Source organism: Pseudomonas sp. FP2254 (assembly GCF_030687695.1).
GTDB lineage: Bacteria > Pseudomonadota > Gammaproteobacteria > Pseudomonadales > Pseudomonadaceae > Aquipseudomonas > Aquipseudomonas quebecensis.
The window spans coordinates 2,556,952-2,668,912 of the sequence record NZ_CP117444.1; the positions used below are offsets into that span (position 1 = coordinate 2,556,952).

General features: G+C 59.3%; 109 protein-coding genes, 1 tRNA gene and 8 pseudogenes (2 of these 118 running past the window's edge). 60 read left to right on the forward strand and 58 right to left on the reverse strand.

Translation table 11 applies throughout. The features are described from left to right. On the reverse strand, positions 1-1,008 hold the 5' portion of the coding sequence (locus tag PSH94_RS11695; protein ID WP_253507158.1) for an efflux RND transporter periplasmic adaptor subunit. The gene continues 96 nt to the left of window position 1, outside the view; the window shows 1,008 of its 1,104 coding nt (coding positions 1-1,008); it begins with the start codon at positions 1,006-1,008; its stop codon lies beyond the left edge, outside the window. 99 nt (positions 1,009-1,107) lie between these two features. Here PSH94_RS11695 and PSH94_RS11700 point away from each other — a divergent pair, with 99 nt between their 5' ends. The 6 genes and pseudogenes from PSH94_RS11700 to PSH94_RS11725 all read left to right on the forward strand — a co-directional run bounded on the left by PSH94_RS11700 (position 1,108) and on the right by PSH94_RS11725 (position 6,830). Then, on the forward strand, positions 1,108-2,313 hold the full coding sequence (locus tag PSH94_RS11700; RefSeq protein ID WP_305437566.1) for a multidrug effflux MFS transporter: 1,206 nt from the start codon (positions 1,108-1,110) through the stop codon (positions 2,311-2,313). A 76-nt stretch (positions 2,314-2,389) separates the two neighbouring features. Next, positions 2,390-3,251 (forward strand): annotated as a pseudogene (locus PSH94_RS11705) (pirin family protein). Positions 3,252-3,416: 165 nt separating this feature from the next. Further along, positions 3,417-4,862: a mechanosensitive ion channel family protein gene (locus PSH94_RS11710; RefSeq protein WP_181079677.1), complete on the forward strand. Its 1,446-nt coding sequence runs from the start codon at positions 3,417-3,419 to the stop codon at positions 4,860-4,862. A 171-nt stretch (positions 4,863-5,033) separates the two neighbouring features. Further along, a complete protein-coding gene (locus PSH94_RS11715; protein ID WP_181079678.1) occupies positions 5,034-5,552 on the forward strand; it encodes a sigma-70 family RNA polymerase sigma factor in 519 nt (172 codons plus the stop codon). Next, positions 5,549-6,475: a FecR domain-containing protein gene (locus tag PSH94_RS11720; protein ID WP_253507167.1), complete on the forward strand. Its 927-nt coding sequence runs from the start codon at positions 5,549-5,551 to the stop codon at positions 6,473-6,475. Before PSH94_RS11715 ends, PSH94_RS11720 begins: the two co-directional genes overlap by 4 nt. 139 nt (positions 6,476-6,614) lie before the next feature. Then, positions 6,615-6,830, forward strand: coding sequence for a molybdopterin-binding protein (locus PSH94_RS11725; protein ID WP_003173733.1), 216 nt, complete (start codon positions 6,615-6,617; stop codon positions 6,828-6,830). Positions 6,831-6,871: 41 nt separating this feature from the next. On the opposite strand, the gene PSH94_RS11730 is transcribed toward PSH94_RS11725, so the two are convergent. Beyond that, positions 6,872-8,017 (reverse strand): MalY/PatB family protein, encoded by a 1,146-nt coding sequence (locus PSH94_RS11730; protein WP_181079680.1) that lies wholly within the window; start codon positions 8,015-8,017, stop codon positions 6,872-6,874. A gap of 205 nt (positions 8,018-8,222) precedes the next feature. Between PSH94_RS11730 and ggt the strand changes: the two genes are divergently transcribed. Next, positions 8,223-9,947 carry a gamma-glutamyltransferase gene (gene ggt, locus PSH94_RS11735; RefSeq protein WP_305437567.1) on the forward strand — a complete coding sequence of 575 codons (1,725 nt, stop codon included), beginning with the start codon at positions 8,223-8,225 and terminating at the stop codon, positions 9,945-9,947. A 32-nt stretch (positions 9,948-9,979) separates the two neighbouring features. Here the strand turns inward: ggt and PSH94_RS11740 are convergent, their stop codons facing one another. The 4 genes and pseudogenes from PSH94_RS11740 to PSH94_RS26085 all read right to left on the reverse strand — a co-directional run. Then, the gene (locus PSH94_RS11740) at positions 9,980-10,510 is read right to left on the reverse strand and encodes an AAA family ATPase (protein ID WP_305437568.1); all 531 of its coding nucleotides are present in this window, start codon (positions 10,508-10,510) and stop codon (positions 9,980-9,982) included. Continuing rightward, positions 10,507-11,070, reverse strand: a complete 564-nt coding sequence (gene pnuC, locus PSH94_RS11745) for a nicotinamide riboside transporter PnuC (RefSeq protein WP_253507179.1) — start codon at positions 11,068-11,070, stop codon at positions 10,507-10,509. The genes PSH94_RS11740 and pnuC overlap by 4 nt, the downstream gene beginning before the upstream one ends. 112 nt (positions 11,071-11,182) lie before the next feature. Then, positions 11,183-11,917 carry a methyl-accepting chemotaxis protein gene (locus tag PSH94_RS26080; protein WP_370694773.1) on the reverse strand — a complete coding sequence of 245 codons (735 nt, stop codon included), beginning with the start codon at positions 11,915-11,917 and terminating at the stop codon, positions 11,183-11,185. A 168-nt stretch (positions 11,918-12,085) separates the two neighbouring features. Next, positions 12,086-12,817, reverse strand: a pseudogene (locus tag PSH94_RS26085) (cache domain-containing protein); the annotation flags it as partial. Between the two features lie 229 nt (positions 12,818-13,046). Between PSH94_RS26085 and PSH94_RS11755 the strand changes: the two are divergent. Next, the gene (locus tag PSH94_RS11755) at positions 13,047-13,877 is read left to right on the forward strand and encodes an undecaprenyl-diphosphate phosphatase (protein ID WP_181079685.1); all 831 of its coding nucleotides are present in this window, start codon (positions 13,047-13,049) and stop codon (positions 13,875-13,877) included. After that, positions 13,874-14,257, forward strand: a complete 384-nt coding sequence (locus PSH94_RS11760) for a DUF1294 domain-containing protein (RefSeq protein ID WP_305437569.1) — start codon at positions 13,874-13,876, stop codon at positions 14,255-14,257. Before PSH94_RS11755 ends, PSH94_RS11760 begins: the two co-directional genes overlap by 4 nt. On the opposite strand, the gene PSH94_RS11765 is transcribed toward PSH94_RS11760, so the two are convergent. Both PSH94_RS11765 and PSH94_RS11770 read right to left on the reverse strand, forming a co-directional pair. After that, positions 14,246-14,602, reverse strand: a complete 357-nt coding sequence (locus PSH94_RS11765) for an MmcQ/YjbR family DNA-binding protein (RefSeq protein ID WP_181079687.1) — start codon at positions 14,600-14,602, stop codon at positions 14,246-14,248. The genes PSH94_RS11760 and PSH94_RS11765 overlap by 12 nt on opposite strands. Next, positions 14,599-15,507, reverse strand: a complete 909-nt coding sequence (locus tag PSH94_RS11770) for a LysR substrate-binding domain-containing protein (RefSeq protein ID WP_181079688.1) — start codon at positions 15,505-15,507, stop codon at positions 14,599-14,601. The genes PSH94_RS11765 and PSH94_RS11770 overlap by 4 nt, the downstream gene beginning before the upstream one ends. A gap of 124 nt (positions 15,508-15,631) precedes the next feature. Between PSH94_RS11770 and PSH94_RS11775 the strand changes: the two genes are divergently transcribed. Both PSH94_RS11775 and PSH94_RS11780 read left to right on the forward strand, forming a co-directional pair. After that, complete coding sequence (locus tag PSH94_RS11775; RefSeq protein WP_266249110.1) at positions 15,632-16,243, forward strand: FMN-dependent NADH-azoreductase; 612 nt, start codon at positions 15,632-15,634, stop codon at positions 16,241-16,243. 208 nt (positions 16,244-16,451) lie between these two features. After that, a complete protein-coding gene (locus PSH94_RS11780; protein WP_181079690.1) occupies positions 16,452-17,489 on the forward strand; it encodes a dienelactone hydrolase in 1,038 nt (345 codons plus the stop codon). Here PSH94_RS11780 and PSH94_RS11785 read toward each other — a convergent pair. The 4 genes from PSH94_RS11785 to PSH94_RS11800 form a co-directional block, all read right to left on the reverse strand. Further along, a complete protein-coding gene (locus tag PSH94_RS11785) occupies positions 17,483-18,658 on the reverse strand; it encodes an MFS transporter (protein WP_253507193.1) in 1,176 nt (391 codons plus the stop codon). The genes PSH94_RS11780 and PSH94_RS11785 overlap by 7 nt on opposite strands. A 163-nt stretch (positions 18,659-18,821) precedes the next feature. Next, positions 18,822-20,408 carry an ABC-F family ATPase gene (locus PSH94_RS11790; RefSeq protein WP_181079692.1) on the reverse strand — a complete coding sequence of 529 codons (1,587 nt, stop codon included), beginning with the start codon at positions 20,406-20,408 and terminating at the stop codon, positions 18,822-18,824. Between the two features lie 142 nt (positions 20,409-20,550). Further along, entirely contained in the window at positions 20,551-21,789 is a 1,239-nt protein-coding gene (locus tag PSH94_RS11795; RefSeq protein WP_181079693.1) for an MFS transporter, read from the reverse strand. A gap of 90 nt (positions 21,790-21,879) precedes the next feature. Continuing rightward, positions 21,880-22,266, reverse strand: coding sequence for a TIGR03067 domain-containing protein (locus PSH94_RS11800; protein WP_305437570.1), 387 nt, complete (start codon positions 22,264-22,266; stop codon positions 21,880-21,882). 381 nt (positions 22,267-22,647) lie between these two features. Between PSH94_RS11800 and PSH94_RS11805 the strand changes: the two genes are divergently transcribed. Next, on the forward strand, positions 22,648-23,991 hold the full coding sequence (locus PSH94_RS11805) for a Wzz/FepE/Etk N-terminal domain-containing protein (RefSeq protein WP_181079695.1): 1,344 nt from the start codon (positions 22,648-22,650) through the stop codon (positions 23,989-23,991). A gap of 253 nt (positions 23,992-24,244) precedes the next feature. Next, positions 24,245-25,144, forward strand: a complete 900-nt coding sequence (gene lpxO / locus PSH94_RS11810) for a lipid A hydroxylase LpxO (RefSeq protein ID WP_181079696.1) — start codon at positions 24,245-24,247, stop codon at positions 25,142-25,144. Between the two features lie 18 nt (positions 25,145-25,162). Here the strand turns inward: lpxO and ligD are convergent, their stop codons facing one another. Beyond that, on the reverse strand, positions 25,163-27,667 hold the full coding sequence (ligD, locus tag PSH94_RS11815) for a DNA ligase D (RefSeq protein ID WP_305437571.1): 2,505 nt from the start codon (positions 27,665-27,667) through the stop codon (positions 25,163-25,165). 24 nt (positions 27,668-27,691) lie between these two features. Continuing rightward, complete coding sequence (locus PSH94_RS11820; protein WP_305437572.1) at positions 27,692-28,531, reverse strand: Ku protein; 840 nt, start codon at positions 28,529-28,531, stop codon at positions 27,692-27,694. 184 nt (positions 28,532-28,715) lie between these two features. Here PSH94_RS11820 and PSH94_RS11825 point away from each other — a divergent pair, with 184 nt between their 5' ends. Next, positions 28,716-29,030, forward strand: a complete 315-nt coding sequence (locus PSH94_RS11825) for a hypothetical protein (protein ID WP_305437573.1) — start codon at positions 28,716-28,718, stop codon at positions 29,028-29,030. Between the two features lie 11 nt (positions 29,031-29,041). Next, positions 29,042-30,199: a PQQ-dependent sugar dehydrogenase gene (locus PSH94_RS11830; protein ID WP_181079700.1), complete on the forward strand. Its 1,158-nt coding sequence runs from the start codon at positions 29,042-29,044 to the stop codon at positions 30,197-30,199. A 66-nt stretch (positions 30,200-30,265) separates the two neighbouring features. On the opposite strand, the gene PSH94_RS11835 is transcribed toward PSH94_RS11830, so the two are convergent. Further along, positions 30,266-30,745 carry a nuclear transport factor 2 family protein gene (locus PSH94_RS11835; RefSeq protein WP_181079701.1) on the reverse strand — a complete coding sequence of 160 codons (480 nt, stop codon included), beginning with the start codon at positions 30,743-30,745 and terminating at the stop codon, positions 30,266-30,268. A gap of 51 nt (positions 30,746-30,796) precedes the next feature. After that, positions 30,797-31,360, reverse strand: coding sequence for a TetR/AcrR family transcriptional regulator (locus PSH94_RS11840; RefSeq protein ID WP_305437729.1), 564 nt, complete (start codon positions 31,358-31,360; stop codon positions 30,797-30,799). A 123-nt stretch (positions 31,361-31,483) separates the two neighbouring features. On the opposite strand from PSH94_RS11840, the gene pssA reads away from it, so the two are divergent. Together pssA and PSH94_RS11850 are read left to right on the forward strand one after the other, a co-directional pair. Further along, positions 31,484-32,827 (forward strand): CDP-diacylglycerol--serine O-phosphatidyltransferase, encoded by a 1,344-nt coding sequence (pssA, locus tag PSH94_RS11845; RefSeq protein WP_305437574.1) that lies wholly within the window; start codon positions 31,484-31,486, stop codon positions 32,825-32,827. Between the two features lie 147 nt (positions 32,828-32,974). After that, entirely contained in the window at positions 32,975-36,139 is a 3,165-nt protein-coding gene (locus PSH94_RS11850; protein WP_305437575.1) for a hypothetical protein, read from the forward strand. A gap of 5 nt (positions 36,140-36,144) precedes the next feature. Here the strand turns inward: PSH94_RS11850 and efeO (PSH94_RS11855) are convergent, their stop codons facing one another. Genes efeO (PSH94_RS11855) through efeU form a run of 4 tightly spaced genes read right to left on the reverse strand, consistent with a single transcriptional unit; the run spans position 36,145 to position 40,365 of the window. After that, positions 36,145-36,963, reverse strand: coding sequence for an iron uptake system protein EfeO (gene efeO, locus PSH94_RS11855; RefSeq protein WP_181079704.1), 819 nt, complete (start codon positions 36,961-36,963; stop codon positions 36,145-36,147). 24 nt (positions 36,964-36,987) lie between these two features. Next, positions 36,988-38,292, reverse strand: coding sequence for an iron uptake transporter deferrochelatase/peroxidase subunit (gene efeB / locus PSH94_RS11860; protein ID WP_181079705.1), 1,305 nt, complete (start codon positions 38,290-38,292; stop codon positions 36,988-36,990). Between the two features lie 14 nt (positions 38,293-38,306). Further along, positions 38,307-39,509, reverse strand: a complete 1,203-nt coding sequence (gene efeO / locus PSH94_RS11865; RefSeq protein ID WP_305437576.1) for an iron uptake system protein EfeO — start codon at positions 39,507-39,509, stop codon at positions 38,307-38,309. 10 nt (positions 39,510-39,519) lie between these two features. Continuing rightward, on the reverse strand, positions 39,520-40,365 hold the full coding sequence (gene efeU, locus PSH94_RS11870) for an iron uptake transporter permease EfeU (protein ID WP_253507217.1): 846 nt from the start codon (positions 40,363-40,365) through the stop codon (positions 39,520-39,522). Positions 40,366-40,532: 167 nt separating this feature from the next. Between efeU and PSH94_RS11875 the strand changes: the two genes are divergently transcribed. Both PSH94_RS11875 and PSH94_RS11880 read left to right on the forward strand, forming a co-directional pair. Next, positions 40,533-41,549 (forward strand): AraC family transcriptional regulator, encoded by a 1,017-nt coding sequence (locus PSH94_RS11875; protein ID WP_181079708.1) that lies wholly within the window; start codon positions 40,533-40,535, stop codon positions 41,547-41,549. Between the two features lie 26 nt (positions 41,550-41,575). Then, the gene (locus tag PSH94_RS11880) at positions 41,576-42,100 is read left to right on the forward strand and encodes a hypothetical protein (protein ID WP_034138185.1); all 525 of its coding nucleotides are present in this window, start codon (positions 41,576-41,578) and stop codon (positions 42,098-42,100) included. Between the two features lie 100 nt (positions 42,101-42,200). Here PSH94_RS11880 and PSH94_RS11885 read toward each other — a convergent pair whose 3' ends face one another. The 6 genes from PSH94_RS11885 to PSH94_RS11910 form a co-directional block, all read right to left on the reverse strand. Further along, positions 42,201-43,424 carry an MFS transporter gene (locus tag PSH94_RS11885; RefSeq protein WP_305437577.1) on the reverse strand — a complete coding sequence of 408 codons (1,224 nt, stop codon included), beginning with the start codon at positions 43,422-43,424 and terminating at the stop codon, positions 42,201-42,203. A gap of 940 nt (positions 43,425-44,364) precedes the next feature. Beyond that, entirely contained in the window at positions 44,365-44,889 is a 525-nt protein-coding gene (locus PSH94_RS11890; RefSeq protein ID WP_181079709.1) for a hypothetical protein, read from the reverse strand. A 212-nt stretch (positions 44,890-45,101) separates the two neighbouring features. After that, on the reverse strand, positions 45,102-46,517 hold the full coding sequence (locus tag PSH94_RS11895; protein WP_181079710.1) for an efflux transporter outer membrane subunit: 1,416 nt from the start codon (positions 46,515-46,517) through the stop codon (positions 45,102-45,104). Then, positions 46,514-49,693 (reverse strand): efflux RND transporter permease subunit, encoded by a 3,180-nt coding sequence (locus PSH94_RS11900; protein WP_253507232.1) that lies wholly within the window; start codon positions 49,691-49,693, stop codon positions 46,514-46,516. The genes PSH94_RS11895 and PSH94_RS11900 overlap by 4 nt, the downstream gene beginning before the upstream one ends. A 15-nt stretch (positions 49,694-49,708) precedes the next feature. Continuing rightward, positions 49,709-50,950 (reverse strand): multidrug efflux RND transporter periplasmic adaptor subunit MexE, encoded by a 1,242-nt coding sequence (gene mexE, locus PSH94_RS11905; RefSeq protein WP_266249132.1) that lies wholly within the window; start codon positions 50,948-50,950, stop codon positions 49,709-49,711. A 200-nt stretch (positions 50,951-51,150) separates the two neighbouring features. Next, a complete protein-coding gene (locus PSH94_RS11910) occupies positions 51,151-52,047 on the reverse strand; it encodes a LysR family transcriptional regulator (protein ID WP_305437578.1) in 897 nt (298 codons plus the stop codon). A 101-nt stretch (positions 52,048-52,148) separates the two neighbouring features. Here PSH94_RS11910 and PSH94_RS11915 point away from each other — a divergent pair, with 101 nt between their 5' ends. Both PSH94_RS11915 and PSH94_RS11920 read left to right on the forward strand, forming a co-directional pair. Further along, the gene (locus tag PSH94_RS11915) at positions 52,149-53,159 is read left to right on the forward strand and encodes a polysaccharide deacetylase family protein (protein WP_266249134.1); all 1,011 of its coding nucleotides are present in this window, start codon (positions 52,149-52,151) and stop codon (positions 53,157-53,159) included. A gap of 33 nt (positions 53,160-53,192) precedes the next feature. Further along, positions 53,193-53,729: an ester cyclase gene (locus PSH94_RS11920; protein WP_266249135.1), complete on the forward strand. Its 537-nt coding sequence runs from the start codon at positions 53,193-53,195 to the stop codon at positions 53,727-53,729. Here the strand turns inward: PSH94_RS11920 and PSH94_RS11925 are convergent. Continuing rightward, positions 53,726-54,247, reverse strand: coding sequence for a sterol desaturase family protein (locus PSH94_RS11925; RefSeq protein ID WP_181079716.1), 522 nt, complete (start codon positions 54,245-54,247; stop codon positions 53,726-53,728). The two genes, PSH94_RS11920 and PSH94_RS11925, sit on opposite strands and share 4 nt — an antisense overlap. Positions 54,248-54,603: 356 nt before the next feature. On the opposite strand from PSH94_RS11925, the gene PSH94_RS11930 reads away from it, so the two are divergent. Continuing rightward, positions 54,604-54,690 (forward strand) — tRNA-Leu (locus PSH94_RS11930). An 82-nt stretch (positions 54,691-54,772) separates the two neighbouring features. Here the strand turns inward: PSH94_RS11930 and xerC are convergent. The 3 genes from xerC to PSH94_RS11945 are packed head-to-tail and all read right to left on the reverse strand — an operon-like array spanning position 54,773 to position 56,239. Next, positions 54,773-55,804 carry a tyrosine recombinase XerC gene (gene xerC, locus PSH94_RS11935; RefSeq protein WP_181079717.1) on the reverse strand — a complete coding sequence of 344 codons (1,032 nt, stop codon included), beginning with the start codon at positions 55,802-55,804 and terminating at the stop codon, positions 54,773-54,775. Between the two features lies 1 nt (position 55,805). Next, positions 55,806-56,015, reverse strand: coding sequence for a DUF4224 domain-containing protein (locus tag PSH94_RS11940; protein WP_181079718.1), 210 nt, complete (start codon positions 56,013-56,015; stop codon positions 55,806-55,808). Further along, positions 56,012-56,239 carry a hypothetical protein gene (locus tag PSH94_RS11945; RefSeq protein WP_181079719.1) on the reverse strand — a complete coding sequence of 76 codons (228 nt, stop codon included), beginning with the start codon at positions 56,237-56,239 and terminating at the stop codon, positions 56,012-56,014. The genes PSH94_RS11940 and PSH94_RS11945 overlap by 4 nt, the downstream gene beginning before the upstream one ends. Positions 56,240-56,414: 175 nt before the next feature. On the opposite strand from PSH94_RS11945, the gene PSH94_RS11950 reads away from it, so the two are divergent. Together PSH94_RS11950 and PSH94_RS11955 are read left to right on the forward strand one after the other, a co-directional pair. After that, positions 56,415-56,606 (forward strand): hypothetical protein, encoded by a 192-nt coding sequence (locus PSH94_RS11950; protein WP_305437579.1) that lies wholly within the window; start codon positions 56,415-56,417, stop codon positions 56,604-56,606. A gap of 74 nt (positions 56,607-56,680) precedes the next feature. Next, complete coding sequence (locus tag PSH94_RS11955; RefSeq protein WP_305437580.1) at positions 56,681-56,869, forward strand: hypothetical protein; 189 nt, start codon at positions 56,681-56,683, stop codon at positions 56,867-56,869. A gap of 72 nt (positions 56,870-56,941) precedes the next feature. On the opposite strand, the gene PSH94_RS11960 is transcribed toward PSH94_RS11955, so the two are convergent. From PSH94_RS11960 to PSH94_RS11980, 5 genes are all read right to left on the reverse strand, one after another. Next, a complete protein-coding gene (locus PSH94_RS11960; RefSeq protein WP_305437581.1) occupies positions 56,942-57,526 on the reverse strand; it encodes a hypothetical protein in 585 nt (194 codons plus the stop codon). 80 nt (positions 57,527-57,606) lie between these two features. Next, positions 57,607-58,209, reverse strand: coding sequence for a hypothetical protein (locus PSH94_RS11965; protein ID WP_305437582.1), 603 nt, complete (start codon positions 58,207-58,209; stop codon positions 57,607-57,609). Then, positions 58,206-58,385 (reverse strand): hypothetical protein, encoded by a 180-nt coding sequence (locus PSH94_RS11970; protein ID WP_305437583.1) that lies wholly within the window; start codon positions 58,383-58,385, stop codon positions 58,206-58,208. The genes PSH94_RS11965 and PSH94_RS11970 overlap by 4 nt, the downstream gene beginning before the upstream one ends. Positions 58,386-58,450: 65 nt before the next feature. Continuing rightward, the gene (locus PSH94_RS11975; protein ID WP_305437584.1) at positions 58,451-58,822 is read right to left on the reverse strand and encodes a hypothetical protein; all 372 of its coding nucleotides are present in this window, start codon (positions 58,820-58,822) and stop codon (positions 58,451-58,453) included. Positions 58,823-58,867: 45 nt separating this feature from the next. Next, complete coding sequence (locus PSH94_RS11980) at positions 58,868-59,641, reverse strand: hypothetical protein (RefSeq protein WP_305437585.1); 774 nt, start codon at positions 59,639-59,641, stop codon at positions 58,868-58,870. Between the two features lie 116 nt (positions 59,642-59,757). Between PSH94_RS11980 and PSH94_RS11985 the strand changes: the two genes are divergently transcribed. Together PSH94_RS11985 and PSH94_RS11990 are read left to right on the forward strand one after the other, a co-directional pair. Continuing rightward, positions 59,758-60,042, forward strand: a complete 285-nt coding sequence (locus PSH94_RS11985) for a hypothetical protein (RefSeq protein ID WP_305437586.1) — start codon at positions 59,758-59,760, stop codon at positions 60,040-60,042. Further along, on the forward strand, positions 60,039-60,494 hold the full coding sequence (locus PSH94_RS11990; RefSeq protein ID WP_305437587.1) for a PIN domain-containing protein: 456 nt from the start codon (positions 60,039-60,041) through the stop codon (positions 60,492-60,494). The genes PSH94_RS11985 and PSH94_RS11990 overlap by 4 nt, the downstream gene beginning before the upstream one ends. A gap of 45 nt (positions 60,495-60,539) precedes the next feature. Here PSH94_RS11990 and PSH94_RS11995 read toward each other — a convergent pair. Then, positions 60,540-60,710, reverse strand: a pseudogene (locus tag PSH94_RS11995) (DUF2303 family protein); the annotation flags it as partial. 78 nt (positions 60,711-60,788) lie between these two features. On the opposite strand from PSH94_RS11995, the gene PSH94_RS12000 reads away from it, so the two are divergent. Then, a complete protein-coding gene (locus PSH94_RS12000; protein ID WP_305437588.1) occupies positions 60,789-61,154 on the forward strand; it encodes a response regulator in 366 nt (121 codons plus the stop codon). Positions 61,155-61,285: 131 nt separating this feature from the next. Further along, complete coding sequence (locus PSH94_RS12005) at positions 61,286-61,921, forward strand: hypothetical protein (protein WP_305437589.1); 636 nt, start codon at positions 61,286-61,288, stop codon at positions 61,919-61,921. A gap of 59 nt (positions 61,922-61,980) precedes the next feature. Here PSH94_RS12005 and PSH94_RS12010 read toward each other — a convergent pair whose 3' ends face one another. From PSH94_RS12010 to PSH94_RS12025, 4 genes and pseudogenes are all read right to left on the reverse strand, one after another. Further along, positions 61,981-62,466 (reverse strand): hypothetical protein, encoded by a 486-nt coding sequence (locus PSH94_RS12010; RefSeq protein WP_305437590.1) that lies wholly within the window; start codon positions 62,464-62,466, stop codon positions 61,981-61,983. 69 nt (positions 62,467-62,535) lie between these two features. Further along, the gene (locus tag PSH94_RS12015) at positions 62,536-63,006 is read right to left on the reverse strand and encodes a hypothetical protein (RefSeq protein WP_305437591.1); all 471 of its coding nucleotides are present in this window, start codon (positions 63,004-63,006) and stop codon (positions 62,536-62,538) included. Continuing rightward, positions 63,003-63,245: a hypothetical protein gene (locus PSH94_RS12020; RefSeq protein WP_305437592.1), complete on the reverse strand. Its 243-nt coding sequence runs from the start codon at positions 63,243-63,245 to the stop codon at positions 63,003-63,005. Before PSH94_RS12020 ends, PSH94_RS12015 begins: the two co-directional genes overlap by 4 nt. Next, a pseudogene (locus PSH94_RS12025) lies at positions 63,242-63,763 on the reverse strand (Heme peroxidase); the annotation flags it as partial. The gene PSH94_RS12020 and the pseudogene PSH94_RS12025, both read right to left, overlap by 4 nt. A gap of 4 nt (positions 63,764-63,767) precedes the next feature. Here PSH94_RS12025 and PSH94_RS12030 point away from each other — a divergent pair. From PSH94_RS12030 to PSH94_RS12065, 7 genes and pseudogenes are all read left to right on the forward strand, one after another. After that, positions 63,768-63,920, forward strand: a pseudogene (locus PSH94_RS12030) (recombination protein NinG); the annotation flags it as partial. Then, a complete protein-coding gene (locus PSH94_RS12035; RefSeq protein ID WP_266249194.1) occupies positions 63,917-64,462 on the forward strand; it encodes a hypothetical protein in 546 nt (181 codons plus the stop codon). The pseudogene PSH94_RS12030 and the gene PSH94_RS12035, both read left to right, overlap by 4 nt. A 166-nt stretch (positions 64,463-64,628) precedes the next feature. Continuing rightward, positions 64,629-65,117 (forward strand): gas vesicle accessory protein GvpU, encoded by a 489-nt coding sequence (gene gvpU / locus PSH94_RS12040; RefSeq protein ID WP_286800668.1) that lies wholly within the window; start codon positions 64,629-64,631, stop codon positions 65,115-65,117. A 398-nt stretch (positions 65,118-65,515) separates the two neighbouring features. Beyond that, the gene (locus tag PSH94_RS12045; RefSeq protein ID WP_266249198.1) at positions 65,516-66,028 is read left to right on the forward strand and encodes an acyloxyacyl hydrolase; all 513 of its coding nucleotides are present in this window, start codon (positions 65,516-65,518) and stop codon (positions 66,026-66,028) included. A 216-nt stretch (positions 66,029-66,244) separates the two neighbouring features. Further along, entirely contained in the window at positions 66,245-66,583 is a 339-nt protein-coding gene (locus PSH94_RS12050) for a hypothetical protein (protein WP_010211438.1), read from the forward strand. Next, complete coding sequence (locus PSH94_RS12055) at positions 66,580-66,927, forward strand: hypothetical protein (RefSeq protein WP_305437594.1); 348 nt, start codon at positions 66,580-66,582, stop codon at positions 66,925-66,927. The genes PSH94_RS12050 and PSH94_RS12055 overlap by 4 nt, the downstream gene beginning before the upstream one ends. A 253-nt stretch (positions 66,928-67,180) precedes the next feature. Then, positions 67,181-68,563: an LLM class flavin-dependent oxidoreductase gene (locus tag PSH94_RS12065; RefSeq protein ID WP_305437595.1), complete on the forward strand. Its 1,383-nt coding sequence runs from the start codon at positions 67,181-67,183 to the stop codon at positions 68,561-68,563. Positions 68,564-68,643: 80 nt separating this feature from the next. Here the strand turns inward: PSH94_RS12065 and PSH94_RS12070 are convergent, their stop codons facing one another. Then, positions 68,644-69,387, reverse strand: coding sequence for a GntR family transcriptional regulator (locus PSH94_RS12070; protein ID WP_123364910.1), 744 nt, complete (start codon positions 69,385-69,387; stop codon positions 68,644-68,646). Positions 69,388-69,523: 136 nt separating this feature from the next. Between PSH94_RS12070 and PSH94_RS12075 the strand changes: the two genes are divergently transcribed. The 5 genes from PSH94_RS12075 (at position 69,524) to PSH94_RS12095 (ending at position 75,943) form a co-directional block, all read left to right on the forward strand. Beyond that, complete coding sequence (locus tag PSH94_RS12075; RefSeq protein WP_123364911.1) at positions 69,524-70,363, forward strand: ABC transporter ATP-binding protein; 840 nt, start codon at positions 69,524-69,526, stop codon at positions 70,361-70,363. Next, positions 70,360-71,361 carry an ABC transporter substrate-binding protein gene (locus PSH94_RS12080; RefSeq protein ID WP_123364912.1) on the forward strand — a complete coding sequence of 334 codons (1,002 nt, stop codon included), beginning with the start codon at positions 70,360-70,362 and terminating at the stop codon, positions 71,359-71,361. Before PSH94_RS12075 ends, PSH94_RS12080 begins: the two co-directional genes overlap by 4 nt. Before the next feature lie 7 nt (positions 71,362-71,368). Further along, the gene (locus PSH94_RS12085) at positions 71,369-72,118 is read left to right on the forward strand and encodes an ABC transporter permease (protein WP_123364913.1); all 750 of its coding nucleotides are present in this window, start codon (positions 71,369-71,371) and stop codon (positions 72,116-72,118) included. Positions 72,119-72,179: 61 nt separating this feature from the next. Further along, positions 72,180-74,552 carry a hypothetical protein gene (locus PSH94_RS12090; RefSeq protein ID WP_305437596.1) on the forward strand — a complete coding sequence of 791 codons (2,373 nt, stop codon included), beginning with the start codon at positions 72,180-72,182 and terminating at the stop codon, positions 74,550-74,552. Between the two features lie 1,118 nt (positions 74,553-75,670). Beyond that, entirely contained in the window at positions 75,671-75,943 is a 273-nt protein-coding gene (locus tag PSH94_RS12095) for a hypothetical protein (protein WP_266249272.1), read from the forward strand. 49 nt (positions 75,944-75,992) lie between these two features. Here PSH94_RS12095 and PSH94_RS12100 read toward each other — a convergent pair whose 3' ends face one another. From PSH94_RS12100 to PSH94_RS12110, 3 genes are all read right to left on the reverse strand, one after another. After that, on the reverse strand, positions 75,993-78,488 hold the full coding sequence (locus PSH94_RS12100) for an ATP-binding protein (RefSeq protein WP_313629366.1): 2,496 nt from the start codon (positions 78,486-78,488) through the stop codon (positions 75,993-75,995). A 697-nt stretch (positions 78,489-79,185) separates the two neighbouring features. After that, positions 79,186-79,878: a DUF421 domain-containing protein gene (locus tag PSH94_RS12105; protein ID WP_253507459.1), complete on the reverse strand. Its 693-nt coding sequence runs from the start codon at positions 79,876-79,878 to the stop codon at positions 79,186-79,188. Between the two features lie 112 nt (positions 79,879-79,990). Continuing rightward, entirely contained in the window at positions 79,991-80,242 is a 252-nt protein-coding gene (locus PSH94_RS12110; RefSeq protein ID WP_181079532.1) for a hypothetical protein, read from the reverse strand. Positions 80,243-80,538: 296 nt separating this feature from the next. Here PSH94_RS12110 and gabP point away from each other — a divergent pair, with 296 nt between their 5' ends. From gabP to PSH94_RS12125, 3 genes are all read left to right on the forward strand, one after another. Then, complete coding sequence (gene gabP / locus PSH94_RS12115; protein WP_253507463.1) at positions 80,539-81,948, forward strand: GABA permease; 1,410 nt, start codon at positions 80,539-80,541, stop codon at positions 81,946-81,948. Then, positions 81,945-83,018 (forward strand): GlxA family transcriptional regulator, encoded by a 1,074-nt coding sequence (locus PSH94_RS12120; protein WP_181079530.1) that lies wholly within the window; start codon positions 81,945-81,947, stop codon positions 83,016-83,018. The genes gabP and PSH94_RS12120 overlap by 4 nt, the downstream gene beginning before the upstream one ends. 140 nt (positions 83,019-83,158) lie before the next feature. Further along, on the forward strand, positions 83,159-83,356 hold the full coding sequence (locus PSH94_RS12125; RefSeq protein ID WP_181079529.1) for a hypothetical protein: 198 nt from the start codon (positions 83,159-83,161) through the stop codon (positions 83,354-83,356). 53 nt (positions 83,357-83,409) lie between these two features. Here PSH94_RS12125 and PSH94_RS12130 read toward each other — a convergent pair whose 3' ends face one another. The 10 genes from PSH94_RS12130 to PSH94_RS12175 form a co-directional block, all read right to left on the reverse strand. Beyond that, a complete protein-coding gene (locus PSH94_RS12130) occupies positions 83,410-83,928 on the reverse strand; it encodes an isochorismatase family protein (RefSeq protein ID WP_305437598.1) in 519 nt (172 codons plus the stop codon). A gap of 428 nt (positions 83,929-84,356) precedes the next feature. After that, the gene (locus tag PSH94_RS12135; RefSeq protein WP_181079527.1) at positions 84,357-85,439 is read right to left on the reverse strand and encodes a chemotaxis response regulator protein-glutamate methylesterase; all 1,083 of its coding nucleotides are present in this window, start codon (positions 85,437-85,439) and stop codon (positions 84,357-84,359) included. Further along, positions 85,402-85,935, reverse strand: coding sequence for a chemoreceptor glutamine deamidase CheD (gene cheD / locus PSH94_RS12140; RefSeq protein ID WP_181079526.1), 534 nt, complete (start codon positions 85,933-85,935; stop codon positions 85,402-85,404). Before cheD ends, PSH94_RS12135 begins: the two co-directional genes overlap by 38 nt. Beyond that, entirely contained in the window at positions 85,932-86,741 is an 810-nt protein-coding gene (locus tag PSH94_RS12145; RefSeq protein WP_181079525.1) for a protein-glutamate O-methyltransferase CheR, read from the reverse strand. The genes cheD and PSH94_RS12145 overlap by 4 nt, the downstream gene beginning before the upstream one ends. 9 nt (positions 86,742-86,750) lie before the next feature. Beyond that, entirely contained in the window at positions 86,751-87,290 is a 540-nt protein-coding gene (locus tag PSH94_RS12150; protein WP_181079524.1) for a chemotaxis protein CheW, read from the reverse strand. Between the two features lie 38 nt (positions 87,291-87,328). Continuing rightward, positions 87,329-88,984, reverse strand: coding sequence for a methyl-accepting chemotaxis protein (locus tag PSH94_RS12155; protein WP_181079523.1), 1,656 nt, complete (start codon positions 88,982-88,984; stop codon positions 87,329-87,331). Between the two features lie 29 nt (positions 88,985-89,013). Beyond that, positions 89,014-91,053 carry a chemotaxis protein CheA gene (locus tag PSH94_RS12160; RefSeq protein ID WP_305437599.1) on the reverse strand — a complete coding sequence of 680 codons (2,040 nt, stop codon included), beginning with the start codon at positions 91,051-91,053 and terminating at the stop codon, positions 89,014-89,016. Between the two features lie 39 nt (positions 91,054-91,092). After that, positions 91,093-91,380, reverse strand: a complete 288-nt coding sequence (locus tag PSH94_RS12165) for a lipid asymmetry maintenance protein MlaB (protein WP_305437600.1) — start codon at positions 91,378-91,380, stop codon at positions 91,093-91,095. Between the two features lie 15 nt (positions 91,381-91,395). Further along, entirely contained in the window at positions 91,396-91,764 is a 369-nt protein-coding gene (locus tag PSH94_RS12170) for a response regulator (RefSeq protein ID WP_034097651.1), read from the reverse strand. 9 nt (positions 91,765-91,773) lie between these two features. Beyond that, positions 91,774-92,988, reverse strand: a complete 1,215-nt coding sequence (locus PSH94_RS12175; protein WP_305437601.1) for a methyl-accepting chemotaxis protein — start codon at positions 92,986-92,988, stop codon at positions 91,774-91,776. Positions 92,989-93,254: 266 nt separating this feature from the next. Here PSH94_RS12175 and gcvA point away from each other — a divergent pair, with 266 nt between their 5' ends. The 4 genes from gcvA to PSH94_RS12195 all read left to right on the forward strand — a co-directional run bounded on the left by gcvA (position 93,255) and on the right by PSH94_RS12195 (position 96,593). Next, the gene (gene gcvA / locus PSH94_RS12180) at positions 93,255-94,205 is read left to right on the forward strand and encodes a transcriptional regulator GcvA (RefSeq protein WP_305437602.1); all 951 of its coding nucleotides are present in this window, start codon (positions 93,255-93,257) and stop codon (positions 94,203-94,205) included. Positions 94,206-94,234: 29 nt separating this feature from the next. Then, positions 94,235-95,062 (forward strand): DMT family transporter, encoded by an 828-nt coding sequence (locus tag PSH94_RS12185; protein WP_181079518.1) that lies wholly within the window; start codon positions 94,235-94,237, stop codon positions 95,060-95,062. A gap of 29 nt (positions 95,063-95,091) precedes the next feature. Continuing rightward, a complete protein-coding gene (locus PSH94_RS12190) occupies positions 95,092-95,853 on the forward strand; it encodes an SDR family oxidoreductase (protein ID WP_305437603.1) in 762 nt (253 codons plus the stop codon). Positions 95,854-96,008: 155 nt separating this feature from the next. Beyond that, the gene (locus tag PSH94_RS12195) at positions 96,009-96,593 is read left to right on the forward strand and encodes a DedA family protein (protein ID WP_181079516.1); all 585 of its coding nucleotides are present in this window, start codon (positions 96,009-96,011) and stop codon (positions 96,591-96,593) included. Between the two features lie 161 nt (positions 96,594-96,754). Here PSH94_RS12195 and PSH94_RS12200 read toward each other — a convergent pair whose 3' ends face one another. Next, positions 96,755-96,973 carry a hypothetical protein gene (locus PSH94_RS12200; protein ID WP_305437604.1) on the reverse strand — a complete coding sequence of 73 codons (219 nt, stop codon included), beginning with the start codon at positions 96,971-96,973 and terminating at the stop codon, positions 96,755-96,757. A 108-nt stretch (positions 96,974-97,081) separates the two neighbouring features. Between PSH94_RS12200 and PSH94_RS12205 the strand changes: the two genes are divergently transcribed. The 9 genes and pseudogenes from PSH94_RS12205 to PSH94_RS26095 form a co-directional block, all read left to right on the forward strand. Further along, positions 97,082-98,026, forward strand: coding sequence for a fatty acid desaturase (locus PSH94_RS12205; protein ID WP_181079514.1), 945 nt, complete (start codon positions 97,082-97,084; stop codon positions 98,024-98,026). Positions 98,027-98,056: 30 nt separating this feature from the next. Continuing rightward, positions 98,057-99,091 (forward strand): ABC transporter ATP-binding protein, encoded by a 1,035-nt coding sequence (locus PSH94_RS12210; protein ID WP_181079513.1) that lies wholly within the window; start codon positions 98,057-98,059, stop codon positions 99,089-99,091. Next, complete coding sequence (locus PSH94_RS12215; RefSeq protein WP_181079512.1) at positions 99,084-99,713, forward strand: ABC transporter permease; 630 nt, start codon at positions 99,084-99,086, stop codon at positions 99,711-99,713. The genes PSH94_RS12210 and PSH94_RS12215 overlap by 8 nt, the downstream gene beginning before the upstream one ends. Continuing rightward, complete coding sequence (locus PSH94_RS12220) at positions 99,713-100,396, forward strand: ABC transporter permease (RefSeq protein WP_266249299.1); 684 nt, start codon at positions 99,713-99,715, stop codon at positions 100,394-100,396. Before PSH94_RS12215 ends, PSH94_RS12220 begins: the two co-directional genes overlap by 1 nt. Then, positions 100,374-101,351: an ABC transporter substrate-binding protein gene (locus PSH94_RS12225; protein WP_305437605.1), complete on the forward strand. Its 978-nt coding sequence runs from the start codon at positions 100,374-100,376 to the stop codon at positions 101,349-101,351. The genes PSH94_RS12220 and PSH94_RS12225 overlap by 23 nt, the downstream gene beginning before the upstream one ends. Positions 101,352-101,387: 36 nt before the next feature. After that, positions 101,388-102,716 carry an LLM class flavin-dependent oxidoreductase gene (locus PSH94_RS12230; protein ID WP_305437606.1) on the forward strand — a complete coding sequence of 443 codons (1,329 nt, stop codon included), beginning with the start codon at positions 101,388-101,390 and terminating at the stop codon, positions 102,714-102,716. A gap of 34 nt (positions 102,717-102,750) precedes the next feature. Continuing rightward, positions 102,751-103,533, forward strand: a complete 783-nt coding sequence (locus tag PSH94_RS12235; protein WP_305437607.1) for a phosphate/phosphite/phosphonate ABC transporter substrate-binding protein — start codon at positions 102,751-102,753, stop codon at positions 103,531-103,533. 270 nt (positions 103,534-103,803) lie between these two features. Beyond that, positions 103,804-104,316, forward strand: a pseudogene (locus PSH94_RS26090) (MCP four helix bundle domain-containing protein); the annotation flags it as partial. A 606-nt stretch (positions 104,317-104,922) separates the two neighbouring features. After that, a pseudogene (locus tag PSH94_RS26095) lies at positions 104,923-105,444 on the forward strand (methyl-accepting chemotaxis protein); the annotation flags it as partial. 236 nt (positions 105,445-105,680) lie between these two features. Here PSH94_RS26095 and PSH94_RS12245 read toward each other — a convergent pair. Then, entirely contained in the window at positions 105,681-106,310 is a 630-nt protein-coding gene (locus PSH94_RS12245) for a DUF1349 domain-containing protein (protein WP_266249308.1), read from the reverse strand. Between the two features lie 366 nt (positions 106,311-106,676). Then, positions 106,677-106,895 (reverse strand): annotated as a pseudogene (locus tag PSH94_RS12250) (DUF2188 domain-containing protein); the annotation flags it as partial. Positions 106,896-107,014: 119 nt separating this feature from the next. Here PSH94_RS12250 and PSH94_RS12255 point away from each other — a divergent pair. The 3 genes from PSH94_RS12255 (at position 107,015) to PSH94_RS12260 (ending at position 110,242) form a co-directional block, all read left to right on the forward strand. Next, positions 107,015-107,569 (forward strand): hypothetical protein, encoded by a 555-nt coding sequence (locus PSH94_RS12255; RefSeq protein WP_305437609.1) that lies wholly within the window; start codon positions 107,015-107,017, stop codon positions 107,567-107,569. Positions 107,570-108,755: 1,186 nt separating this feature from the next. Further along, positions 108,756-109,076 (forward strand): hypothetical protein, encoded by a 321-nt coding sequence (locus PSH94_RS26100; protein ID WP_370694774.1) that lies wholly within the window; start codon positions 108,756-108,758, stop codon positions 109,074-109,076. Further along, positions 109,076-110,242 (forward strand): hypothetical protein, encoded by a 1,167-nt coding sequence (locus tag PSH94_RS12260; protein ID WP_305437610.1) that lies wholly within the window; start codon positions 109,076-109,078, stop codon positions 110,240-110,242. The genes PSH94_RS26100 and PSH94_RS12260 overlap by 1 nt, the downstream gene beginning before the upstream one ends. 46 nt (positions 110,243-110,288) lie before the next feature. On the opposite strand, the gene PSH94_RS26105 is transcribed toward PSH94_RS12260, so the two are convergent. Then, complete coding sequence (locus tag PSH94_RS26105; RefSeq protein ID WP_116053777.1) at positions 110,289-110,462, reverse strand: JAB domain-containing protein; 174 nt, start codon at positions 110,460-110,462, stop codon at positions 110,289-110,291. 1,156 nt (positions 110,463-111,618) lie between these two features. On the opposite strand from PSH94_RS26105, the gene PSH94_RS12265 reads away from it, so the two are divergent. Then, a protein-coding gene (locus PSH94_RS12265) for a hypothetical protein (RefSeq protein WP_305437611.1) crosses the window boundary here: on the forward strand, positions 111,619-111,961 show its start. It continues 452 nt past the right edge of the window; only the first 343 of its 795 coding nucleotides appear in the window; it begins with the start codon at positions 111,619-111,621; its stop codon lies beyond the right edge, outside the window.

The following is a 111,961-nucleotide window of genomic DNA, read 5'->3' on the forward strand; positions in this document are numbered from 1 at the left end:
CACCTGGCCCGGACTGACGCCGCCGGCGAGCAAAGCGTCTTCCTGGCCGAGGCTGGCCACGGTGACCGGGGCGAAGCTGAGGCGGTTGTCGGCACCGATCACCCACACGCCGGTGCCATGCCCGGCGTCGTACAGCGCGCCGATGGGGACGCGGGTCTGCTGGGTCTGACCGTTACCTTGCAGGCGCACGGTGATGGTCGAGCCGAGGGCGAAGCGCTCGACGGCGCCCTGCAGCACATAGCGGGCGCGGTAGGTGCGGGTGGTGGGATCGGCACTGGCGGACAACTCACGCAGGGTAGCGGTCACGGTCTGGTCCGGTGCGCCGAACGGGAAGGCCAGGGCTTTCTGCGCGGCCAGCTCGCGGTTGTTTTCCGGCAGGTTGACAACGGCTTCACGCGCGCCGTCATGGGCCAGCCGCACCACGATCTGGCCTTCGGCGACGACCTGGCCGCGGTCTGCACGCACGTCGGTGATGATGCCGTCGCCGTCGGCCTTGAGCACCGAGTAGGCGCGACGGTTTTCGATCTGGCTGGCGTCGGATTGCGCCGCTGCCAGTTCGGCTTCGGCAACGCGCAGGTTGGTCGCCGACTGATCGAAGATCTGCCGCGACACGGCCCCGGTGCTGGCCAGGCGCTGGTAGCGGTTGGCATCGTCACGGCGCTGGCGCAATTGGGCCTGGGCGGCGTTGACACGGTTTTTTGCCGAACGCAGGGCCAGTTCGAAGTCGCCCACATCCAGTACCAGCAAGGTATCGCCACGGGACACGTGCTGGCCTGGATCGACCTTGCGCTCGATCACCTTGCCGCCAACGCGAAAGCCCAGGTCGCTCTCGGTGCGAGCGGCGACCACGCCGGTGTAGGCGCTTTGCTGGGTGCCGGCGGCTTCGACCTTGGCGGCGAGCACCGGGCGCACAGGCGCGGCGGTGGGGGTGTCGGCCTGGCTGTTGCAGCCGCTGAGAACGGTCAGCAGCGCCAGGGGTGTCAGCAGACGCATGGGGAGAAGGGGCATGGCGGGCTCCGGAGTAACCAATGGGCAAAAAATTATGGACATAATTTTTTGCCCATATTATGGTCGAAATATAAATTAATCCAGCCCCGGATACCCCCTATGACAAACGCCCCGGTCCCATCGCGCAGCCTGCTGTTTTTACTGGTGGCCCTCACGGCGTTGGGGGAAGTTTCGACCCAATTGATCATTCCCGGACTGGGCGCGATCGAGCATGCGCTGGTGGCGCCGCCGGGCTCGGCGTTGATGGCTCTGTCGGCGTTTGTCGCGGCGTTTGGCCTGGGGCAGTTGATATTCGGGCCGTTGTCGGACCGTGTCGGCCGGCGTCCGGTTTTGCTTGGCGGCCTGGCGCTGTATGGGTTGGCGACCCTGTCGATGTTGCTGGTCAACGACATCCAGCAGTTCATTGCCGCCCGCGTCATGCAAGGTCTGGGTGCCTGCGCGGCATTGGTGCTGGCGCGCACGGTGGTGCGGGACGTGTGGAAGGCCGAGGCGGGGCCGGCACTGGCGCTGACCATGATCGGCATGCTCTACGCGATCGTGGTGGCGCCGATGGTCGGTGGGCTGCTGATCAACTATGTGGGCTGGCGCGCACCGATCCTGTTCGCGGCGGTGATGGGCAGCGTCGTGTGGCTGCTGGCGCTGCTGTTTTTCCGCGAGAGCAATCACGCCCTGGACCCCAGGGCCGGCCACTGGCGCACCCTTGGCGGGCAGTACCTGAATCTGCTCAAAGACCGACCCTACCGGGCCTACGCGGTGGCACTGGCGTGCACCTACGGCGCGATGTTTGCGGTAATCGCCGGTTCGTCGGCGGTGTTTATCAATCTGCTGGGTTTCAGCAGTCTGGCGTACGGCATCAATTTCGGCCTGATCGTGTCGATGTTGATCGTCGGCTCCACCTATACCCGACGCAATATCATGCGCCTGGGGCCCCAGCGCATTGTGACCAGGGGCGTGACGCTGGTGGCGCTGGGTGGGGTGTCGGCGCTGGTGATCTATCAAGTGTTCGGCTTGTCGGTGCTGGGACTGGATATTCCGATAGCCCTCGCCACCCTCGGCGGCGGTCTGGTGCTGCCGGGCGCGGTCACCGGCGCGGTGATGCCCAATGCTCACCGCGCCGGCCTGGCAGCAGGGCTGATGGGGTTTGCGCAGATGTTCGGAGCGACCTGCAGCGGCCTGTTGTTGAGCCACCTGCACGACGGCAGCGCGACACCGATGATCATGATCCAGGCCGGTTCTGCGATCCTGGCGGGGTTGGGGTTTTACCTGCTGCGCGCGCGTCTGCCGGCGGAACTGTCCTATACATAGGACAATCCAGGCCAGGTTTGCCGTCTAGTGCTAATGTGCCGTCGGCCGTATGGTGTACCCACTTTGGAGGTACATCATGAAAAAATTAATCGGCATCTACACCAGCCCTCGCGGCCACTGGGTGGGCGATGGCTTTCCGGTGCGTACGCTGTTTTCCTACGACTCGATGGGCAAGCACATCAGCCCATTCCTGCTGCTGGACCACGCCGGGCCCGGCGCAATTCACCCCGACCGAACAGCGTCGCGGTGTCGGCCAGCACCCCCATCGCGGCTTTGAAACCGTGACCATTGTTTACGACGGTGAAGTCGAGCACCGCGATTCCACCGGAGCCGGCGGCACTATCGGCCCAGGTGATGTGCAATGGATGACGGCGGCCAAGGGCATCCTGCATGAGGAGTTTCATTCCCCAGCGTTTGCTCGCCGCGGCGGTGCGCTGGAGATGGTGCAGCTGTGGGTCAACCTGCCGGCCAAGGACAAAATGGCCGAGGCGGGTTACCAAACCATCGTCGACGCCGATATCCCGGTGCTGCCTCTGGCCAACGACGCCGGGCAACTGCGTTTGATCGCCGGTGAGTTCGCCGGTGCCAAGGGGCCTGCGCGCACGTTTACAGCCATTGATGTGTGGGATCTGCGGCTCAATCCCGGCAAACCGGTGACCCTGGACCTGCATGCCGGGCGTAACACTGCCCTGGTGATCCTGCGCGGAACGCTGTTGATCAATGGCGAGGAAGTCGCGCGCCAAGGGCAATTGGCGTTGTTCGAGCGTGATGGGCACCAATTGACCTTGGAGTCCAATGACGACGCCAAGGTATTGCTGCTCAGCGGCGAGCCGATCGATGAGCCCATCGTGGGGCATGGACCGTTTGTGATGAACACCGAGCAGGAGATTCATCAGGCCTTTGCGGATTTTCAATCCGGCAAGTTCGGGCGGATGTGAGCGGCCCCTTTTTTGTGGTGAATGAACCGGCCTTGTGCGAGGCAAGCTCGTTCACCACCGATGCGGTTTTTTTGCGCAGAACACCGAGGGGGCGTCACGACACAATTTGTTTCCGATAGGCTCATTTCATGCGATCTTCCCGTCATTCGCCCTGGAGTCGCCTGGATGCCCTCGTTTATCGCTGACCACCCGATGCTGTGCGCTTTGGCGCTGATCCTGATTGACATCGCCGTGTGGCGCCTTATTTCTCCCAACCTGGCCAACTGGAAGTTGGCGGCGCGCTTGGTCATTTTTGCGGTGTTCAGCGCCGTGCTGTTCAACGACGGCATGAACCCTATGCAGTTGGCCCCCTATGCCGATGACACGGCGCTGCATCTGGCTGCCACGGCGTTGCAGATCGGCTGGTGGCTGTTCGCGGCGCGCACGCTCACCGTGCTGCTGGGCGCGTTGATGATGCAGCGGGTCGGTCATACCGGGCGGTTGTTGCAGGATTTGATGGGGGCGGTGATTTTCCTCATCGCAATTATCGCCGCCATGGCCTATGTGCTCGATCTGCCGGTCAAAGGCGTGCTCGCCACGTCCGGCGCGGTGGCGATCATTGTCGGCCTGGCGCTGCAAAGCACTTTGAGCGACGTGTTTTCCGGGATCGTGCTCAATACCACCAAGCCCTACCAACTGGATGACTGGATCTCCATCGACGGCACCGAAGGTCGCGTCACCGATATCGACTGGCGCGCCACTCGGCTGCAAACTTCCCAGGGCAGCATGGCGGTGATCCCCAATTCCCTGGCGGCCAAGGCCAAGATCATCAATTTCTCGCGCCCGGCGGATATGTTCGGGCTGGCGGTCAGCCTGCAGGTCAGCCCCCATGCGCGCCCGCAAACGGTGATCGAAGCGTTGGAGCGCGCCATGCAGGGCTGTCGTCCGCTGCTGGCCAAGCCGGCGCCCAGCGTGGCGTTCAAAACGTCCGCCAGTGGCGGGGTGGAATACGAGATCAGCGGGTTCGTGCCGGCGATGCCGCTCAAACGTGAGGTGCGCAATCAGCTGTATGACCTGGCTTTCCGCCACCTGCAGGCGGCGGGCGTGAGTCTGTTGTCGGCCTCCGAAAGCGCGGCCCCGGTGGTGACTTCCCGCGCACGGGCGCTGCTGGATAGCTCGACGATTTTTTCCACCCTGCGGCAGGAAGAAAAGGAAACCTTCAGCCAGAACATGACCCTGAGCACCTACCGCGCCGGCGAGATGATCCTGCCGGCGGGCGAGGTCAGCGACCATTTGTTTATCGTCGAGTCCGGCGTGGTGTCGGTGATGCTCACCAAGGGCGGGCACAAGTTCGAGGCCGGGCGCATGGGCCCGGGCGAGGTGATCGGCGAGGCGGGCATCCTGTCCGACGAGGCAACCCTGGCGGATTTCACCGCCAAAACCTTCTGCACCCTGTACCGCATCGAGAAGGAATACCTGACCCCGTGTCTGGATGCCCGACACGATATCGGCGACGCGATGAAAACCCTGCTGGATTTCCGCGTACACGCCGCCCAGGCCCTGACCCAGGAAGCGCCGGTGGTGCCGGTAAAAAAAGGCTTTTTGCAGTGGTTGCGCAAGCGCGGCTTCTAATGAAACCGCAGCGAGCTGCCTGAATGCGCAAAACCGGACCGGTTATCTCGCACGTAAAACCCGTGGCGAGCTTTTACAGAAGCACGTAGGAAAAGTTCGTGGTATAGCGGCGCGATATTAAATAGAATGAATCTCATTTGAGACTCACTCGCGCCGCGCAGGTTGCTTGCCATGAATGATGCCGTTGTCCCTACGCACGCCCCCGAACCGACGCTGTCGAGCTTGTACCGTGACCACCGCAGTTGGCTGGAAAACTGGCTGCGCCGGCGGCTGGGCAACGCCTGGGATGCGGCGGACCTGAGCCAGGATACATTTCTGCGGGTGTTGGCCAGTGCCCAGCCGATTGCGCAGGTGCACGAACCACGCGCGTACCTGGTGACGGTAGGCAAGCGTTTGCTGGTCAATTTCCATCAGCGGCGCAGCCTCGAACAGGCCTACCTGAATGCCCTGTCCACCTTGCCCGAAGCCAGCGTGCCGTCGCCCGAACAGCGCTGGCTGCTGCTGGAAACCCTGCAGGCGCTGGATGAACTGCTCGACGGTTTGCCGGTGCTCGTGCGCCGTGCCTTTCTGTGGAGTCAATTGGAAGGCCTGGGTTATCGCGAGATCGCCGAACGCCTTGATGTGTCCGAGCGAACCGTCAAACGCTACATGGCCCAGGCCTACGAACATTGTCTGCTGGTGGCGCTGTGAGCCGAGACGTAGCGCGCGCGGCGGCGCAGTGGCTGGCGTTGCTGGAGTCCGGCGCGGCCACCGAGCGCGATCATGCCGCGCTGCAACATTGGCGCGACAGCCATCCCCAGCACGAGCAGACCTGGCAAAAAGCCCAGACCTTGCGCCAGCGCTTCAGTAACTTGCCCCCGGCCCTGGCGATGGCCAGCCTTGACCGCCCGCAGCCAGGGCGGCGCGCGGTGCTCAAGCGTGCGTTGGGAGTGGCCGCCCTGGTGCCCACGGCGTGGCTGATCAGCCGTCAGTTGCCTCTCGACGCCTGGCGCGCCGATGTGCGCACCGCCACCGGCGAACGCCAACGCCTGCCATTGGCTGATGGCGCCAGCCTGCAACTCAATACCGCCACGGCAGTGGATGTGGACCTGGCACAGCGACACGTCACCCTGGTTGACGGCGAGCTGGCGCTGAACGTGCCTGGTGCGGCTGCAATGACGGTTTACACCCGTTACGGGCAACTGCGGGTCAGCCAGGCCGACGTCTGCGTGCGGCAACTGGCCGCCGGCTGCCGCGTCTCGGTGCTCAAAGGCGCGGTGCAGGTGCGTGATGCGAACGGGCAGGTGTCCACGCTGCGGGGTGGCCAGCAAGCGCCATTGAATGCCACCGGTCTGGGCGCATCGCTGCCGTTCGACGTATTGCAACTGGGCTGGCGCGACGGCGTGCTGACCGCGCAGAACCAAGCCCTGGGAGATTTTTTGCGCGAACTTGAACGCTACCGTCCCGGCGTGCTGCGCTGGGACCCCAGCCTTGAAACGCTGCGCGTTACCGGGAGTTTTCGGTTGGACGACACTGACAGCGTCCTGGGTTTGCTGGCCTCGACCTTGGGTTTTGAGGTGCACGCGCGCACGCGCTATTGGGTAACGCTGACAGCTGCCGGGGCAAACGCGTAAGCCTTGATACCTGGAAGGCGTATATTTCCTAAAGGAATAAATAAATAGTTATTTATTCCTTTTAATATATCAAGGCGTGGCGCATGTTGGGGCCCTGCGCATTCGTGCGGATTACCCAACAGCCATCAGGAAAGCCGACATGACCATCAAAGCGATCAACGTGCGCAACCAGTTCAAGGGTGTGATCAAGGAAATCCTGCTAGGGGAGGTGGTGTCGGAAATCGACGTGCAGACCGCGTCCGGTATTGTCACCTCGGTCATCACCACCCGCTCGGTGCGCGACCTGGAATTGAAAGTGGGCAGTGAAGTGATTGCCTTTGTGAAGTCCACCGAAGTGTCCATCGCCAAACTCTAGACGGCCCGACCGTGGGAGCGGCGCTCCCCACGGTTCGTTTCTCAGCGTTCGCGCAGCGCCCGCTCCATGCGTTGCAGGCCTTCTTCCAGCATCGCCCGTGGGCAGCCGAAATTCAGGCGCACGAATTGTTGGCTGTCATCACCAAACTCAATGCCTGCGCTCAAACCGACCTTGGCCTGTTCCAGGAAGAATTGCTGCGGATCTTCCAGGCCCAGAGCGCTGCAATCCAGCCAGGCCAGGAAGGTACCTTGCGGCGCATGCATCACCACGCCGGGTAAGCGGCTGCGCACCGCCGTCATCAGATAGTCGCGGTTGGCCTGCAGGTACGCGAGCAGCGCGTCGAGCCACTCGCCGCATTGGCTGTAAGCGGCGCGGGTCGCTTCCAGGCCCAAGGGGCTGACGCTGTCGACCATGCCGCAGCGCGCGTTGTTGAAACGCTCGCGGATCTCGGCGTTCTGGATCACCGCAAAGCAGGTTTTCAGGCCCGCGACGTTATAGGCCTTGCTCGCCGACATCAGCGTAATCGTGCGCTGTGCGATGGCCGGGCTCAAGCTGGCGGTAGGGATGTGGCGGCGGCCATCGAAGCACAGTTCGGCGTGGATTTCGTCGCTGATGATCAATGCACCGTTGTCCAGGCAGGCGTTCGCCACGGCCAGCAGTTCTTCGCGTGGGAATACTTTGCCGATGGGGTTGTGCGGGTTGCTCAGCAGCAGCGCTCCCGCGCCATTCAGTGCCTGACGCATCGCGGGCAACGGGGTCAGGTATTCACCGTTTTCGAATGCAAACGGCACTTCGATGCGTGGCAGGTTCCAGTGGCCCGGCGCCAGACGAATCGGCCGGTAGTTGGGGGTTTGCAACACCACCGGTTGGCCGGGCTGCACAAAGGCGTGCAGCGCCATATTGAAGCCAGGTTCGACGCCGGGCAGGAACAGCAGTTCTTCGGGCAGCACGCGCCAGGCGTACTTGGCCCACAAGTCGTCGACGATGGCCTGGCGCACCTGCGGGCCGGCCACGCTATAGCCGAGGATCTGCTGGTCGAGACGTTCGCGCAGGGCTTGCAGCACCGCCGGCGGCGCGGCGATGTCCATGTCGGCGATCCACATCGGCAACACGTCTTCCGGGTAACGGCTCCACTTGGTGCTGCCGGTGCCGAGGCGGGAGTGGATCGTGTCGAAATCAAAGCTCATGGGCGGCTCGTCTCAAAGGGCAGGGGAGCTGATTCTAACGGGATAACCGCCAGATGCCAGCAGCGGGGCCGCGCTTTGCAAGATGCAGGCATATTGATGGCTTCGTCCCGTGACCGACAAGTTCTGTAATAAAAACGCCATTGCGCTGGGGCTGGGATCTGAGTCGGGCTATTTTGGTGCATCTCAATCACCCGAGTAGCCATGGATGAAATACCAACCCTTCAGCCGCACATTGATTGCCACTGCCCTGGTGTTGACGGTCAGCGGCGTGCACGCCGCGTCCCAGGCCCCGGTGGCCGGTGAAAACGGCATGGTGGTCACGGCCCAGCATCTGGCCACCCACGTGGGCGTGGATGTGCTTAAAGCCGGCGGTAACGCAGTGGATGCGGCGGTGGCCGTGGGCTATGCGCTGGCGGTGGTGTACCCGGCCGCCGGCAACCTGGGCGGCGGCGGTTTCATGACCGTGCAACTGGCCGACGGCCGCAAGACCTTCCTCGATTTCCGCGAAAAAGCGCCCTTGGCGGCCACCGCCGACATGTACCTGGACAAGGACGGCAATGTCGTGGAGGGCCTGAGCGCCAAAGGCCATCTGGCGGTCGGCGTGCCTGGTACGGTCTCCGGCATGGAGTTGGCCTTGAGCAAATACGGCACCCTCAAGCGTGCCCAGGTCATTGCCCCGGCGATCAAACTGGCGGAAAACGGCTTCGCCCTGGAGCAAGGCGATATTGACCTGCTGCACACCGCCACCGGCGAGTTCGCAAAAGACAAAGACCTGCGCGGGATCTTCCTGCATAACGGCCAGCCGCTGCGGGTCGGTCAGAAACTGGTGCAGAAAGACCTGGCCAGGACCCTCAAGGAAATCTCCGCCAGAGGCAGCGACGGTTTCTATAAAGGCTGGGTCGCCAAGGCATTGGTGGATTCCAGCCAGGCCGGCAAGGGCATCATCACCCAGGCCGACCTGGACAAGTACAAGACCCGCGAACTGGCGCCCATCGAATGCGACTATCGCGGCTACCACGTGGTCTCGGCGCCGCCACCCAGCTCCGGTGGGGTGGTGATCTGCCAGATCATGAACATCCTCGAAGGCTACCCGATGGCCGACCTGGGCTACCACTCGGCCCAGGGCCTGCACTACCAGATCGAAGCGATGCGTCACGCCTACGTGGACCGCAACAGCTACCTGGGCGATCCGGATTTCGTACAAAACCCCATCGACCATCTGCTGGACAAGGACTACGCCGCCAAGCTGCGCGCCGCCATCGAGCCGCAAAAGGCTGGCGACTCCCAGGCGATCAAGCCCGGTGTGGCGCCCCATGAAGGCAATAACACCACCCACTATTCCATCGTCGACAAGTGGGGCAATGCGGTTTCGGTCACTTACACCCTTAACGACTGGTTCGGTGCCGGCGTGATGGCAAGCAAGACCGGTGTCATTCTCAATGACGAAATGGACGATTTCACCGTCAAGGTCGGCGTGCCGAACATGTACGGCCTGGTGCAGGGCGAAGCCAATGCGATCGCACCGGGCAAGGCGCCGCTGTCATCCATGAGCCCGACCATCGTGACCAAGGATGGCAAGGCCGTGATGGTGGTGGGCACGCCGGGCGGCAGCCGCATCATCACCGCGACGTTGCTGACGATCCTCAACGTGATCGACTACAAAATGAATATCCAGGAAGCGGTGGACGCGCCGCGCTTCCACCAACAGTGGATGCCCGAGACGACCAACCTGGAGACGTTTGCGGTGAGCCCGGATACCCAGAAAATCCTCGAGAGCTGGGGCCATAAGTTCGCAGGTCCGCAGGACGCCAACCACTTGGCGGCGATCCTGGTGGGCGCGCCTTCGCTGGGCGGCAAGCCGGTGGGCAACAACCGGTTCTATGGGGCCAATGACCCGCGTCGTAATACCGGGTTGTCCTTGGGCTACTGATCCACGCCCAGCCTCTGTCGGCGTGTTCGCTGTTACAGAGGCTGGTTGAGCAGTTTTCCCACCGCCGCGAACGCCGCTTGCCGGCGTTCCTCCCAATCGCCGCCGATCACCACGGTGGGCTGTTGATGCTGGTGCAGCCATTCCAGGCCCGCCTGGAAAAACGCCTGGCGGTCCGCCAGGCAAGGCTGGCAGCGCTGGCCGTCGGCGGTCCATTCCACATCGTCGGGCGACAGCAACAGATGCAGGTCGTAGTGACGGGCCAGCAGCTCATCTTCAAGCCAGGCGGGACAGTCGCCGAACAAGGTCTGGCTCCATAGCCGGTTGGTCAGCAGGTGGGTGTCGAGGATCAGCAGGTCCGGGCGCTCGGCGCGGGCGGCGTCTTCCCAGGCCAATTGGCCGCGGGCAATGGCCGCGATGTCTGCCAGGCAGGTATCGCGTTGGTGATGGTCGATGAAATACCGCACGTACTCGCCGACCATCAACCCGCCGAACTGCGCCTGCAATTGCGCCGCCAGCCAGCTTTTGCCGCTGGATTCCGGGCCGGCCAATACCACCACCTTCATGTGCGCAACGCCGGATCGGCGCGCCACTCGCGCCAGCCTTGCACGGCGATCACGGTGAACAGCGCATACAGCGCGGCAATGAGGTGCATGCCTTTGTAGAGGAACAGCCCGACAAAGATCACATCCACGCAAATCCACAACGGCCAGCATTGCACGCGTTTCTGCGCCATCCATACCTGCGCCACCAGGCTAAAACCGGTGAGCGCGGCGTCGAGCCAGGGTTGCGCGGCGTCGGTCCAGTGCGCCATTGCCGCGCCGAGCAACAGGCTGCCAACCGCGCCCAGCGCCAGGCTGGCCAGGACGGCCGGCACGCCCAGGCGAGTCACCTGCCGGCCTTGCTTGACTTCGCCGGCGCGGGTCCATTGCCACCAGCCATACACTTGCAGCGCGGCGTAGACCACCTGCAGCAGCATGTCGGAATACAGCTTCACCTCGTAGAACAGCCAGGTGGAGAGCAGCACCATCACCAGCCCGATGGGCCAGCACCAGGGGTTCTGCTTGACCGTCAGCCAGACGGCGATCACCCCCAGCGCAAAGGCGAATAGTTCAAGCCCGGACATGGCGGTTCCTTGGGAGAGTAAAAGAGGCGGGGATTGTAACCAGAGGGAGGGAATCTACAAAACACTCAGAGGCCGCCGGGGAGGGCGCGCGTCCCTCCCGCAGCGGGTAGCGCTAGACCTTGAACTGACGCAGCAGCCCGTCGAGTTGTTCACTCAGACCGCGCAATTGGGCACTGGCCACACTCGACTGTTCCGCCGCCAGGGCGGTGCTATGGGACAGACTGGCCGCCTGGGTGACGTTCTGGTTGATGTCCTCCACGACATGGGATTGTTGCAAGGTCGCACTGGCGATAGATGCATTAAGACCGTTGAGGTTGCGCAGCGCCTGGCCGATCGCGTTCAGGCTTTCACCCGCCAGACCGGCCTGTTCGATGGTCAGTTGCGAGGCGCTGTGGCTGTCGCTGATGACCTTCACCGCCGCTTCGGAATGACCTTGCAGGCGTTCAATCATCACCTGGATCTCGGCGGTGGATTTTTGTGTGCGCTGGGCCAGCAGGCGCACTTCATCGGCCACCACGGCGAAGCCACGGCCTTGCTCGCCGGCGCGCGCGGCTTCAATCGCGGCGTTGAGCGCCAGCAGGTTGGTCTGGTCGGCAATGGAGCGGATCACTTCCAATACGCCGCCGATCTGCGTGCTTTCACTGGACAAGGTGCGGATCACGTCCACGGCCTGGCTGATGGTGGTGGAGAGCTGATCGATGCGTTGCAGGCTGCCATCGATATTGACCTGGCCCTGCTGCGCCTGGGCCTGGGCGTCGCGCATTTCGCTGGCGGCGTGTTCGGCATTCTTGGCCACGTCCTGCACGCCATAGGTGACTTCATTGATGGCGGTGGCCACCAGTTCCATCTGCTGGGATTGCTGCTGGCTGCGGTCATGGGCCTGGCTGGCGTTATTGCCCAACTCCTGGGACGACTGGCCCAAGGCATTGGCGCACGCCTGCAACTGGCTGACCACCTGGCGCAGCTTGGCGGTAAAGCTGTTGAAGTGCTGGGACAGTTGAGTGACTTCGTCGCGCCCGTGGGTGTCGAGGCTGCGGGTCAGGTCGCTTTCGCCGCTGGCGATATTGCCCATGGCGTTCACCGCAGCCTGCAGCGGCTGCACGATGCTGCGGGCGATCAGTGTCACCAGCAGGGCCATGACCAGCGCGATCACCAGGCCGATCATCGAGGCTTTCCATACCTGCCCGTTGAACTCGGCCTGCACGTCGTCCACATACACACCGGAGCCGATAATCCAGCCCCAGGGTTCGAACAATTGGATATACGAAGTCTTGGCCACCGGCGCTTCGGCCCCAGGCTTGGGCCAACGATAGTTGACGATACCGGCGCCCTTGGCCTTGGCCAGGGCCACGAATTCGTTGAACACGGCAAAACCGTCGGGGTCGCGGATGGCCGAGAGGTTCTGGCCGTCGAGCTTGGGGTTGGCCGGGTGCATCACCATCACGGGCGTGAGGTCGTTGATCCAGAAATAGTCGTCGTGGTCGTAGCGCAGCCCCCGCACGGCGCTGAGGGCCTGTTTCTGCGCGGCTTCGCGGGTCATCGCGCCGGTGGTTTCCAGGCCGTGATAAAACGCCAGGATCCCACTGGCGGTCTGTACCACGTGCTGGGTCTGCAGGCGCTTGGCCTGGTAAAGGTCGTCATGAATCTGCTTGAGCATCAGCAAACCCAAAGCCAACAGCATCAGCACGGCGACTATCAGGATCAGCCAGAGCCGCCGGCTGATCGACATATTGCGCAAACTGTTCATCGTCCTGTCACTCCGGCTTTTTTATAATTGTGGCGTTTCATCGACTTTTACGCCTTGTCTGATAGGCTTTCGGCCTGAAATCGAAAAACCTGAGTACTGCCTGATTTTTCACAGAATTTTTGCAGACCGGCATTGACCATGGTCAACGCCGGGCCTTCAGCGCGCTCGTCGTCAGTGAACCATTAAAAGACTAACCGGGCATGCGCCAAGCATGACCTTTGGGGGAAGCATGGATTTTTGGACCGCCATACAGGCACTTATTCTGGGCGTCGTCGAGGGGCTCACCGAGTTCCTGCCGATCTCCAGCACCGGCCACCAGATCATCGTGGCCGATTTGCTGGATTTCACCGGCGACCGTTTCAACGCTTTCAATATCATCATCCAGCTGGGCGCCATTCTCGCGGTGGTGTGGGAGTTTCGCGGCAAGATTTTCGATGTGGTTACCGGCCTTCCAACCCAACCCAAGGCCCGGCGTTTCACCGCCAACCTGCTGATCGCGTTTCTGCCGGCGGTGGTGCTGGGGGTGATTTTCGCCGATGCCATTCACCATTACCTGTTCAACCCGATCACTGTCGCCGCCGCGTTGGTAGTGGGTGGTTTGATCATGCTGTGGGCCGAGCGCCGCCAGCATGAAGTGCACGCCGAAACAGTGGATGACATCACCTGGAAGGATGCACTGAAGGTGGGGTTTGCCCAGTGCCTGGCGATGATTCCCGGCACCTCGCGCTCCGGCGCAACCATTATCGGCGGCCTGTTGTTCGGCCTGTCGCGCAAGACCGCCACCGAGTTTTCGTTCTTCCTGGCCATGCCGACCATGGTGGGCGCGGCGGTGTACTCGGGCTACAAGTACCGCGACCTGTTCCAGCCGGCTGACCTGCCGGTGTTCGCCATCGGCTTCGTCACCTCATTCATTTTCGCGATGATCGCGGTCAAGGGCCTGCTCAAGTTCATTGCCAGCCATAGCTACGCGGTGTTCGCCTGGTACCGGATCGCGTTCGGCCTGCTGATCCTGGCGACCTGGCAGTTCGGCTGGATCGACTGGGCGGCCGCCAAGGCATGACGATCCAGCATCCCCGCCTCAAGGCGCTGGTCTTTGTACTGCTGTGCGCGGCGCCGCTGCTGGGCGCGGGCCTGCTGTGGTATCGCGGCGAGACCGTGGTGCCGCTGGTGGCGTATGGCGTGGTCAGCGTGGTGGCGTTTTTCTTGTACTGGAGCGATAAACGCAAAGCCCGCACCGACAGCTGGCGCACCCCCGAAAACGTCCTGCACGCCGTCGAGCTGGCGGGCGGCTGGCCTGGCGCGTTAATCGCTCAGCAAGTGTTCCGGCACAAGACGCGTAAGGTGTCTTATCAGGTGCTGTTCTGGGTGATTGTGCTGCTGCACCAGGTGTTCTGGCTCGATCAGCTGTTCCTGGGCGGCACCCTGGGCTCAATCCTCTAGCTTCAACCCGATCTGCGTGCGCTTGGGCAACCTGCTCACCACCAGTTGGTGAGAGCGTTGCAACAGGCCGCGCAGTTCATCGTCGCCCAGCGGGTAGGGCGTATTCATGATGATCCAGTGGGCGCGCGCCAGGTACGGCGCGGGATGAATACCCGGACGGTCGACATGGCCGAGAAACAGGTCCTGGTCCACCTTGAATGCCAGCGAGTCGCCGCGCAGGTTCTGCAGGGCGAACATCTTGTTGCCGGCAATCGAAAACACCCGCACGCCACCCCATTTGTAATCTTCCCGCGCGCCGGGCAGGCCCAGGCAGAAATGTGCGACTTGTGTTTCAGTCAGGCTCATAACAGGCGATCTCCACAGCTTTTGAAACCTTCTTCCAGGTAGTCGATCCACGCGCGAATCGCCGGCAGCACGCCACGTCGGTGCGGGTACACCGCCTGCAGCCAGCCCCCCGGCAGTGACCACTCCGGCAGCAATTGCACCAGCCGGCCACTGGCCAGCTCCTCTTCGCAGTACATCATGGGCAACACAGTAAAGCCCACGCCCATAATCGCGCTGGCCTTGCGCACGACAAAATCATCAATGCCCAGGCGCGCCTCCATCACCAGGTCGTGAGCGTTGCCCTGCGGGTCAAGCAGGCGTTGATGCACCATGCGGTCGGCCTCCAGCGCGCCGAGGATCGGCAGTTGCTTGAGGTCGTCAAGGGTGGTGATCGACCGACCGTGCAGGAAGCTCGGGCTGGCCACCAGCGCTGTCTGTGCGGCGCGCAGGCGCTTGGTCACCAGCAGTGGGTCTTCATCGCCCAGTTCGCGCACACGCAGGGCCACATCGATGCCTTCGGCGACCAGGTCGACGCGGCGGTTGACCAGGGTCATCTCCAGTTGCACCTGGGGGTGAGCGGCGAGAAAGCCCGCCACCAGGTCCGGCAGGATGTGCTGCGCCAACCCCACCGGGCAACTGACGCGCAGGCGCCCCCGAGGCTGGCTGGACATGCTGGCCACGGCCTCGTCGGCCGCCTCCGCTTCCAGCAGCATCGCCTGGCAGTGGCGCAGGTAACGTTCGCCGACGGCGGTGAGGGTCAGTTGCCGCGTGGTGCGTTGCAGCAGGCGTGCGCCGAGGCGCTCTTCCAGCTCGGCGATGCGCCGCGACAGGCGCGACTTGGGAATGCCCAGCAGCCGCCCGGCTGCGGCAAAGCCGCCGGCTTCGACGACTTTGGCAAAGTAGTAAAGATCGTTCAGGTCTTGCATGCGTGGCCTATTGTCCTGTCAGTGGGACAAACTATCGCATTTCAGGCGTCTTATCGGCTATTGGTTTGATGCGTAGCCTTAGCACCATCTGATCGACATTCCTGATCTCATTTGGAGCATGGCCATGAAACTGTTGCATATCGATTCCAGCATTCTGGGTGACAACTCGGCTTCCCGTGCGCTCAGCGCCGCCGTGGTGCGTGCGTGGCAAGCCGCCGAGCCAGGCGTGCAGGTGACTTACCGCGACCTGGCCAGCGAGGGCATCAACCATTTCTCCGGCGCCACCCTGGGTGCCTTGGGCACCGCCGAGGAACTGCGCGACGCCGCGCAAAAGCACGAGGCCGAGCTGAGCGCTTCGTCGCTGGCTGAATTCCTCGCCGCCGACGCGCTGGTGATCGGCGCGCCGATGTACAACTTCACCATCCCGAGCCAGCTCAAGGCCTGGATCGACCGCATCGCGGTGGCCGGTCAGACCTTCCGCTACACCGAAGCCGGCCCTGAAGGCCTGTGCGGCGACAAGAAAGTCATCATCGTCTCCACGGCCGGTGGCCTGCACGCCGGACAAACCTCTGGCGCGGCCCATGAAGGCTACCTGCGGCTGGTACTGGGCTTCCTTGGCATCACCGACATCGAGTTCGTACGCGCCGAAGGCCTGGCCTACGGTGACGAAGTGCGCAGCAAAGCCCTGAGCGACGCCAACGTACTCATCAACGAACATTTGTTCGCCGCCGCGTAAGGCTTGTGTAAATTTCGCCTCGCCTCGGTTTCAATCCGAAACCGGGCGCCTAAACTCTGTATTCTGCTCGCCTGAACGCGATCGGAGTACGGAGTTTTTTCGTTTGCCCGCTGTCATTAAAATGTGGCCCGGCTTGTGCAAGCGTGGGTTCAATGCCTGGACTTTTATTCGACATGTCGGTTCTCACGCAGCAAAGGTGGACATCCCCATGATGCGTCTTTGTGCTGTTATGGTTCTTTCCCTGCTCGGCGGCCTGGTTTCAGTGCAGGCCGCGCCCGCACCGCACCCCCATTGGAGCGTGGGTTTTCATCGCATGAGTTTTCTCGACCCGCTCGACCTGCAGCCGATGAAGGCCATCGCGTTCTACCCCTCCACCGGTCTGGAGCACAGTACCCAGGTCGGTGCGTACCATGTCGCCGCTACCGAAGACTCCAAAATCGCCATCGGACGTTTCCCGATGCTGATGCTGTCCCACGGCAATACCGGTACGCCGCTGGCCCTGCATGACCTGGCGACGTCCCTGGCACGCAAAGGCTTTGTGGTGGTGGCGGTTCTGCACCCCGGCGACAACTATAAGGATCACAGCCGCCTGGGCACCGTGAGCAACCTGTATGGGCGTCCGATTCAGATTTCCGAAGCGATCACCGCCACATTGAGCGACCCGATGCTGTCACCGTTCGTGGATGTCGACCAGGTCGGTGTGATCGGTTACTCGGCCGGCGGCGAGACCGCATTGATCCTGGCCGGGGCCAAGCCGGATTTCGACCGCCTGCGCCGCTATTGCCAGGAGCGCCCCGAAGACCGCGACGCCTGCACCACCAAGGGCGAGCTGGTGGTGGACCGCGACGATCTGCAGCCCCAGGCCGACCCTCGCATCCACGCATTAATGCTGATGGCGCCCCTGAGCCTGATGTTCGGTCGTCATACCCTGGCGGACGTGCATGTGCCGGTGCTGCTCTACAGTGGCGACGGCGACAAACTGGTGGCGGTGGACAAGAATGCCGCGGCGCTGGCACGCAAGCTGCCGGAACCGCCGGATTTCAAATTGCTGGCCGGGGCCGGGCACTTCGTCTTCATGGCCCCGTGCGACAGCGATCAGTTGGCGGCCATGCCGGCGGTGTGCACCGATGCCGACGGGGTTGACCGTGAAGGCATTCATCGCGACCTGATTTCCGAGGCCGGGCGGTTTTTCAGTCATACCCTCAGCGAGCCCAGCCGTGCGGGCTTGCAGACTGCGGATCAGTAAGCGCGCCGCTTGAGCAGCACGCTCAGGCCCAGCGCCGCCACCGACAGCAGCGCCGCGCAGAAGAAGATCCAGCCGTAGCCCAGGTTCAGCGCGACAAAGCCCATCAGTGGCCCGGCAATCGCCAGGGCCAGGTCGAAGAACACCGCATAGGCACTCAAGCCGGCGCCGCGACTGCTGTTGGGCACTTGTTTGATCGCCTCCACACCCAGCGCCGGGTACACCAGCGACAAGCCCAGCCCGGTCAGCCCGGCGCCGATCAGCGCCACGCCGGTGCTGGGCGCCAGCCACAGCAGGGTCAGCCCGAGGGTCTCGATGCTCATGCACGCAATCGCCGCGCGAAAGCCGCCGAAACGGCTGATGGCTGAGATAAACAGCAGCCGCGCGAGAATAAAGCACACCCCGAACACCGTCAGGCAATACGCCGCGCCGACCCAGCCGCGATTGAGGTAGTACAAGGTGATAAAGGTGGTGAGGGTGCCGTAGCCGATGGAGGCCAGGCACAAGCTGGTGCCGAACGGGGCGATACGCCCGAACACCGCCCAGAACGGCAGACGTTCGCCGCGTACCACCGGCACCGATGGCTTGTTGCGGATCAGCACCAGGCCCAACGCCGCCAGCACCGTGAGTGCCAACCCCAAGCTGTTGTAGCTGTACTCGGCGACCATCACCACGCCCAGCGGTGCGCCAATGGCGATGGCGCCATATGAGGCGATGCCGTTCCAGGAGATCGAACGCGCCGTATGCTCGACGCCAACCTGGCCCATGCACCAACTGATGGTGCCCACGCCGATCAGCCCCTGGGCCACGCCCAGCAACAGCCGTGCGATGATCAGAATGCCCAGGCTCAAGCTGGGCAGGCTTTCCAGCAGCGTCGCGAAAAATGTCAGCACGCCACTGACCAGAATGCCGGACAGCCCCATCACAATCGCGCGCTTGGTGCCGACGTTGTCCGACATGCGCCCGGCCATGGGACGGCTGAGCAAGGTCGCCAAGTACTGCGAGCCGATGGTCAACCCGGCGACCACTGCGCTGAAACCCAGTTGCTCGTGCACATAGCCCGGGATGACTGCGATCGGCAGGCCGATGCAGATAAAGGCGATAAAGGTGTAGAACACGATGGAGACGATCTGCAAGGTGATCGACAGGGAGGAGGGGGCGGCGTTGGGCATGGGCACTCGTTCGCTGGCGGGCGGTGAGGGCATCATGGCAAGGGCCTGGGGGAAAAGGAAGCAGCCTAACGATTAATGATAGTGCTCAATCAGATGCAAAAAGCCCCGTCACAGTGGACAGGGCTCTATCTTGCCGCTTGTCGCTAACCGCTGATCGCTGCCCTTAAAACACCACACCCTGGCTGCGCAGGTAGTCGTCATAGGTGCCGCTGAAGTCGATCACACCGTTGGCGCTCAACTCGATGATGCGAGTGGCCAGGGACGATACGAACTCACGGTCGTGGCTGACGAAAATCAGCGTGCCCGGGTAGTTCTCCAGCGCCAGGTTCAGCGCTTCGATGGATTCCATGTCCAAGTGGTTGGTCGGTTCGTCCATGATCAGCACGTTCGGCTTTTGCAGGATCAGCTTGCCGAACAGCATGCGGCCTTGCTCGCCACCGGAGATCACCTTCACGGACTTTTGGATTTCATCGTTGGAGAACAGCATGCGACCCAGAGTGCCACGGATCATCTGCTCGCCTTGGGTCCACTGGCCCATCCAATCGAACAGCGTGACATCGTCTTCGAAGTCGTGAGCGTGGTCCTGGGCGTAGTAGCCCAGCTCTGCGGCGTCGGTCCACTTGATGCTGCCCGCGTCCGGCGTCAGTTCATTGACCAGGGTGCGCAGCAGGGTCGTCTTGCCGATACCGTTCGGGCCGATGATCGCCACACGCTCGCCGGCTTCGATCTGGAAGCTGAAGTCCTTGAACAGCGGCTTGCCGTCGAAGCCCTTGGCCATGCGCTCGACGATGACCGCCTGGCGATGCAGCTTCTTGTTCTGTTCGAAACGAATGAACGGGCTCACACGGCTCGACGGCTTGACCTCGGCCAGCTGGATCTTGTCGATCGCCTTGGCACGGGAGGTGGCCTGCTTGGCTTTCGAGGCGTTGGCCGAAAAGCGGCTGACGAACGATTGCAGTTCGGAGATCTGCGCTTTCTTCTTGGCGTTGTCCGACAGCAGTTGCTCGCGGGACTGGGTCGCCACGGTCATGTATTCGTCGTAGTTGCCCGGGAACAGGCGCAGCTCGCCGTAGTCCAGGTCAGCCATGTGGGTGCATACGCTGTTCAGGAAGTGACGGTCGTGAGAGATGATGATCATCAGGCTGGAGCGCTGGGTCAGGATGTTTTCCAGCCAGCGGATGGTGTTGATGTCCAGGTGGTTGGTCGGTTCGTCGAGCAACAGCACTTCAGGATCGGAGAACAATGCCTGGGCCAGCAGCACGCGCAGCTTCCAGCCAGGGGACACTTCGCTCATCGGGCCGAAGTGCTGCTCCAAGGGAATACCCAGGCCCAGCAGCAGTTCACCGGCGCGGGATTCGGCGGTGTAGCCGTCCATCTCGGCGAATTCGGTTTCCAGCTCGGCCACGGCCATGCCGTCTTCTTCGCTCATTTCCGGCAGCGAGTAGATGCGGTCGCGTTCGGCCTTGACCTTCCACAGCTCCTCGTGGCCCATGATCACGGTGTCCAGCACGGTGAATTCTTCGTAGGCGAACTGGTCCTGGCGCAATTTACCCAGGCGCACGTTCGGCTCGAGCATGACCTGGCCACCGGACGGATCGAGATCGCCACCGAGGATTTTCATGAAGGTCGACTTGCCGCAACCGTTGGCACCGATCAGACCATAACGGTTGCCGGCGCCGAACTTGACCGAGACGTTCTCGAAAAGCGGCTTGGCGCCGAACTGCATGGTGATGTTAGCTGTGGAGATCAATTACTTTACCTATCAATGGGTTGCGCGCGTGGCAGCGGGTGCCGCCAGGCATGCGTCAACAGCGACATCAAGGCGCGAAACCCGGTCGCTGAGCAGAAAATGGGGGATGTGTGTTGGAATTTGGCGCGCATTGTCGCATATGTCAGGCGACAGTTGTATGGCGCGCTACAGATGGTTTCTCCAGCGTCTCGGGCATTGCCAGCCATAGCAGCGCCAACGCCGCGGCCGCTACCCCGGCCAGGGTCAGGAACGCGGCGTTGTAGCCGGCTTGCTGTACGACGAAGCCCGCCAGGCTGTTGCTCAATGCCGCGCCCAGGCCGAATACCGTGGACAATGCGCCAAGGCTCACGTTAAAGCGCCCGGTCCCTTGGGTGAGGTCCTTGACGATCACCGGGAACAACGCGCCGAAGATTCCCGCGCCGACGCCGTCGAGCATCTGCACCGCCACCAGCCAATAAGGGTCGTTGGACAACGTGTACAACACACCGCGCAGCGGCAGGATCAGGAAACCCATCAGCAATAACGGTTTACGCCCCCATACATCGGCTTTGCTGCCCACCAGCCAGGCCATCGGCACCATGACCAACTGCGCGGCCACGATGCATGCCGACGTCAACGGTGTAGCCATGTGCAGGTTGATCTGCGACAGCTTCTGGCTGACCAGAGGCAGCATCGCCGCATTGGCCAGATGGAAGAGGGCGCAGCACACGGCGAACAGCAGCAGCGGCCGGTTCGCCAGCAACACGCTGATGCCGGACGGCTGTTCGTGGTCACTGTGATGGGCCGGATCAAAGCCACGGGCGACTTCGTGATCGATGGCGGTAGCCGAGACGCAGCTGACCGCGACGATGCTGGCCACCGCCATGAACGCCATCAGGTAGAACACCACCACGGGCCCGAACAGGTAGGCCAGGCCACCGGCCAGCAGCGCGGCCACGGCATTGCCGGCGTGATTGAAGGTTTCATTGCGCCCCGTGCGCCGGGTAAATGCGCGCGGCCCCGTGATCCCCAGGGAAATCGCCGAGATCGCCGGCGCAAACACCGAGGCCGCGACTGCGCTGGCGGCCTGGGTCAGGGCCACCAGGCTGAACGAACTGACGAAGGGCAGCATCAGGCAACTGCCGGTCACCAGCAGCGCTGCCACCGCGATCACCGCCCGCTTGCTGCGGGTGCGATCGATCAGCGCGCCTGCCGGGCCCTGGGTGAGCAGGGCGGCGATCCCGGCGAGGGTCATGACTACGCCAATGCTGGCCGGGTCCCACTTGTGCACCGCCAGCAGGTAGATCGCCAGGTACGGGCCCAGGCCGTCGCGTACGTCCGCCAGAAAGAAATTCAGGCTGTCCAGGCTCAGGGTATTGCGCAAGTCGGAAGGGTTGGCCACGGCAAGGTCTGCGGGAGGAGGCGTTCAACGGTTGAGCGCGCATTGCGTTAATGACCCGCGGCCCCTGCCTTTAGTTTCGTGGCTGCCGCGTCAGCGTCGCCGTACGAAGGTGCGCATGGTCTGGCCTGGGCCGGTCTTGAACACGGTCGGGCGGGGCATGTTTTCGTCGGCGGCTATAAATACGAATTCATCGCCCTCCAAGCGGTAGCTGGCCGGTAACGCCTTACCGGCGTCGTCGCCGATGGCGTCAACCCAGGTAATGCTCTTGGGCTGGGTGAGGCTGTTCAGGCTGAACCGGCCGGCCAGCAAAACATCGCCGGCGAGGGTTTTCACTTCGAAGCAATCCCCGCTGATGGTCGTGATCGCACCGGGCGCAGTGTGGGCATCCGCAGGGTTGAGTACGCCATTGTCCCCAAGGGAGGTTTGCTCCCACGCGCCTTGCAGCGCAAGAAAGTCCGGGTCTGGATCAGGATGCATATCAAGTCCTTTTTGGTGCAGTGAGTGTCATCAACAGGGGTTTTTTAATAAATGCCTGGCAAGTGTAGTGGTGAGAGTCTGTAGGATGATTCTCGACGCAAGCCACGCCGAAAGAAATTTCCTTGCAGTAGCAGCTATTTAACGATCTTTTGACTATTCTTGTGACAACAATAAGGCAGTCGTCTGTTTATTCTGAAAGATGGCTCGCTTAACTGAAACAGAAATGAAATCAAACTGCGTGGGATTTTTCCTCGGACTGAGTGGTCAGATCGCCATTGGTGGGCCCGTTCGGCGGGATTCAGGGCGTTGTCCCTGTGTTTCGGCGAGTTGGCCGAGTCTTCGAGATGGCTTTTTAGTGTCAATTTTAAGGTGGCTTGCATTTTGAATCGAACTTCCCCGCTTAACACGTCTTCCTCGTCAGACGAAATTGACCTGTTTGAACTGTTTCACTCGATTTGGCGGCAAAAAAAGCTGGTAGTAGGTTGTACGATTCTTGCGGGCGTACTGGGAGCGGGCTATGCGTTCCTGGCGCCGAAGACCTATGAAGTCAGCAGTGTGTTGCGCCCGGCGGCGATCAACGAACTGGACGCACTGAACCGTTCCGAAGTCTACAAGCTGCCCCCAGCCGATGCGCTGTCGAAGGTTGGCGCTCAGCTGGATTCCTATGACGCACGGCTGGGGTTTTTCAAATCCCATGAACAATTGTTTGCCGCGTTCCAGAAACCGGGCCAGAGCCTTGAGCAGAGTTTCGAAGACTTCAACCGTAACTCAGTCAACCTGATCCTGCCGGACCCGAAAAAGTCCGATTCGCTGAGCACCTATATCCGTCTGGAGCTTCAGTACCCGGCGGATATCGACGGCGTGGCGATCCTCAATGGTTTCGTCGACTATGCCATCGCCGCCGAGCGCGAGCAGGTGGGCGCTGACCTCAAGGTGATCGTCAACAACCGTCTCAATGAGCTCAAGGGTAAGATCGACGCCGCGCGCGCCAATTACGAAACCGATAAAGAGTCCAAGATCGCCAAGCTGCTGGAGGCCGATCGACTCAAGCGCGCGCAGTTGCAGGATGAGCTCAGCGCCTTGCGTCTGCAGATGAAAATGGAGCGCACCAACCGCCTGGCCGAACTGGCGGAAGCGATCGCGATCGCCAAGTCCATGGGTATCCGGACGCCGACCACGCCTTCTTCCATGGCTGATGCCGGTCGAAGTGGTTCCGGCCAGGTCATGCGCACCGAGGTCAACAACCAGAAGATTCCGCTGTATTTCCTTGGCACCGAAGCCCTTGAGGCAGAGCGTGTGGCCTTGCAGCAACGCACCAGCGATGACTTCACCAACCCCCGCATCGCCGAGATCGGCAAAGAACTTCAGATGCTGGAGACAAACCGTGAGGTCGAGGTGCTGCGCAAGCGTGGGAATGAGGACATCTTTCTGCAGGACGTCGAACCGCTGCGCGCCGAGGTTGCCCGCTTGCGCAACCTGAACATCGACATGAGCAATCTCAAGCTGGTGACCGTCGACCGCCGTGCCCAGGAGCCTCTGTCTCCGATCAAGCCTAAGAAGGGCCTGGTCATCGCGTTGAGTTTGGTCGGCGGCCTGGTACTGGGCTTGCTGATCGCACTGATTCGCCACTTCATGCAGTCTCATCGGTCAGCCGTGCCGTATGCGCAAGTTGATGACGGCCGGTTCGCCCGCCGTGAGCGCAAGGACGACGAGCTGCCGCTGTAACGCCCCTCCCGCAAGGGCTTGTCCTATGGCAAGCCCGCACTTGCAACACCGCCAGTTGACAGCTTTTCACATTTCTTAGTTAACCTTTGGTTACAAAATGTGGCTAAATAACGGCCAATGGTCACGAACCGGTTGCTCAGCCATCCGCTCGTGCCGACTATGTGAATTGTGATTTCAGGTGCTGCTATTTAATCCTCGGCCGTCGTGGGCACGCAGGAGCAGCCTGTTCTCTTCTGACGTGTGACGAAATCCCTTGAAACTCATCATTGTTGCTCTTTACGTTGCCTCCATCGCGTATGTACACCTGCGTGGCCGTGTGCGACACAAGCTGGGTCGCCAGCTCAGCGATCACTCGACCTTCCTGGCGCCAATCAACTGTTTTCTTTATCTGTTCTCCAAATTACCCAGTCGGCCTTATCTCGCGCCCGGCGATTTTCCCGACCTGAGCCCCTTGCAGGAACACTGGCGGGAAATCCGCGAGGAGGCCCAGAACCTGCTGCGCGCCGGTGAAATCAAGCGCTCCGAGCAGCACGATGACGTGGGTTTCAACTCGTTCTTCAAGTCCGGCTGGAAGCGTTTCTACCTCAAGTGGTACGGCGACAGCCACCCTTCGGCCATGAAGTTGTGCCCGCGCACCACCGAGCTGGTGCAAGGCATCGGCTCGATCAAGGCGGCGATGTTCGCCGAGCTGCCGCCGGGCGCCAAGCTGGTGCGTCATCGTGATCCGTATGCCGGTTCCTACCGCTATCACCTGGGTCTGGACACCCCCAACGACCCAGGTTGCTACATCAATGTGGACGGCGAAACCTACTATTGGCGCGATGGCGAGCCGGTCATGTTCGACGAGACTTACATCCACTACGCCGAAAACACCACGGCGCACAACCGTATCATCCTGTTCTGCGATATCGAGCGGCCGATGAAGTATCGCTGGGCGGCCGCGTTCAACCGCTGGTTCAGCCGCACCGTCATGTCTGCCGCCGGCTCGCCCAATGACGCGGGCGACAAGACCGGCGGGTTGAACCGCGCCTTTGCGCGGCTGTACAAGATTCGACTGCGCGGCAAAGAACTGAAGAAGCGCAACCGCACGCGTTATTACTTGGAAAAATGGGCCATCTTCGCCGCGCTCGCGCTGATTTTCATATGGATCTGACCCGCCCGGCGGCGCCCCTCACTGCGGTGGGCGGGCGCCTAGCTTGTCCCACATCTTGCGGGTGATCTTCTGTCGGTTGGCATAGCCTTGCCATGGATCGGCCTTCAATCCCTGCAGGCGTTGCAACAGATTGGCGACGGTCCATTGCTGTGCCCCGCGCAGACTTTTCAGCTCCTGGCGACTGACGGGCACCGACACCGGCAGCCCTGGCCGCGCACGCACGGAGTAGGCCGCCACGGTGCTGGCCCCGCGGGCGTTGCGCAGATAATCGATAAATATCTTGCCCACACGGTTCTTCGGCCCGGAAGTGGCAGTGAATCGCTCGGGCAATTGCTGGGTCATGAACTGCGCCACGGCCTTGGCGAACGCCTTGACCGTATCCCAACCGTCGCGTCGCGCCAGCGGCACCACCAGGTGCAGGCCCTTGCCGCCGCTGGTCTTGACGAAGGCCTCGAGCCCCAGCTCATCCAGCACCGATAACGTCAGTTGAGCCGCTTCCAGCATGGCTTTCCATGGCAACGCCGGGTCCGGGTCGAGGTCAAGCACGAACAGGTCCGGGGTTTCGATTTTGTCCCACGTCGCGCCCCACGTATGCAGTTCGATGGTGCCCATCTGTACGGCACCGATCAGGGCCTGAACCGTGTCGATTTCCATCAGCCGCGCGTGACCGGGGTCCAGCGCCGGGTCCAGCTGTTTGATATGCGGAATCGCCAAGCGCTCGGAGTGCTTTTGAAAGAACTGCTCGCCTTCGATACCTTCCGGGGCGCGCAGCAGTGACACCGGGCGCTGATGCAGGAACGGCATCAGCCACTGGCTGATGCTGCTGTAGAACTGCGCCAGTTGCTGTTTCTGCGTGCCGCTTTGCGGGTCTATCACGCGGTCGGGGTGACTGATCTTCACCCCGTGGTCGGCGCTTGGCGCAGTCGAAGACTGGGCCTTGCGCGGCACTTCGTGCACGATCTGAGCGGCCGGTTTGTCGGTGCGCATTCCAACAAACGCTGCCTGGCGTACCACACCCTCACGGGTCCATTCGGCAAACTGCACTTCACCGACGAGGCTCGGTTCCACCCAGTGCACGCCACGGGCCTGGGCGCTGGTCAAAGGCTTGCGCAGTGGTGAACTGTCGCGCTCCAGTGTTTTTAACTGCGCGTAGATGTTTTTCAATGCGGCCTGGTCGAAGCCGGTGCCGACACGCCCGGCATACACCAGCCCGGTATCGTCATTGACCGCCAGCAACAGCGCACCGAAGCCGCTGCGCGAACCTTGGGGCCGGGTATAGCCGACAATCACAAACTCCTGGCGCAAACGGCATTTGAGCTTGACCCAGTCGTTGCTGCGTCGCGACACGTAGGGGCTGCCCAGGCGTTTGCCGATGACCCCCTCCAGCGACAGGTCGCAGGCGCTTTCGAAAATATCCCGGTGGTTGGCGGCGAAGGCGTCGGAAAAACGCAGCAATTTGCTTCGGCTACCGGCCAGCGCAGCCTTGAGCGCGGCGCGCCTTTGTTCTACCGGGGCCTCGCGTTGATCCTGGCCGTCCAGGAATGGCGCATCGAACAGGTAATAGATAATGTCCAGGCTTCGGCCGATATCAAAGGCGTTCTGCAGGGCCTGGAAATCCGGCAGCCCATCGCTGTTGAGGCTGACGACTTCACCGTCGAGCCAGCTGTCCTTGAGCTTGAGCGCCTGAAGCGCCTTGGCCTGGCGCGGTAACCGTTCGGTCCAGTCATGCCCGTTGCGTGTAAACAGGCGTACCTCGCCATCGCGGATACGCGCCAGGATACGATAGCCATCGAACTTGATTTCGTACTGCCAATCGCCTTCGGGCGCGCGCTCAACCAGGGTGGCCAACTGAGGTGTGAATTGATCGGGGATGGGATGGGTGGCGGTCGTTTTTTTCGCCCCAGCCTTGGGTTTGGCGGGCGATTTGGATTTGGGTTTCGCGCTCGCCGGCGGTTTGATCGAGGCGGTGCTGAGTACGCTGTCAGGTTCGGCCTGCACAATGTCGTACTCCGTGGCCGGGCGCGCCTGGGGGTCTTTTTCCTTGATCAGCAACCATTGTTCCTTGTCGCCGCTGCCCTTGAGGCGAGTACGCACCAGCGTCCAATCGCCGCTGAGTTTTTCCCCGACCAGGGTGAATTTGAGCTTGCCGCCCGCGTACGCCTGTTGCGGGTCGTCGTGGGGTTGCCAGACACCGCGGTCCCACACGATGACGTCCCCGGCGCCGTACTGGCCGGCGGGGATGCTGCCTTCGAAGTCGCCATAGCTCAGAGGATGATCTTCGACGTGCACCGCCAGGCGCTTCTGGCTCGGATCCAGGCTGGGGCCCTTGGGGACGGCCCAGCTCTTGAGAACGCCGTCCAGCTCCAGGCGAAAATCATAGTGGAGGTGGCGGGCGTCATGTTTCTGGATCACAAACGACAGCGCTGACGCCTTGCGTTTCTTGGCGGCTGACTCGGTGCCCGACGGTTCGGCAGTGATCTGGAAGTCGCGTTTGCGGTTGTACTCACTCAACGGCTTTGCCATATGGATCTCCTGGCGATGGCAGGTTCAAGAGGCTTTTTTCGAGGATTTCTTCGCCGCCGGTTTCTTCGCCGACGGCTTGCCGGCCAGGCTGCGCTTGAGCAGTTCGGTCAGATCGATCACATCGGCCGACTTGCGCTCCTCTTCGCCTTCCTGGGACTCCACGTCTTCGATCTTGCCGGCCTTGGCTTTCTTCTCCACCAGCGCCATGATTTTTTCCTGGAAGCTGTCGCGGTACTCCTCGGGTTGCCACTCGGCTGTCATGTCTTCCACCAAGCGTTTGGCCATGTCCAGTTCACCTTTGGCCAGGCTGGGCTTGGTGACGTCGCTGCCCAGCTCCAGCTCAACCAGCCCGCGCACTTCGGCGGGCCAGCGCAGCAGTACCAGCACCAGCGCCGACTCCAGCGGCATCAGCGCCGCCAAGTGCTGCTTGGTGTGCAGCACCACATTGGCCAGGGCCACCTTGCCGGTTTTTTTCAGGGTTTCGCGCAACAGTGCGTACACCTTGCCGCCGCGTTTGTCGGGGGCCAGAAAGTACGGTGTGTCGATGTTCTGCAACGGGATCTGGTCACTGGCGACAAATGCGATGATCTCGATGGTCTGCGTCGACTTGGGGTGGGCCGAGCGGATTTCATCCTCGCTGAGCACCACGTAACGACCCTTTTCGTAAGCCACGCCCTTGACGATGTTCTCCTTGGTCACTTCTTTGCCGGTGGTCTTGTTGATGCGCTTGTAACCCACCGGGTCCATGCTGCGCTTGTCCAGCCAGTCGAAGTCGACGCCTTGGTGGGAGGTAGCCGAGACCAGTGAGACGGGGATATGAACCAGGCCGAAACTGATGGCGCCTTTCCAGATTGCCCTTGGCATGTGTGCGATTCCTTGAGAAGAAACTGTGTTCGGGTGACTCGATGGCGGCGCGAAAAGTTTCGCCGGGCGGATATGCGGACAGATCGTGTTACACCTCTGCGGAAACAATTTAATTACCAAAGGCGAACCCAGGGCGTAGCGTGCTATCGAAAGCACGAACGACTCGTCTCGAAGAGGTTTGCTCATGAACAGGTGCATGCGTCACGTTGCAACGCTGGTTTTGGGCCTGGCGCTGATGCCATTGGCCCACGCCCAAAACCTGCCTGGCCGCAGCGATGCCAACACCGGGCCGATTCACCGTGCCAACCCCAACAGCATGCAGGGCACCCAGCCCAATGCGCCGGTTACCCGCGGTATCCAGAGCGTGCCGACGCAACGCACACCGACCCTGGAAAACGGCGGCATCGGCAATCGCTACCCCCAGCGCCAGGCCGCGCCCACTCGCCCGGCCACCGAACCCAAAGCCCCCACTTATGATGCCAACGGCAATCGCCGGTAAGGACTCGTCTTATGTTGCTACGCAAAACCCTGCTGGCCGCGTTGTGCGCCACATCCCTGATGCCGTTGGCGGCGGTGCAGGCCGCCGATCCGCAACAGTTCCCCAGCGAGCAAGGCAGCATCACCGCCACGCCGATCGCCAGAGGCCTGGATCATCCGTGGGCAGTGGCGTTCCTGCCCGACAGCCAAGGCTTTCTGGTCACCGAGCGCCCAGGCCACCTGCGCGTCGTCAGTGCCGATGGCAAGCTGTCGGCGCCCTTGAGCGGCGTGCCGCAAGTGTGGGCCAAAGGGCAGGGCGGGTTGTTGGATGTGGTGTTGTCACCGGACTTCAAACACGACCGCCTGGTGTATCTGTCTTACGCCGAGGGCGGCGGCAAGGGCGGCAAGGCGGGCACCGCAGTGGGGCGCGGGCGCCTGGCGGCCGATCTCAGTGGCCTGACCGATTTCACCGTGATCCTGCGCCAGGAGCCCAAGCTTTCCACCGGCAATCATTTCGGCTCGCGCCTGGCGTTCGATCGTGACGGTTACCTGTTCGTGACCCTCGGCGAGAATAATGACAGGCCTACCGCCCAGGACCTGGACAAACTGCAGGGCAAAATCGTGCGTATCTACCCCGACGGACGCGTGCCGGATGACAACCCCTTCGTGGGTCAGGAAGGCGTACGCCCCGAGATCTGGTCCTATGGTCAGCGCAACCCGCAAGGTCTGGCATTGAACCCATGGAGCGGTACGCTGTGGGAAAACGAACATGGTCCACGGGGCGGCGATGAAATCAATATCATCGAGCGCGGCAAGAACTATGGCTGGCCGCTGGCGACCCACGGTATCAACTATTCGCTGACGCCGATTCCTGAGGCAAAGGGCAAGACCGTGGAGGGCACGGTGGCGCCGCACCATGTGTGGGAACAATCACCGGGTATCAGCGGCATGGCGTTTTATGACGCTGATCGCTTCAAGCCTTGGCAGCACAACGTATTTATCGGCGCCCTGGCGAGCCAGGCGTTGATTCGCTTGCAATTCGAGGGCGATAAGGTGGTACACGAGGAGCGCCTGCTCGGCGGCCTGAAGGCGCGAATCCGTGATGTGCGACAAGGGCCGGATGGCTACCTGTATGTACTGACCGATGAGGATGACGGCGTGTTGTACCGGGTGGGTTTGAATCAGGACTGACAAGGATGAGCCACCCACACGTGGGAGCGGGCCAGGCCCGCTCCCACCTGTTTGCGCGGGGCGGGCTTACAGGCCCAGCGCCGACAAGCCCGGATGATCGTCCGGCCGACGGCCCAGCGGCCAGTGGAACTTGCGGTCACTTTCCTTGATCGGCATGTCGTTGATGCACGCAAATCGATTGGCCATCAGGCCGTGCTCGTCGAACTCCCAGTTCTCGTTGCCGTAGGAGCGGAACCAGTTGCCGGAGTCGTCATGCCATTCATAGGCATAACGCACGGCGATGCGATTATCGGTAAACGCCCACAATTCCTTGATCAGGCGATACTCCAGTTCCTTGGCCCATTTGCGCGTCAGAAAGCCCTTGGCTTCTTCGCGGTTGTGGGCAAATTCGGCGCGGTTGCGCCACTGGGTATCGAGGGTGTAGGCCAGGGATACACGCTGCGGATCCCGTGAGTTCCAGCCGTCTTCGGCCAGGCGCACTTTTTCGATCGCCGACTCGCGGGTAAACGGCGGCAGGGGCGGACGCGGTTGTTCAATGGATGACATGCTGCGACTCCTTCTACATTAGTTTTAACGAAAGTTGCTCAGCCTGCGGGTTCACAGTCCCAATAACGTTCGGGCCATGCATTGCGCATTATCGGCCGCTGTTGAATCGCCCATCACCAGGGCAACGGTAATGGCGCCATCGATCAGGATCAGCAGGTGCGCGGCCTGCCGCTCGGGGTCGGGGGTGCCATGTGCTTTAGACAGTTCAAGCAAGTACTCGAACAGTTTCTGTTTGTGGGCCTTGGCCAGCAGGCGGACCGGGTTTTGCGGGTCGCCGGTTTCGCCGCTGGTATTAATAAAGGCGCAGCCGCGAAAGTCGGCCGAGCCGAACCAGGCCTTGAGCGCGCTGAACACGGCGAGCAGGCGCTCGCCACTGTCGGGCCGGCGTTCCACTTCCGTGCGCAGCCACTGCAGCCACCGCGCGTCGCGGCGTTGCAGCGCGGCCATCACCAGTTCGTCCTTGTTGGCAAAGTAGCGATAGATACTTTTTCGCGAGACACCGGCGGTTTTCACCAGGAAATCCATACCGGTGGCGGCGATGCCGTGGCGATAGATCAACTTCTCGGTGACGTCGAGAATAATGTCGCGGGTTTCACTGCTATTGATTTCATTCATGCCGCGAACAGTAGAACGATCGTTCTTCTTGGTCAATTGTTTTTTCCATCTGGGACAGCGAGACCTGAGCATCGTCATGGTGTAAGCTCGGGGCCTCTTCGGATTCGACCCTTTGCGAGCCTTATGCCGTCGTTCTTCAAACGCTCCCTGTTGCCCAAACTGCGCGGTTTCCCACTCACGCCCGACGCGATTGACGTGCTGTCCGGCGCTGCCGAATTTCGCCGATGCCTGCTGGAGAACATTGCCCAGGCGACGCGGCGTATTTACATCGTTGCGTTGTACTTGCAGCACGACGAAGCGGGGCAGGAGATCTACGACGCCTTGCATGCCGCCAAAGCCGCACGGCCGGAGCTGGAGGTCGTGGTGGTGGTCGATTGGCTGCGCGCCCAGCGCGGGCTGATCGGCGCCGGCAAGCAGCCGGGCAACAGCGCCTGGTACCAGGCCATGACGCAGGCCCACGACAGTGAAGTGCCGGTATATGGCGTGCCGGTGCAAACCCGTGAGCTATTCGGCGTGCTGCACCTCAAGGGCTTTGTGATCGATGACACGGTGCTGTACAGCGGTGCCAGCCTGAACAACGTCTACCTGCACAAATTCGATAAGTACCGGTTTGACCGTTACCACCTGATCCACAGCAAGCCGCTGGCCGACTCCATGCAGCACCTGGTGGAACACGGGCTGGTGGCGTCCAAGGCGGTGCATCGCCTCGACCTGCCGAACCCGCCGACGACCCGCAGCCTGCGCAACGACATCGGCGACCTGCGCAGTCGCCTCAAACACGCAGCCTATGACACCACGGCGGGGCAGCTATCCAATGGGCAGTTGTCGGTCAGCCCGCTGCTGGGCGTGGGCAAGAACAACCCGTTGAGCCGGGTGATCCTGGAACTGATCGCCGGCGCCCAACGGCAACTGACCATCTGCACGCCCTATTTCAATCTGCCGCTGCCGGTGACCCGCGAAATCAACCGCGCTCTGGCCCGTGGCGTGAAGATCGACATCATTGTCGGCGACAAGACCGCCAACGACTTCTACATCCCGCCCAGCGAGCCGTTCAAGGTGATCGCTGCGTTGCCTTATCTGTACGAAATCAGCCTGCGCCGCTTCGCCAAGCGTCATCAGCCGATGATCGACAGCGGCCAACTGAACCTGCACTTGTGGCACGATGGCGACAACACTTACCACCTCAAGGGCATGTGGGTCGATGAGCGCTACACCTTGCTCACCGGCAACAACCTCAACCCCCGCGCATTCCGCCTCGACCTGGAGAACGCCTTGCTGATCGACGATCCTCAAGGCCAGTGGCTGGCGCCGCGTGCGTCCGAGCTGGCGCAGATCTTCGAGCACACCACGCGGATCGAGGGTTACCAGCAGTTGCAGACACTGCCGGACTACCCCGAGGCGGTCGGCAAATTTCTGCGCCGAGTCAGCCGGGTGCGGATCGAGCGGTTGCTGTACCGGATTCTCTAAATCCCGGCTGCTTCGCTGTCGAAATCAGCGGGTGTTTAAGACCCGCCTTACAGTCGCTCTGTCTGTCGTCTCTCTACAGTGCCTCCCGACCGTTCAAGGAGGCACGGCTTTTCCCTTCATGGAATCAGCCAGAAAGAGGACGACTGCGTGCTACCGATATCCAACCACTCCCGCCTGACAGACATTCCTTTTATTCCCGCTTCACCTGTGCCGGTGCCGACGGCACCCGTACATTTTCGTTCGCGGCGCTCGACCGCCGCCGAACCGCCGGCGATTCCCGGGCCTGCCTGGACCCTGCCGGTATCGTCAGGCGAACACACCGATACCCGCGCCGGTGATGCCGACCTGGCGGCGCGGCTGGCGACGGCCCTGAGCAGCGGCCAGACCAGCCTGACCATTCCCGAAAGCAGCAGCGTGGCGGGCCTGTTGACGATCTATCGCCGGTTGCTCGACCAGCCGCAGACTCAGCAATGGTTCTTGAACAAAGGGCTGCCAACCGAGACGCTGACGTTGCGCAGGCATGGCGTTGAGGGCTTTACCACCCATGAGGGCGCACGCACGCGGGCAACGTTCAGCACCACCGACGACAGCGGTTGGTGGCAGGCCTCCCGCCATCTGCGGGCGATGCGTGATCTTCTCGACCCGGCAGACCAGGGCCTGCCCCATCTCGCGTCCGGTGAACTGCGCGTACCGCTGCACGTGGTTTTACAGGCCTACGGGCTCAATCCCGCCGAGAATGCGCAGGCGCTCACGGCACGCGTGCTCAAGGACGGCCTGACGTTATCGCCGCACGTGCCCGCAGCGGTCCTGGCGGTCAAACAGCTGGTCAGTGACCTGGATGAACGCGCCTACCTGGCAACCCTGCTGGAGCAACAGGTGCAGGGCTTGTCGGAGAACAGCCGCTGCGACTGGTCAACGCTGGCGATCCAGGTATCGCCGGCGTCAGCCCAAGGCATAGGGGAGCATCCGAGACACAACGTCGCCCAATTGTTGCAACTCAAGGGGCTCGGCACTCCAGGCACAGTCGCGCAGACGCGCCATGCCATTCAATGGTTGCGCACGGCATTGCCGCCGGCGCCGGCCCTGGGAGACTACGCGGCCCTGATCCCCGGCGCGCCCGGCGAGCCCGCAGACCAACCTCTCACGACGCTGGCCACGCACACGCCCGAGACGCTGCGTCACAACACCGAGCTCCATCTGGACAACCTCGCTAAAAGTCCTGACGCCATGGCGTTCGGCGCGCAACTGGCGGCCGCGCTGCAGGGGCCTGCTGGCACAGTCGCCGGTTACGCGCTCTACCAGCCCGCCAACGCCGGGCGCACCCTGAATGAAGTGCGCAGCGATCTGGAAGCGTACCTGCGCGACATCAAACATCTTGATCCCAAGGTTGCGGTGCTGGTGGCTCACGTGGGGCTGGCGCGTAGCGCCCCCGAATTCCTGGTGCGTGAGGTGCCTGACGCGATCAGAATCGGCACACCTGCCTGGATGGAATTGCGCTTGGGTTGCGCCATGGCCGAAGCGGTGGCGCCGGGCACATCCAGGGCGATGGATGAACAGCAGGTCAGCGCGCTGACAACGCTCACACCGCTGTCCGATGAGCAACGCACGCTGATGCAGGGGCGGGGCCTCAGCGTGCTGCTGGACTGGGCGGTACTCAATGGAGTGATCCCCGAAAGGCCCCAGGGCGAACACTCGGAGCAGGAGATTAAAAAGGCGTCGGAGCTGTTCGGTCGGCAACGTCGGCACGCGGCACGCTCGTTCAGGATCGCCAGTACACCGTTGCCGACGCGTCGGGCGCTCGCCGTGCGGGAACTGCTGAAGGTCTTCCCCGACACCAGCACCAGTCAGTTGGAGGCGATGACGGTCTTTATTGCCGATGCCGGCGAGCGCAGAAACATGCGTCTGTCCGAACCGCGCACACGCTCGCTGATCGAGGCCTATATGACCGGTGACCTGGTGCCTGGCAAGTGGATCCTGACGCGCGATATCCCCACGCAAGAGATGCGCAAGCCTTCCACTACACCCTTTCAATTCCATAACGAGGCTACGCTTCCCGTTGCGGCGCGCGAGAGGCTTGACAGCCTGATCCGGCGCTTGCCGGTAATGGATGACATGCTGAAAAAAGACATCGACACCTATCACAACTTTCAGCAGCGTGGCTTTGTCACCAAGCTCAAACTGATGTTCGCCGGGCTGCCGCTGGCCGACCGCCAGCGGCTGGAGCTGGGCGAAGTGGACCTGTTCACGTTGCGCAAAAAAACCGGAAAGCCGCAGGTAAATGAAGAGCGCGAAGACCGGGCGGCCGTCACTGGACATCAGGGCGCACTGATGCGTGTGCTGCATGACGCAGCGGTGACGTACTACGAGGTGTTGTACAGCGGCAGCATCGTCAAGCATGACGACCCGCAAGTAACCTTGGCCCTGGACCGCGTGATTCTGGATAAAAGCCATATCGCGCAATATAAATTGCAGGCCCAGAACTACATCCGTCGCGGGCATGAGGTGCCGCTGGATTTCAACGCGTATGCCAGTGGCGCCGCGCCGGACCCGCAGACCACCTCCGCCGACATCATTATTGATCGACTCGGAAGGCGGCTGCCCGCAGCTGTGCTGCCGGACGATGTGACGCCGCCCACCTTCGTCCCCGACAGTTACCAGTCCGAGCGGGTTGAGTTCATTGCCTGTGAGATCGCTGAGCACAACTTCTATGAAACCGCCGACGATATGCTCACGCGCGCCAAAGGCCAACTAAGCCTGGAAAAAAATCGCCAGGCCCACGCGCGGGACGTCAACCTGCTGGTATCCCTGGTACCGTTCGTGGGCGCGTACCAAGAGTTCAGCGACGGTAATTTTGCCAAAGGCATGCAGAGCCTGGCATTGGACGTGGCAGGCGTGGCGATTGGCGCCGGTGGCCAGGCACGCGCGCTGATACGCTCGGCGCGGGTGCTGGCGAAAAATACGGCGCGCCCCACCCTGGGCAGGCTGGGCGCGCGCGTTGCACCGATGACGCCGAAGGTGGCCTGGTCCTGGACCGAGCCGAAGGTGCGATTCAGCGATGCCGCGTTTGATTTTTCCAAGCAATCGACGGCGTTTTTCAACGCGGTGTTCAATCCGCTGGATGGCTATCCGCGCCTGCTCACCGCCGCATCCAGAGGGCTGGCGAAACTGCCGACCGCGCTGGCTACAACCAGTACCGCCTTGGGGAAGGCGATGCCCCACCTGATAGCAGTGGAGCAGAAAATGTGCTGCTATCTGTTGGTGGCCACTGGCGCTGTTCCTAGCCAGGTTCCTGGATCGAACGCTGCCGAGTGAGGCTGTCAGTTCAAGCCCAGCTTGCCCCGCAGCATGGACAGGTCTTCGGCCAGGGTGTTGACCGGCCCCACCAGCGCTTTTCGGTCGTTTTCCTTGACCTTGTCGTAGGTCTGGAAACCGCCATCGGGGGTCTTGTACTTGGCCAGGATCTTATCGACGCTGGCAAAGTTTTTGTCGACCTTGGCCAGGAACGCCTTGTCCTGTTTTTCGATCTGGCTGCGGAACAGGTCGACGATTTTCTTCGCACCGTCAATGTTGCCCTGGAAGTCATACAGGTCGGTGTGGCTGTAGCGATCTTCTTCGCCGGAAATCTTGGTGGCGGCGACTTCTTCGAGCAGTGCCGCCGCGCCGCCTACGACTTTTTCCGGCGGGAAGGTCAGGCCATCGACGCGGGTCTTGAGGTCGTTGACGTCGGTGTTGAGCTTGGCGGTCAGTGCCTCCAGGCCTTGGGTCGAGTTCTGCGAAAAAAGTGCGTATTCGATGCGGTGGAAACCGGTGAAATCTTCGGCGGTCACGCCTTTTTCGTGGTCGTCGACGCGCGAGTCGATGGAGGCGTCGAGGTCGCTGAACAGCTCGGCGATCGGCTCGATGGACTCGTAGTGCACGCGGGTCGGCGCGTAGAGTTTCCTGGCGGTGGCCAGGTCGCCCTTGTTGATTGCCGCCGTGAAGGCTTGGGTCTGGGTCACCAGCTCACCGATTTCTTCGGTGACGTAGATCTTGTAGTCCGACACCGGGCCTACCAGGTCCAGCGGCGCGGTAGCGGCAAAGGCTGCCAGCGGTGAAAGGGTCATTAACAACGACAACGCGATAGTCGACTTTTTCATGGGACGTTTCCGCTCGGGTTTATTTTAGGTGTTGGCAGTGGTTTGAGGGTGCGTGGCAGCGAGCAGCGTGCGCCCGATGAAATCCTGGGGGCCCGTGACTCCCGGCAAGGTAAAGAAGTACCCGCCGCCGACCGGCTTGAGGTATTCCTCCAGGGGCTCGCCGTTGAGCCGGGTCTGCACGGTGATGAAGCCTTTCTCCAGGTCAGCCTGGTAGCAGATGAACAACAGCCCCATGTCCAACTGACCGTTTTTGTTGACGCCGTTGGAGTAGTTGAACGGCCGACGCAGGATCAGGTTGGCCTGGGTCTGCGGGGTGCGTGGGTTGGCCAGGCGGATGTGGGCATCGAGCTTGGTCAACTTGCCTTCGGGGTCCTTGCTGTAGTCGGGCACCTGGCTTTCTTTTTCGCCGTCCATAGGCGCGCCGGTGGTTTTGACGCGGCCGATGATGCTTTCCTGTTCCTGCAGGGGCGTGCGGTCCCAGCGCTCGACGAAGTTGCGGATGATACGCACCGCCTGATAACTGCCATGAGCCGCCCAGCTGGGTTCGTCGCCGCCTGGTTGTACCCACACCACCTGGTTCATTGCTTTGTCGTCGTTGGAGTTCGGGTTGGCCGAGCCGTCGCGGAACCCCAGGAAGTTACGTGCGCTCTGTGCCGGTTCGCCGGGGCGGGCAGGGGCCTGGGGCGGCACGCTGCCTTCCTGTTTCCAGCGCACCAGCAGCAGGTCAGGCAGGTTTTTCACGATGTCGCGCAGCGCGTGGATGTTGGTGTCCGGGGTGTTCGAGCTGAACTGCAGGCTCAGATCGCCGTGGCACTGCGCCGGCTCCAGCGCATCGTTGGGGAACCCGACCATACGCATCAGGCGCTTGGGCTTGGCGGCGGCGAGGCCGAAGCGTTCGTCGAACAGCGACTCGCCCACTGACACCGTGATGGTCAGGTTATCCGGGGTGACCACCGGGCCCAGAATCCCGGAATCGGTGGGCGGCAACTTCGGATCGACCTGGGGCACCGGCCCGCCGGTCATCAGGAAATGGATGCGTTCGTTCAGGGTGCGGAACAGGCGCTCCAGGTCCTGGCGGTCGCTGGCCAATACGTCGAAGGCCACCAGCATGCCGCAGGCCGGACGAGGGGTGACGATGCCGGTCTGGTGCTGGCCATAGAAGTCGTGGTGGTCCTGGGTCTTGTCGCTGCGCGGCGCGGTGGTGACTTGTTCCGCGGCGGCTGCCATGGCCGGGCAGGCCAGGCTGCTGCCGGCAATCGCTGCGCCGGTGGCGGCCATGCCCAGCAGGACGCGGCGGCGCTGGAGGTCAAACTGTTCTGAATCACTCATGTGTGCGGTCGTCTTCACTGCAGGCCGGAAAGGCCAAGGGCGGGATCGATTCCATCGAGTACGGCGGCCAGAGCCTTGGCCTTGTCAGCGAGCTGTTTGCGCTGACCGTCGGTGACGCTGTCGTAGCGACGGTACTGGCCGTCGACTTTCAACGCGTCGAGTTCGCTGCCAAATGCGGCGAGGGCGCTGTCGACCTTGGGCAGCAGTTCGGCGGCGGACTTTTCCAGCAGCGGGCGTATCAGTTCGACCACTTTGTGGGCGGCGGCCAGGTTGGCGGCAAACCCGTTCAGGTCGAGGTGGCTGTAGCGCTCCTCCTCACCGCTGAGGGCGCGTACGTCGGCCAGGCTGTTGAGGTTGCGCACCACGATGCTGACCAGTTGCTCGGGCGGCAGCGATTGAGCCAGCAGTTGCTGTGTGAGGGTGGTGACGTCGGTGACCAGGCGTTGAGCTACCGGAGCCAGGCCCTCGATGCTGTGCTGCTGGAACAGGCTGTACTCGATGCGGTGGAAACCGCTGAAAGCCGGGTCCTGCTCGCGTTTTTCGAAGTAATCGGCCCGCGCGTTGATCGCGTTGTCCAACTCCGCCAGACGCTGCGCCGCCGGTGCCAAACGCTGGTAGGCCTCGCGCGCGGGGGCATACAACGCCTGGGCCTGTGCCAGGTCGCCGGCATCGATGGCCTGTTGCAGTGCGGTCACAGCCTTGATCAGGGCGCTGCCCTGGCTGCTCAGGTACACCCGGAACTCCGACAATGGGCCGATGAACGCCACCATCGACGGCTTGGCTTTGGCCTGGGCCTCGGATTCAGCGGTCGGCGTCACATGCAGGGTGCCGCGCGGGTTGCTCAGCAGTCCGCAGGTAATCGCATAGTCGCCGGGCTGCAGGTTGGCATTGATCACCTGGCTTAGACCGGGGGCAATGTTTTCGCGCTCTTCCACCACCAGCACGCCGTCAAGGATTTCCCACTCCACCGCACGGTCGGAGCGGTTGATGATGCGAAAACTCGCCGGCCCGGCGGGCACGGTCAGCGCGTTGGGTTCGCAGGCGTGGGCATGAATGGTCACCGCGATTTCATTGCTGTGGGTCTGGCGCTTGGCGGCGGCCAGTTGGGAGGCGTAGTAAAACAGGCCGCCGGCGGCGATCATCACGACCACCGAGCCGGCCACCGCCCAGCGCAGGGCGCGGGGGGGCGAGGCGGGTTGAGGCGTTGGCTTGGACAAAGGGCAGTCCTTACTGGCTGGAAACGGAAGAGGGTGTAGTGACGGGCTGAGTGGAAGGTGAGGGCAGGAAGAACATCACCAGCGCGACCACCAGATAAATCACATAGGCTCCCAAGGTGCTGACCGTCGGCGCTTCCTGGTAGCCGAACATGCCGGCGAGTACCGAACCCAGCGGGCTGTCCATCGGCAAGGCAGTGCTGAAATCGAACAATACGGTTTGCAGGTGATTCCACACTCCGGCCTCGTGCAGGGCCTGCACCGAGTTGGCGAGGATGCCGGCGGCGACCACCAGGATAAACAGCCCGGTCCAACGGAAAAACGCCGCCAGGTTCAGGCGCATGCTGCCGGTGTAAATCAGGAAGCCGACGATAATTGCCAGCACCAGCCCGAGCAGCGCACCGATCGGTGCGCCCGGGCCTTCGCTCTGCTGGAACACCGCCAGCAGGAAGAACACCGTCTCCAGGCCTTCGCGGGCCACCGCGAAAAACACCATGAGGATCAACGCGGTGACCTGGTGCTTCGAACCGGTCAATGCCTGGTCGAGGGAGGCGTGCAGTGAATGCTTGATCGAGCGCGCGACCTTGCGCATCCAGAACACCATGGAACTGAGGATGCCCACGGCAACCAGGCCGACAATCCCTTCAAACAGCTCCTGTTGCTTCTGCGGAAACTCAGCGCTCATCAGCTCCAGGCCACCGCCCACCAGCAGTGCCAGGGCGGCCGCGAGGAACACCCCGATCCACACCGCCGGCATCCATTGGCCGCGACCTGTCTGCTGCAGGTAACTGGCGATGATGCCGACGATCAAGGCCGCTTCGATGCCTTCGCGCAGCATGATGAGAAAGGGAACGAGCATCGGGCACCACAACGTCACTAGATAGGAAGCTAAGTTGTAACATAATGATACTCATTGCTAAACAGCAAATATTGACGTTTGCTGAACACTCGCTGAACGGTGGTGACGAATCGCCATGGCCCTTATGATGCAGGCCACCTGAATAGCTGTCGGATCGCCTGAAGTTCATGTCGGAAAAAGACACCATCTCCCTGCACCTCGTGCGCGAGGCTTTGTTGCAGAGCTGCGCGCCCGGCGCGGCCAGCGCGCAGGTGCTGGCCAAGGCCGGTATCGATCCGGCGCTGCTCGCGCAGCCTGACGCCCGCGTGTCGGCCACGAGCTACGCACGGCTATGGCGGCTGCTGGCCAGGCGTACGGACGACGAGTTTTTCGGCATGGACCCGCGCAAGCTCAAATCGGGCAGCCTGGCGTTCCTGTGCCACGCCTGCATGGCGCAACCGACTCTGGCTGATGGCCTGCAGACCGGGTTGGGGTTTCTGTCGCTGATGCTGGACCACTTGCCCGCCCAACTGGTGCGCCAGCAAAGCCTGGCGGAAATCGTCCTGCTGGAACCGGAGACGGCGCCTCGCCGGGCGTTCACCTATTTCACCTATTGGATGATCGTGCACGGTGTGGCCTGTTGGCTCGCCGGGCGCCGCATTCCGATCCTGGCCATCGAACTGCGTTGCCCATCGCCGGATTTCTGCGACGACTACCGCGTGATGTTCTCCGACAACCTGCGCTTCAACCGGCCACGCACGCGCATGATCTTCTCCGCCGACTGCCTGGACCTGCCGATCAAACGCAGCCCTCAGGAGCTTCAGCGCTTCCTCGCCCACGCTCCCGCAAACATCCTGGTCAAATACCGCGACCCCGACAGCCTGGCCACCCGCATCAAACACGACCTGCGCCAACTGCCCCCCGACACCTGGCCGGAAACCGAAGGCCTGGCCGCGAGTCTGTGCATCTCCGCGTCCACCTTGCGTCGTCGCCTGGCCGAGGAGGGGCAGACGTACCAGGGGCTCAAAGACAGCGTGCGCAAGGAGTTAGCGATTGTCTGGCTGGCCGAACCGCAGATCAGCTTTGCTGAAATTGCCGTCCGGCTGGGCTTTGCGGATGTAAGTTCATTCTATAAGGCGTTCCGTAAATGGTCGGGGTCGAATCCGGGGCATTATCGGAGTTTGATACTTAACGATATTGGCTGAAGTTCAGCCGTACAAGGAGATAGGTAATGCGCACGTCATGGTTATGGTTGATTTGCTGCGCGCTTTTCCCGCTGAGCAGTTGGGCGCAGTTGGGGATCGGTGATTTCACGCTGGGCATGCCGCGCCAGCAGGTCATGGACATCCTGCATCGCCACTTCCCTTCGGTGGAGTTGGAACACAACCTCTCCTATCCCGTGCCTATGCCTTACTACCGCGCGCGCGAACCGTCCCGTCCGTATCTTTTAAAGGATGTACCGATCCATACCGTAGCGGCCTATTTCGACGAGGCAGACCGGCTCAAGCAACTGAGCATCAATTTCGATATCACCGACCCCGAACGAATCAAGCCGTTGATACCGCTTATGCACGAGGCACGGCTGGCGCCCGACACCCAAGGACGTCATGAACTCTTCAACAGTGATGGCGAGTTGACCTATTACGTGTCGCAACCCTATGGGTGGACAGTCGTGGAGATCGCCGACAGGGCCGCGTCGAAGGTTAACATTCCGATGCGTGCGCACGTAGACCAACAGATCAGGGCATTCAAGTAGCAAAGATGGGGGCGGGGGTAGAGAAAAGTTTAAAACTACATGTCCCCGCTTGCCTGCATCACTGTTAAATATTGTCTGGTAAGTTTCTGGAATATAAAGCTCAAGCTTCTTGCTTTGTTGACGGCTTCTTTGTGCGCGCTAACAGTAGCGTCGTGATAACACCCAATAAGCCAATAAGGCAGAAGACTGCAACAACAACCAAAGTCGACGAAAAGCCATATCTATCAACTAATCCTCCGAAGGCAGTGTAGGAGGCGCCGATAATAACCGAATTGACTAGATTTGCAGCGGACAGGCATGAGGCTCGGATGCGGGAATCGACATTATCGTGAATATATGTTTCATATGACGTCTCATAGATGGCGGGGAGCGACATTATCAGGAGGAAACTTGCTGCTGAGGCATTGATGCCGATGTCCATTGATAAGATTAAAAGGAGTGGGGTGATAATAAATGTCGTGGTGAATGCAACAATGCCGAGAGAAAATCTTGAGCAAATATAACCCGCAACCATAAACACTACAGCCGATATGGCTTCTACTGCAGCATATATTCCAGCAATCAAAGTGACATCTAAGCCTTGCAGCTTGAAAAAAGGTTGGCCGTAGATAAATAAAGGTACGGTTGAAAGCTCAAATAACGCGAATCCAATGAATAAGGGTATAAGGAAAGCCCCGTTTTTTGAGCGGAAAAAGCATACCAGTGAATTGAAAACGCCTTCTGCTTCTCTATTGTGCACGCTACTTTTTGCACTGGAATTGAGTGAGGTGGAAAGAGATTTTCTTTCGGTCATGAATGAAACCACGATGGCTCCAATAAATTTTGATATCGCAAAAAATATATAAACGCTGTTCCACGACATAGCCTCTTGCAAGGCGCCGCCAAGAAGCATGGATAAGCCTAATGAAACCGCACCGATAGCACGGGCGCGGGATATTATCCTCGGGTATTCCTCTGTTCTATTTTCGGCCAGTAGATTGTCATATAACAACGCTCTGTCCGCACCGGAGCCCATAGCAATACTGGCGCCGAAGAGGCAAAAGATAAACGCGAAAGGAATAAAGTCGGAGAACAATAAAAATCCAATACCGCTTATAAATAACCCCAAAAAACTTAGTATTAGAGAGTGTTTACGTCCGTAGCGATCTGCAAGTAGACCGGATGGTATTTCCAAGGCTACACAAGAAAAGAATAAAAAAGACTGAGGAATGCCTATTTCTCCTTGGGTTATACCGAGTTGCAAAAGATAGAGTACAAATAAGCTTCTCTGGACATCCAGATTCATAAATATTGACAGGGTGTAATATGGGTTGTTGTTTTTCAAGGCGTTCCATGCTCTTTTTTATTTTAATGCTGATGTTTCGTAATTTAAAAAAACAGGCGGCTTTGGCTGTCCGGATCGAATGATGAGCGTTGACGAGGTCTTCCTGCGGCAGGAGTTTACCGATGCGATCTCTTCCCAGCAGCAGTTTAGTAAGTAGTCAGCATCAAAATCTTGAGGAAAGCGAGTCACGATTTTTTATGAAATAGTGCATGGAATGTAGTAATGGCCAGGGACTAGGAATTAACTCACAACATCTTTCTCCTGAGTATTACAGAACCTTCCTTAATGTTTTTAGGACGCGGCTGGCATACGCGCAGTGAAAAATCGTGCATGGTTTTAACCGTGATCCTACTTGGGCGTCGGGTTAAGCAAGCCACACGCTGGATCTGTAAAGGATCGCTCACTTAACTGCGAAGGTTTGCTGCGGAGGATTGAAAGCGTGGCGTGATTGCCTTCATACGTTAAGTCTCCAATCAATACTCTGACGGTGAACTTATGAAAAATTTCATTGCGTTACCTTTTGCGGCGTTGATGCTGGTGTCGGTTCAGGCGTCTGCACTGTGCCTGAATATTTCCGAGAGTTTTAGCGGCATAGTAGGGCCGGATGTTGAGGCGACCGTACACGGGCCGTTCACTATAACGGGCAGTAATGGGTGCTCCGCTGCGAATATTGAAGCAATGATTTCAGCTGGCGGTGTGGGTAGACCCCCCCAGATTTCTATTGAGCGGGAAGTGGGTTCAACTTGGACGAAAGTTGCGGCGAACCCTCTTTCATCCCGTGTATCTTGGCTGGGCCCTTTCGGTACTTATAGGATCAGGGTGCACAATTCTGATGCCGTCACGAAGGTCTTTTCAGGAACTGTAAGGTACGGGCGTTAGGCAACAATTATTGCGGTGTGTCAGGGCCCTGGCACACCGCAATATTGCTGCTTGGCCTTAGTCAGGCGTGTTCTTCCACGGATAAATCATTTTTCGGCGAGTTTGCGAAATACGCGAGAGCATTAATCGCGCGATTCGCGTCGATCATACCTTGTATATACTCCGGGATTCCCTGAGAGCGCCCTACGTCTGGGTTGCTTTTCACAAAAGCGAGGTAATCCTCCAATTTTTCGTCAAACAGGGCAATTGCATTGAACTTTACATGTGTATTCGTTTGTCTGCCGTTGGCATCTGACGCACCATCTCCTGATATGAAGATAAAGAAAGCCTGCTCATCGATTATGTTGCTCTCGAACAATCGTCTGCCAACCTTCTTAAGCTCATCCGTACTGATGGACGTCATATCATACTTCTTCAAAAAGTCCTTTAAATCCGCTAACTCGTCTTGCCGCCACATTCTCAGTTCATCAACGGCTTTCGATTCATCAGTGATAGTGAACGCGTTCGTCACCTTGTCCGGGTTCTTGATTACGATCGCATTCGTCTGCATGGAACGTACATTAGGTATCGTCACTCTCATGTCCATATCCGTCTCCTTATTGGATAAAGGTTACGTCCCGTTATCGACTTCGCATAAACGATATTTAGGCTGTTGGAAAATTTGGGAAGTGTCTGACAGATGCGGTTACCAATAAAAAAGTGTTATTCATGACTATCAGCGCAAAAAAAGCCCCATGACCGAATGGACCATGGGGCTAAAAATTGGCTGGATGCGACCAACCAAAGGAGCTCTTTACATCACTTGGCGGTAGCGACCACCGTATCCGGCTGCCAGCCACCCCCCAGCGCTTTGTAGATCGCCACTATCCCGCGATACAGATCCACTTCGGCCTGGGCCTGGGCGTCCTCGGCCGCCAAACGCTCACGCTGGGCATCGAGCAGCACCAGGAAGTCCACCGTGCCTTCGCGGTAGCGGATGGCGGCGAGGTCGGCGGCGGCGCGGCTGGATTCGCTTTGGCGGATCAGCGAGACCAGGCGTTGCTGACGCTTGCCGTAGTCGCTGAAGGCGTTTTCGGACTCTTCCAATGCCAGCAATACTTGCTGTTCATAAGTGGCCAGGGCGCCGTCGGCTTCGGCGTCGGCGCCGCGCAGGCGCGCGCGCACGCTGCCCAGGTCGAACGCGGCCCAGGTGATGCTCGGGCCCAGGGCCCAGGCGTTGGCGGCGGACGAACCGATCTGCGAGCCACGCCCGGCGGTAAAGCCGAGGAAGCCACTGAGGCTCACTCTTGGGAACAGGTCGGCCTTGGCCACGCCGATGCGCGCGGTGGCGGCGGCCAGTTTGCGTTCGGCGCTGAGGATGTCCGGGCGCCGCTGCAGCAGTTGTCCTGGGTCGCCGATCGGCAAGGCTTTGGCAATCGCCGGCAGGTCTTTCGGGCTCAGATCCACGGTCAGCTTGTCCGGGCGCTGGCCGAGGAGGGTGGCGATGCGATTACGCTCGCGCACCTGTTCGGCCTGCAGTTGCGGCACGCTGGCTTCCACCGAAGCCAGGCGTGCGTCGGCTCGTTCCACGTCGAGCTGATCCCCCACACCGGCATCCCGCAGGCTGACGGTGATGGTGCGCGATTCCTGCTGGTTCTTCAGGTTGTCCAGGGCGATGCGCTCACGCAGTTGCGCGCCACGCAGTTGGCCGTAGGCGTCCACCAGCTCGGCAATCATGCTGACTTGCAGTTGGTACAGGTCCGCCTCGGCCGCCTGTTGGTCGGCCTCGCTGGCTTCCAGGTTGCGCTGGATACGCCCGAACAGGTCCAGTTCCCAGGCCATGTCCAGGCCCAGATCGTAACGTTCGCTGTTGACGCGCCGGGTGGTCTGGCCGGGAATCTGCCCCTTGCCCAAGTCACTGCTGGCGCGGCTGGTAATGGTCGGCATCGCGTCATTGCTGGCATCGTCGCGAATCGCCCGGGCTGCCCGCAGACGGGCGAAGGCGACACGCAGGTCACGGTTGCCTTGCAACGATTGAGTCACCAACTGGTTGAGGGTCGGGTCGTCGAACTGTTGCCACCAGATGCCTTCGAACCTGGCGTGGTCATATTGCTTGGCGTCCGCGGCGGCGGCGATGTTCGCCGCCTCCGGGGTCTGGGTTTTATAGTCCGGGCCTACGGCGCAGGCGGCGAGCGCCAGTACCAGCAGGCTCGGCAGGAATACTTTCACACTCATTGCTGTGTCTCCAGCTTCAAGGCCTTGGCTGCTTTGCGCGCTTCGCTGCGCTCCACATAGCGACGGATCAGGACGTAGAACACCGGGGTCAGCAACAGCCCGAAGAAGGTCACACCGATCATCCCCGAGAATACCGCCACGCCCATGGCATGACGCATCTCGGCACCGGCACCGCTGGACAGTACCAAAGGCACCACACCCATGATGAACGCGAACGAGGTCATCAGGATCGGCCGCAGACGCAGGCGGCAGGCTTCCAATACCGCGGCCAATGGGTCGAGGCCTTCCTGCTGTTTGTCCTTGGCGAACTCCACGATCAGAATCGCGTTCTTGCATGCCAGGCCCACCAGTACGATCAGGCCGATCTGGGTAAAGATGTTGTTGTCGCTGCCCGAGATGATCACCCCGGTGATAGCCGACAGCAGCGTCATCGGTACGATCAGGATCACCGCCAGCGGCAGGCTCCAGCTCTCGTATTGGGCGGCCAGTACCAGGAACGCCAGCAGCACGCAGAGCGGGAACACGAACAGCGCGGTATTGCCCGAGAGGATCTGCTGGTAGGTCAGGTCGGTCCACTCGTAGGTCATGCCGTTGGGCAGTTCATCCTTCAACAGTTTTTCAATCGCCGCCTGGGCCTGGCCCGAGCTGTAGCCCGGTGCGGCGTTGCCGTTGATTTCTGCGGTGATAAAGCCGTTGTAGTGCATCACGCGGTCCGGGCCCGAGGTGTCGCTGACCTTGATAAAGGTCGCCAGCGGGATCATCTCGCCTTTGTTGTTGCGCACTTTCAGCTGGCCGATCTGGTCGGCGTCCTGGCGGAACTGTTGTTCGGCCTGCACGTTGACCTGGTAGGTGCGCCCGAAGCGGTTGAAGTCGTTGGCGTACAACGAACCCAGGTAGACCTGCAGAGTGTCGAAGATGTCGCTGATCGCCACGCCGTGGGTCTTGGCCTTTTCGCGGTCGATGGCCGCATCGACCTGGGGCACATTGACCGTGTAGCTGGTGAACAGGCCGAATAACTCCGGCACGCCGCGGCTCTTGGCGATAACGTTCTGCACTTCTTTGTACAGCTCGTCATAGCCCAGGTTGCCACGGTCTTCGATCTGCAGGCGGAACCCGCCGATAGTGCCCAGCCCCTGTACCGGCGGCGGCGGGAAGATGGCCATGTAGGCTTCTTCAATGTTGCTGTACTGGCCATTCAAGGCCCCGGCAATCGCGCCGGCGGACATGCTCGGGTCTTTGCGCTCATCGAAGGGCTTCAAGGTCACGAACACGATGCCGCTGTTCGGGCTGTTGGTGAAGCCGTTGATAGACAGGCCCGGGAAGGCGATCGCGGCTTCCACGCCGGGCTGTTTCAGGGCGATCTCCGACATGCGCTTCATCACGCTTTCGGTACGGTCCAGGCTCGCGGCGTCCGGCAATTGCGCGAAGGCTACCAGGTATTGCTTGTCCTGGGCCGGGACGAAACCGGTCGGGGTATGGGCGAAGCCGAAGAAGGTCAGCACCATCAGGCCGGCGTACACGAACAGGGCAATGCCACTGCCGCGAATCACTCGGCGCACAGTGCCGACGTAGCCATGGCTGGCTCTTTCAAAAAAGCGGTTGAACGGGCGGAACAACCAACCGCCGAACAGCTTGTCGAGGAACTTCGAGAAGCGGTCCTTGGGTGCATCGTGAGCGCGCAGCAACACGGCGGCCAGGGCTGGAGACAGGGTCAGCGAGTTGAAGGCCGAGATCACCGTCGAGATCGCAATGGTCAAGGCGAACTGCTTGTAGAACTGCCCGGTCAAGCCGCTGATAAAGGCGGCCGGAATGAACACCGCACACAGCACCAGCGCCGTGGCGATGATCGGCCCGGTCACCTCGCTCATGGCTTTCTCAGTGGCCGGGAACGGCTCCAGGCCCAGCTCGATATTACGTTCTACGTTCTCCACCACCACGATGGCGTCGTCCACCACGATGCCGATGGCCAAGACCAACCCGAACAGCGACAGCGCATTGAGCGAGAAGCCGAACAGGTGCATCACCGCAAACGTACCGATCAACGATACCGGTACCGCTACCAACGGAATGATCGAGGCGCGCCACGTCTGCAGGAACAGAATCACCACCAGCACCACGAGAATCAGGGCTTCGAACAGCGTGTGCACCACCGCTTCGATGGAGCCGCGAACGAAGATCGTCGGGTCATACGCGATGCGGTAATCCATGCCCGCCGGGAAGCTCTTTTTCAGCTCGGCCATCTTGCTGCGCACATCGTTGGAGATGTCGATGGCGTTGGAGCCGGGACGCTGGAAGATCGGGATCGCCACCGCCGGCTGGTTATCGATCAGCGAGCGCAGCGCGTATTGGCTGGACCCCAGTTCGACCCGGGCGATGTCCTTGAGACGTGTGATCTCACCGTTGGCGCCGGCGCGAATCACGATGTTCTCGAACTCTTCTTCGCTGACCAGGCGCCCTTGGGTATTGACCGACAACTGGAAGCTGGTGTCAGACGGCGCGGGCTGGGCGCCCAGGGCACCGGCGGCTACCTGGCGGTTCTGCTCGCGGATCGCGGTGACCACATCGGTAGCGGTCAGGTTGCGTGAGGCGGTCTTGTTCGGATCGAGCCACACGCGCAGGGAGTAGTCGCCCATGCCGAACAACTGCACGTCGCCGACACCCCCCAGGCGCGCCAACTCGTCCTTGATATTGAGGATCGCGTAGTTGGACAGGTACAGCATGTCGTAGCGCTGATCCGGGGAGGTCAAGTGCACCACCATGGTCAGGTCAGGGGAGGCCTTGTCCACGGTGATACCGATGCGTGTCACTTCTTCCGGCAGCTTGGGCTGGGTCCGCGTCACTCGGTTCTGCACCTGCACCTGCGCGTTGTCCAGGTCGGTGCCCAGGGCGAAGGTGATGGTCAGGGTCAGCTTGCCGTCGGCGGTCGACTGCGAGGACATGTACAGCATGTTCTCGACTCCGGTGATCGCCTGCTCCAGCGGTGCGGCCACGGTTTCACCGATGACCTTGGGGTTGGCGCCGGGGAAGTTGGCGCGTACCACCACGGTAGGCGGCACCACTTCCGGGTATTCGCTGATCGGCAATTGGAACAGCGAGATCGCACCGGCGATCAGGATCAGCAGCGACAGCACCGCTGCGAAGATCGGCCGCGAAATGAAGAACTTGGAAAAATTCATCTTGAGTCGTATCCCTTAACCGCGTGGAGTCGCAACACTGGCGAGCTTGGGCGCGGTTTTTTCCGGCGCCACTTGCTCAAGGTTGCTGGCTTCCAGCGCTTGTCGTTGTTGGGCCAAGGCGGCGAGGGTTTCCTTGCTGGCCATCGGAATGGTTTCCGGGGTGACCGGTGCACCTGGGCGCACGCGTTGCAGGCCCTTGACGATAATGGTGTCGTCCTTACTCAGGCCGTTGCGCACGATGCGCAAACCTTCGATCTTCGGCCCCAGCTCAACCGCGCGATAAGCCGGCTTGTCGCCTTCCATCACCAGCACGAATTTTTTGCCCAGGTCGGTGCCGACCGCTTCGTCGTTGATCAGCACGGCGGAGTAGGTACCGCTGCCCACCAGCTTCAGGCGTGCATACAGGCCGGGGGTGTATTCGCCCTTGCTGTTGTCGAACACGGCGCGCCCACGGATGGTGCCGGTGGCGGGGTTGACCTGGTTGTCGATGAAATTCATCTGGCCCAGGTGCGGGTTGCCGGTTTCATTCGACAGGCCCAGGTACACCGGGGTCGTGGCACCGCGACGGCCCTGGCGTGCCAGTTCGGTGTACTTGAGGTACACGCGTTCGTCGGCGTCGAAGTAGGCGTAGACCTTGTCGGTGGAAACCACGCTGGTCAGCGCGGTGACGTCGGCGGTGACCAGGTTGCCGGCGGTGATTTCGGCACGGCTGACGCGGCCGCTGATCGGCGAGGTCACACGGGTAAAACTCAGGTTCAGTTTGGCCAGGTCCAACTGCGCCTGAATCCCGGCGACGGCGGCGCGGGCTTCCTGGGCGGCGGTGGTACGCGAGTCCGCCAGTTCGGCGGAGATCGCATTGCTCTGGCGCAGACGCTCGCCGCGCTGGGCTTCGTTTTCGCTGCGGGTGGCGGCGGCCTTGGTTTGTTGCAGTTGCGCTTCAAGGCGGCGTACTTCGGCCTGGAATGGGCGTGGGTCGATCTGGAACAGCAGGTCGCCTTTCTTGACCAAAGCGCCTTCGGTGAAAGCGACTTGGTCAATCTGGCCGGAAACCCGTGGACGAATCTGTACGGTTTCCGGCGCTTCGAGGCGACCGGTGAACTCGTCCCACTCGTTGACCGGTTGCTCCAGCACCTTGGCTACGCTGACTTTCGCCGCCGGCATGGCGGCCGCTTGTTCCGGGGTTTTACCGCACGCGCTCATCACCACCATGGCCAGAATCGCCAGGGGCAAGCGCAAAGGGTTGAGTGACTGTTCCATAGGGTGCATCCGCCAATGTATTTGAGATGGGCGGATCATGCGCGGGGACGCGGTATGTCACGAATCGAATGAAGCGAAGGTAACTATCATTCGGAATGATATAAGCGCGGATTCAGCCCTCTAGCATGGGGCTTTCGTTAGGGAGCTATCAATGGCCTTGATGGCAAGAGTGTTTTGCGTGGCGTGCAAGGAACAGTCCCTCACCTGGCGCGGTCGGCGGATAGCCGCGCCGCGATGCTTTCCATCAAGAGGCTGACCCGGCGCGGCAGGGCACGATTGGTGGGGTAGACGATGTTCAGGGCCGTGCGCCCGAGGTCGTAGTCCGGGAACACTTCCACCAGCCGTCCGGCGTCCAGGTCGGCACGCACGTCCCACACGGATTTAAGGCACAGGCCGTGGCCGTCCAGGCACCACTGGCGCACCAGCGCACCGTCATTCGCGACGCGCCGGCCGCGCACCAGGATGCGCTGGGTGTGCCCGTGCCGGGTAAAGGTCCACTCGTGCGCCAGGTTGATGCCAAAGCGCATCACCAGGCATTCGTGCCCAGCCAGATCTGCCGGCTCCAACGGCGTGCCATGGCGCTCCAGGTAAGCGGGTGCGGCGCACACAACGCGGCGGTTCTCGCCCAGGGGTTTGGCATGCAGGCTGCTGTCGGCCAGGGCGCCGTAGCGCACGGCAAAGTCGATGCCCTGGCCGACGGGGTCGACGTAGCCGTCACTGAGGTGCAGGTCGATGCTGACCTGCGGATGCGCCTGCATGAAGTCTGTGAGGACCGGTTCAAGGTGCTGGCGCCCCAGGTCCTGCGGCGCACTGAGGCGGATCAACCCGGAAACGGTCCGAGTGCCCAGGCGAATACTGCTGTGCAACGCCTCCGCCTGATCCAGCAGGCGCCGTGCGCCTTCGGCCAGCACGCGGCCTTCGTCGGTCAGGTGAATGGCGCGGGTAGTGCGGTTGAGCAGGCTGGCGCCGTAGAAACGCTCCAATTGCACCAGCCGCTCGGACACCGAGGCCGGTGACAACCCCAGTTCGCGCCCGGCCGCCGACAGCCCACCTTTCTCGATAATCAGCAAAAACAGCTCAAGATTTTTCAACGGCATTGTTCGGGGTTTCCGAAAAAGGTTTTTGAAAGCGGCTCAATTATCAAAATAATCCATACATCTTACGGTTGCATCCGTGCTTATCCAACGGAGTCAACGCGATGACATTGATCAACACGCAACGGCGTACCTTTCTCGCCCAGGCCGGCGCAGGCGCAGCGGTGCTGGCGGCGGGGTCGCTACTCAATCCGGCGGGCGCTGCCACGGTGCCGAAGGGCCAGGCCAATAGCGCTGCGGCGATGTCCAGCCAGCGCAACGGACGGTTCTGGCCCGGCGACACGCGGCTGGTGGTGTCGATTTCCATGCAGTTCGAAGCAGGCGGGCAGCCCCCCAAAGGCACTGACAGCCCGTTCCCCAAGGTGGATTTTCCCGACAGCGTGCCGGCCGACGTGGCCACCAATACCTGGTTCGCCTACGGCTATCGCGAGGGCATCCCGCGCATGCTCGACCTGTGGGACCGGCACGGCGTGAAAGTCACCAGCCACATGATCGGCGACGCGGTGCAGCGGCACCCCGAGTTGGCCCGCGAGATCGTCGCCCGTGGCCACGAGGCGGCGGGGCACGGCCCGCGCTGGAGTTCGCAGTTCGCCATGAACCGCGATGAGGAGCGCACCTTTCTGCGCCAGGCCGCGAGCATGGTGCAGGCGGTCACCGGGCAGCCGGTCGTCGGTTATAACTGCAACTGGCTAAGGCGCGGGCCGAACACCCTGTCGCTGCTGCAAGAGCTGGGCTACGTCTATCACATCGATGACGTGAGCCGCGATGAACCCTTTATCGAGCAGGTCAACGGCAAGGATTTCGTGGTGGTGCCCTACACCTTGCGCAACAACGACATCGTGTTGATCGAGGGCCGCAACTATTCACCGTCCCAGTTCCTGGAGCAGGTGAAGCTGGAGTTCGATCAACTCTACGAAGAGGCCGGCACCCGGCGCCGCATGATGTCGATCAGCGCCCATGACCGCATCAGCGGCACGCCGCAAATGGTCAAGGTGTGGGATGAATTCCTGCGCTACGCCAACAGCCATCCCGGCGTCGCTTTCATGCGCAAGGACGCGATTGCTCAATACACCCTCAACAGCCCGCTGAGTCTTCGGGAAACCGAGACGATCTGAGGCGCTGACCCCCTTCATTCAAGGACATTACCAATGAAACCTTTTGCCCGTTCGCACTGCGCCATTGCGGTTGCCGCCTTGCTACTGTCGGGAGCGGCTTCGGCTGCCACGACCGAGTTGATCAAACCCACTGTGGTGGTGATGGATAAGAGCCTTACGGCGAATCAACAAGCGCTGATGGAAACCGTCGCGCGCCGTTATGACACCTTCTGGCACACCGGCGAAGAGCGCTTGGCCCGAGACGCGCTGGCGGATGATTTTGTCGACAAGACACCTCCCGAAGGCCGCAAACAGGGCCCGCAAGGCCCGTTGCTGGCCTCGCGCGCCTTCCGTGCGGCGGTGCCGGATTTGAGTTGCGAGATCGAACAGTTGATCATCGCCGGCGACCGCGCGGTGGCGCACCTGCATTTTCGCGGGCACTTCACCGGCACCTTTGGTCAGCGCAAGGGCAGTGGCCAGGTCGTGGATTTTATTGCCACCGATATCTACCGGATCGACAACGGCAGGATCGCCGCCAACTGGCATATCGAAGATAACCTGACCCTGATGAAGCAGTTGGGCGTGCTCTAGCGCTGGGCGGGATCGACGCGGATATAAGTGCGGAACACGTGATCCCACAACGGCGAGGACACCCCGAAGTTTTTCTCGATGCCCTGGCGGTGGTGCAGGTCGTGATTGGCCACCAGCCCTGGCACTAAACCGTAGGCCCAATGCTGCGGGCGATGCATCACGTAATGCACCGAGATGTAGAAGAAGTAGCCGGTCACCGCACCGATAAACACCGAGACCAGGCCGGTGTACCAGGCCAACAGCAACAGCGCGGCGAAGGTCGAGCTGGTTTTCCAGCTCGACACACCGATATAGGCCAGCACATCCACGTGGTGGGTCCAGTGCTCACGGCGGTACAACGAGTGGAACAGGAAGCGGTGCGCCGAGTATTCCACCAGCGTCCAGGCCAGCAGGCCCACGAGAGCCAGCCCAGGCACGAACGGCGCCAGGCAGAGCGCGAGGATCACGAAAGCCGGGACGGTGAAAAAATCGAGGTAATACGCAAGCGAAGACATCAACCATTTATTCGAAACGGCCATGTGCGGAATATCCCTGTAGTACGCGATGGAGAGGCAAGCGATAGGCGCGCGGGGCCGCCACGCGCGCCATCATGCAGGCACCTCGGCGCGAAGTCACTCTGGTCGCGGTGGATATCGGCGCCGTTTGTGGCCTGTGACACATCCACCGGCGACGGCGACCAGCTGGCGTTGCGCCGGCCAACAGCACCTCGTAACGCTGGACGTCCGGAAACGCCACGCACAAAGGCCTGTGGCGAAGTGTAGATCACTGATCTGCCAAGCTTTTTTATCCTGCTTTTATGCTTTAAAGCGGGCGCCTGACCTTGCGTCGACGCGCTTGGGTCTATATATTCCGAACCCTGTTGCACCGCGCTACCGCCCGAATGGCGAAACTGGTAGACGCATGGGACTTAAAATCCCCCGCTCGTAAGGGCGTGCCGGTTCGATTCCGGCTTCGGGCACCATCTAGAATCAAGGGTTTGCGGGCGAAAGCTGATGCAAGCCCTTGTTTGTTTCCGGTCCGCAATAATATAACTGGTCCGCAATTCACTTCGTTGGTGAGACTTTCTTGCCTTTCCGGTTGCGGATGTACTGCTCAGTCATGACTACGGTGGTATGCCCAAGTTGATCCTTGGCCTGCATGATATCGCCACTGGACTCGGCCTTGTCCGTACCGGCTTTGGCGCGCAGATCCCGCATTTGAAACTCAGGCTTAGCCACCCCAGCAGCTTCCCTCGCTATATCAAATCTCCTACGCAACATTGCCACCGTCATCGGTGTGCCATCCTCTGCAACGATCAGCCGCGTCGAGCGGACTTTATGCCCTGACTTTCGGGACATTATTCGATCAATCAAAACCTTCAGTTCGCCGGTGACCTCGATTCGACGTTTTGCCTTTGTTTTCCCCTGAAGGACCCAGATCTGCCCATCCCTTACGTCTCTTTCGTCCATCAACCGTGTGTCCGTGACTCGTTGACCAGTCAAGTAGGCGAGGTCCATTGCATCACGCAACCCAGCGTCAGCTTTGTCGTGAACTCGCTTGAACAGTTCGTCCTCAACGTAGGTGTCCCGCCCAGTCTCCTTGTTGCCTTTGATTCCGGCGCAAGGGTTCGCAAGTGATGTATAGCCCTTGTCCCTGGCGTAGTTCCATATCGCGCTGAGCAGGGCTTTTTCTCGATTGGCTCTTACCGGCGCTGACTTTCGCCAGGTCAGATACTGGCGAACATGAAGGGGCTCGATCGTCTCAAGTGGTGCGGGCGGATCATCGAAGAACGCCATTAAGTTTTTCAGTTCGCGCTGGTTGTCGAGCTGAGTCGCTGCGCCCTTGGTGGGCACAACTTCAACCAGGTACTTTTCTGCCACGTACCGAAAGGTGATCACCCTGGTGACCAGTTCGGTTGAAGTGCGATCACGCTCCAGTTTTGCGTACGCCATGATGGCCAAGCCGTAGTCACTGCCCAGGGGTATTTCCTTGCGGTCCTTTCCGCCGGTGTCGTAATAGTAAAAAACCCGGCCGCTGGCTTTCTTGCGCTCTCTTAGCCGGGCGACGGAGCCCGGCTTACTTGGTCTTCTTCCCATTTCAGCTTGCCTTGCGTGGTTTCCATACGAGTTTCTCTGGCTCGGATATGCCGACGGCAGTAACTGCCATGGCTGTCACGCTCGGCCAACCGTTCATTTTGATGGTGTGCCGGATGCCGTTTCTTTTGAGGTTCAGGATCTGGCCAGCCTTTGTCCGAGCGCCGGTCAGCTCGCAAACCTCTTCATGCGATAGGAATTGAACTCCGCTCATGGATCGCTCCGTGCGCCCGCAGTGGGCCGCGCTGTCTTGATGATGTGAATGATGAAACCGAAGGTGGTCAGCAGCCAGCCGCAGGTGCCGACGAAGGCGTAGAGGATGTCGGTTGTCTCGCCGTCGACCAGAAGGCGCGGGGCGATCCAAAAGAACCAGCAACCGCTGCCTACCAGGTACAGCAAAGCGCCCAACAGGATCAGGGTGAGTTTTATTGCGAACATGGGGGTGTCCTTGCCGCGCTGGGCGGCATATAGGGGATTGGAGTGATAGCTTTCTGCCTAGATGTCAAATAGGCCGAAAGCCGTGTACAAGAAGGTTCAATTAAGTTCGTGATGAGGCATGGACGTGTCACACAACTTCGATGCTCCGATAGCGCACGCTTACCGGGGCCACGTGATGTTTCTCAAGTTCGACTGGCGCCGCCCGAACGATGAGAGCCCTGTTGCCGCAAATATCATTGAACCAGCAGCCATCAATGGCTTGGGTGAGGTTGCAGCGAAGTTGGAAGGCCCTTGGCCAGACTATCCAGCAGCGCTTGATGACGCGATGGCGGCGGCCGAACGATGGATCGATAGTCAGTTGCCGTGACTCTGCTCACCGGCAGGCATGTAGGGGGATTGGGGTTAGGGTTATTCTTGCGTTTCAACTAAAGGAGGCATCGCATGGAAGGAAGCTTTTTTAGCGTGAAAAGAGCAATGGTGATCTTTGCGTTTATTTTGTGTGCAGGGATGCTGAGGGACGCCGGCCTAATAGGTTTTTGGGTAATGTTTTTGTTGGCGCTTTCGCCGAGTGCGATATTTTTCCTTTGGGATAAATATCGCGTTAGCAAGACCAATCTTGCGCAGCCTTGATTGGCGTGACTCCCGCCATTCATGGCCTCGGCCCCTTGTGGATAAAGACGTAGGCGAACCAGAGGGTGGCGATCATGGCGCCACCCGTGCAGCCGCGACTTCATCAAGGAGCGATTGCGGCAGAGATGCGGCGAACTTGCCCTCAGTCCACGAAAGGGGCTCGGACTGGCGAATCATCTCGTTTAGCAGTTCGAATGCTGCGACGAGCTGCTGGTCACGAATCTCGCCATCCTCCGGTAGATCGTCGCAGAAGACGTCCGAAGGATCGATCTCGCGGGGCATTTTTGGCTCGCAGATGCAAAGCTGCAGGTCTGCCAGGTCGATATCGCTGTCGATGAGGAAGTCACGTAGGCTGTCTTCGTCAAAGAAATACTGGTCGCTGTCGAATATTACCAACGGCTCGCCGGACCACTCCTTGACGGGCATCGCTGCGAACTTCGCTTGGCGGCTTTCCTGGTGACACTGCTGGCAGTAGCTCCGAATCTCGTGGATCGGATGATCCGGATTCTCCTCGCATTGGCGATGGGTGGCGCAACACCAGCGCGCCATATGCTCATCTTTGCCCCAGAAGCGGCCATCAGCGCCTACCCAGCCTGTGACGGTTTGGATGCTGGCAGCTTGTGGGGATTCGTACATCACGACTTTTTCTTCAGGCATGACTTCGTCCTTGCCGCTATAGCGGCTGACTTTGAAGAGGGAGGGGTTACAGGTTCTGCGGGTGGAGTACGGATGTACTCCTATCGGGATTTGGCAGACTCAGTCTTCACGGCGAGGCCAGATACGGCCTTGCTGTAGATGTACTTGATCTGATCCCACGGGATGGTGTGTTTCTGCCCGTACTCACCTTCACCGTCGCAGATTGAGCAACCTTCGGTTGGTTCTTCAAGCTCGCAGCATTCAGGGCATTCTTTGGTGACCAGCAGCTTGAACTCGCCGAGCAGCAAGGCTTTGGCGCCATTCTCAGCGGTAAGTTGGCGGGGCATGATGCAGTAGCCATCGGGCACCACCGCTACCGGCGCGGGCTGCTCGGCGTAGAGCGGTGAGCGATCAGGTATCTTCCCGGCTCCAGGAAGCCACTGAACGGTGCTTCCGGTTACGATTGCCACCGGTTCGCCCTGGGGCTGGGTGGCTGGCTTTTCGAGGCACGCTGTGCAGGCGCCAGGTTCGCAACCAGGCTCATGCATCCGGCCAGTGTCATTGCAGGCGCTGCACGCAGGCGCATCCAGCAGGGCGCGCAGCTCATCCTTCAATGGATCGCCGTGCCATCGAGTACGGTTGAGAATGCGCTCAATTAGCTCAAGCGATACCAGCGCGCCGTCAATCGTTTGGTTGGTGGTCATGGCTTTTGCTCCGATCCAAGGGCGTACAGTAGGCGGCCGATCATCTCGACGCGGACACCGGCCTTCTCATTGGCAATAGGCGTTCTTGCGCGCAGCTGAGCGCGGTTAGCGTTCTTGTATTCCTTTGCGACAAGGGCGGCGATAAGAGTCCATTCGTTTTTGGTTAGCTCGCGCATAAATACCTCAGCAAATCAGTTGTGCCAGTGCCAGCAGGCACCAGCAGTAGGCGGGGAGTTGGGTTTCATTCCGGAGCGCCATTGCCTGCGCCGAGAAACCCGCATCCGGCGTCGTCGCACTGTTCAACCGTGGCCCTGTCGCAGTTGGTGCACCGCGCTGGCTGTGCTGGCTTGAATAAGTAGGCGATATCCCTTTCAAGGTCCGCCCAGCCTCCACCCGCGATCACTGCGCGGGCTCGTCGAAGCAGGTCGATTGCCTCGTCATTGCGCTCATCCGCTGCGGTCAGGCGCTGTTGCAGGGAACTGATCTTGTCCATCATCCGTTTGTCGCGGAGGGCCGCATCCGCCGCGAGAACCCAAGAGCCATTTGGGTCTTCTTGCAAGTTGCCCTGAAAGTCGCGGCTCCACCTGGTGATAAATTTATTTTCTGCGGACACAGTAATTTCCTTGCCGGGCCATGCCCGGGCGGTGGAGTGGGGGAGTTATGCGCTAGCGATGATGTCCGCTTCGGCCATCTCGCAAAAAAATGAGCAGGATGGGATCTTTTCGTTCCGCCGTACCGGGCCTTCGCCGAGGTCGCGAAGGGAGAAGCGCACGTTTGTGTCGCGATTTCGGAACAGGTACGAGCCAGAGCCCAGGTCGTCCTGAATCACGCATAGCGCCTCAAACTGCTCCGGGAAATCCTCACGGATCGCCCTGAAGTAGCCTTCACCGCCTTTCACGCAGCCGATGCAGTTGGCGTTCTCGTAGCCCATTCGATACATCAGCGGAAGCTCGATTCCAGCGCGCTGGATCATCGCCTTGCAGTCTTCCTTGCCCAGCCCGCGTTCGATCAGAGGCGCGATTGCCGGCCTGTCAGGATTACGCTCAAGGAAGTCTTCAAACCTGCCAACTTCTTCGGCGGTGAAACCAAAAACCATCACGTCGCCTGGCTGCTTCCAGGTATCGAGTAAGCGGCGCTTGAGAATCTTGGTGCACGGCGCGCCGTACTGATTCTTCATATACCGCTCTCGCCTGAAGACCTCGGTTGCGTCCGCACCATACTTCTCATCGCGCAGAACAGTGATCGGCCGGCCAAACCAAGCTTCGCAGTCCTGGGCGAATCGGCGGTTGTCTGCTTCCTCGTTGGCGAGAAACGCGTTGATGATCTGCACATTGTGCGTCGCACCGTATTGCGCTAGTGCTAGCTTGGTAGCTACCGCCGAGGCGGCGCCACAACTGAACTGGCAAACGATTCGTGGTCGTTGTGCGGACATAGGGGATCCTCGCCGGCTGGCGTGATTCGTTGATATGGGGTATTGGTATGGGGTTTTGAGTTGAGTACAGAATTCGCTTAGGCTTTAGCGACTAAAATTGCGCAAGGAATTTCAAAATGTCACTTTCGATTCGCGAAGCATCCCGATCAGCAGTCGGTGCGGTAACTGAGCTCTTCGACGAACAATCAATCTCCAATGTAATGTTTGAAGAGGTTGATAAGGACGCCGCCGGTAACTGGTTAATAACCGTAGGTTTCGATAGAAAGCTTGAAAAATCATCAGTGGGTTTGGGTGGGATGCTTGGTGAGGCTTTCAGAACCGAGCGAAAGTATAAAGTTGTAAAGGTTGATGGCAGCGGCGAGGTGTTGTCGGTAAAAGACCGGCTGCTCGCTACCAAATGAAGTCGCGTGTTCTGATCGACACTAATCTTTTAATGCTGCTTGTTGTGGGTTATTACGATAAAGATTTCGTTTCCGAACACAAAAGAACCAATAAAATTACGGCCGATGATTTCGAAGTACTCGAAATATTGATCGAAGGCGCGAATATCGTGTTAACACCTAACGTGTTGACGGAAGCTAGTAATCTTCTATGGCAATGTTCGGAGCCGCATAAATCTTTGATTAGGTCAAAACTCGCTCAAATTGCACACATTTGCGATGAGCAGTTTATTGCTAGCAGCGATGTGATTTCCTGCCCTGAATTCATGAGTCTAGGCTTAACTGATGCCGGTATTCTGGAGCTCAAGAAGATGTCAGGTCTAATTCTTACTCAAGATTTAGACCTGCATTTGGCAGCACTGGCCAGGGGGCTTGAAACCGAAAACTTCACTCACTATAGAAATCTTATTTAGCTCTTAGCTAAGGAGGGCCGACCCTCTGCAGATCGGCCCTTCTTGTCACTTCGGATCGAACGCGCCCAGCGACAAAACGGCAGCCCCACCGATTTTTTCCTGAAGCACGGCTTTGAACTCTTGCGCGATGTCTTCGCGCTGAACCTCTTCGCCAACCCAGCGCAGCTTGAGCACTGGCTGCGAGCCGCTGGTAATGACCGACAGGCGCAACGTGATTACTTGGTGAAAATGAGGGAACCCGCTGCTTGCCGCCGATTCATATGGGTATTCCATATAAAAAATCAGGAAGCGATCATGGAGAGAGTTGTTCTTGTTGTAGAGGATGAGCCCGTGCTTATGGAGCTGGCCCAGGAGGTTCTGGATCTGGAGGGGCTTCAGACCATTGGCGCTCCAAACGCGGATAAGGCTCGGCTGATTTTGGAATCCACATCCAACGTTGGGCTAGTGATTACCGATATAAAGATGCCAGGGACAATCAATGGATTTGAATTGGCGTGGCTGATTTCTGAGCAATGGCCAGAGATTCCTGTCCTCGTAACATCAGGCCATCAGCGTGTTCGGGCAGACGAGCTTCCGCCAAATGCAAGATTTCTCCCAAAGCCCTGGCTGCTTGGTGATTTCATCGACCAGTCGGTTGCAATGCTTGGCGTTCAACCCTGAGCACACCGTAGCGCCTCCAGGATCGCTTACAAAAAGGCCTCCGTGTGGTCGGCTAGGCCTAGCCGGCTGGCGTGATAGTTGGATATGGAGTATTTGTGTCGGTTAGGAATGGATTGAACGGTGCTTAAAGCATGAAGCGAAGCGATGTGGGTCTGCTGTTTGTCGGTGGTGTAGGATTGTTCATGGCTGGGGTAGTTTGGCGCCCAGTATTTGGAGATTATTCAAAACTGAAAGACGGCTTAGAGTGCATGAGCTATTTGGCAACGATAGTTGCTGCTTTAGTTGCAATTTATACGTTGCGCGCTTGGAAAGATCAGTTTAGACATGCTGAACGGTTCGCCACACTGAGGGCCGTGAAAGATGCCATTACAGATCTACATTTATACCGAGGTCATCTTCTGACGGTCATAAGATTTTACAAATCGATACGAGCGAATGACGGTACGGCGGATCAAGGTTTACTCGAAGATGAAGAGGTGAAGCGAAAACAGTTGCAGGCAGCGCTTTCAGCGTATAGGAAAGCTTGGGCCGCAGCTGTGGCTTTCTTTACTCCTGAGGAGGAGCGCGATTTTCCAGGTACACCGAATACTTACATGCAGCTTTTTCTTAGCAGGCCTCTCCAGATTAAAAAGGCTCACCTTAAATTCTCGGCTATTGATCAGTCCGCTGAGTTTGATGCTGTTGTGGAATATTATAATTTAGAGGCAGTCGAGCTGTTTCGTGAAACAATTGAATCTATTGAGGCGATGATAAGGAGAAAAGTATAGTAAGTCGTTTTTTCTCTGCAGTTGCACACCCAGTTTTACGATGATGCAAGTAGGAAGTGTTATTCGCCGCCGTTGTCGTCGGCATTCATTTTGAGCGATTCGGCAAAGCCCGCTTGCCTTAATTTGCGCGCCACGTTTTCAGGTACGCTAAATTTGTGGCGCGGAATTGCGAAGTACGCTGCGCACTGATCGAGGCTCAGCGAGTAGGCATGTGCAATCACTCGCTCGATGGCTTTGGCGTCTTTCGTCTCGCCCAGGTCTGACGTCAGCTTGATCAGTCTGTCGCGCATGCCCTGCCGGAAGTAGTGGCGGATCGTTTCAGACTTTCCGGGCTGCCTGGGCGGTGCCGGCGGTATTTCCTCCGGCTTGGCATTCATCACCAGCAACTGCACCGCTTCGCTCACTTCCTCGACGCCATACCAGGCCATCCTTTCGGTGAGCATCTTGCGTATGCCGGGCTGTACCGTGTGCCGCAACTCCTGCTCGCCCAGCGCCTGCCGCCTCTCGGCAAGCTTGGCCGTGCGTTCCTTCTGTTCGGCTGCCATGGCCTACCTCTTCTATTCCGCTGGCGGGCAGTGCGAGCCAGGTTTGTCGTTTGCGTTGCTGGGGGCGGGCTATGCGGCGCATGAATCAACCTTCACCTGGCGCCAAGCACCGACTGCTTCGAAGATTCGCGCGGCGTGTTCCTCGTCCAGCGACAGGGTGTCGGGGATGGTGATCCAGCCGGAGGCCACCATCTGGCTTTGGTTGGCCTCGGCGCGCAGCTTCATGTAGCAATGCTCGATCACGTCTTCCAGGTGGTCAGACAGGTAAACCCCGTCCGGCGCCAGTTCCAGCGACTTGCTGTAGCGGTCGCCGCGGGCGTCAATGCACATTGCGCTCATGTAAATCGTCCATCGGTGAGGGATGCCGCAAACGGCCTGGCCAATCTTCCCTGGGGCGATGTTCTTGAGTGACTTGTAATTGATCATGCCCTGGCGGCCGCTGGGATCGATGTTCACCACCGCGACATGGTTGGATGCCAGCAGCGAGCGGCACGACCGGGCAATTCGCGCCTGCAGGTTATGCGCTTTGCGTTTGCTCATAATGCCTCCGCGAGTTTGCGCAGCGCCTTACGTTCTGCCGCTGTGATAGGCGGCTTACGGCGCTTGAGGATGGTTTCGGGATCGATCTTAGTGGAGCGCTTCGGCGGTGGCGGGTTGATCGCCGGGCTTTCGCCCAGGCAGATCGTTCCGCCGGCCGCCAGGAACTGCGCCGTGCGCTCCGCTATCGAGTCGGCGTGCTGACGCTGCTGCTCAACCAGGTTGAGGTGGTTGCTGATCATGCTGCCGCCTTGGCGAGTGTCACCCCGGCCATGCTGAAGGTTGTTCCCTGCGCCGCGACCATCGCGTCGAGCGCTTCCCAGTTGACCGAAAGGACGCTGATCGGCGCTTGACCATATGCCACGGCTTTCACCAGGGCCTCGAAGTCCGTCACGTTGGCCTGCAGCGTTACCTGCTCCACCGCTTGGCTCGATATTGGCTTTGCGGTCTGGGCGACGGGGGCCGTCGGCTGGATCGGCGCGGCGCGGACTGGCTCTTGTGTCGCCGCTTTCTCTACGACCGGCTCTGGCTTGATGGCTGCCAAGCGTTCCGCTTCCTGCTCTTCGGCGATACGCTTCGCTTCGGCCTTTTCTCGCTCCACTTTCTGGTGTTCGGAGATTCGGAATTTGATCAGCGTCACCAGGTCGTCATTGGCCTTGGTAACCAGTTGCTGCACATCGCTGAACAAGAAGGCGTGATCAACGGCGAGCTCAGCCAAACTGGTCAGGTTCAAACAAATGCTATCGGCTGCTTGGCTAGCGTAACGGTTGGAGCTGGTGAAGCGCATTGGCGCCGACAAAGTGGATTGGCTGGAAGGGCCTCACGAGCCCCAGCGCTACACCATCGAGCAGTTGCAGGCCATCAAGGCCGAATACCGGGCAAAGACCAGAGAGCTGAAAAAAGGGGAAGCCGCATGACCTATCGCAACGTTGTTTCAGCAGTAGTTCGAGCCCTCGCGGCCGAGACCATCAGTTCCGCCGGCGGCTGTGACTTCGAGCCCAAGGTGCAGTGCGCCAAGCAGAAGGGGGAGATCGTCGGTAAGGAGGCCGCTTTTCTCCAGGACTGCTGGGTGTTCGGCCGGCTGCACAAGGCTCTCACCCCGGCGCACTGGCGAGTACTCGTGGCGAAGTATTCCACCCATGAGGAGCGTAAGCACGGCGCAATTCTGGAGCTTCTGCACTCGGTGAAGACGCCGGCCCCGAAGCGCTTCCGTGAATGCGCCGTGCTCACTTGGGCTATCCCGCAAGTCGCCGGTGCCGAGGGCAAGCGTTCATCTGCAGTATTGCCCGCCGCATGGTACGACATCACCAATTGGGACAACGACGGCAAGCCAGAGTCAACTCGGTACCGGTGGCGTTCGACGATTCGCAAGGTGCTGGATGACCAGGTGAACGAGGCGCTAACCGCCGCTCAGGAACTACTTGATGCGGAAGGCCTAATCGAAAGTTGTGCCGCTTAGCAAATAGCCATTGCAACGAATGAGAAAGTGAGAGATTATTTATTCAATCTGTCGATCCTGCGCGTTAGGGATTCGCACTGAAAGCCCAGCAAACACGCTGGGCTTTTTTGTGGGTGCCAAGTTGATGTATAGATGAGACTCAGTTTCCAGCCGGATGGAGTCTCTAATGCACGAATCTCAAGGTCAGACCAAAACTGTCGTAGAGGAATTGGATTTACTCAACGACAAAGCCTTCACAAAAACACAGTGGGAAGGGCGCCAGACTGATTGGCTATTGCAGTGGCTTGTTAAAAGCTCCAATCGAGCATCGCTAAGCATTGGTCTCACCTTATCCGTCGGTGGGTCAGTAATATCGGGCAAATTGATCCCCCACGCAGTGTATTTTGAGAGGCTTGCCGAAAGCTTCTCCGCCCCCTTCAGGGAGAAAGGTGATCACAATGCAGATGCGATCCAAGACATAATTCTTGGTTTCAATGTGACCCCCGGAGCTGAGTCTCCCGAAGAGGACGCCCCCTTCCAGTTCCTACACCTCGAAGATGCTAGAACATACTTAGGTACATCGTCGTCAATTCCTGGCGAGACAGGCGCGCTTTGGCGCGGGAAAATTTCATCCATAGATGGCTTTACGCTTGGATTAATTAGTAATAACGATTAAGCCATATCGATATAATCGACCGTGGAACTCACCTCTTTACTTTTATCTCGGCGCAGTTGAGCTCTGCAGTATTGAAGGCCCCGCGATTGCGCGGGGCTTTTTGCATTCAGCGCCGTTGGGCTAGCGAAGGGAGGGAAGTTGAATTTGCATAGGCGACATCTGTATTTCTTAATTCAAGCGCCCTTACCCCGATAAAGCGTGCACCGGTCCTAGACCCCTTTCGCCCGCATCTGTACCAAGCGCCAAGCTTGGAAAAAGCGAAATGTAGCTGCGCTGTTTCTGCCAACGGAGGTGGCAAAAACGCTATTTAAGGAATTTTGAGAACGAATTGATGGCACATTGACTCATAGTGCCGCTGTCACTGAAGCGATCTTTCCTTAGAACTTGTTGGTCACAAAATGAAGAAAATTATCCTATCGGCTTTGCTATTTTGCGCGGTCTGTAACGGCGCTCAAGCTGTAGAACTATCAGGTGCCCTCGGCGCGACTAGCCAAGGCGGCTTGACTGCCCGTACAGCACTGGGATTCAACTGGGACAAGGCATGGCTGGAAAGCTCTACAGGTAAGCTGACCGGATACTGGGACCTGGGTTATACATATTGGGAGTCGGGAAAAGAGGCTGGTGCTCGCCACTCTGTTTCCTTCTCCCCTGTGTTCGTTTACGAGTTTGGTCAAGGCGACATCAAGCCGTTCATCGAGGCCGGCGTCGGTGTTGCAATATTTTCGGGCACCAACGCTGGCGACCAGAAATTCGGATCTTCCTTCAACTTCGAAGACCGAATTGGCGCAGGCTTGAAGTTCGGTGATACGCAGAAGGTAGGTGTCCGGGTTACTCACTATTCAAACGCCGGCATCAAAGAACCGAACGATGGCATTGAGTCTTACGCACTTTTCTACAGTCATTCGATTTGATGTGCACAGGAACCCGCCACCGCGCCGGGTTTTTTATTGCCTAAATTTCCCGAAGCCCTCAGAGCCTCTGACTTGTCACGCTGATGGGAGACCTATTCAGGGCCTCGCCATCGTGCGAGGCCTTTTCGTTTTCGGCCCCACCACACCCTTCGCTCTGAGCAGGGAGTGCTGCTGGAGCCGATTCAATTCCCAAACATGCCCCACGGAGTCGAGCGCATGGAGTATCTACAGCGCCTGCTCGACAAGATCGACAGGTTCGAATTGCTGATTGCGGGCCTGATTGGGGCTGTCGTTGCGAGCTGGTGGCACAAGGACGACTTGTCTGACTGGCGCGCCTGGATGGTGTTCTTGATCACCGGGGTTGCCTGCTCGCTGTACCTGACGAGCATGGTCAGCGCCTACCTGAATGTCACGGAGCCCAAAATAGTCGCCGGGATTGGTTTTCTCCTGGGTACGTTCGGCGGCTCGCTCCTGGCAGCAATCAACCGAGCCATCAAAGCCGCTGACCTCTGGGCGCTAATTCGCCAGCGGTTCGGGGGAGGCAATCCACCATGAATCTTGAACTGATCAACTCCATCGCCTGCGGCCTTATCGCGCTGTGGGCAGCCTGGTGCGTACTGAGCGGGAAGGTGAGGGACGGCATCCTTGGGAAGCTGATCTACTCGACGATCGCCATCACCGGTTTTGTCGTGATGGTGCGCAGCCAGAACATCTTCTTCGGCCCAACTACCGCCGGACTGACGCTGCATGTCGCTCTGGCCCTGGCCGGTGCACGGCATATCTTCATGGTCACGTACTGGCAGCGGGTGAAGGTCTGGCTGTGCCGGACGCTGAACTGCGAGCACTGCCTGAACTGTAACAAGGCACCTGGCAACGCCTGGACGCTTCCGGTCAGCTGAAGAGACCGGTGGCGACGGTCATTCTTCCCTTGGGTGAATTCCAAAAGGCGGATGAAACTCAGCAGCGATACCTTGAAAAGCACGGTGGCAGTGCCTGCTCTCTTTGAACAGGCAACAGCGTTTCCGGGTTGAACAATACAAGCGCCACTGACCCGATTCTGTGGCGTTTTTTTTCCGTCAGTTTTTTCGAACAAGGGGCTTTGCCCTCAGCGGTGATCCGCCCCGTTTAATGACTTTATTTACAGGAACCACGATGTCCGATCCAAAACCTCTTTTGTTTGCGCTCTATGAGCAAGCCAGTGTGGGCTGTGGCGGTGCGCCAAGCCTTTGGACGCACCCGGCTGACGAACGACTAGCCGTCAATTCTTTGGGCTATTGGTCGAACCTGGCGCGCATTGCCGACCAGGCTCACCTTGACATGCTTTTTTTTGGTGATGTCCTGGGTTTCTACGACGTATTTGGTGGCAACGCCGATGCGGCGATGAAATGGGCCGTGGAAGCACCCGCCAATGACCCGCTTATGATCATTCCTGCATTGGCGGCCGTGACGGAAAACCTGGCCTTTGGCCTCACCGTGACCACCAGCTACGAACATCCTTTTACCCATGCCCGACGCTTCAGCACGCTGGATCACCTGACCAATGGCCGAGTGGGCTGGAACATCGTCACCTCATACCTGTCCAGTGCCGCCCGCAACTTCGGGCAGGAACAGATGATCAAGCACGATGATCGCTACGAGCGCGCTGAAGAGTTCCTCGATGTGGTCTACAAACTCTGGGAAGGTAGTTGGGCCGGCGACGCCGTGGTCGCGGACAAGGCTCGCCAGCTCTACGCGCGGGGTGATCGTGTACGGCCAATCAACCACGTGGGTGAGCATTACCGGGTGGCCGGGCCGCACTTGACCTCGCCATCGCCCCAGCGCACACCTTTACTGATCCAGGCCGGCTGGTCAGGGCGTGGCCGGGAGTTCGCGGCCAAGCACGCAGAACTTATCTTCATCGCCAAATCCAACCCACTGGAAATTCGTCAGGGGCTGGAAGAAATCTGGGCCCAGGCTCAGGCTCGTGGTCGTCAGCCCGAGGATGTGAAGTCTTTAACAGTGCTGCGTATCGTCACAGCCAAGACCGAGATCGAAGCTCAGCGCAAATATGATGAGCTGCAAAGCAACTATCACTTGCAGGCGCAATTGGTGAGCTACGCCGGCGACACCGGCATAGATATCAGCCGCTACGCCGACAGCGACGCGCTTTCAACCCACACGGAAGGCATGACCTCTTATGTGATGCGTCCCGATGGCAGTGGCAAACCGTTGACCGCGGGCGACGTCAAACAGCGCTTTGCCAACGTTACCCGAGGGAGCGATCTAATCCTCGTAGGCACCCCGCAACAGGTGGCCGAGCGCATCGAAGAGCACGCACGCATTTCAGGCACCAGCGGCTACATGCTCAATCCATTGATCAGCCCTGGCAGTCTTGAAGACTTCGTCGAGCTGGTCATCCCTGAACTGCAAAAACGTGGCCTATTCCGCAGCCAACCGCAAAGCGGTACCTTTCGTTCGCGGTTACGGGGTGACGGTTCCAGCCATTTGCCAGCGTCAGCTTATGGCGCGTCGTTCCGTTTCGACAGTGACCTCTAGGGCGGTAGAACTACGCCTTATGCGTCCGGTGACCATTCAGTCGGGAAGGCGTAATTGATCTCCGTGCACAAACGGTCGTTCTAACGGCCGCTTGTGGATTTGAATACACCGCTGAGGACGAAGGCGTAGCGTTCAGGTCGGATGAAAAACGTCGTGCGGTCGCAGCAGCGGCCGTCAGCGAAGTACGAGGTACGTTCCATGACCAACAGCGCCGCGCCGCGTTTGATGTGCAAGGCACTGGCCAGTCTTTTGTCCGCTTCTTGAGCGCGGATCGCCAGATCGGCACGGGTGACCGCCATGCCGGTGATCGACTCCAGAATGGAGTAGATCGGTTGGTGCTCGACATCAGTCCACACCACGCTGGCCAGCTCCGCCGGCAAATAGCTGCGCCCGAGTGCGATGGGTTCGTCATCGACAAAGTGCAGTCGCTCCAGCAGCAGGCAATCGTCCGCTGCTTCAAACAATCCACGCAATGCCTCCGGGACTGGCTGCAGTGCATGGCTGATGACCCGCATGCTCGGTTTTAGACCTTGCAGCAACAAGGCTTCGTGAAAGCTGCGCAATGCATCCAGGCCGTGGCGAACCTGCTTGGCCGCCACGAAGGTGCCTTTGCCTTGCTTGCGCTCCACCACGCCGTCATCGCTGAGCTTGCCCACCGCCAGGCGCACCGTGACGCGGCTGACCCCAAAGCGTTGGCCCAGCTCCGCTTCCGACGGCAATTTGCCGGTGGGTTCAAAGTCACCGCGCTGAATTTCTTCCAGCAATCGATGGGCGATCTGTTCGTAAAGCGAGGTGGTGCTGTCGCGCAGAATGGACGTGGACACGGTCGGCTTCCAGGGTCCTTGGAGTGGGGCGGTGCGCCGTCACTTCTAAGGTTATAAAAATAGGTTATTGGGACAACTTGTATTAATACGTATTATGTCAGGCATTCCCATTGTAAACGACCTGACGACACTTGCCATGCTCAAAACAAACGCCTACCTGCAGCAGCAAGCCGACGCGCTGACGGTCGATGACATCAGCTTCAGCTACACCAACGGGCATCGGGTGTTTTCTGCTTTCAGCCTGAACGCCCGGCCTGGCGAATTCGTTGCGATTCTGGGGCCGTCGGGCTGCGGCAAAACCACCTTGTTGAACTTGTTATCCGGTTTTCAGCAACCCCAGAGCGGTCAGATCAGCATCAACCAGACAGCGGTGAAGCCGGAGCGTTCGGAACTGGGTTATGTGTTTCAGGCGCCGCAGTTGTTTCCCTGGTTGAGCGCTCTGGAAAACGTCCGCTTTGGCCTGCGGATGACGGCGCAACTCAGCGAGGCGCAACAGCGCTCTCAAGCGTTGCAGTACCTGCGCCTGGTCGGTCTGGAGAACGCGGCGCATCGATTGCCGCATCAGCTTTCTGGCGGTATGCAGCAGCGGGTTTCCCTGGCCAGGACCCTGGCCCTGGAGCCCAGCGTGTTGCTGATGGACGAGCCCTTCGCCGCGCTCGATGCCATCAGCCGCAACAGCATGAATGAAGAGACCCTGCGCATCTGGGCCGAGCTGGGCCAGACGGTGCTGTTCATCACCCACGATATCGACGAGGCGGTGTTCCTGGCGGATAGGGTGATCGTGCTCAACATCGCCCCGGGCGGTATCCATAGCGAACTGAGTATTCATCTACCACGCCCTCGCTCCAACCTGAACACCCGCCGCTTGCCGGCCTTTCTCGATTACCGCAATGAGCTGATGGAGCGCATTTCCCATGTCATGGAAGTGTCCGCAGCCACTCCCCACACCACCCGACAACCCGAGTTAACCGCATGATCAAACGTTCGCTGCTTGCCCTTTCATTGTCTGTTGCCGCCCTGGCAAGCAGCACATTTGCCGTCGCCACTGAGGAAAAGCCCCTGCGTGTGGGTTATGTCTTCGCCATGGCCAATGCCCCGGCGCTGATCGCCGACAAACAAGGTTACTACCGCGAGGAAGGCTTGAATGTCGATCTTAAGGCCTTGGGCGATGGCCCGGTTATCCAGCAGGCGTTGGCCGCCAATGAGCTGGATGTGGCCTATGTCGGCACGCCACCGGTTTACCAATGGTTCTCCCGAGGGCTGCAAAGCCGGATTCTGGCCAAGGTCAATTACGGCCAGGCGGCGGTGATTGTCGATGCCAAGAGTCCGATTGCCAGCTTGGATCAACTCAAGGGCAAAAAACTCGCCGGGGTCAAGAAGGGCAGTGGCATGGACGTCCTGCTGCGCGGTTATGTGCTGAAAGAAAAGGCCGGGCTCAATCCTGACAAGGACCTGGACATCATCGACATGCCCCCCGGCAACATGAACGCGGCGCTGGAGCGAGGCATTGTCGATGCGGCGTTTTCCTGGGAGCCCTTTGTCAGCCAGTCGTTGCTGCGGGGGGCGAGCCGGATTTTGCTCGACGTCAACCAGGCGCTGCCGAATTACCCGTGGTACGTAGTGATCGCGCTACCCAAAACCTTGCAGGAGCGCCCGGACGACGTGGTCAAGTTGCTGCGTGCGCACCGCAAGGCCATAGCGTTCCTCAATGAGCATCCCGACGAGTCGAATCGCATAATCGCCGAGGCGTTCAAGCTTGAAGCGGTGCAAGGCGCTGACGGCAAGACCATCGCGCCAGAAACCATCGTCGCCCAGGCGCGGACCCGACTGGGTTGGTCGGCGGACTTGCAGGCTTCGGATATTCAATTCATCCAGCGCCTGATGAATTACTCCCACGACCTCGGTTTTATCGATACCACGCTCAAGACCGAGCAGATCGTGGACACCTCCTACCTGCAAAAAGCCTCGCGCTGAGTCTGTTATGTCCTTGCCAAAACCGAATTGGGGATGGGCTTCGCTGCCGTTCCTGCTGTTGATCTGGATCGCCCTGGCGAGTCGTTTTCCCACTTATATCCTGCCGCAGCCATGGGATGTCGCCCGCGAGGCTGTGCGCTGGCTCAGCGATAGTTCGCTGTGGCAGCACCTCAGGGCGAGTGTCCTTGAAGAGGTCGGCGGCTTCTGCGCCGCAGTGATTATTGCGATTTTGTTGGGCACGGCCGGTGGCCTGTCATCACGCTTTCGCGATTTCATCTCGCCGCTCAATAGCCTGTTCATGGCGATCCCGCCGATCGCCTGGGCGCCGCTGATCATGATCATTTTCGGCCTGGGGTATGTCTCGATTGTGCTGGTGATTTTCATTGCCGCGGTGTTCCCCATGGCAGTGACGATTCAGGAGGGTGTGCAGAGCATTCGCGGTGGCGAAGTTCGCGCCGCACGAACCTTGGGTGCCAATACCTGGCAATTGCTGGCACATGTCTATTTGCCGGCGTCACTACCTTTCGTGACGGCGGCCATACGCATCGGTTTCAGCCAGGGCTGGCGGGCATTGGTCGCGGCGGAAATGATCGGTGCGTCCCAAGGCATTGGCTGGATGGTGTCCACGGGCGGACAGATCGGTAACAGCAGTCAGGTGTTGCTCGGCATCGTACTGATCGGCCTGATTGCCTGGCTGATGGAGAGTTTCGTGTTCCGGCGCATCGAGCGTCACTACCAGAAATGGCGCGTGCAGTAAGCATCGTCCTTTGTCTTCGATCCCTTTCAAACCTTCAGTTGACCACTGCACGAGGTGTCATGTGAGTAACGTTTTCGATCCCCGCGAAGCCGGGCATTACATTGCCCCGCAAGGCCTCTACGAACGTAACAAAAAACGCCCGTTCCTGGGCAGCATCGACTGTGACCGAGACACGTTGATTGCCGGGCAATGGGATGAAATCACCCTCGTATATGAGGTCGGCGGCAGTGGTCTGGCGGATGGCGCCTGGTTGAAACTGGCCTTCAAGTTCTACTCCGACTGGGCACTGTTCCAGACTTCGAATCCGGCCGGGCCCAACTACGTTAGCGCCGAATATCAGGCGGGCGAACTGGCGCCCGGCCAGAGTCAGGCCACGGTGCAACACTTGAAAGTGCGCTTCGACCAGAAGGGCCATGAGCGGCCGTTTCAGAAAGCGATCATCATCGACATCGTCGACGGTTACCTGAATCCCGGGGACAAAATCACCATTCGCCTGGGCGATCGTCGTCAGGGTGGCGCGGGGACACGGGTACAGAGTTTCGTTGAGAAGGACTTCCGTTTCCGGATGTTCATCGACCCGTTGGGCAGCTCGAAATTTGCCGAAGTGCCGGGCGATCCCTTGCTGAACATCGTGCCGGGAGCGGCGCAGAGCGTGCAGCTGATTGTTCCTCGACTGGTCAGCGCCGGTGAGGCGTTCGACGTTCTGCTCAGGGTGGATGACGCCTGGGGCAACACCTGCCGCAACTTGCCGCTCAAGGGTGTCCTGACCCTCGTTGATCCTGAAGGGGGCGAGCGGCAACAACCCTTCACTTTGGCAACTGAAGGTTGGGCCACTGCCCGGCTCGAAGGTTTTGAGCTCGGTGCGGTAGGCGAGTGGCGATTGTCGGCGCAAGTGGAGGCGCCTTTCGTATGTGGCACCCAGGCTTTCGTCAGCGTCGACCCGGCAGGAACGACATTGCGTCCGCTCTACGCGGACTTGCATGTGCACTCGGATGACACCGTGGGCACCAACGACACCTTGTACAACCTCAGCTACGGCCGCGATGTCGCCGGCCTCGATGTCCTCGGTTACACCGCCAATGATTTCAATATCACCGAGCAACGTTGGGATCAGGCGGTCAATCTGATTCACGAACTCAACGAACCGGGCCGTTTTGTGTGTTATCCCGGCACCGAATGGTGCGGTAACTCCTGTGCCGGCGGCGACCGCAATGTGGTGTTCCTGCACGATCGAAAGCCCGAGTTTCCTTTCGACAATCAAGGGCGGCTGGTGCGCTCTTTTGAGTGGAATGAGTTCACTGCCGGCACCATCAAACCCGGCGCCTGGCCGGTGGACGAGTTGTATGCAGCGTATGCCAAGGACCCCGAAGGCCATCTGATGATGCCCCACGTCGGTGGGCGCCGTTGCAACCTCGACTGGCATCACCCGGAGCTGGAACGGTTGATTGAAGTCGGCTCGGCCTGGGGCCAATTCCATTGGGTCTACGCCGAAGCGCTTCAGCGGGGTTATCGCGTCGGTGCCGCGGCCAACAGTGATGAGCATCAGGGCCGTTGCGGCGGCGGGGTGCCGGCCACGGCGGTGTTCGGCTCTCGAGGCGGACTGACCGGTGTGGTCGCTGAGGCGTTCGACCGCGCCAGTGTCGGCAAGGCACTTCGCGCCCGTCGCACCTTTGCCACCACCGGCGAGCGTTCGTTTGCCAGCCTGCGCCAGGGCCAACACTTTATGGGGGAAGTCTTCAGCGCCGATTCGAATGCCACGCTGGATTATCGACTGCTGGGCGAAGCGGGCTGGGAGCAGGTCGATCTGTTCGATGGCGACAAGCTGATCTGGTCGCGCAACCTGCACCAGGAGTTAGGGTTTTCCGCCCAGCGCATTCGTCTGCGTCTCGGTGGTGCGCGGATCAAGGACCGCTATCGCGGCGCTTACTGGACCGGCGAAATTCGCGTGACCGGGGCCGTCATCAATGGCTTTCGTGCCCTGGGTCTGGATCACCCCGAGCAAACCGTCTGGCGCAAGGATGCAACGGTCCTGGCGTTTCGTACCGACACCAACGGCGACACCGACAGCATCGAGATCGACCTGTCGCAATTGGCCGGCGCGACGTTGCAGATCCACAGCCGCATCAACAACTACATCAAGGTCGGCGACCCGGCTGAGCCGCAACCCTACGTGCACGCGCCGACCGTACTGATGGAACTGTCCGGTGAAGAACTGCTGGCGCAATCCCAAGTGGTTGAAGAATTGCCGGGCGCCGAGTTGAAAGTCTCCCTTGAAAGAACCACCGCTGCGCCGCTCCCTCGCGAGTTGCAAGGAAAGATCGAGCTGGCGCAACTCAAGCTGCAACCTGGCCGTGAGCATCCGCTGTTCATCTGCGCACGTCAGCGGGATCAGTCACGGGTCTGGACGTCGGCGTTGTTCCTGACGCTTACCTAATGTCGTAGTCGAGGAAAATACCGTCGTTGGATACTGCGGTGGCCGATTTCGTCAGTAGTGAGTTGACGGAGGAATGGGGGAGGTTGGGACGCCTTTTCGCTGGGAACTCATCTTCTGTTGAGCCCGCGCAATTGCCACTGCCAGCTTGCTGGTCGTTAGTTCGATTGGCTACGGGTAGAACCAGGTAGGACGCCAGATGCGAGTCTCGTTTCCCGCTCCAAATATTGCTCCATGGAGTTTGACTGAACTCCGCGAGGAGCGAAAAAACACCCGGGATATTTTCCTCTACGCGGTGCCCCACTGCGTTCCAGTCGTACCATTGGAAGCCCAGTGAGGGTACACATAGAGGTACAGAAATTTTCGAACTTAAAAATTTCCTTTATTTTCAGCGACAAAGAGGAAGGTTCGATTCCGGCTTCGACCATCTAAATCAAGGATTTTCGTGATTAATCAGGCAGGTCCTTTTTTGTTTGCGCTCCGCAATTTCAAATGTTGCTCCGCAACTCACCTAGTTGGGTGACCTTTTTTCCTATTCGTTTGCGGATGTATTTTTCGGTCCTCACCGCGGTCGTCTGCCCTGACTGATCCCTCGGAACCAGCCCTCAAAGCGGTTGCCCCTGGGCGCTCATCTGCCAGCGGTCCAGGGTCAACTCGATCGCTTGCGGCCAGCCGCTGCTTATCTTGTACAAAACTGAATTTTTTGTACAAATAAATGTCAACGGCTCATGTTTCGCACGGGTGCCCGGAGCCATGGACAACACTGAAGACTTTCGATTCGAAGCGCACAAATACCTGCTCGCAATGGATGCAGCCGTCACTGAGCTCATGATGCTCGTGGTGTCGGGAGAAACCTGCGGGGCGCAGTGGGATAAGGCGAATGCACGCTATGACAACGCCCACACGGAATGGGCCAGGTTTTTGAGACCCAGGGGGGCGGTTCCTATGTCTACGAAAATGCACCAGGCAACGTAGGCATCAGGCGGATTGCAAGGGCCTGCCGTACTTCGAGCACCGCTTATCGGATATCAATCCGGTGGTCGGCCGCGTAGTGGCAATTCATCATCATCTGCGCTAGAAATATGCCGCAGGCAGGATGTCACTACGACGGGGAGGTGTGTATGAAATGGATGCTTCGACTCATTAATTCGCAAGGCGAGATGTTCTACAGCGAAGCTGCCGACATTCAAGGCAACAGGCGCCTATGCCGTCATCCGCAGTTTGCAGAGCAGTTTGACAGCTTGCCGGACGCCGAACGCGGCTTGAGCTACTTCCAGCTCCTTTGGGAGTTTCGCGCGTACGTTATGGACATCACCGAAATGCGCGCTGGCGAATGCTTCGGTGCTCAGGGGCGCTCTATTCATGGCGCGACGGAAGGCACCGCCATTTGCTGAGCGATTCAAATCGCTCTGCGTGAAACAAATCATCTTCCAGAATGGGCTGTCAGTGCTCATCCCGCGACTCACCACGCAGTCGCGAGAGGCTTGCCGCGAGTTCATTCTTGCGAAAGGGTTTGGTAAGCCGTGGCAGATCCGGGTCAAGCCCCTCGCGCTCGGCGTAGCCGGAGACGAGCAGGATCGCGGTTCCAGGCCTGGAGGTGCGGACCACCCTGGCCAGATCGGTGCCATTGATGCCCGGCATGAGATGGTCTGTGACGAGAAGGTCAAAGGGCTCACCGGTGGCCATCAGTTGCATGGCTTCCTCGCCCGACGCGGCCTCGATCACGCGATAGCCCAGCTCTGCCAGCATGTAAGCGGTGCTGGCGCGTACCAATTCTTCATCATCGACCAGCAGCGCGATTGCGTGCGTCAATTGCGGCTCCGGCGCTTCGGCAATGCGCAGAGTCGCTGCCGGCTCACTCATGCTGCGCGGCAACCACAGCTCCACATTCGTTCCCAGGCCCGGCGAGCTCTGAATCGTGAGTGCGCCGTTCAACTGTGATGCCAGGCCATGCACCATTGAAAGACCAAGGCCCGTTCCTTTGCCCACGCCCTTGGTGGAGAAGAACGGCTCCACCGCCCGGGCGAGTGTCGCGGCGTCCATGCCCGTGCCGGTGTCCGCGACGGACAAACACAGGTATTCGCCTGGCGCCAGCTTCGCCCGGTGCCCTTCGCCGACTGAGGCGGTGCTGGCGGATATGCGCATCGTCCCGCCGGCGAGCATCGCATCGCGCGCGTTCACGGACAGGTTGAGCAGGGCCATCTCGAGTTGGTTCTGATCGGCGATGGCCGCAGGCAGGTTTGCCGGAGCATCGACGACCACCTTGATCTGAGGCCCGGTCGTGCTGGCCACCAGATCAGCCATATCGCTTATCAACTTCGCCACGTCGACCGGAGCCGTCTGAAGCGGTTGCCGGCGAGCAAAGGCAAGCAGGCGCTGCACGAGCGTCCTGGCGCGTTCCGCCGACTGCATTGCACCGCCTATAAGCCGCTGCTCTCGCTCGCCGCCCACGCCTCGTCGCTGGAGCATGTCGAGTGTGCCGACAATCGGCGTAAGCAGGTTATTGAAGTCATGGGCGACACCGCCGGTAAGCTGCCCCATGGCTTCCATCTTCTGGCTTTGGCGCAGCGCCTTTTGGGCTTCTTCCCGTTCGGCGATGGCTTGTGCGATGCGTTCTTCAAGCGAGGCGTTAAGCTCGCGTAGCTTTTCCTCGGCCGCCTTGCGGGCGGTGATTTCAACCACCGTGCCGGTTACGCGCAAACACAGGCCAGCCGCATCGAACACGCCCCGACCCTTGGCCGCGACCCAGCGAACGATGCCGTCCTCCCGGCCAATCGTACGGTAATCGACCTCGTAGAGCGCCCGACGCTCAGGGTCAACGGCGGCCGTGAAGGCTTCAATCGTTGCTTCACGATCCTCGGGGTGCAGCCCGTCATAGAAGTCCTGCAGCGTGACCGGCACGTCGGGCGAGATGCCGAACATGGCCTTGGTCTGTGACGGCCACACCAGCGTGTTCTGAACGAAATCCACATCCCAGAAACCCACATCGGCGTGATCGACCGCCAGGCGCAATCTCGCCTCGCTGATACGGATCGCCGAATCCGCGCGGGCGCGATGAACCACCAGCCCTACCGTCTGAACCACGAAGTCGATGATCTCGATATCGGCGGCTAACGGCTTGCGCAGCTCGTGGTGATACAACACAAAAGCGCCCAGCAGGACGCCTTGCGCCGAGCAGATCGGGGTTGACCAGCAAACGTGAAGGCGCTGCTGGAGGGCCAAATCGCGAAACGCAGCCCAGTGCGCATCGTTCGTGATGTCGGCCATGGCGGTCTCAGCGTCCTGGTGGCGCACTTGCGCGGCGACGCCAAGGCCTGTAACGGCGGCTTTGAACGCGTCCGGCAGGGTCGGGCCTGCGCAGTATTCCAGGTGCTCGCTGGTTTCATCCAGGAGCAGGATGCTTCCGCGCAAACCCGAGGGGGACAGCATTTGTACCTCGTGGACGATCGCATCCAGCGTGAGGTCCAAGGGCGTTTGCGCTACCGCCAGTTCGAGAATTCGATTTTGTGTGGCCCCAAGGGCCTCGCCGCGATTACGCGCCTGGGTCAAACGCGCATTCTCGATGGCGATCGTTGCCAGTCGCGCCAGGCTTTCCAGCCGTTTGATCGTATCGGGGTCGTGGTCGCTGACGTCTGACCAGTAAGCGCCCAACGCCGCAATCGGAACCGGCCTGCCGATGGGCACCATCACCAGGCTGCGCACAAAGGTGGGCGCATAAGCGTCCTGCGGAATGCGTGGATCGAGCCGAACGTCACGGATCGCAACCGTCTCGCGGTGACGCATTGACCACCCTGAGATGCAGTGATCGGCTGGAAAGCTCTGGCCCTGCCAAAGCGGAGACACCGCATCTTCAGCCACGTAAGCGCAGCGGCCTTCGTTCTCGATGATTACCGCCACGCCTTCGGCGCCAACCGTGGCACGGGCGGTGTCCCGCAGCACGCTGACGACTTCGTCTACCGAGGCTGCCCTGGCCAGCCGCTCGCTGGCATTGAGCACATGGGACAAGCGGTCATCATCGATAAGATCCACCGGAATATTCAGCAAATGGATCTCCCAATGGCCATGGAGTCGTCATCCACGGTCTGATTCAAATTGAAGGTGAAGAAAGCAGTATGGCAGCGCAGGTGTTTCTTTCGGCGCGGTCGGGTTTCAGTTTCTCAGAAAAGCATGTTTCAAGCACCACCGTGGTGCGAGCAGGCGACCGGTAGTCATCGGTCTGCTTCTGCTGCACACCTAAGACGGCACGTATGGCTTCGGTATAAAGGGCACATCGCCTGAGATACGCCACTTTACGTTTTCGATGCCATAGCGCTCAGCCAGTGGTTTGCTTATTCGATGATGTATAACAAGTTCGGCATTTTAGCTCCTTCTAAAACACCTTTGTTCTTGATTCAAAATCGAAGGTTCAGAATATTTTCTTATACTTATATGGATGATTTGTACAAGTTTGTCGCTTCCCTTTAACGGTGCCGCTCGTCGGCACTCTTGGAGAAAAATGGATCTGATGAACACTCTTTATTTTCTAAGACTGTATGCCTGTTGGTACGGGCAGACTCTAAGTCCAACTCCTGTTTCGCCCGCACATTGTGCGGGCTTTTTTTCGCGGGTGTGGCTGTCAGTTGGCGACCAGAGTCACTTATCGACAACGTCGCGTGGTCAAGGCCGTTGACCACACTTCTTTATCGCATCGCACGCAACGAGCGTGTTGCCCCTGCTGGAGATCGCGCGGCAGACCACAATTTACGCAGCAATACAGCGCTGACGCGGGAGCGATGTGGTATTCGGTGCGGTGTTCAAGGGGCAGTACAGATAATCCTGGTTGTATATCCTGCGGTTCATAAAAATACAGACTGATGTCCCCATCCGTTTCGACAAGCCCCAGCCTGACTTGCCCCAAGTGCTCTACACCCTGCTGCCGTAACTCCATCAATAACTCACTCGATGATATGTTCACCTGCTCCAAGGACTTTAATTCATAAAGGCCGTTTTTAATGACCGTTACGGGCACGCCGTCAATCCATGACTCGAATCGCTTGCTCTTTGTCATGATCAGGACGGTCATGCGATATAGAACCAGGAGGGTGAGAAATACCACTGCAACGGGTAACAGCGGCACGTCGTGATAAAAAGATACATCGCCGGCGGCCGAGCCCAGCGTCAAGATAACCACGAGTTCAAAAAGCGATAACTGCCGGATTCCTCGACGGCCGCTGGACTTCAAAAATAGAAAAACAGCCAGGAAGGCAAACGCTGCTCGAAGTACAACCTCCAGCAAAAACGACAGCGGGAACTCATCCAATAACATTCGCTGAATATCGAAGGGCGACATGTTTACCTCAGGGTTATAGATAGACCGCGAGCCGTTGTGCACGAGGCGGGGCTGATCGCCTCAGCTATGTCGAGCCAAGGCAATGGGGGTAGGCTGATACTCCGATCAATGCTCAATGCTGAGGCGCGGACCATACGGACAGTTCCTTGAGCTTCTTTTCGGTCGCCGCATCGAACGCCGACTGCAACGCTTGCGCCGTCTCATCGGTAATGCTGCCCGAACACAGCAAGCCGATAACTAAACCATTGGCCCGCGCTCCGGCCTTCACCGCCATGATCATTGATCCTGCCTTTTGAATTTCAGCCATGATTTTGTCCACCTGGCGGCTCACCGCGGCGGGCAGTTCTTTGTTGAAATCGACCATTTTTCATACTCCACACACAAGGTCTTGCTGGCTTTAAGCCTTCTCATGGAGCTTTGCGCCCTCTGCTCTAGAAGATTCCTGAAAGACGCCGGCGTTCCAATAATTTGGATCCAACTCGACCCGGTCAGGAAAGGTGCCGGTAGGATTTCGGTGTCGCTATCAGGCGATCGGATGACGCAATGAGGCTGTTTTAAGTGGCGACCGGCCGCGTACTGTGACCCGTCATTGAGAAATGATGATCGCCTGACCTTCTGGTCAGCACGTCTGAATGTCGATCACAGAGAATAAAAAAAACGATGAATAGCCTGAGTTCCAAGGATTCGAACGGCCAGCTGGCGCAAGGCTTCAAGCCGCGGCATGTCACCATGCTCTCCATTGCAGGCATTATCGGCGCTGGGTTGTTCGTAGGGTCCGGGCATGCAATCGCGGCTGCGGGCCCGGCGGTGATGCTGGCGTATTTCTTTTCCGGCCTGTTGGTAGTGCTGGTCATGCGCATGCTGGGGGAAATGGCGGTGGCCAACCCGGACACTGGCTCTTTCTCCACCTATGCCGACCAGGCCATCGGCCGCTGGGCCGGGTTTACGATCGGTTGGCTGTACTGGTGGTTCTGGGTGTTGGTAATCCCCATCGAAGCCCTGGCCGCCGGGCATATTTTGAACCAGTGGTTCCCGCAGATCGACGCTTGGCTGTTCGCCTTGTTGTCGATCTTTCTGTTGGTGGTCACCAATTTGTTCAGTGTCTCCAAGTACGGCGAATTCGAGTTCTGGTTTGCCATGGCCAAGGTCGTCGCAATCATCGGCTTTATCGGTCTCGGAGGCGCGGTATTGATGGGCTGGATTCCAGAGCACGAAGCCAGCGGTTTGAGTCGATTGATGCAAGAACATGGCGGTTTCGCGCCCAATGGCCTTTCAGCAGTGGTCGGCGCGTTCATTACCATCATGTTCAGCTTTATCGGGACGGAAGCCGTCACCATCGCGGCGGCGGAGTCCGATAATCCCGCGCAGAACATTGCCCGCGCCACCCGTTCGGTGATGTGGCGAATCGGCGTGTTCTATGTGCTGTCGATCTTCGTGGTGATTTCCGTCGTGCCGTGGAATGACCCGCTGCTGGCTTCGGTAGGTTCCTATCAACGGGCGCTGGAATTGATGAATATTCCCCACGCCAAATTGCTGGTGGATGGGGTGGTGCTGATCGCCGTGGCCAGTTGCATGAACTCTTCCATCTACATCGCTTCGCGCATGTTGTATTCCTTGGGCAAGCGCGGGGATGCGCCGACGCTGATGAAACGCACGTCCGCAGCCAGTGTGCCCAGGGCCGCAGTGATCGCCAGCACCGTGCTGGGGGCTGGCGTGACGTTGCTCAGCTACTTCATGCCGGCCGGGCTGTTCCAGTTTCTGTTGGCCAGTTCCGGAGCTATCGCGTTGTTGGTGTACCTGGTCATCGCCGTTTCGCAACTGCGTATGCGCAAGGTCATGCAGCGTCGCAAGGTCACACTGACGTTCAAAATGTGGCTGTTTCCGTGGCTCACCTGGCTGGTCATCGCATTCATCTGCGCTGCGCTGGGCGTGATGCTGTTGACGCCCGAGCATCGCCTTGAGGTGTCATCTACGATCGGGCTGGCGTTGCTGATTGCGCTGGTGGGTGTGGTCACTGCACGCCAAGCTGCGCCAGTAGGCGGGGCGCTGCCCGTGGTGTCGCCACCATGAGCGCGCGGCCTGTTACCTGCGTCCTGTTTGTGCTGCTGGATCAGTTCACGCTGATCTCATTGGCGTCTGCGGTAGAGCCGCTGCGCATGGCCAACCAACTGTCGGGGCAGGAGCTCTATCGTTGGTACACCGCCAGTATTGATGGCGCGCCCATTTGGGCCAGCGATGGCGTGCCTATCACGCCCGACAGTGCCGTCGGCACCGCGCCGTCGGCCGACAGCGTTCTTGTGTGCGGCGGCACGGGCATTCAAAACACGGTGACCCCCGAGCTGGTCAAGTGGCTGCGCACACAAGCGCGCTACGCCAAACGCCTGGGCGGCATTTGTACCGGCAGTTGGGTATTGGCTCGAGCGGGACTGTTGGACGGTTTCGAATGCAGCGTCCACTGGGAATGGTTGGCGGCCATGCAAGAGGCTTTTCCGCGCGTGACCGTCAGCCCGAGCCTGTTTACCCTCGACCGGGATCGGCTCACCAGTTCCGGCGGAACCGCGCCGATGGACATGATGCTGCAACTGATCGGCCTCGATCACGGGTACGAACTCTCAGCGGCGATTTCGGACATGTTCGTCTACGAGCGCATGCGCAATGAGCAAGACCATCAGCGCATCCCCCTCAAGCACATGCTGGGCACCCAGCAACCCAAGTTGCAGGAAATCGTGACGCTGATGGAGGCGAATCTGGAGGAGCCGCTCGAGCTGGACCATCTTGCGCAGTATGTAGACCTTTCCCGTCGACAGCTTGAGCGCATGTTCCAGAAGTATTTGCACTGCTCACCCTCACGCTATTACCTGCGGCTGCGGTTGATTCGGGCTCGCCAGTTGCTCAAGCAGACGCCGATCTCAATCGTCGAGCTGGCGTTGCTCTGTGGCTTTGTGTCCACACCGCACTTTTCCAAATGTTATCGAGAGTATTTCGGCGTACCGCCCAGCGATGAACGTCTGGCGAACCCTGAACGAGCGATCGTGCAAAAGCCGGTCATCAGCGTCACGCGCACGCCGATGCCCATGAGTGTGTTGGAGCACGCGCGCACCGAGGCGACCTTTGGCAGCGTGAGAAACCTCAAAGGCTGAATCAGCGCTTTTTGCCTCACCAACCTTGGCGTTCACGAGGCTTTGCACCGTTCGTCCAGAGCCCGGCACTCGCCGTTGCATGCCGCCTCTGATGGGTAGGCGCGGATATTCCGTGGCTCAGTCATCAACGGAGAACCAGCATGGAAATCGATGAGAACGCACCGGGCAATCTTTCACAGCAGGCCGTGACGCGGGGCACCGACAACGAGACCGGGCACGACCCGCGTAAGGGCGACGACGCAGTGCCATTGCCACCGGATGACGAGGCTCCGCTGGAGGAGGACATGTCGGATGTCGACGCGGCTGATTCGGTTGCCAGTGAGCACCCGGACAACTGATGTGTCATGTGCGGGGAGGGCGCCCGCTTGCTCCCCGCAATGGCTATCGCTGTCTAGAAGCGCCAATCCTCAGCATTGATCACCTGGCAGAACGGCCCATGCAATGTTGCATTGTGGTGGGCTACGATGTCCCTGGCCTGCATCGCTGCTGTGTCCGAGCAGGTGTGCCCGTCAGCGATGAGCACCGCATCGAATCCAAGATCACGCGTGGCGCGGCACGTGCTGTCGACGCAATACTGAGTTTTCATGCCTGTAATCACTACGCCCGTAGCGCCGTGAGCGCGCAAATTGTCCGCCAGGTCGGTCTGGACAAAGGCGTTGGGCCGCTGTTTTTCAAAAACCACCTCTGCACCTGAAAGTATCAGCTCCGGTGCCAGCCTCGTGAGCGGGTTGTCCGGCGCCATCGGCGACTCCGCAGGTCCGACGTGGCGAGCGAGAAAAATCGGAGCGCCCGCGCGGCGAGCTTGCTCCATCAGGCTGTTCAGGGTGTCCAGCAATATGCCGCAACGCCAGGGTTTTTCCGGCCCGTGAACCAGGCCGACTTGGATATCGAGTACCAACAGTGCATACATGGGTGCAGCTCCTTGCATTAACACCAGCAACACAAGGCACAAAAAAGGCCCTGTCCATTGCTGGCGGGCCTTTGAAGTTCGTTGGCTATACGCTCACGACACCTCGTACGCGCCGCTTTCAGCGGTCGTGGTAGGGGTGGTCGAGGTGAGGTAATAATTTGTCATAAAACGACACTAGCAACACAGGCACACGCTGACAAGCCATGATTCGGCTGATTGCACCGACGCAACAGAGCAGCTCAACCAACTGATCCTCAGCTCGCAGCGTATCAACCACCGATCCGTGCGTACCGCTGGACACGCACACCTCGCAGGCTTGGGATCAGTTGCTCGCGGCCATACCCGGTCGGTGAAGTAGCCGGCGCCTGCGGCTATGCCTCGGCATCACGTTTTGCGCTGCGATTGCGCGCCGTCGCAGCCGGCCGGCCTTACTTGTGCAAAATCGCCTGGTGAATATCCTGCAACGCCATGATGCGCTGGGCGGCGTTGAGCTTGATGGCTTCCTTGGGCATGCCGAACACCACGCAGCTGGCCTCGTCCTGGGCTACCGTGGCGGCGCCGGCATCAAGCATTTCCTTGAGGCCGCGGGCGCCGTCGTCGCCCATGCCGGTCATGATGATGCCCGTGGCGTTCTTGCCGGCGAATTTGGCCACCGAGCGAAACAGCACATCCACCGACGGCCGATGGCGGTTGACCAGCGGCCCGTCAATCACCTGAGCGTGATAGTAGGCGCCGCTGCGGGTGACCATCAGGTGTTTGCCGCCGGGGGCAATCAAGGCCAGGCCCGGGAGAATACGGTCGTTGTTGCGCGCTTCACGCACTTCGATCTGGCACACGCCGTTGAGGCGTTCGGCGAAGGAAGCGGTGAACTTCTCAGGCATGTGCTGCACGATCACCATGCCCGGGCACACCCTCGGCAGCGCCGTGAGCACCGCTTCCAGGGCCTGGGTGCCGCCCGTGGACGTACCGATGGCGACGATGCGCTCGGTGGTCTGCGCCATGGCCTGGCCGTTGGCGGCGGGCAGGATCGCATCGGCTGTGAGCTTGCCGGCGGGGGCGGGTGCCGGTGTCGGCCTGGCGATGCGCTTGCCCAGGTTCTTGACGTTGGAATTGGCCGCCGCACGAATCGCCGCTACCAACTCGGGGCCGGATTCAATCAGGAAGTTTTTCAGGCCCGTGGTGGGCTTGGTGATGATATCCACCGCGCCGGCCGACAACGCCTGCAGAGAGGTTTCCGCGCCTTTCTGGGTCAGCGATGAACAGATCACCACCGGCGTGGGGCGCTCGCTCATGATTTTGCGCAGAAAGGTGATGCCGTCCATGCGCGGCATCTCCACGTCCAGCACGATCACGTCCGGCCATTCGCGGGCAAGCTTGTCCATGGCGAAAATCGGATCGGAGGCGGCGCCCATGACGTGGATGTCCGGCGTGTCATTGAAAATCGCCAGCAGCACCTGGCGTACCACGGCCGAGTCATCGACCAGCAGCACGCTGATTTTTTTGGTAGGCATGTTTTTCGAGTGTTCCCATTGGTTGGTGCCGGACCCAGACGTTGCCGTTCCACAGGTCGAACATGATCGTGCGATAACCGGTACTGCCCATGTCCTGGGCCGTCAGGTGCAGGTGGTGACGTTCGGCCAGGGCCAATGCGGCGCGGATATTCAGGTTGGCCACGTTGTGGGCCGGCCGTTGGCGCGGCTGCTCGGGGAACATCTCGCCGCCGCCGAACACTTTGACCTGGTAATCCTGCGGCCGTGTACCGTTGGCGCGGGCGTGGCGCAGCAACAGTTCGAGCGCTTCGTCAGCGTACTTGCCATCCAGTGGCTGGTCCGTGCGGTTGCGCGCCGGCAGCATGAAATGACACATGCCGCCGATGCGCCGCTGGGGGTGCCAGAACGTGAACGCCACGCAGGAGCCGAGCAAGGTGCGCAACCGCGTCGGGCAGGTGGCAAAGCTGACTTGGCCAGGGGCGAGTACCACCTCGGCGGCATTGGCGGGCTTTTTCATGGCTTGCGATAGATCGACGGCGCCACCAGCTTCAACGTGTCATTGACGCCGTTGAGGCTTTCGGAGTGGCTGATGATGAAATAGCCGCCGGGTTTGAGCTGCGGCAACAGGCGCGCCACCACCTGGGTCTTGGTTGGCTGGTCGAAATAGATCATCACGTTGCGCAGAAAGATCACATCGAACTCGCCCAGGCCGGGCAGGGGTTCGTTGAGGTTGACCTGAACGAAATTGACCCGGCTGCGCAACGGTTTGTCGATCAGGAACGTACCGTCCTGGCGACCGATGCCCTTGAGGCAGTACTTGACCAGCAGTGGCTGGGGCAGGTTGGCGGCGCGTTCCATGGAGTAGTGCCCGTTTCGTGCCTTGGCCAGCACCTGGGTACTGATGTCCGAACCGACGACTTCCCACGGTGTGGTACCCAGGCTTTCGGCCAGAGTCATCGCCAGGCTGTAGGGTTCTTCACCCGAGGAACTGGCCGCGCTCCACACCCTGAACACTTTGCCGGGCGCGGCCTTGGGCAGCACCTGCTGGCGCAGGAAATCGAAGTGCTTGGGTTCGCGAAAAAAATAGGTTTCGTTGGTGGTCAGCAGGTCCAGCGCTACTTGCAGCTCGCTCTTACGCTGATCGCTCATGATCAGCTTGAAGTACTCGCCATAGCTCTTGAGTTCATAGTGCTTGAGCCGTTTGAACAGGCGGCCGGCCACCAGAGCCTTCTTGGCCGGTGACAGGTTGATACCGGCCGCGCGGTACAGCCAGGATTGAAACTGGCCGAACTCGCGGTCATCGAGCGGGGTGGTATCCGGCATGATCGCGCCTCACCTTGGGTCGAAGTCGAGGGCTGGCACCTGGCCGGCCTCGGCGAGGTTGGACATCTCATCGATGGACAGCACCTTGTCCACCTCCAGCACAATCACAAACTTGCCCTCGACCTTGGCCATGCCGCTGATGAAGTCCGCACGAATCCGCGCGCCGAAGCTGGGCGGTGGCTCGATCTGGGTGGCCGGGATTTCCTGCACGGCGGACACGGTATCCACCAGCAACCCGATATCCTGGGGCAGGCCGTCATCGGTGCTGGCTTCGATGATGATTACGCACGAGCGGCGGGTGATCTCAGAGTTGGGGCGGCCAAAGCGTGCCGACAGGTCCACCACCGGCACCACCGCGCCGCGCAGGTTGATCACGCCGCGCACGAAGGTCGGCATCATTGGCACCACGGTCAGGCTGCCGTACTCGATTATTTCCTTGATCCCCAGAATGCCGATGGCGAACATCTCGCCACCGAGCATAAAAGTCAGGTATTGCGCATCCTCGTCGACCGCGACGGCGGCCTGGCGGGTAGTCATCACTGCGCCCATCTCATTACTCCCTGTGAGCCCGGATCCATGATCTGCGATCAGAAACGGGTGAATTCCGATTCGTCCGGGGCGCTGGCCATGTTGTAGGCGAAGGCCTTGCGTGCCGCCGGTTGCGCCGGGCGTGGCGGCTGGCGAGTCGGCTTGCCGCCGGTGGTGTCGGTGCTGCTGTGTGGGGTGGCTTTGGTCGCGGCGTCGAGCACGAAGAAACTCATGGCCTGTTGCAATTGCTCGGCCTGGCTGCTCATTTCCTCGGCGGTGGCGGCCAGCTCCTCGCTGCTGGAAGCGTTCTGCTGGGTCACCTGATTGAGCTGGGTCATGGCCGTGTTGATCTGCGCCACACCGGCGGCCTGTTCCTCTGACGCCGCGCTGATTTCCTGCACCAGGTCGGAGGTTTTGTTGATGGACGGCACCATCTCGTCGAGCAACTTGCCGGCTTTCTCGGCCATGTCCACGCTGCTGGAGGACAGTTCGCCGATTTCCTGGGCCGCCACCTGACTGCGTTCGGCCAGCTTGCGCACTTCAGCGGCGACCACGGCGAAGCCTTTGCCGTGCTCGCCGGCCCGCGCGGCCTCGATCGCGGCGTTGAGCGCGAGCAGATTGGTCTGGTAGGCAATGTCATCGATGATGCTGATGCGCTGGGCGATTTTCTTCATCGCCACTACGGTCTGCTGCACCGATTCGCCGCCGTCCGTGGCTTCCTTGGCGGCCTTGCTGGCCATGCCGTCGGTGACTTTGGCGTTCTCGGTGTTCTGGTTGATGCTGGCGCTCATCTGTTCGATCGACGCGCTGGTTTCCTCGACGCTGGCAGCCTGTTCGCTGGTGGCCTGGCTCATCGATTGCGCGGTGGCGCTGACTTGCTCGGAGGCGCTGGCCAGGTTGTCGGCGGCGTTACGCACTTCGCCGATGATATGCGCCAGCTTGCCGACCATATTGCGCATGGCGTTGAGCACCATGCCGGTCTCGTCCTTGGCGCCCGGTTCGATCTGGGCATTGAGGTTGCCTTCGGCCAATTGTTCGGCGGCGCTGGCGGCCTGCCGTAACGGGCGGGAAATAATCCGCGCGATAAACAGTGCCAGGCCCAGGCCGATCAACAGCGCAACGATCAGCGCCACGATGATCGACAGACGCGAGCTCTCGTACAGCGCAGAGCCCTTGTCACCGGCAGCGGTGGCGCCGGCATCGTTGAGCTCGACCATCGTCTGCAGGCGTGTTGTCACTTCATCGAAGTGCGTTTTGGACTCGCCCCGCAGCAACCCGCGCGCCTGGGTTTCCTGATTGGCCCGGGACAATTCAAGCACCTGCTTGCTGGTGGCCAGGTAGGCGGCCCAGCCGGTTTTCACGCTGTCCAGCAACTGGCGGTCTTCATCGTTGGACAGCAGTTGCTCGTAGGTGCCCATGCGGGTTTCGAACTGCTGGCGCGCCTCGGCGGCTTCGCGCTCGGCCAGGGCTTTTTCCTCCGGAACCTCGGTACCGAGGTGGCGGTTTTCCTTCAACCGGTAGTTGGCTGCAAAAAAGCGCATACCCGCCGCCGCGCGCATCGACGGCATCCAGTTGCCGCGGATGTCCTGGGCAGCCTGGTTGACCGCTCCAAGCTGGATGATGGCGAAGGCGCCCATGGCCGCAGTGAGCGCCAGGACCACCAGGAATGAGCTGATCAGCTTGGTGGAAATCTTAAGATCGTAAAACCATTTCATTGCGGAACCTCCATGGAATTGCAAATACGTCAGCGAGCGACGACCAGTGGCGACTGTGGTGCCTGGGCTGTGCGGGCTTCCATTTGTACGAGTTGGTTGAGCAGAGCCGGTACATCCAGGATCAGGGCCACGGCCCCGCTGCCCAGGATGGTCGAGCCGCTGATGCCGCGCAGTGCGCCGAACAGCTTGCCCAAAGGTTTGATCACGGTCTGGAACTCGCCGAGCAGGTCATCTACCACCAGCCCGGCCTTGTGCTCGGCATAGCGCACCACCACCACGTTCTGGCGTCGGGCGACCGGACCTTCGTGGTTGAAGTGATCACGCAGATGCACCAGCGGCAGCACCTCGCCACGCAGGTCCAGATAACCCTGGTCGCGGCTGGACTGGCGCTGGTGCTCATCCAGTTCGATGCATTCCTGGACCATGTCCAGGGGAATCACATAGGTGGCGTGGTCGATGCCCACCAGGAAGCCATTGATGATCGCCAGGGTCAGCGGCAGGCGAATCCGCACTACCGTGCCCTGACCTGGGCGGCTGTCCAGGTCGACGGTGCCTCGCAGCAGGGTGATGTTGCGCTTGACCACGTCCATGCCGACGCCACGCCCGGACAGATTGGTCACGGCTTCGGCGGTGGAGAAGCCCGCTTCGAAGATCAGGTTGTAGATCTCCTGATCGGAAAGCACCGCGCCGCTGGCCACCAGCCCGCGCTCCTGGGCTTTTTCCAGGATGCGTTCGCGGTTGAGCCCGGCACCGTCGTCGGCGATTTCGATGACGATGCTGCCGGAATCGTGATAGGCATTGAGGCTCAGGTGGCCCTTGCTCGACTTGCCCGCCGCCCGCCGTGCTTCGGCGCTTTCGATACCGTGATCCATGGCGTTGCGCAGCAGGTGCATCAACGGGTCGCCGATCTTCTCCACCACTGTCTTGTCCAGCTCGGTGTCCGCGCCGCTGATCAGCAGGTCGATGTCCTTGCCCAGTTCCTGGCTGACGTCGCGCACCACGCGGCGGAAGCGGTTGAAGGTGTCGCCGATGGGGATCATGCGCAGGTGCAGGGCGCCATCGAGGATTTCTTCCACCAGCCCCGACACCGTCGATGTGGCCTCGTGCAGGGGGTCGTTGTTGCAGGAGCGCGCCAACAGGCTCGCGCCGGCGCTGGCGATCACCAGTTCGCCCACCAGATTGATCAACTCATCAAGCTTGTCGGCGTTGACCCGCACATAGTTGCCATCCCGGGGTTTGGCGTCGCTGGTCGTCGCCACGCGCTGGGGCGGCGCGCTCATGGTGCCTTGTTCGGGCTGAGTGACCAGTTCAGTGCTGCTGCTCGCTGTGGCGTCGAGGCCTTCATCGACGGCTGTGATGACGACTTCACACTCGTCCCGTACAAAGTCGAACACTTCGTTGAGGGTAGCGTGGCCGGCAGTCGAACGCAGGTCGATCTCAAAGTCCAGGTAGCAGCTTTCCGGGTCCCAGTTGTCCAGCGCGGGGAGGCGGTCGGTGAGGGTGGTGACCTGCACGATTTGCCCCAGCGTTTCGAGGTAGCGCAGGAACGACAGCGGGTCCATGCCGTTGCGGAACACGTCCACGCCGAAGCGCAGAGAAATATGCCAGAGCACGTCGGCCGTCGTGGCGTCGTCCACTTCAGCGGATGCGTCGTCGGTCGTGGCGGCGTGCAGCGGGTGGTAGACCCCCAGCGCCTCGCGCAATGCCTCGCCGCGCTCCAATGCGTCCGGTGTCAGTGCCTCACCGCGACTGGCAACCACGTCGATCAGTTCGAGCATGTGGTCGCCGCACTTGAGCAGCAGGGCGATCAAGGCGGCGTCCACCGCAATATCGCCGTCGCGCAGGCGGTCGAGTACGTCTTCGACGATATGCGTGAACCCCACGATCGGCGCCAGGCCGAACAGCCCGGCGGAGCCTTTGATAGTGTGCGCGGCGCGGAATATTGCGCCGATGGCGTCCTGATCGTCGGGCTCGTTCTCCAGTTGCAGCAGGGATTGCTCCATGGCCTGCAACAGTTCACGGGCCTCTACGATGAAGGTCTGCTGTGCCTGATCGAGATTGATGCTCACCTGGACTTTCCTTGTCGATCAATAAAACGGTGGCGCCGCCTACAACGCGGCGCCGCGACAGAGTTGCAGTGTGTGCGTGACGGCCTGGCTCTGACCGGTCAGGCTCAGCGCGATGCCGTTGAGGCCGGCTTCACGCTCGATCACCGCGAGCAGTTGCAGGCCGGCGCCATCCATCTCGGTGACCTGCGAAAGGTCTAGCTCAAGGCGGGCGGCGGTGCCAACCTGCGGCAGCAGGGCGGCGGCCAGCTCGGCGACGGTATAGATCGTCAGCTCGCCTTCAATGCCCACGCGAGCCGTGTCGTCAGTGGTTTCGTGGGTGATGGACATGGCAGCCTCCCCGGATCACGGCAGAATCAGCTTTGACACCGCCGCCAGCATCTGCGCGGGCTGGAACGGCTTGACCACCCACGCTTTGGCGCCTGCGGCCTGGCCCTCGGCCTTTTTTGATTCCTGGGACTCGGTGGTCAGCATGATGATCGGCGTGAACTTGTAGTTGGCCAGCTTCTTCACTTCTTTGACGAAGGTGATGCCGTCCATATTGGGCATGTTCACGTCGCTGATGATCAGGTGCACCTTCTGCCCATTGAGTTTGCCCAGGGCGTCCTTGCCGTCGCTGGCCTCGATCACGTCGTAACCCGCGCTTTTCAGGGCGATACCGACCACTTGCCGCACGCTGCTGGAGTCGTCGACCACTAATACACTTTTCGCCATGATGGGCTCCTAAAAGAAAGTGATGTCTTGGGAATTCTGCTGCGCGGCGGCGTTGCCGTGGTGCGTGCGCCGCTGCTCGTCGGTGGCGTAGGTGGCCTCCATGCTTGCCAGCCACTGTCGGGCGTCGATGCTCACCGCCTGGTCCGGTGCCTGTTTGGCCTGGTGCAAGTGGTCGTGCAACGCGTTCATGTTGTCGCGCACGTGGCTGAGGATCTGGCTGACCCGGTCCTGGAACTGCAGGTTGACCAGCACGTCGGTCATCTCGTCGCGGATGCCGTAGCTTTCCTGCTTGAGCAGGTCGGCGGATTGGGCCAGGCGCCCGGTGATGTTCTGGAAACGTTCAAGCACCAGCTGGATGCTTTGCTCGGACGCGCCCACCGAATGGCTGTCCTGGTCAGCGCTGGTGGAGGCGGCCTGCACGAGTTGGGTAATGGCGTTGTTGATGATGTCGACCTTGGCGGACATCTGCTGGCCTGTCTCGCTGGATTTGCTCGACAGGCTACGCACCGCATCGGCCACCACCGCAAAGCCGCGCCCGGCTTCACCGGCACGTGCCGCTTCGATTGCGGCGTTCAAGGCCAATAGATTGGTCTGCGCGGCAATGGCGGCAACGTCGGCGGCCATGGTGCGCAATTCGCCGGTGTAGGCGGTGAGGCTGCGCACTTGCGCCAGGGTCTGGTCGCGGCTTGATTGAGTGGCCTTGAGCGAGTCGATCACCTGGCTCAGTTCGCTGTCGCTGCGCGCCAGTACCTTAAGGGCGCCGTCGGCGGCCTGCCCATCCAGTTCACCGGCGGCGTGCTGCGAAGCCTGGACGGTTTCCTGCAAGCGTGCGGCGATCCCGGTGAAACGATTGGCCAGGCTCACAATGGCTTCTTCGGTTTGCTGGCGTGAACTTTCTACCTGCTTGGCCCAGATCGGCATGGCGCCCAGCAACACCTCGTCGAGCTGCGCCCGCGACGCCTTGCCGGCGTGTGCCGCCTCGGCCTCGGCCTGCTCGGCCAGTGCGTCGGCAGTCAACCGCAACAGCGCATCGCGCTGGGCTTTCGCGCTCCAGGCGCACGCGCCGAGGCCGATCAGCAACAGCGCCGAACAAGCAGCCAGGTTGGCGGGGGAGGTTGACTGGAAAAGTATCCAGATCACGGCGGGGACCACCGGAATGAAAGCGAACCAACGAAAACGCGGATGACCGGGAAGAGGGGTACGACTGGATTGGCGCGGGGTCATGAGTTCGATCCTTGAACAGTACTGCGGATGTAATCAACATAGGGGTTATCTGCCCTATGTGCCGCAACTTTAGGCGCTGCAGCATGCCTTCCGTCTGGTTTATTACCAGCAGGTGACGAAGGGCTGTGTCAAAAGGCCACTATCGCACTCTAGTCGAAGCAGACACGCTTGCGCCAATTGAATGGCGAGGTTTTCAATCGGCTTGGCTTTATGATGAGCTTACGTTCATGCAATGCCCTTTTAATGGCTGGATGGATACTGCCCCGATGAAAGACCTGCCACCCACCGCAACACTCCGCGCTTTTGAAGTCGCCACCCGCCACCCGACCTTTACGGCCGCCGCGCAGGAACTCCATGTGACCCAGAGCGCGGTCAGTCACCAGCTCAGGCACCTTGAGGCGCTGTGGGGGTTGCAGTTGTTCGAGCGGGGCAAGGCGTTACGCCTCACGGCCGCGGGGGCTACGCTGGCGCCTATCGTGCGCGAGTTTTTCATCAGCCTGGAGGCGACGTTGTGCGACCTGCGCGAGCAGAAGGGCCGGGTCCGACTCAGCGTGAGCACCACCTATTCGTTTGCCCTGAAGTGGCTGCTTCCACGCCTGCCGAACCTCGCTCGCCAGCACCCCGAGCTGCTGGTGTCGTTGGACACCACGGACACCATCATTCACTTCTACAACGCACAGGCCGATGTCGCGATCAGACTGGGCAAGGGCAGTTACCCCGGCCTGCATTCGGAGTTCCTGTTCGGGGAGCAGGTATTTCCCGTGGCCAGTCCCGACTTGCTGAGGCGCATCGGAACACCGCAAAGCCCCGCCGAGTTGTTGCAGTTCCCGCTGCTGGCCCGGGATGGTGCAGAGCTGGCGCCCAAATGGGAGGTGTGGTTCGAGGCCCTGGGGCTGGTGTATCTGCCGCTCAGGGAAAGCGTCAGGTTCGGCGATACCAACATGACGGTCGAGGCGGCATTGCTCGGCCAGGGTGTGGCCTTGGTGCGCAGCGGGCATGTCGAGAAGGAAATCAGCGATGGCCGTCTGGTGCGGCTGTTCGATGTGCATTTTCCATCGCCGCTGGCTTATTACTTTGTTTGCCCCAAGGGCGTCGAAACGCTGCCGCATATCGTCAGCTTTCGCCGCTGGTTGCTCAGTGAGGCGCTGAAAGTGCGAGAGGTAGAGGAGCCAATGATGAGTGTTCATTCATACCGCGATGAGGAGACTTCTCTGTAGTCCCGCCGCCGACGTACCTAGAATGGGGCATGCCTATTCATCTGGTCTGCCTCGTCCTTTTCGCCGCGCTCCTGCATGCCAGTTGGAACGCACTCCTGCGCAGTGGTGCCGATCGGCTGTGGTCGATGACGGTGATGTGCATGGCTATTGCCATCACCTGCACCGTCGCTGCGGCGTTCATGCTGCCGCCTGCGGTTGAAAGTTGGGGCTACGCGCTGCTGTCGGGGTTGCTGCATGTGGGCTACAACCTGTTTCTGGTGCGCAGTTATCGGGTCGGTGACCTGGGGCAGGTCTATCCGATTTCGCGTGGTTCGTCGCCGGTATTGATCACCCTGGGGGCCGCCTTCTTTGCCGGAGAAAGTATCGCGCCTGGCCAACTGCTCGGTATCGCGCTGGTGTCGGGTGGGATTATTTCGCTGGCCTTCAGAGGGCGCAGTCTCTCGGTGCCCAGCCTGCCCTATGCGCTGGGCACGGGCTGCTTTATTGCGGCCTACAGCGTTGTCGATGGCATCGGCGCCAGGCTCTCGGGCGCGCCGCTTGCCTATACGGTGTGGATGAGCGCTTTGTGGGGCGTACTGATGCCGCTGGTCTACATCGGTCTGCGCGACGCTCGCAGCTTATTCTGCGTGCGGCCCGGAACAGTCACCGCGTTGGTCGGCGGCCTGGTCTCTTTGCTTGCCTACGCAATGGTCATCTACGCCATGAACGAAGCGCCTTTGGGCGCGGTGTCCGCATTGCGCGAAACCAGCGTGCTGTTCGCGGCGCTGATCGGCTATGGGTTCCTCGGCGAGCCGCTCACCGCGCGCCGGATTCTGGCGTGCGTCGTGATCGCCAGCGGCGCCATCATCATCGGCTGACAAGGCCAACACTCACAGGGAGATACACCATGATCACTGATTCGCAGGCACCGCTGATTCTGATCACCGGCGGCAGTCGTGGAGTGGGCGCCGCCACCGCTCGGCTGGCGGCCAAAAGAGGGTATGACGTCGCGATCAGCTACGTCAGCAACGAGGCTGCGGCGCTGGCGGTGGTCGCGGATGTCGAAGCAGCGGGACGCAAAGCACTGGCCATACGCGCCGACAGTGCAGACCCGCAACAGGTTGCCGATCTGTTCACGGCCATTGATCGCCGGTTCGGGCGCATCGACGTACTGGTCAACAACGCCGGGGTACTGGCGCTTCAGTCACGCCTGGAAGACCTCGACTTCGCACGCATGCAGCGCATCTTCGCAGTCAATGCCATCGGGCCGATACTGTGTGCCCAGCAAGCGGTGAAACGCATGGCCTACCGTCATAACGGCCCGGGCGGTGTAGTGATCAACGTTTCCTCGACATCGGCCCGCCTTGGCAGTCCTAATGAATACGTGGACTACGCGGCGTCAAAGGGCGCCCTGGAAACGTTTACCATCGGGTTTGCAAAGGAGGTGGCCCGTGAAGGCATCCGTGTTAACTGCATTCGCCCCGGGCATATCTATACCGACATGCACGCCAGCGGCGGTGAGCCCGGGCGCGTGGACCGCGTCAAGGATTCGATCCCCATGGGGCGGGGCGGTCAGCCGGAAGAGGTGGCGCAGGCCATTCTATGGCTGGCAGGCGCGGAGGCTTCATTCGTTACCGGCACCTTTCTCGATGTGACGGGCGGGAAATAGGTCGCCAGCCACCGCGCTGGCGGACCTGGCCAGTAGTCGGTTGCCCAACACCTTTCAAAGGAACCGTCTTGCTGACGTCTGTGTCCATTTGCTGTAGCCACGGATCAGTACTGATGCCCCGAGCTACCTGGCCGTCATGGAGCAAATGAGCGCATATGTTTGAACACCTCGACCTCAACCACCTGCTGGCCACCTATGGTTACTGGGCGATTTTTATCGGTTGTCTGCTAGAAGGCGAAACGATCCTCATCCTGGGCGGCGTGGCCGCGCATCAGCAGGTGCTCAAGCTGCTGCCCGTGATCGGCTACGCCAGTCTGGCCGGCATGCTCGGGGATCAATTGCTGTTCTGGGCTGGACGCTATTTCGGCGACCGCTTACTGCCGCGCCTGCATAAAAAACAGGCCGCCATCGACAAGGTCACCGCCTTGATCCATCGGCACCCCACGGCGTCGATTTTTTCTGTGCGCTTTCTCTACGGCATGCGTTTGCTGGGGCCCATGGTCATTGGCGCGAGCAGGATTGCACCGCTCAAATTCGCCTGCATCAATGCGGTGGGCGCACTGGTTTGGGCCACGCTGTTTGCCGGCGCAGGCTATTGGGCAGGAGAGTTTTTGCAACGTGCCTTGGGCGATCTGAAACCTTATCGCCTGCCCATTGCACTGGGCGTGGTCGGCGTGGTGGTGGCTGTGGCTCTTATACGCCGTTACCGATCCAAGGGCAGACATTCCAGTCAGGGTTGACTCGCTGCCCCTGGGACTGGCTGTTGCTTATTCTTTTTATGACTAAGCATAAAAAAATTTATTCCTTGTTCGTATTGGTGATCATGCTACCTTGCTTTCACCGGACCGCCGGATGAGTTCAATCCTATTCTTATGGTACGACTATGTCCGGCGCCCGAACCTTACAAAATAGCCTTGAGGCTTTGTCGCATGACGCAGCCCCAGCAGCGATTTTTCACGCCGGCATTATCCGCTTCAATCATATCTCTTGCTTTGCCGTTCCACTTGTAACCGGCAAACCTCTCCCTTGTCAGGCCAACAGCGAAGCGTGCAGTGCAATCGGCGAAGGCTTGGCATTTCTTCTGCACGCCATGTGAATTGTCGTTATCAGGCACTTGCATACCGATAGTCCAACCCATTCTCTTTAGATAACACCCGCTTTGGGGTGAGCCTTGAAGGCTTAATGGTTGGGCGCCTGTTCCGAACAAGATCTTTCACGACTAACCACTATGCCTAACTATCTGGATGAAGCTCATCGAGCTGAAATCGTTAAACTCAGCACGACTGTAACCAGTAAAACTGAATGGCCTACCTGGCTTTTGTTAGCTGGGTTCTATATAGCCTGGGCGGCGATTATTTTTTCTGGCGAAGTCCTTGGCGAGGGTTTCACCCTAGTCTTGCTGGTTCCATTGGTTGTGCTTTGGATGTCGATTCAACATGAGCTTATTCACGGTCATCCCACGCGCTGGCCTGCCATTAATAAGGCCTTGGGATTTCTACCGTTTGCCGTGTGGTACCCCTACGACATTTATAGGGACACACACTTGGCGCATCACAACGACGACGTTCTTACATTGCCAGGCCTGGATCCGGAAAGTCGTTATGTCACCGCTGCTGTTTGGTTGCGCTCGCCTCGGTATATCAGAATGTTGTTATGGGCAAACAAGACCCTGGGCGGTCGTTTGCTGATGGGCGCGCCGTTGGCGGTAGTAAGTTTGGTGGGCAGTCAGACAGCACAATTGTTTCACCCCGGGCGAATGGCTTGGCGCATGTGGGCCGCTCATATATTGAGTGTTGGCCTAATACTGGCCGTGGTCGAAGAGTACAGCGCGATCAGTGCCATCCAGTACCTATTCCTGGTGTCGCTGCCGGCCTTATCGATCGCGATGATCAGGTCCTTTTACGAACATCGTCCGTCAACGCTTGCGGAACACCGCACGGTGATCAACGAATCGACAGGGTTGTTGAGTTGGCTGTTCCTTAATCTCAATCTTCACTTGGTTCATCACGATCTCCCCGGTTTGCCCTGGTTTTACTTACCCCGGGTGTATAGAGCCAGGCGTGAACAATGGATTGCACGAAACAATGGTTATGTCATTCATGGGTACTTCCGGTTATTGCAGAAGTATCTGATCAGCCCCGTGGATTGTCCCCGCCATCCTGCCGAGCACTAACACTATGCAAGCTAATCTGGGCGTCGGAAAATGATACGTTTTGAAGCGGTCAATAAAACCCATAAAGGCAGCCCGCGTGCGGCCGTCAGCGATCTGACGCTTAACGTCCGTGAGGGTGAGATCTGTGTATTTGTCGGGCCCAGCGGGTGCGGCAAGACCACCATTTTGCGCATGATCAACAGGCTGGATATCCAGGACAGTGGCGGCATCTTTGTCAACGGCGTGGCGACCGATCAGCTCGACGTGGTGACGCTGCGCCGCGGCATTGGCTTCATGATGCAGAGCGCTGCCTTATTTCCCCACCAGACGGTTGCAGAAAATATTGGCGCAGTCCCGCGGCTGCTGGGCTGGAGCAAACAGAAAATCCGCCAGCGCGTGAGCGAGCTCATTTCCCTGGTTGGGCTCCAGCCGGAATTTCTTCAGCGCTACCCTAATCAGCTCTCGGGCGGGCAGCAAAGTCGCGTCGCCCTGGCGCGGGCATTGGCCTCGGATCCACCGGTTGTATTGATGGACGAACCCTTTGCCGCGCTTGATCCGGTGATACGCGAGCGACTGCAGGATGAACTGGTTGCGCTTCAGAGACGTTTGCATAAAACCATTATCCTGGTGACCCATGATATGGAGGAGGCAATCAAGATCGGTGATCGGATTGCTATCTTCGAGGGCGAAGGGAAACTTGTTCAGTTCGATACACCTCACAATGTTCTTGCCCATCCCGCCAGCGCGTTTGTGAGGGACTTTATTGGCAAAGATCCGCTGTTAAAAAGGCTTTCGCTGATGAAGGTTGCTGATCTTCCGGTGGATGAAGTCAGTTGTGAATTCAAACTTCTACTGGATGATAAGTCCAATCCGTTGAAGTGGGTCAGTGAGTCGGACGTGCCTGTTCCGCAACTGACGACGGTGTCGAGTAACGACTCGTTGCATCACGCGCTGGTTAAAATTCTAACGGTTCCTATCGGTGTGGTTGTGCGCGTGGACGAGGCGGGCGCTTACGACGGTTGCCTCTCGATTGCCAGCCTTCACAGCGCACTTAATAAGCCCGTTTTGGAAGTGCACCATGATTGACTGGTCCTGGATCGTTGAAAACTGGCAGCAGATCGGTCAATTGTTAGTTGATCATATTCAACTGGTGACCCTGGGCCTATGTACAGGGATGCTGTTAGCAGGCGCAATGGTGCTCTTGACGTTATGGCAGCCAGGATTGGCGCGGCCGATGATTTACGTCTGCGGCATACTCTTTACCATTCCGTCCCTGGCACTGTTTATTTTAATTATGCCTTTTACCGGCTTATCCAAAACCACGGCGGTCATTGGTTTAAGTCTGTATTCCTTGCTTATTGTGCTGCAGAACACCCTGGCGGGGCTGGCGAGCAACCCTGCGGACGTTTTGGAGGAAGCGCGGGCGCTCGGGTATACGCGCATGCAGCGATTCCTCGGGGTTGAACTTCCACTGGCGCTGCCTGCGTTATTGGCGGGCCTGCGAACAACCTCGGTTACGTTGGTGGGGCTGGTGACGGTAACCGCCTTGATTGGCCAGGGCGGATTAGGCCAGTTGTTTATCACCGGGCTGGCGCAAAGTTTCACTACGCCAGTGGCGGTCAGCCTGGTTCTGACGGTGATATTGGCGTTATGTTTTGATTTGCTGTTTTATTCAATCAATCAATGGCTGGTCCCCTGGGTGCGCTGATGAACATGATCGCAGGTGTTTGCCTTTGGTTTTCTCTTCCTGATAATTGGTTGGGTGATAACGGAATACTGACTCGGCTCACGGAACATATTTATTATGTGTCTCTGAGCCTGATTATTGCCTGTGCAATAGCGTTGCCGCTTGGCGTACTTCTGGCTAATTACCGCAAAGGCGCACAGGTGGCGATAGGCTTGTTCAATATCGGGCGAGCACTGCCTTCTCTGGGTGTCGTAATACTTGCAATTATGCTTATTGGCTATGAAACCAGCACGGTAATTATTGCGTTGGTAACCATGAGCATTCCGCCAATATTAACCAATACTTATGTTGGCATCGATCAGGTGGATTCATCTCTGAAACAAGCGGCCAGATCAATGGGCATGCGCAGATTGCAGATGTTTTTCCAGCTTGAGTTGCCGCTGGCTTTTCCGCTGATCTTCTCTGGATTCCGGTCCGCGCTGGTGCAACTCATCGCCACGGCCACCATCGCTGCTTATGCCGGCTTCGGCGGTCTGGGCAGGTTTCTGATAGATGGATTGGGCCGAAATGATACGCCGCAGATCGTTGGTGGCGCCCTGTTGGTATCGGCACTGGCGATTGTCAGTGAGTGGCTTTGTTCAATGATGGAAACACTCATGGTTCGAAAGTGGCAGGCAGGCAATGCTGAACCAAGCGCTGCATGACCCTGAGCTTTTTAAAGTGCGTATTAACTTTGCAGAGGTGCAAACCTACATGAAAAACCAACAACGTTCGAAGGTGCGCTCAGCGCAGGTGGTTTCATTATTGCTCGGGTTAGGCTTGCTGGTTGGCAGCACGTTTGTCAGTGCTCAGTCCATCACCATTGGAGGAGCCAACTTTTCTGAGCAGACGATTCTCGCCAACATTTATGCGTCAGCTTTGAAAAATGAGGGGATAGACGTCAAGACCCGACTCAACCTGGGCAACCGCCAGGTCATCGCCCAGGCCCTGGAAAATGGCGATATAGACGTCGTCCCCGAATACCTGGGGTCACTGTTGAGTTTCTATGACGACAAGAGCGCTCTGACCACCCAACAGGACATCCTCAGCGCGTTGCAACAGAAGTTGCCGACAGACCTCCAACTGCTGGAGCCCTCGTCCGCAGGCTCCATTACCGCCTGGGCCGTCACCCAAAAGACCGCAGAAAAGTACAACTTGCGCACCCTGTCCGACCTGGCGCCCGTCTCGGGTGATTTCACCCTGGGCGGGCCTCCGGAAGTCGCCACCGCTGCGTTAGGCCTGCCGGGGTTGAAGGCGGTGTACGGCATCAACTTCAAGAGCATCAAGTCGCTGGACATGGGCGGGCCCTTGTCACGGCTGGCGTTGAACTCCGGCGCTATCGACGTGGCGACGGTGGTCTCCACGCAGGGCATCCTGGCGAAAGAACCTTGGGTGGTCCTCGAGGACGACAAGCACCAGCAACCCCCGCAAAACATCACGCCACTGGGGCGCAAGGCCTTGCTGACCCCGGAGGTCGCCAAGGCACTCAACCAGGTCTCGGCAAAACTGACCGATGACGACCTTAAGCAACTCAATCGCCTGGTTGATATTGATCACAAGGACCCAACAAAAGTCGCGGCGCAGTGGGTCGCCGAACATACGGTCAAGACGGCCCAGTGAAAATGAAAGCGACGCGGGTCAGGTCGCGGAGGCGTTATGTCGAATAACAGCATGATTTTGAATTTGTTCTTTTTTAACCCCCAGGGCGATCATCGTTTTTCCTGGCGCCACCCGCTGTCACCGACCAGGGAAATATTGACGCTGGGTTACTACGTAAAACTGGTACAGGCGGCCGAAGCGGCGAAGTTCGATGCGGTTTTCGTCGCGGATCACGTCGCGGTCTGGGATTCAGTGGCAAGTGGCTTGCGGCACTATGCCAACGCCCGCCTTGAACCGATTACGCTGTTGTCCGCGCTGGCTGCGGTTACCGAGCACATCGGCCTGATGGGCACGGCTTCGACTTCCTATAACGAGCCTTTCAACCTCGCACGCTATTTTGCTTCGCTGGACTACCTCAGCGCAGGGCGCGCCAGCTGGAATATCGTGACGTCCTGGCTGGAAGAGGAGGCTTCGAATTTCGGATTGTCAGGCGTGACGAAACACGGCGATCGTTATCTGCGGGCCGAAGAATTCATTCAGGTCGTCAAGCAGCTTTGGGACTCCTGGGAGGAGGGCGCGCTTGAATTTGACAAGGGCACCGGCGACTTTGCCGACCCATTCAAAATTCACCCGATCCATCACAAAGGCGCACATTTCAGCGTGCGGGGGCCGCTTAACGTGCCGCGTCCACCCCAGGGCCACCCGGTCCTCGCCCAGGCGGGGTCTTCCGAAGCCGGCAAGAACCTGGCCGCCGCCCATGCGGACGTACATTTCTGCTTTATCAATTCGGTCGAAGAGGGACTGGCGTACAGGGCCGATTTGAATCGTCGACTCGCGTTGAAGGGCAGGCACGCCAGTGATCTGAAAATCATCACCGGCGTGCTTCCGGTGGTGCTCGAGGATGAGACTGAGGAGGCGCGGCGTCGGCAACTGGAGGACAGCCTGATTATCGATGCGGTGGCGATTGACCTGGTCTCCAGCTACACCCGTCTGGACTTGACAGGGCTGTCGCCGGACGGCCCATTGCCCGCGTTGCCGGATGAGGCTGAGTTTGATGGTATTCGAACCGAGCTGGCCCTGCTCAAACAGTACGACGCTTCCTTGTCCATTCGCGAAATAGGGCGCCGGTTGGTCAAAAGCTCCAGTACCTGGCTGCTGATCGGAACAGCGGAGCATATTGCGGACAAGCTGTCGGCGTTATACGAGTCGAATGCCGTCGATGGCTACAACCTCATGTTTCCGTTTCTACCCACTGACTTTGAAACATTCACCCGTGGCGTGGTGCCTCTGCTGCAAGCCCGAGGGGTGTTTCGCCGGGAATATGAACCGGGGACACTAAGGGATCGCCTGGGGTTGAAGACGCCTGCCAACCGTTTCCTGCTGTGATCGGCGCTGATCGCACCTTCTGAATGGATCTGATATGACCAGCGATCTATCCATGTACCTGGCCCCCGCCAGGGTTTCACAGGCACAGGACGCCTGGCTTGAGCGCATCCTGGCGATTCTCGGCGAGCGCCGAGAGCAAAAACCCATCGTTGATCTCGCGTCGCACTGGCTTTCCCCCGATCTGTTGTTATCTCAGACCTGCGGCTATCCATTTGTCACGTCACTGCGGGGAAAAGTCCGGCTGATAGGGCGCCCGAGCTATGAGCTTACCCATAGCTCGGCAGGCAGCCATTGCAGTTTGCTGCTCTGCAGGGCCGATTCGGACGTGACTGACCTGGCAGGTTTCCAGGGCAGCCATGGCCTGATAAACGCCCCGGATTCCAACTCTGGAATGAATTTATTGCGCCACACGCTGGCCGGGGTCAGCGCATGTGGTTTTTTTTCGACGCTCACCTTCACCGGATCCCACCGGGAGAGCATGCGACGGCTTAAAGAAGGCGAGGGCGATTTGGCTTCCATCGACAGCGTTACCTACGACTATCTTGCGAGAGATAACAGCGCCGAGATCGAAGGCCTCAGAATCCTGCTGCGCAGTGCGCGCAGCCCCTGCCTGCCTTACATAACCTCGATAGGGCAAACGGCGGCGGATGCCGCTTCAATCAGGAACGCAATGAACGAAGCCTTGAATCAGCTTCCTGAAGTTTCCCGCGACCTCGCGATCAAGGAGGTCCTGCCGGCCAGTGAAGCCGACTATGAGTGTCTGCTTGAATACGAACGCAGTGCGGCCAGCCGCGGCTTTTCGTTTTTAGCGTGCTGAGCGGCGGGCCGTTCGGGGATAGTTTCCTTAAACGAGTAGAACTGAACCGCCCCAACATTCTTCATGCATTAAAAACGGCGGGGCTGAACGACCATAGCGAGCGTGTAAGGATGCGTGATAGCGATGCGCTATCAACGCGGTGTGTATTGCTAACTGGATGACTGTTCTGGGTCGACGTATCGTCAAGACATCACACGTGATGGGCTGGTAATAGCGTTCGCGTCTTCCAAATCAACAGAGACCTGTAAAGGTCATATTTCCGAGTTAGCCATGCAGAAAACGCTTTCGTTGGCCACGCGCATAGGGCTTAGTTTTGCAGCCATCCTGGCGCTGCTTGTATTGATAACTGCCATTGGCATTCACCGCGTTGCGTTCATTGACTCCACCTTGGGCGACGTTAGCGAAAATGCCGCCAAGGTGCAGCGCTACGCGATCAATTTCCGAGGCAGCGTGCATAACCGAGCCATTGCCATTCGGGATGCTGTGCTGGTCAAGACTGATACGGATTTGGCAACACATTTATCGGAGGTTACAGCCTTGGAAAAGGCCTACTCCGATTCTGCCGCCCCAATGGATCAGCTGTTCAAGAGCGCAAGCGTAACAAGTGAGGAAGTTCGACTACTGAAAGCGATCAAGGATATCGAGCAACAAACCCTTAGCTCCACCCAAGCGGTAATCTCCTTGCGTAAAGCGGGTGATATACCAGGCGCTCAGGCACTGCTGATGCGCCAAACCTCCCAGGACTACAGTGAGTGGTTGAAACGCGTGAATGCGCTGATCGACTACGAAGAAGCGTCGATCAAGGCGAAGCTTGGTGAAGTTCAGGCAACCGCCAGCCATTTCAGTACGCTGATGATTATCGCGACAGGTATTGCATTGCTGCTGAGCATCACATTGTCGGCTGTCATTATTCGCTTCGTTAAGTCCACGCTGGGTGCGGAGCCCACAGACGTTGCATTGGCCATCGAGCGGCTGGCGGCTGGTGACCTGAATCAAACGATTTCAACAGATTATCCCGGCAGTGTTATGGGCGTCCTTAAAGACACGCAGGGGCATCTCGCAGAAACTATTCGCCAGGTGCGAAAGGCGGCGCAGGAAGTCAACGAGTCGGCCACCCAGTTGTCCGGCGCATCATCGGCTAATAATGAGCAGACCCGCTTGCAAACTCGCGAAGCCGAGCAGGTAGCCGCATCCATGATGCAAATGGCGGCGACGGTTAATGAAGTATCTGGATATGCCGCGCAGGCAGCTGATGCCTCACGGTTGGCTGATACTGACGTAGGAAGCGGGAACATATTGGTTGCAAGCACCACGGTTGCTATCGAACAACTGGCATTAACCCTCGAGCAAACCACTGCTACGGTGAACCAAGTGTCCGAGCATAGTGAAAATATTGCGTCGGTGATCGACGTGATCAACGCCATCGCCTCGCAAACCAATTTGCTAGCTTTGAACGCTGCTATCGAGGCTGCCAGAGCTGGAGAGCACGGGCGTGGATTTGCGGTGGTAGCTGACGAAGTACGCTCTTTGGCCAACCGGACACAGCAATCGACCGAAGAAATTCGAGCGATGATCAGTACGCTGCAATTGGGTACCGAAACAGCCTCTCAAACGATGCGCGATAGTTGTGAGCTGGCGAGCCGAACGGTTACGCAAACCCGCAGTGCGCAGAATGCCTTGGCAAGGATCAGCGAGCAGGTTGCCGCAATCAGTCATATGAACACCCAGATCGCAAGCGCCTCGTTGCAGCAGAGTAGCGTCACTGATGAAGTCGCTGAAAATATCAATCGAATTCATGGCTCGACTGTTGCGTCGGCCACGGCGGCGCACCAAGTGTCGACCGCTAGTATTGAGTTATCAGATTTGGCGGAGCGTCTTACCGCTAAAGTGGCGTTCTTCTCTGCTGCTTAGAGGGGGTTGTCCGGTCGAACACAGTAAAGGGTAACCAGCACCCGTTGAAAGTCAGGCGGCGTTTCGGCGGCGCCGCTTGGCATTTATAGAAGTGCTGGATTCATATGACTGCTATCCAGCCCTATCCGGCCAGAACTGATCCACATTCGTCGTGGGTCTTTGGCTCATCACAGGCCGCAGCACCCAACCAGCGGCTGCATGCACACTGATTAAGTCCGAGAACTCTTCTTCATCGCCTAGCTCAAATCGTGCAGGCCTCGCCCGAGGGGCTCGCTCAAAGACCATCCGGAGAAATTCACCTTCAACCCCTGTCGCTGCGGTGTGCAGCACATAGGGCCAACTCTATAACGTTCCGCCGTAGGAAATGGTGCAAGCCTGAGCAATGGCCAAATCGCGCCATCCGTTGAATACTGTAAACGCAGCGACCCCTTGGAAACGGTTAGACGAAGCCAAAAATCGTTCGGGTTGCCGAGGAAGCAGCTAGGCGCCCAGTCCGAAAGGCCTAGGGTTAACACGCTACTGATCATTGGCCTGCCGTCATTAATTTCTATGCCTGCCTTTAGCCAAGTCTCCTGATCAAGCCTGAGCATGATTCCTGCCTGATCGTACAAGTCGCGGAAGTCGGCTTTGATTCTGATCTGAGCAGTAAAGTCTCCTGAGGCTGCGAACCCCAAGAAGTGTCCGCTATCGCGTATGAATCCGTAATGGGTTTCACGCCAAAAATCAGTTTTTAAGTCGGTAATCACGTCCAAGGAACCGTCAGTAAATGTTTGGCAATTACCTGGCTTATTCAACCATTCAGCAGTTCGCCAAATCGATGCTTCAAAGTCCTGACCGACCTCAGCTATGAGGTTTTTATCCGTCATGTTACCTCCTACGCCATCAGCTGAGTCTAGATTGCATTCAGTTCCTTCTGCTGATGATCTATGGCTATCGAGACAAATCTAACCGGTAGAGGCCTATGGTTTCATGGGCGCATCAGCGGCTCAATACCGATCCATTTCCTGACAGGGTGATAGCATAGTTTGAGTTGCGGGATTTCCAATCTTTGGCCTTCAACAAGTAAAGAACCTAAGTTGATGCCCCATTTCGAGCTGGCATTGAATTCGCTTGTTTTAAAAGTGACATAAGCTGATCCATGGTCGTTTTCATTCGTGATTTTGCGGGGCCGGCGCTGTACTTCGGCACTGTTGATATCGTAGCGCGAGGGGCGAACATACTCTGCGTTTAACCTTTTTTTTTGGGGGGTCGGCACTTCGAGGATAAGTGCGTTCCTCCTGTATCGAGCCGTCTTCCTTATGGATTTTCAGCGATGCTGTTTTTCCTTCGAGAAACTCACCGGCTAGCTTTATGATTTCGGCCTTCGTGGTTGCCGTTTTCGTCGCTCGTTCTGCACCTCCCTTCTTTAAGGCCCAACCGCTGTCTGTTGGAGTGATGTGGTAGTTATCCAATACGAGCGACACGTCGCGGCGCGTGAACAACATCCTGGGCAGGTGAGCAGGCAAGTAAGATACGCTGTTCGCACGATAAGCCGTCGGTATTCGGTGGCCTGAAAACAAAGGCGTTATCAATGTCGAAGCATTTGCTGTTGGGCTGGACCCGTTCCTTGTGCATGCTTGCTGCCTTGAGCTGCGCGGCCACCATGGCAGTGGCTGCCCCGCCTGAAAAAACCGCTACGGCGGCACCGGACACGCAATCGGTATCCCTGGCAGGCGGCAAGCTGAAGTTCGTGCTGGAAGGCGTCGAGGCCCGTTCCTTGAACAGCGAGAACGGCGGCACGATGTACTTCGAACCGAAAAGCGAGCGGGCCATCATCGTTACCGAAGGCCCGGTGCCGATTGCGGGCACCACTTCGGACACTGCGTTTCGCCTCGCCGTGGATACCCTGAAAGAAAAGCAGCAGGCCGCGTCACCCAACTTTCGCATGACCAGCGAGGAGACCATTCAGGTGAACGCCTTGAGGATGTACCGCCTGGACGGCACCGACGATTTCAACGGCCTGAAATTACTGATGGCCTCGTTGATGACAATAAACGATCAAAAGATCACCGTCATCGAAGTGATGTCCAGCGTAAACGACCCGGCTGGCCATGCCGCTGCGTTGAAGAATATTCTGGGTAAGTAATCATGCCGCCATGGGTCGTGGAATCCAGTGGATCTAAACAGCTGCAGTGGGCCGAAATTAACCATAAATTCTTGTTATAAAACAGGTTGCGGAATTTACGAGGAGCTCTATTACAAGCTATCGGGGTCCCCAAAGAACATTTTGACTAGACTCTAGGACGGTAGTTTCAGGTCATAAAAAACTAATGATGCCCCCAGTTTTGCCCCCAGTTACACTGGGTGCGAAAGTGCTCGCGATCGGCGATTTCTCACGGACTCCAGTATGGCAGTGGCAGGCTTCCGGTGTAATTCCTCATTGGATGTGGAGGTAGGGTGCAGGGCTCATCAAGGACACGCTAATCCGCTCTCGCTCGAAAGCAGCAACTCCGATCGGCTGTGTTCGACCCAATATTTGCATCCGCGTAATTGGTTTACTGGGCTTGGAGGCTTCTGCGAAACCAAGGGGCGATTCACTGGGCGCCAATCATTGTTGATAGACCCCTCGTCAAAAGGCACCTGATTAGGGCGCCTTGCGGGTGATTACGCTAACTGATGTTCGAACATTGTTGTTCAACTCGGCTCATGCGACTCAGAGGGGCTCGTACCATCTGCAGATCTACGTGAATGGACGCCAATGTTCAGAGGGCCGGCAACACCCTCCAACGCGCTCCGTCCCTCTCGTGTTGCTACGAGGGCGACACCTTCGCCCCAGAACTGATCTTGGTTTACGTCCTGAGGGGCACCATCACGCCACCAGATAAGTCCTGCGACGCAGACACCGTTCCTGTCGAGGTAGTGCATCCAATTGCCTTGATCATGCCGCCATTCCAGGTAGTGCAGCCATTCGGGGCACAATACCAGCACATCATCAGAGTAAGTTGGGATACCGCTGATGGAGAGGCGGCCGACAATGCTCTCTGATGGTTCGTCTAGAGCGCATATGCCATCAATCCACAGTGCCGGGGGGAAGGGCGCGTCCTGTGCTTGCCCAATAAGCCTCCTCGACATAGAACGGAGCGCGAGCACGCTTCATCTCAAGATTTTGTCTGATAAGACGCCAATAAAAATGAGTGATTTCTGCGATAGCGGAGTCCCCGTCATCGATTATGGCCATGTGTGCGATGGATAAGTGGGGAAGTAGGGTGTTGAAGCTGGAAAAGCCCGAGTAAATTCGAGAGCACTGGAATACGGACGAAGCATCGCAGTTCATCTGGGTTGATGACGCCTTTGGGGCGATGCAGTACGAAGCCGACCTGGTGATGGAATGGAACCGGATACTCCCAGCGCTCTCGACGATGATCCGAGCGGGCCATCGGGTAGTCCTGACTAGCCGTGATTACATCTACAACAGCGCGCGGCGTGATCTTAAGAGAACGGCATTTCCTTTGATCGAGAAAAAGGGCAGGTCCGTGTTTTTGCAGAGACTCGATGTAATGCCTCATGTCATGAAGGGGGTGTTTGACGTATGGTTCCATCAGGATTGGATGACTGCTGCCTGGGATGGCTTTCAGGGGAACAAGGAGTGGTGATGAAAATGCTGTCCAAAGCTGTTGCCAGCAAGCTTGAAAATTTTGCGGCGCCAAAGCGTGGTGATGAATTTGAAGATCTCTGCCTAGATATTTTTGAGCACGTCCTGAGTAAACAAGGGTTTCCCATCATCGGGGGCCCTTACTCACGGATCGTTGCACGGGGTGTCAGTGGCGATTCACAGGGTGGTGTGGACATTTATGATCCGGCGACTCTGGCTGCAGCCCAGTGTAAAAACCAAGGAAAGGTTTACGTCTCCCATCTTGAGGATGAAGTTCAGAAGCTTCAGAGCTTTAGTAAGCCGGTTGCCCACTACATCTTTCTGTTGAGTCGCGACGGCGTGCCCAAGGCCTTGCAGGATTGGGTGGATGAGGCCAATCAGCGCAGGACGGATGCTCGTTCAGATGACGCTAACGCTGCCTCTGAGGTGGGTGTGGCTGTCCCCATGCTTCACATCATGGGGTGGAGGGAACTCAAAGGATATTTGTTTGCGAGTAATTTTTTGATGTGGAAGTGGGGGGTGGCTCACCCCGTGATCCATCAGTACCCCTATCTCCCAACGTTGGATGTGAGCTTCTTGGCTGAGACCATGGACGCGCTCAGGAACAAGCTGGATGCGCTGCCGAATAGACGAGACTCCAAAGACGCTGTTGAAGGACTCTTGCGTTCTGTTGATGCTGAGGGACTTGTCAATCTGGTCGCAGACTCAAAAGTTGAGCGAGAGGTATTCGATGGGCTCGGGGAGTTCATCGAAGAGTTTTGGCGCGCTGTACGGGTGGCCAAAACCTACTCGGTTGCGGTGAAAGACGTAGACAGTCGAGATCCCATCATCATGGAGCAAGGCTTTGCTTTGATGAATGATCTAGCACGTTACTTGCCCCGGATATCTGCTCTGCGGTACCTGCGGCCGGTGTGCAAAGCGAGCGAAGCGCTGTTGAACGTTTTCAGGGATGAGGATAGCTATGACTGGGAGCAAGTCGTTGTCGAACACCAAGGCATGGAAGTCGAGGTAGATGGCGACAGCACGATGCTGTTCAACTTCGAGCATGAGGACTGGACCAGTCCTTACTTTGTCGATCCTGAGCAAGTGAATAGCTTGATCAAGGACATCGTTGAAGGGGTTGAGCATGCAAGGCGGGCAATCGTGGACGTTAGAACCGTTGAATGAGATGTGGGAGGCCAGTGCTGCAGATACTGTCACTGGCCTTGGAGCATTAGATAAGGCTTTCCTCTGCAAACGAAAACGCTTCACCACTGCCGACAATGACATGATCCAGCACCTGTACATCCACCTGGCTGAGCAACTGCTTCAAGGTTCGAGTGAGGGTCCTGTCGGTTTCGCTGGGCTGTGATTGTCGATCAGGCGCAGTGTGGAGGTGGCCTTCAATCCGCTCCCCAAAGCCTCAGCTTTCTGGCCGTCGACGGTATGCGCCACTTGTTCGCCGGTCAAACAGCGTTGCAGGGATGGGTCAATCCAGGGTAAGCAGTCTCCGCAACCAGCCCGCGGCCATTACCCTGCGTATGCAGGTAGACCCAGACCACGGCGTCCCAGAAGCCTTCCCGGCCTTCGAGCTGGCCAACACATTCGACCAACTAGCTTCCCGACTTGCGGCTGGTTCGTGCTGGGGCAATGGCAAATGGTGCCATGCCAAGTTGACGTGATTTTTGGTGACGATCGAGCAGTTGCAACTGCGGCAGGTAACTGGGTACGTTCGATTATGGTCAATGGGGAGTGCGTTGGCGTGCTGACTCAGCACCAGAAGTTAGATCCCACACGTGGCAATCAACGTTAATAGCTGTTGAACATACTCACGTATTCTGTTCTCGGGAATGACGTGAGCATGTCTGTATCAGGGCCTTACTTCAGTGATCGATCCGGTTTCCGTAGCAACTGAATTTCGGGGCCGGGTCTGGGAGGCTAGAACTGCACCTCCGTGATTGAATCAACGCCGAACCAGTTCCGTAGAATTGCGCTTGCGGGGGCAGATATCTCTTGAGTGAACAACAACGCCAATCGGATCTGGGGCCTGGAGCAGGCCACGTAGAATAGATTGCGATTGCGCTGAAATTTCTCTTGCCTGTTCGCGAGCACAGTTGGACGGCTCGCATTCTCAAGCATTTCCCCGAAGTTGTACTTGCTCCAACCTCTACCTACAACGACAAGCACATTTTCGAATTGAGCACCTTTGACGCCGTGCTTCGTTTCGAAAGGTGAATGACCGTCCAAGTATCGGCAGAGCGCCTGTACCTCGGAATAAGGAGTCCCGTGAAGTCCCATTAGCTCTGTCAGCCTTCGTGGGATGTCTTCTTCTGCGCTATCGAAGGTTTCAAGCTCGTGCTCAAGCTTTTCGATGGCATCCGGGAGTCGAGGACGGCGTGTACTCTGTAGGTGTTTGATGACCTCTCCCCGCGCATGGATCAGTTGAGACTCCTAATTGTGAACCCCCGATCACAACCTGACTGAAAGTGATAGCATATTGCCTACACCCCAGTAACGTTGGGAGGTGGGTTCTGCGACCTCCGCTTTGAATGTCTAGGATGAGCATGCGCATAGGGATTGATTTTGGAACGAGCTACATCGCAGCAGCTGCCTACATAGGCGGTGAGCTTCGACATATTTCCTTCGGCGGCGACAGCCAGTTTCGAACTGCGGTATTCATACCGGAGAAGTCTATTGACTGGACTCTTTTCCAGCCAGACGCCTATGAGCAGCAGGTCCGCGACAACCTTAGTGCTTCGACGGCGGCGTATACGAAGGCTCTCGGAGGATACGACGAGGCAACCAGCAAAATTCGGTTCCACTATCGATCGCTAGCGAAGAATGGCGACATTACTCAAGAGGAGGCACAGGCTCGAATTTCCTTGGCTACCTCGGAGCTGAGGAAGC

Coding starts and splice junctions, on each gene's coding strand:
- PSH94_RS11765 (WP_181079687.1), bottom strand. CDS start 14,602: ATGAGCCTGACTGAAACACAAGTCGCACATTTCTGCCTGGGCCTGCCC.
- PSH94_RS12155 (WP_181079523.1), bottom strand. CDS start 88,984: ATGAAATGGTTTTACGATCTTAAGATTTCCACCAAGCTGATCAGCTCA.
- PSH94_RS11740 (WP_305437568.1), bottom strand. CDS start 10,510: ATGAAGGTGGTGGTATTGGCCGGCCCGGAATCCAGCGGCAAAAGCTGG.
- PSH94_RS11925 (WP_181079716.1), bottom strand. CDS start 54,247: ATGGCCGTTTCGAATAAATGGTTGATGTCTTCGCTTGCGTATTACCTC.
- PSH94_RS12215 (WP_181079512.1), top strand. CDS start 99,084: ATGATTGACTGGTCCTGGATCGTTGAAAACTGGCAGCAGATCGGTCAA.
- PSH94_RS12020 (WP_305437592.1), bottom strand. CDS start 63,245: ATGATCAGCAACCACCTCAACCTGGTTGAGCAGCAGCGTCAGCACGCC.
- PSH94_RS11725 (WP_003173733.1), top strand. CDS start 6,615: ATGACCATCAAAGCGATCAACGTGCGCAACCAGTTCAAGGGTGTGATC.
- PSH94_RS12075 (WP_123364911.1), top strand. CDS start 69,524: ATGCTCAAAACAAACGCCTACCTGCAGCAGCAAGCCGACGCGCTGACG.
- PSH94_RS12120 (WP_181079530.1), top strand. CDS start 81,945: ATGAGCGCGCGGCCTGTTACCTGCGTCCTGTTTGTGCTGCTGGATCAG.
- efeB (WP_181079705.1), bottom strand. CDS start 38,292: ATGAGTGATTCAGAACAGTTTGACCTCCAGCGCCGCCGCGTCCTGCTG.
- PSH94_RS26080 (WP_370694773.1), bottom strand. CDS start 11,917: ATGGAACTGGTGGCCACCGCCATCAATGAAGTCACCTATGGCGTGCAG.
- PSH94_RS11730 (WP_181079680.1), bottom strand. CDS start 8,017: ATGAGCTTTGATTTCGACACGATCCACTCCCGCCTCGGCACCGGCAGC.
- PSH94_RS12225 (WP_305437605.1), top strand. CDS start 100,374: ATGCTGAACCAAGCGCTGCATGACCCTGAGCTTTTTAAAGTGCGTATT.
- PSH94_RS11980 (WP_305437585.1), bottom strand. CDS start 59,641: ATGTCCGCACAACGACCACGAATCGTTTGCCAGTTCAGTTGTGGCGCC.
- PSH94_RS12045 (WP_266249198.1), top strand. CDS start 65,516: ATGAAGAAAATTATCCTATCGGCTTTGCTATTTTGCGCGGTCTGTAAC.
- PSH94_RS11950 (WP_305437579.1), top strand. CDS start 56,415: ATGTTTCTCAAGTTCGACTGGCGCCGCCCGAACGATGAGAGCCCTGTT.
- PSH94_RS12145 (WP_181079525.1), bottom strand. CDS start 86,741: ATGCCGGATACCACCCCGCTCGATGACCGCGAGTTCGGCCAGTTTCAA.
- pnuC (WP_253507179.1), bottom strand. CDS start 11,070: ATGTCCGGGCTTGAACTATTCGCCTTTGCGCTGGGGGTGATCGCCGTC.
- PSH94_RS11920 (WP_266249135.1), top strand. CDS start 53,193: ATGAAACCTTTTGCCCGTTCGCACTGCGCCATTGCGGTTGCCGCCTTG.
- PSH94_RS12005 (WP_305437589.1), top strand. CDS start 61,286: ATGAAGCGAAGCGATGTGGGTCTGCTGTTTGTCGGTGGTGTAGGATTG.
- PSH94_RS11960 (WP_305437581.1), bottom strand. CDS start 57,526: ATGCCTGAAGAAAAAGTCGTGATGTACGAATCCCCACAAGCTGCCAGC.
- pssA (WP_305437574.1), top strand. CDS start 31,484: ATGCCGTCGTTCTTCAAACGCTCCCTGTTGCCCAAACTGCGCGGTTTC.
- PSH94_RS11945 (WP_181079719.1), bottom strand. CDS start 56,239: ATGTTCGCAATAAAACTCACCCTGATCCTGTTGGGCGCTTTGCTGTAC.
- mexE (WP_266249132.1), bottom strand. CDS start 50,950: ATGGAACAGTCACTCAACCCTTTGCGCTTGCCCCTGGCGATTCTGGCC.
- cheD (WP_181079526.1), bottom strand. CDS start 85,935: ATGAAAAAGCCCGCCAATGCCGCCGAGGTGGTACTCGCCCCTGGCCAA.
- PSH94_RS12095 (WP_266249272.1), top strand. CDS start 75,671: ATGAAATGGATGCTTCGACTCATTAATTCGCAAGGCGAGATGTTCTAC.
- xerC (WP_181079717.1), bottom strand. CDS start 55,804: ATGGGAAGAAGACCAAGTAAGCCGGGCTCCGTCGCCCGGCTAAGAGAG.
- PSH94_RS12245 (WP_266249308.1), bottom strand. CDS start 106,310: ATGACGGATAAAAACCTCATAGCTGAGGTCGGTCAGGACTTTGAAGCA.
- PSH94_RS12175 (WP_305437601.1), bottom strand. CDS start 92,988: ATGACCCCGCGCCAATCCAGTCGTACCCCTCTTCCCGGTCATCCGCGT.
- PSH94_RS12230 (WP_305437606.1), top strand. CDS start 101,388: ATGTCGAATAACAGCATGATTTTGAATTTGTTCTTTTTTAACCCCCAG.
- PSH94_RS12165 (WP_305437600.1), bottom strand. CDS start 91,380: ATGTCCATCACCCACGAAACCACTGACGACACGGCTCGCGTGGGCATT.
- PSH94_RS12190 (WP_305437603.1), top strand. CDS start 95,092: ATGATCACTGATTCGCAGGCACCGCTGATTCTGATCACCGGCGGCAGT.
- PSH94_RS11715 (WP_181079678.1), top strand. CDS start 5,034: ATGAATGATGCCGTTGTCCCTACGCACGCCCCCGAACCGACGCTGTCG.
- PSH94_RS12065 (WP_305437595.1), top strand. CDS start 67,181: ATGTCCGATCCAAAACCTCTTTTGTTTGCGCTCTATGAGCAAGCCAGT.
- PSH94_RS11820 (WP_305437572.1), bottom strand. CDS start 28,531: ATGCCAAGGGCAATCTGGAAAGGCGCCATCAGTTTCGGCCTGGTTCAT.
- PSH94_RS12050 (WP_010211438.1), top strand. CDS start 66,245: ATGGAGTATCTACAGCGCCTGCTCGACAAGATCGACAGGTTCGAATTG.
- gvpU (WP_286800668.1), top strand. CDS start 64,629: ATGCACGAATCTCAAGGTCAGACCAAAACTGTCGTAGAGGAATTGGAT.
- PSH94_RS12130 (WP_305437598.1), bottom strand. CDS start 83,928: ATGTATGCACTGTTGGTACTCGATATCCAAGTCGGCCTGGTTCACGGG.
- PSH94_RS11895 (WP_181079710.1), bottom strand. CDS start 46,517: ATGAGTGTGAAAGTATTCCTGCCGAGCCTGCTGGTACTGGCGCTCGCC.
- PSH94_RS12055 (WP_305437594.1), top strand. CDS start 66,580: ATGAATCTTGAACTGATCAACTCCATCGCCTGCGGCCTTATCGCGCTG.
- PSH94_RS11880 (WP_034138185.1), top strand. CDS start 41,576: ATGCGCACGTCATGGTTATGGTTGATTTGCTGCGCGCTTTTCCCGCTG.
- PSH94_RS12080 (WP_123364912.1), top strand. CDS start 70,360: ATGATCAAACGTTCGCTGCTTGCCCTTTCATTGTCTGTTGCCGCCCTG.
- efeU (WP_253507217.1), bottom strand. CDS start 40,365: ATGCTCGTTCCCTTTCTCATCATGCTGCGCGAAGGCATCGAAGCGGCC.
- PSH94_RS12195 (WP_181079516.1), top strand. CDS start 96,009: ATGTTTGAACACCTCGACCTCAACCACCTGCTGGCCACCTATGGTTAC.
- PSH94_RS11775 (WP_266249110.1), top strand. CDS start 15,632: ATGAAACTGTTGCATATCGATTCCAGCATTCTGGGTGACAACTCGGCT.
- PSH94_RS12170 (WP_034097651.1), bottom strand. CDS start 91,764: ATGGCGAAAAGTGTATTAGTGGTCGACGACTCCAGCAGCGTGCGGCAA.
- PSH94_RS12135 (WP_181079527.1), bottom strand. CDS start 85,439: ATGCCTACCAAAAAAATCAGCGTGCTGCTGGTCGATGACTCGGCCGTG.
- PSH94_RS11710 (WP_181079677.1), top strand. CDS start 3,417: ATGCCCTCGTTTATCGCTGACCACCCGATGCTGTGCGCTTTGGCGCTG.
- PSH94_RS12035 (WP_266249194.1), top strand. CDS start 63,917: ATGACCTATCGCAACGTTGTTTCAGCAGTAGTTCGAGCCCTCGCGGCC.
- PSH94_RS11955 (WP_305437580.1), top strand. CDS start 56,681: ATGGAAGGAAGCTTTTTTAGCGTGAAAAGAGCAATGGTGATCTTTGCG.
- ggt (WP_305437567.1), top strand. CDS start 8,223: ATGAAATACCAACCCTTCAGCCGCACATTGATTGCCACTGCCCTGGTG.
- PSH94_RS12125 (WP_181079529.1), top strand. CDS start 83,159: ATGGAAATCGATGAGAACGCACCGGGCAATCTTTCACAGCAGGCCGTG.
- PSH94_RS12255 (WP_305437609.1), top strand. CDS start 107,015: ATGTCGAAGCATTTGCTGTTGGGCTGGACCCGTTCCTTGTGCATGCTT.
- PSH94_RS12105 (WP_253507459.1), bottom strand. CDS start 79,878: ATGTCGCCCTTCGATATTCAGCGAATGTTATTGGATGAGTTCCCGCTG.
- PSH94_RS12220 (WP_266249299.1), top strand. CDS start 99,713: ATGAACATGATCGCAGGTGTTTGCCTTTGGTTTTCTCTTCCTGATAAT.
- PSH94_RS11900 (WP_253507232.1), bottom strand. CDS start 49,693: ATGAATTTTTCCAAGTTCTTCATTTCGCGGCCGATCTTCGCAGCGGTG.
- PSH94_RS11770 (WP_181079688.1), bottom strand. CDS start 15,507: ATGCAAGACCTGAACGATCTTTACTACTTTGCCAAAGTCGTCGAAGCC.
- PSH94_RS11940 (WP_181079718.1), bottom strand. CDS start 56,015: ATGAGCGGAGTTCAATTCCTATCGCATGAAGAGGTTTGCGAGCTGACC.
- efeO (WP_181079704.1), bottom strand. CDS start 36,963: ATGAAAAAGTCGACTATCGCGTTGTCGTTGTTAATGACCCTTTCACCG.
- PSH94_RS12110 (WP_181079532.1), bottom strand. CDS start 80,242: ATGGTCGATTTCAACAAAGAACTGCCCGCCGCGGTGAGCCGCCAGGTG.
- PSH94_RS11910 (WP_305437578.1), bottom strand. CDS start 52,047: ATGCCGTTGAAAAATCTTGAGCTGTTTTTGCTGATTATCGAGAAAGGT.
- ligD (WP_305437571.1), bottom strand. CDS start 27,667: ATGGCAAAGCCGTTGAGTGAGTACAACCGCAAACGCGACTTCCAGATC.
- PSH94_RS11990 (WP_305437587.1), top strand. CDS start 60,039: ATGAAGTCGCGTGTTCTGATCGACACTAATCTTTTAATGCTGCTTGTT.
- PSH94_RS11970 (WP_305437583.1), bottom strand. CDS start 58,385: ATGCGCGAGCTAACCAAAAACGAATGGACTCTTATCGCCGCCCTTGTC.
- PSH94_RS12200 (WP_305437604.1), bottom strand. CDS start 96,973: ATGCAAGTGCCTGATAACGACAATTCACATGGCGTGCAGAAGAAATGC.
- PSH94_RS12185 (WP_181079518.1), top strand. CDS start 94,235: ATGCCTATTCATCTGGTCTGCCTCGTCCTTTTCGCCGCGCTCCTGCAT.
- PSH94_RS11875 (WP_181079708.1), top strand. CDS start 40,533: ATGTCGGAAAAAGACACCATCTCCCTGCACCTCGTGCGCGAGGCTTTG.
- PSH94_RS11840 (WP_305437729.1), bottom strand. CDS start 31,360: ATGAATGAAATCAATAGCAGTGAAACCCGCGACATTATTCTCGACGTC.
- PSH94_RS11825 (WP_305437573.1), top strand. CDS start 28,716: ATGAACAGGTGCATGCGTCACGTTGCAACGCTGGTTTTGGGCCTGGCG.
- PSH94_RS12235 (WP_305437607.1), top strand. CDS start 102,751: ATGACCAGCGATCTATCCATGTACCTGGCCCCCGCCAGGGTTTCACAG.
- PSH94_RS11780 (WP_181079690.1), top strand. CDS start 16,452: ATGATGCGTCTTTGTGCTGTTATGGTTCTTTCCCTGCTCGGCGGCCTG.
- PSH94_RS12205 (WP_181079514.1), top strand. CDS start 97,082: ATGCCTAACTATCTGGATGAAGCTCATCGAGCTGAAATCGTTAAACTC.
- PSH94_RS11830 (WP_181079700.1), top strand. CDS start 29,042: ATGTTGCTACGCAAAACCCTGCTGGCCGCGTTGTGCGCCACATCCCTG.
- PSH94_RS12000 (WP_305437588.1), top strand. CDS start 60,789: ATGGAGAGAGTTGTTCTTGTTGTAGAGGATGAGCCCGTGCTTATGGAG.
- PSH94_RS11985 (WP_305437586.1), top strand. CDS start 59,758: ATGTCACTTTCGATTCGCGAAGCATCCCGATCAGCAGTCGGTGCGGTA.
- PSH94_RS12010 (WP_305437590.1), bottom strand. CDS start 62,466: ATGGCAGCCGAACAGAAGGAACGCACGGCCAAGCTTGCCGAGAGGCGG.
- gcvA (WP_305437602.1), top strand. CDS start 93,255: ATGAAAGACCTGCCACCCACCGCAACACTCCGCGCTTTTGAAGTCGCC.
- PSH94_RS11785 (WP_253507193.1), bottom strand. CDS start 18,658: ATGCCCAACGCCGCCCCCTCCTCCCTGTCGATCACCTTGCAGATCGTC.
- PSH94_RS11760 (WP_305437569.1), top strand. CDS start 13,874: ATGACGATCCAGCATCCCCGCCTCAAGGCGCTGGTCTTTGTACTGCTG.
- PSH94_RS11700 (WP_305437566.1), top strand. CDS start 1,108: ATGACAAACGCCCCGGTCCCATCGCGCAGCCTGCTGTTTTTACTGGTG.
- PSH94_RS11835 (WP_181079701.1), bottom strand. CDS start 30,745: ATGTCATCCATTGAACAACCGCGTCCGCCCCTGCCGCCGTTTACCCGC.
- PSH94_RS12260 (WP_305437610.1), top strand. CDS start 109,076: ATGAAAATGCTGTCCAAAGCTGTTGCCAGCAAGCTTGAAAATTTTGCG.
- PSH94_RS11915 (WP_266249134.1), top strand. CDS start 52,149: ATGACATTGATCAACACGCAACGGCGTACCTTTCTCGCCCAGGCCGGC.
- PSH94_RS12150 (WP_181079524.1), bottom strand. CDS start 87,290: ATGGGCGCAGTGATGACTACCCGCCAGGCCGCCGTCGCGGTCGACGAG.
- PSH94_RS12015 (WP_305437591.1), bottom strand. CDS start 63,006: ATGAGCAAACGCAAAGCGCATAACCTGCAGGCGCGAATTGCCCGGTCG.
- PSH94_RS12085 (WP_123364913.1), top strand. CDS start 71,369: ATGTCCTTGCCAAAACCGAATTGGGGATGGGCTTCGCTGCCGTTCCTG.
- PSH94_RS11800 (WP_305437570.1), bottom strand. CDS start 22,266: ATGCATCCTGATCCAGACCCGGACTTTCTTGCGCTGCAAGGCGCGTGG.
- PSH94_RS11755 (WP_181079685.1), top strand. CDS start 13,047: ATGGATTTTTGGACCGCCATACAGGCACTTATTCTGGGCGTCGTCGAG.
- PSH94_RS11965 (WP_305437582.1), bottom strand. CDS start 58,209: ATGACCACCAACCAAACGATTGACGGCGCGCTGGTATCGCTTGAGCTA.
- PSH94_RS11890 (WP_181079709.1), bottom strand. CDS start 44,889: ATGGACATGAGAGTGACGATACCTAATGTACGTTCCATGCAGACGAAT.
- PSH94_RS12210 (WP_181079513.1), top strand. CDS start 98,057: ATGATACGTTTTGAAGCGGTCAATAAAACCCATAAAGGCAGCCCGCGT.
- gabP (WP_253507463.1), top strand. CDS start 80,539: ATGAATAGCCTGAGTTCCAAGGATTCGAACGGCCAGCTGGCGCAAGGC.